At 32.6% G+C, this 89815-nt stretch carries 81 protein-coding genes and 3 tRNA genes; 43 read left to right on the forward strand and 41 right to left on the reverse strand.

Translation table 11 applies throughout. The annotated features are described in order from the left end of the window. The first annotated feature begins 197 nt into the window (after positions 1–197). Positions 198–1478, forward strand: a complete 1281-nt coding sequence (aceA, locus tag B8T70_RS00005; protein ID WP_039114763.1) for an isocitrate lyase — start codon at positions 198–200, stop codon at positions 1476–1478. Between the two features lie 114 nt (positions 1479–1592). Here the strand turns inward: aceA and B8T70_RS00010 are convergent, their stop codons facing one another. From B8T70_RS00010 to B8T70_RS00025, 4 genes are read right to left on the reverse strand one after another with little or no spacing between them, the layout of a single operon-like run. Further along, positions 1593–2168 (reverse strand): Crp/Fnr family transcriptional regulator, encoded by a 576-nt coding sequence (locus B8T70_RS00010; RefSeq protein ID WP_086893495.1) that lies wholly within the window; start codon positions 2166–2168, stop codon positions 1593–1595. Beyond that, positions 2168–2485, reverse strand: a complete 318-nt coding sequence (locus B8T70_RS00015; protein ID WP_086893496.1) for a DUF6370 family protein — start codon at positions 2483–2485, stop codon at positions 2168–2170. The genes B8T70_RS00010 and B8T70_RS00015 overlap by 1 nt, the downstream gene beginning before the upstream one ends. Positions 2486–2488: 3 nt before the next feature. Then, positions 2489–3676, reverse strand: coding sequence for a formate-dependent phosphoribosylglycinamide formyltransferase (purT, locus tag B8T70_RS00020; protein WP_369827320.1), 1188 nt, complete (start codon positions 3674–3676; stop codon positions 2489–2491). Positions 3677–3726: 50 nt separating this feature from the next. Next, a complete protein-coding gene (locus B8T70_RS00025) occupies positions 3727–4230 on the reverse strand; it encodes a hypothetical protein (protein ID WP_123912047.1) in 504 nt (167 codons plus the stop codon). A gap of 1107 nt (positions 4231–5337) precedes the next feature. On the opposite strand from B8T70_RS00025, the gene B8T70_RS00035 reads away from it, so the two are divergent. Next, the gene (locus B8T70_RS00035) at positions 5338–6117 is read left to right on the forward strand and encodes a hypothetical protein (RefSeq protein WP_086893500.1); all 780 of its coding nucleotides are present in this window, start codon (positions 5338–5340) and stop codon (positions 6115–6117) included. Between the two features lie 50 nt (positions 6118–6167). Here the strand turns inward: B8T70_RS00035 and B8T70_RS00040 are convergent, their stop codons facing one another. The 5 genes from B8T70_RS00040 to B8T70_RS00060 all read right to left on the reverse strand — a co-directional run bounded on the left by B8T70_RS00040 (position 6168) and on the right by B8T70_RS00060 (position 12473). Beyond that, entirely contained in the window at positions 6168–8042 is a 1875-nt protein-coding gene (locus tag B8T70_RS00040) for a U32 family peptidase (RefSeq protein WP_086893501.1), read from the reverse strand. Positions 8043–8204: 162 nt separating this feature from the next. Further along, entirely contained in the window at positions 8205–8750 is a 546-nt protein-coding gene (locus B8T70_RS00045; protein ID WP_086893502.1) for a dihydrofolate reductase family protein, read from the reverse strand. Positions 8751–8942: 192 nt separating this feature from the next. Further along, on the reverse strand, positions 8943–9578 hold the full coding sequence (locus tag B8T70_RS00050) for a porin family protein (protein WP_242667407.1): 636 nt from the start codon (positions 9576–9578) through the stop codon (positions 8943–8945). Positions 9579–10112: 534 nt separating this feature from the next. Further along, entirely contained in the window at positions 10113–11303 is a 1191-nt protein-coding gene (locus B8T70_RS00055; RefSeq protein ID WP_086893504.1) for a pyridoxal phosphate-dependent aminotransferase, read from the reverse strand. Positions 11304–11375: 72 nt separating this feature from the next. Continuing rightward, the gene (locus B8T70_RS00060) at positions 11376–12473 is read right to left on the reverse strand and encodes an acyl-CoA desaturase (protein ID WP_086893505.1); all 1098 of its coding nucleotides are present in this window, start codon (positions 12471–12473) and stop codon (positions 11376–11378) included. Between the two features lie 107 nt (positions 12474–12580). Between B8T70_RS00060 and rsmG the strand changes: the two genes are divergently transcribed. Both rsmG and B8T70_RS00070 read left to right on the forward strand, forming a co-directional pair. After that, entirely contained in the window at positions 12581–13210 is a 630-nt protein-coding gene (gene rsmG / locus B8T70_RS00065) for a 16S rRNA (guanine(527)-N(7))-methyltransferase RsmG (protein ID WP_086893506.1), read from the forward strand. A gap of 334 nt (positions 13211–13544) precedes the next feature. Beyond that, positions 13545–14960 (forward strand): alkaline phosphatase, encoded by a 1416-nt coding sequence (locus B8T70_RS00070; RefSeq protein ID WP_039118489.1) that lies wholly within the window; start codon positions 13545–13547, stop codon positions 14958–14960. Positions 14961–15021: 61 nt separating this feature from the next. Here the strand turns inward: B8T70_RS00070 and B8T70_RS00075 are convergent, their stop codons facing one another. From B8T70_RS00075 to B8T70_RS00085, 3 genes are all read right to left on the reverse strand, one after another. Next, on the reverse strand, positions 15022–15720 hold the full coding sequence (locus B8T70_RS00075; RefSeq protein WP_039118488.1) for a LytTR family DNA-binding domain-containing protein: 699 nt from the start codon (positions 15718–15720) through the stop codon (positions 15022–15024). Between the two features lie 66 nt (positions 15721–15786). Then, positions 15787–16953: an alpha/beta fold hydrolase gene (locus B8T70_RS00080; protein ID WP_086893507.1), complete on the reverse strand. Its 1167-nt coding sequence runs from the start codon at positions 16951–16953 to the stop codon at positions 15787–15789. Between the two features lie 46 nt (positions 16954–16999). Further along, positions 17000–18052, reverse strand: coding sequence for a sensor histidine kinase (locus B8T70_RS00085; RefSeq protein ID WP_086893508.1), 1053 nt, complete (start codon positions 18050–18052; stop codon positions 17000–17002). 309 nt (positions 18053–18361) lie between these two features. Here B8T70_RS00085 and B8T70_RS00090 point away from each other — a divergent pair, with 309 nt between their 5' ends. Then, entirely contained in the window at positions 18362–19450 is a 1089-nt protein-coding gene (locus B8T70_RS00090) for a hypothetical protein (protein WP_086893509.1), read from the forward strand. Between the two features lie 82 nt (positions 19451–19532). Here B8T70_RS00090 and B8T70_RS00095 read toward each other — a convergent pair whose 3' ends face one another. From B8T70_RS00095 to map, 8 genes are all read right to left on the reverse strand, one after another. Next, the gene (locus B8T70_RS00095) at positions 19533–20264 is read right to left on the reverse strand and encodes a hypothetical protein (protein WP_086893510.1); all 732 of its coding nucleotides are present in this window, start codon (positions 20262–20264) and stop codon (positions 19533–19535) included. A 303-nt stretch (positions 20265–20567) separates the two neighbouring features. Then, positions 20568–22196: an L-glutamate gamma-semialdehyde dehydrogenase gene (gene pruA / locus B8T70_RS00100; protein ID WP_086893538.1), complete on the reverse strand. Its 1629-nt coding sequence runs from the start codon at positions 22194–22196 to the stop codon at positions 20568–20570. A 150-nt stretch (positions 22197–22346) separates the two neighbouring features. Further along, positions 22347–22733 (reverse strand): Co2+/Mg2+ efflux protein ApaG, encoded by a 387-nt coding sequence (apaG, locus tag B8T70_RS00105; protein WP_035618015.1) that lies wholly within the window; start codon positions 22731–22733, stop codon positions 22347–22349. 79 nt (positions 22734–22812) lie between these two features. Beyond that, positions 22813–24066: a DUF5103 domain-containing protein gene (locus B8T70_RS00110; protein ID WP_086893511.1), complete on the reverse strand. Its 1254-nt coding sequence runs from the start codon at positions 24064–24066 to the stop codon at positions 22813–22815. A gap of 63 nt (positions 24067–24129) precedes the next feature. After that, the gene (locus tag B8T70_RS00115; RefSeq protein WP_086893512.1) at positions 24130–27045 is read right to left on the reverse strand and encodes a DEAD/DEAH box helicase; all 2916 of its coding nucleotides are present in this window, start codon (positions 27043–27045) and stop codon (positions 24130–24132) included. A 113-nt stretch (positions 27046–27158) separates the two neighbouring features. Next, complete coding sequence (locus tag B8T70_RS00120; RefSeq protein ID WP_035618021.1) at positions 27159–27932, reverse strand: class I SAM-dependent methyltransferase; 774 nt, start codon at positions 27930–27932, stop codon at positions 27159–27161. A 49-nt stretch (positions 27933–27981) separates the two neighbouring features. Then, a complete protein-coding gene (locus tag B8T70_RS00125) occupies positions 27982–28395 on the reverse strand; it encodes a GxxExxY protein (RefSeq protein ID WP_086893513.1) in 414 nt (137 codons plus the stop codon). Positions 28396–28456: 61 nt separating this feature from the next. Next, positions 28457–29275 carry a type I methionyl aminopeptidase gene (gene map / locus B8T70_RS00130; RefSeq protein WP_039116416.1) on the reverse strand — a complete coding sequence of 273 codons (819 nt, stop codon included), beginning with the start codon at positions 29273–29275 and terminating at the stop codon, positions 28457–28459. 198 nt (positions 29276–29473) lie between these two features. On the opposite strand from map, the gene B8T70_RS00135 reads away from it, so the two are divergent. Further along, a complete protein-coding gene (locus tag B8T70_RS00135) occupies positions 29474–30718 on the forward strand; it encodes a DUF445 domain-containing protein (RefSeq protein ID WP_086893514.1) in 1245 nt (414 codons plus the stop codon). A 55-nt stretch (positions 30719–30773) separates the two neighbouring features. Here the strand turns inward: B8T70_RS00135 and B8T70_RS00140 are convergent, their stop codons facing one another. The 5 genes from B8T70_RS00140 to gpmI all read right to left on the reverse strand — a co-directional run bounded on the left by B8T70_RS00140 (position 30774) and on the right by gpmI (position 37568). Continuing rightward, positions 30774–32162 (reverse strand): TolC family protein, encoded by a 1389-nt coding sequence (locus tag B8T70_RS00140; protein ID WP_086893515.1) that lies wholly within the window; start codon positions 32160–32162, stop codon positions 30774–30776. Beyond that, on the reverse strand, positions 32162–33508 hold the full coding sequence (locus B8T70_RS00145; RefSeq protein ID WP_086893516.1) for an HlyD family secretion protein: 1347 nt from the start codon (positions 33506–33508) through the stop codon (positions 32162–32164). Before B8T70_RS00145 ends, B8T70_RS00140 begins: the two co-directional genes overlap by 1 nt. Continuing rightward, a complete protein-coding gene (locus tag B8T70_RS00150; RefSeq protein ID WP_086893517.1) occupies positions 33502–35172 on the reverse strand; it encodes a peptidase domain-containing ABC transporter in 1671 nt (556 codons plus the stop codon). Before B8T70_RS00150 ends, B8T70_RS00145 begins: the two co-directional genes overlap by 7 nt. Before the next feature lie 12 nt (positions 35173–35184). Further along, on the reverse strand, positions 35185–35856 hold the full coding sequence (locus B8T70_RS00155; RefSeq protein ID WP_039116411.1) for a TetR/AcrR family transcriptional regulator: 672 nt from the start codon (positions 35854–35856) through the stop codon (positions 35185–35187). A 194-nt stretch (positions 35857–36050) separates the two neighbouring features. Then, positions 36051–37568 carry a 2,3-bisphosphoglycerate-independent phosphoglycerate mutase gene (gpmI, locus tag B8T70_RS00160; RefSeq protein ID WP_086893518.1) on the reverse strand — a complete coding sequence of 506 codons (1518 nt, stop codon included), beginning with the start codon at positions 37566–37568 and terminating at the stop codon, positions 36051–36053. 556 nt (positions 37569–38124) lie between these two features. Here gpmI and B8T70_RS00165 point away from each other — a divergent pair. Further along, entirely contained in the window at positions 38125–38847 is a 723-nt protein-coding gene (locus tag B8T70_RS00165) for a murein L,D-transpeptidase catalytic domain family protein (protein ID WP_039116409.1), read from the forward strand. Here the strand turns inward: B8T70_RS00165 and B8T70_RS00170 are convergent. Both B8T70_RS00170 and B8T70_RS00175 read right to left on the reverse strand, forming a co-directional pair. Next, on the reverse strand, positions 38836–40416 hold the full coding sequence (locus B8T70_RS00170; protein ID WP_039116408.1) for a murein L,D-transpeptidase: 1581 nt from the start codon (positions 40414–40416) through the stop codon (positions 38836–38838). The genes B8T70_RS00165 and B8T70_RS00170 overlap by 12 nt on opposite strands. Before the next feature lies 1 nt (position 40417). Next, positions 40418–40855, reverse strand: a complete 438-nt coding sequence (locus B8T70_RS00175; protein ID WP_086893519.1) for a GNAT family N-acetyltransferase — start codon at positions 40853–40855, stop codon at positions 40418–40420. A 135-nt stretch (positions 40856–40990) separates the two neighbouring features. On the opposite strand from B8T70_RS00175, the gene B8T70_RS00180 reads away from it, so the two are divergent. Beyond that, a tRNA-Gly gene (locus B8T70_RS00180) sits at positions 40991–41063 on the forward strand. A gap of 107 nt (positions 41064–41170) precedes the next feature. Beyond that, positions 41171–41243, forward strand: a tRNA-Gly gene (locus B8T70_RS00185). Positions 41244–41278: 35 nt separating this feature from the next. Here B8T70_RS00185 and pepE read toward each other — a convergent pair. Further along, on the reverse strand, positions 41279–41986 hold the full coding sequence (gene pepE, locus B8T70_RS00190) for a dipeptidase PepE (protein WP_086893520.1): 708 nt from the start codon (positions 41984–41986) through the stop codon (positions 41279–41281). Positions 41987–42141: 155 nt separating this feature from the next. On the opposite strand from pepE, the gene B8T70_RS00195 reads away from it, so the two are divergent. From B8T70_RS00195 to B8T70_RS00225, 7 genes are all read left to right on the forward strand, one after another. Continuing rightward, positions 42142–42894: a hypothetical protein gene (locus B8T70_RS00195; RefSeq protein ID WP_242667408.1), complete on the forward strand. Its 753-nt coding sequence runs from the start codon at positions 42142–42144 to the stop codon at positions 42892–42894. Continuing rightward, a complete protein-coding gene (locus tag B8T70_RS00200; protein ID WP_086893522.1) occupies positions 42881–43609 on the forward strand; it encodes a carboxypeptidase-like regulatory domain-containing protein in 729 nt (242 codons plus the stop codon). Before B8T70_RS00195 ends, B8T70_RS00200 begins: the two co-directional genes overlap by 14 nt. Continuing rightward, positions 43599–44351 carry a hypothetical protein gene (locus B8T70_RS00205; protein ID WP_039114447.1) on the forward strand — a complete coding sequence of 251 codons (753 nt, stop codon included), beginning with the start codon at positions 43599–43601 and terminating at the stop codon, positions 44349–44351. The genes B8T70_RS00200 and B8T70_RS00205 overlap by 11 nt, the downstream gene beginning before the upstream one ends. Further along, on the forward strand, positions 44348–44857 hold the full coding sequence (locus tag B8T70_RS00210; protein WP_039114448.1) for a DUF6702 family protein: 510 nt from the start codon (positions 44348–44350) through the stop codon (positions 44855–44857). The genes B8T70_RS00205 and B8T70_RS00210 overlap by 4 nt, the downstream gene beginning before the upstream one ends. A gap of 65 nt (positions 44858–44922) precedes the next feature. After that, positions 44923–47163 (forward strand): M1 family metallopeptidase, encoded by a 2241-nt coding sequence (locus B8T70_RS00215; protein WP_086893523.1) that lies wholly within the window; start codon positions 44923–44925, stop codon positions 47161–47163. Between the two features lie 104 nt (positions 47164–47267). Continuing rightward, positions 47268–47594 (forward strand): twin-arginine translocase TatA/TatE family subunit, encoded by a 327-nt coding sequence (locus B8T70_RS00220; RefSeq protein WP_039114450.1) that lies wholly within the window; start codon positions 47268–47270, stop codon positions 47592–47594. Then, a complete protein-coding gene (locus B8T70_RS00225; protein ID WP_039118472.1) occupies positions 47594–48157 on the forward strand; it encodes a phosphatase PAP2 family protein in 564 nt (187 codons plus the stop codon). The genes B8T70_RS00220 and B8T70_RS00225 overlap by 1 nt, the downstream gene beginning before the upstream one ends. 114 nt (positions 48158–48271) lie before the next feature. Here B8T70_RS00225 and B8T70_RS00230 read toward each other — a convergent pair whose 3' ends face one another. From B8T70_RS00230 to B8T70_RS00255, 6 genes are all read right to left on the reverse strand, one after another. Then, positions 48272–48991 (reverse strand): phytanoyl-CoA dioxygenase family protein, encoded by a 720-nt coding sequence (locus B8T70_RS00230; protein ID WP_086893524.1) that lies wholly within the window; start codon positions 48989–48991, stop codon positions 48272–48274. 107 nt (positions 48992–49098) lie between these two features. Further along, positions 49099–49740 (reverse strand): O-methyltransferase, encoded by a 642-nt coding sequence (locus B8T70_RS00235; RefSeq protein ID WP_039114454.1) that lies wholly within the window; start codon positions 49738–49740, stop codon positions 49099–49101. Positions 49741–49856: 116 nt separating this feature from the next. Beyond that, positions 49857–50189 (reverse strand): hypothetical protein, encoded by a 333-nt coding sequence (locus B8T70_RS00240; protein ID WP_039114456.1) that lies wholly within the window; start codon positions 50187–50189, stop codon positions 49857–49859. Positions 50190–50437: 248 nt separating this feature from the next. Beyond that, positions 50438–50989, reverse strand: a complete 552-nt coding sequence (locus B8T70_RS00245) for a hypothetical protein (RefSeq protein ID WP_039114458.1) — start codon at positions 50987–50989, stop codon at positions 50438–50440. 5 nt (positions 50990–50994) lie between these two features. Beyond that, positions 50995–52374 (reverse strand): hypothetical protein, encoded by a 1380-nt coding sequence (locus tag B8T70_RS00250; RefSeq protein WP_086893525.1) that lies wholly within the window; start codon positions 52372–52374, stop codon positions 50995–50997. A 5-nt stretch (positions 52375–52379) separates the two neighbouring features. Beyond that, positions 52380–52949, reverse strand: coding sequence for a YceI family protein (locus tag B8T70_RS00255; RefSeq protein WP_039114460.1), 570 nt, complete (start codon positions 52947–52949; stop codon positions 52380–52382). Between the two features lie 317 nt (positions 52950–53266). Between B8T70_RS00255 and rlmN the strand changes: the two genes are divergently transcribed. Next, on the forward strand, positions 53267–54316 hold the full coding sequence (rlmN, locus tag B8T70_RS00260; protein ID WP_086893526.1) for a 23S rRNA (adenine(2503)-C(2))-methyltransferase RlmN: 1050 nt from the start codon (positions 53267–53269) through the stop codon (positions 54314–54316). An 81-nt stretch (positions 54317–54397) separates the two neighbouring features. On the opposite strand, the gene B8T70_RS00265 is transcribed toward rlmN, so the two are convergent. Further along, entirely contained in the window at positions 54398–55258 is an 861-nt protein-coding gene (locus B8T70_RS00265; RefSeq protein ID WP_086893527.1) for a hypothetical protein, read from the reverse strand. A gap of 252 nt (positions 55259–55510) precedes the next feature. Between B8T70_RS00265 and B8T70_RS00270 the strand changes: the two genes are divergently transcribed. Continuing rightward, positions 55511–56488: a polyprenyl synthetase family protein gene (locus B8T70_RS00270; protein ID WP_039114464.1), complete on the forward strand. Its 978-nt coding sequence runs from the start codon at positions 55511–55513 to the stop codon at positions 56486–56488. A gap of 102 nt (positions 56489–56590) precedes the next feature. Here B8T70_RS00270 and B8T70_RS00275 read toward each other — a convergent pair whose 3' ends face one another. After that, positions 56591–56980: a hypothetical protein gene (locus B8T70_RS00275; RefSeq protein WP_086893528.1), complete on the reverse strand. Its 390-nt coding sequence runs from the start codon at positions 56978–56980 to the stop codon at positions 56591–56593. A 325-nt stretch (positions 56981–57305) separates the two neighbouring features. Here B8T70_RS00275 and B8T70_RS00280 point away from each other — a divergent pair, with 325 nt between their 5' ends. The 4 genes from B8T70_RS00280 to dnaG all read left to right on the forward strand — a co-directional run bounded on the left by B8T70_RS00280 (position 57306) and on the right by dnaG (position 61867). Further along, positions 57306–57866 carry an RNA polymerase sigma factor gene (locus B8T70_RS00280; RefSeq protein ID WP_086893529.1) on the forward strand — a complete coding sequence of 187 codons (561 nt, stop codon included), beginning with the start codon at positions 57306–57308 and terminating at the stop codon, positions 57864–57866. Then, positions 57853–58563 carry a hypothetical protein gene (locus tag B8T70_RS00285; protein ID WP_086893530.1) on the forward strand — a complete coding sequence of 237 codons (711 nt, stop codon included), beginning with the start codon at positions 57853–57855 and terminating at the stop codon, positions 58561–58563. Before B8T70_RS00280 ends, B8T70_RS00285 begins: the two co-directional genes overlap by 14 nt. Positions 58564–58630: 67 nt before the next feature. Beyond that, positions 58631–59668 (forward strand): hypothetical protein, encoded by a 1038-nt coding sequence (locus B8T70_RS00290; protein ID WP_039118464.1) that lies wholly within the window; start codon positions 58631–58633, stop codon positions 59666–59668. Positions 59669–59797: 129 nt separating this feature from the next. Beyond that, positions 59798–61867 (forward strand): DNA primase, encoded by a 2070-nt coding sequence (gene dnaG, locus B8T70_RS00295; RefSeq protein WP_039118463.1) that lies wholly within the window; start codon positions 59798–59800, stop codon positions 61865–61867. Here the strand turns inward: dnaG and B8T70_RS00300 are convergent. Beyond that, entirely contained in the window at positions 61864–62493 is a 630-nt protein-coding gene (locus B8T70_RS00300; protein ID WP_035618090.1) for a response regulator transcription factor, read from the reverse strand. The genes dnaG and B8T70_RS00300 overlap by 4 nt on opposite strands. A 92-nt stretch (positions 62494–62585) precedes the next feature. Next, positions 62586–63392: an NAD(+) synthase gene (nadE, locus tag B8T70_RS00305; RefSeq protein ID WP_039114471.1), complete on the reverse strand. Its 807-nt coding sequence runs from the start codon at positions 63390–63392 to the stop codon at positions 62586–62588. Positions 63393–63492: 100 nt separating this feature from the next. On the opposite strand from nadE, the gene gldB reads away from it, so the two are divergent. Together gldB and gldC are read left to right on the forward strand one after the other, a co-directional pair. Continuing rightward, entirely contained in the window at positions 63493–64449 is a 957-nt protein-coding gene (gene gldB / locus B8T70_RS00310; RefSeq protein ID WP_039114472.1) for a gliding motility lipoprotein GldB, read from the forward strand. Next, on the forward strand, positions 64449–64793 hold the full coding sequence (gene gldC / locus B8T70_RS00315) for a gliding motility protein GldC (protein WP_039114473.1): 345 nt from the start codon (positions 64449–64451) through the stop codon (positions 64791–64793). Before gldB ends, gldC begins: the two co-directional genes overlap by 1 nt. Positions 64794–64842: 49 nt before the next feature. On the opposite strand, the gene B8T70_RS00320 is transcribed toward gldC, so the two are convergent. The 3 genes from B8T70_RS00320 to B8T70_RS00330 form a co-directional block, all read right to left on the reverse strand. Continuing rightward, positions 64843–65469, reverse strand: a complete 627-nt coding sequence (locus B8T70_RS00320) for a hypothetical protein (protein WP_123912048.1) — start codon at positions 65467–65469, stop codon at positions 64843–64845. Positions 65470–65596: 127 nt separating this feature from the next. After that, positions 65597–66217: a ribosome biogenesis GTP-binding protein YihA/YsxC gene (yihA, locus tag B8T70_RS00325; protein WP_039114475.1), complete on the reverse strand. Its 621-nt coding sequence runs from the start codon at positions 66215–66217 to the stop codon at positions 65597–65599. A 43-nt stretch (positions 66218–66260) separates the two neighbouring features. Then, positions 66261–67025 (reverse strand): alpha/beta fold hydrolase, encoded by a 765-nt coding sequence (locus B8T70_RS00330; RefSeq protein ID WP_035627608.1) that lies wholly within the window; start codon positions 67023–67025, stop codon positions 66261–66263. A 376-nt stretch (positions 67026–67401) separates the two neighbouring features. Here B8T70_RS00330 and B8T70_RS00335 point away from each other — a divergent pair, with 376 nt between their 5' ends. The 19 genes from B8T70_RS00335 to B8T70_RS00430 all read left to right on the forward strand — a co-directional run. Next, a complete protein-coding gene (locus B8T70_RS00335; RefSeq protein ID WP_035627611.1) occupies positions 67402–67875 on the forward strand; it encodes a division/cell wall cluster transcriptional repressor MraZ in 474 nt (157 codons plus the stop codon). Further along, on the forward strand, positions 67850–68758 hold the full coding sequence (gene rsmH, locus B8T70_RS00340) for a 16S rRNA (cytosine(1402)-N(4))-methyltransferase RsmH (RefSeq protein ID WP_205625786.1): 909 nt from the start codon (positions 67850–67852) through the stop codon (positions 68756–68758). The genes B8T70_RS00335 and rsmH overlap by 26 nt, the downstream gene beginning before the upstream one ends. A 17-nt stretch (positions 68759–68775) precedes the next feature. Next, positions 68776–69123, forward strand: coding sequence for an FtsL-like putative cell division protein (locus B8T70_RS00345; RefSeq protein ID WP_039114480.1), 348 nt, complete (start codon positions 68776–68778; stop codon positions 69121–69123). Beyond that, the gene (locus B8T70_RS00350) at positions 69114–71114 is read left to right on the forward strand and encodes a penicillin-binding protein (protein WP_086893532.1); all 2001 of its coding nucleotides are present in this window, start codon (positions 69114–69116) and stop codon (positions 71112–71114) included. Before B8T70_RS00345 ends, B8T70_RS00350 begins: the two co-directional genes overlap by 10 nt. Beyond that, positions 71111–72574 carry a UDP-N-acetylmuramoyl-L-alanyl-D-glutamate--2,6-diaminopimelate ligase gene (locus tag B8T70_RS00355; protein WP_086893533.1) on the forward strand — a complete coding sequence of 488 codons (1464 nt, stop codon included), beginning with the start codon at positions 71111–71113 and terminating at the stop codon, positions 72572–72574. Before B8T70_RS00350 ends, B8T70_RS00355 begins: the two co-directional genes overlap by 4 nt. Before the next feature lie 10 nt (positions 72575–72584). Beyond that, positions 72585–73817, forward strand: a complete 1233-nt coding sequence (mraY, locus tag B8T70_RS00360) for a phospho-N-acetylmuramoyl-pentapeptide-transferase (protein WP_039114483.1) — start codon at positions 72585–72587, stop codon at positions 73815–73817. A gap of 45 nt (positions 73818–73862) precedes the next feature. Beyond that, complete coding sequence (locus tag B8T70_RS00365) at positions 73863–74213, forward strand: four helix bundle protein (protein ID WP_086893534.1); 351 nt, start codon at positions 73863–73865, stop codon at positions 74211–74213. A 71-nt stretch (positions 74214–74284) separates the two neighbouring features. Continuing rightward, complete coding sequence (gene murD, locus B8T70_RS00370) at positions 74285–75616, forward strand: UDP-N-acetylmuramoyl-L-alanine--D-glutamate ligase (protein ID WP_039114485.1); 1332 nt, start codon at positions 74285–74287, stop codon at positions 75614–75616. A gap of 74 nt (positions 75617–75690) precedes the next feature. Then, on the forward strand, positions 75691–76995 hold the full coding sequence (locus tag B8T70_RS00375; RefSeq protein WP_039114486.1) for an FtsW/RodA/SpoVE family cell cycle protein: 1305 nt from the start codon (positions 75691–75693) through the stop codon (positions 76993–76995). A 53-nt stretch (positions 76996–77048) separates the two neighbouring features. Continuing rightward, the gene (murG, locus tag B8T70_RS00380; RefSeq protein ID WP_039114487.1) at positions 77049–78137 is read left to right on the forward strand and encodes an undecaprenyldiphospho-muramoylpentapeptide beta-N-acetylglucosaminyltransferase; all 1089 of its coding nucleotides are present in this window, start codon (positions 77049–77051) and stop codon (positions 78135–78137) included. Positions 78138–78343: 206 nt separating this feature from the next. Continuing rightward, positions 78344–79693: a UDP-N-acetylmuramate--L-alanine ligase gene (gene murC / locus B8T70_RS00390; RefSeq protein ID WP_039114489.1), complete on the forward strand. Its 1350-nt coding sequence runs from the start codon at positions 78344–78346 to the stop codon at positions 79691–79693. Further along, on the forward strand, positions 79680–80402 hold the full coding sequence (locus B8T70_RS00395; RefSeq protein ID WP_039114490.1) for a cell division protein FtsQ/DivIB: 723 nt from the start codon (positions 79680–79682) through the stop codon (positions 80400–80402). Before murC ends, B8T70_RS00395 begins: the two co-directional genes overlap by 14 nt. A gap of 6 nt (positions 80403–80408) precedes the next feature. Further along, positions 80409–81791 (forward strand): cell division protein FtsA, encoded by a 1383-nt coding sequence (ftsA, locus tag B8T70_RS00400; RefSeq protein WP_039118455.1) that lies wholly within the window; start codon positions 80409–80411, stop codon positions 81789–81791. A 51-nt stretch (positions 81792–81842) separates the two neighbouring features. After that, on the forward strand, positions 81843–83801 hold the full coding sequence (ftsZ, locus tag B8T70_RS00405) for a cell division protein FtsZ (RefSeq protein WP_039114493.1): 1959 nt from the start codon (positions 81843–81845) through the stop codon (positions 83799–83801). A gap of 224 nt (positions 83802–84025) precedes the next feature. Beyond that, positions 84026–84475: a GatB/YqeY domain-containing protein gene (locus B8T70_RS00410; RefSeq protein ID WP_086893535.1), complete on the forward strand. Its 450-nt coding sequence runs from the start codon at positions 84026–84028 to the stop codon at positions 84473–84475. 78 nt (positions 84476–84553) lie between these two features. Next, positions 84554–84627: transfer RNA gene (locus B8T70_RS00415), tRNA-Arg, on the forward strand. A gap of 364 nt (positions 84628–84991) precedes the next feature. Continuing rightward, complete coding sequence (locus B8T70_RS00420; protein WP_086893536.1) at positions 84992–85525, forward strand: hypothetical protein; 534 nt, start codon at positions 84992–84994, stop codon at positions 85523–85525. Between the two features lie 138 nt (positions 85526–85663). Next, complete coding sequence (locus B8T70_RS00425) at positions 85664–86449, forward strand: hypothetical protein (RefSeq protein ID WP_086893537.1); 786 nt, start codon at positions 85664–85666, stop codon at positions 86447–86449. A gap of 820 nt (positions 86450–87269) precedes the next feature. Continuing rightward, a partial coding sequence (locus tag B8T70_RS00430; RefSeq protein ID WP_133059412.1) for an MBG domain-containing protein occupies positions 87270–89815 on the forward strand: 2546 nt, incomplete at its 3' end.

An 89815-nucleotide genomic window follows, 5' to 3' on the forward strand; every position in this document is an offset into this window, starting at 1 on the left:
AATTAAAAATTGAGAATTAAAAATTAAAAATATTTTTTCACGCAGATTTAGCAGGTAACGCAGATTTTTAATTTAAAATCTATGGATTTAAAAAAAAATCAGAGTAGCAATAAAAAAAACTTTTTTGAGACTCAGTAGAAAACTGCAAACTGCAACTGCAAACTTTTTTGCTTACTAACAACCCAAATAACTATACTATGAAAACAACAGAAGACAGAATTCAGGAATTGATCAACGATTGGTTAACAAACCCAAGATGGGCAGGAGTAGAGAGACCTTACACAGCAACTGAAGTAGTTACTTTACAAGGGTCTTACGAAATAGAACATTCTATTGCCAAAATGGGCGCTCAAAAATTATGGAGAAAACTTAAAAGTCAGGATTTTGTAGCAGGATTAGGTGCTTTAACCGGTAATCAGGCGATACAAGAAGTTGATGCAGGTTTAGAAGCTATTTATTTGAGTGGATGGCAAGTCGCTGCAGATGCTAATTTGGCTGGCGAAATGTATCCTGATCAATCTCTTTATCCTGTAAATAGTGTGCCTATGGTGGTTAAGAAAATAAATAATGCTTTATTAAGAGCTGATCAAATTCAGGTTGTTAATGGGGTTCAGGATAAAAAAGATTATTTAGTACCTATTGTTGCTGATGCTGAAGCTGGTTTTGGAGGAAACTTAAATGCATTCGAACTAATGAAATCTATGATTGAGTCTGGAGCTTCTGGAGTTCATTTTGAAGATCAATTGAGTTCTGCAAAAAAGTGTGGACATCTTGGAGGGAAAGTTTTAGTACCAACTCAGGAAGCTATTAATAAACTGGTAGCAGCAAGATTAGCAGCAGATGTTATGGGAACGCCAACTCTTATTGTTGCAAGAACAGATGCTGATGCAGCTAATTTATTAACGAGCGATGTAGATCCTAGAGATGCTCCGTTTATTACTGGCGAAAAAACTAATGAAGGTTTCTTTTATGTAAATAGCGGAATTGATCAGGGAATTGCAAGAGGTTTAAGTTATGCGCCTTATGCTGATTTAATCTGGATGGAAACCAGTAATCCGGATTTGGTATATGCTAAAAAGTTTGCTGATGCTATGCGTGAACAATTTCCTGATAAAATGCTAGCTTATAACTGTTCTCCATCATTTAATTGGGCGGCTAAATTATCTGTTGCTGAGATGGAAACGTTTAGAGAAGACTTGGCTGCAATGGGATATAAATTCCAATTTATCACATTGGCAGGATTCCACGCTTTAAATACAAGTATGTTTGAATTATCTAAAGCATATAAAGAAAGAGGAATGGCTGGATATTCTGAATTACAGGAGAAAGAATTTGCTTTACAAAGTAGCGGATTTAGAGCTGTAAAACACCAGGCTTTCGTGGGAACTTCTTATTTTGATGCTGTACAAAATACAGTAACGATAGGTAAATCTACAACTACTGCAATGAAACATTCTACTGAAGTGGAGCAGTTTTAATTCAATAAAACTAGTTCAATATTAAGAGGATTTTAAAATTTTAACCATTAAGATATTAAGAAAAATTAAGCTTTGACCTTAATAAAACTTAATGTCTTAATGGTAAAATAAAAACTATTTCTTTAAAAGTCTTGCTTTCATTTTGCTAAAAAATTCGGGTGTAACGCCGATGAAAGAAGCAATTTGTTTTTGAGGTACTTTCTGGATTAGTGTTGGATATTTGGCGCAGAATTTTTCAAAACGTTCTTCAGCAGATAAACTTAGATTATCCATTAAACGTTGCTGATTGGCAACCAATGAATTCTCGGTTAAAATCCTGAAAAAACGTTCTAATTTTGGAATGTCAAAATATAGTTGTTCTTGGTTTTCTTTGCTAAGAACTACAACTTCGGCATCTTCTACAACTTCAATAAATAGTTGTCCTGGTTTTTGGGTAATAAGGCTATACATGTCGCTTATCCACCATCCTTGACAAGAAAAACTCAATACATGTTCTACAATATTGTCATTGATATTAAAACTTCGAATGATTCCTGAGTTTATAAAATAAGATTCTTTGCAAATATTTCCTGCGTTTAATAAAATCGTTTTGGCTTTGTAGAAACGGGTTTCAGTTTTGGATAAAAAATGAGCTTGTTCTTCGGGGGTTAGTGAAACATGTTTGGCAATGTTTTCTAGAATTAATTCCATTATTTTTCTTTTACCAATGTAAATGTAGTTACTTTATAACGGTTGTTTTCTATTTTTCCAGTTACTGTTGCTTTACGGATTGTATTACAAAAACCATCTTTAGCATGTGCATCGCCATGTTCGTCTATAGTAGTTCCATCTACGAAATAAGATTTTCCGTCTATGCGAACAGCTAAATCACAGCTATTTCCTTTCATCCCAAATTGACATTCTCCACAAGCTGTTTCTACAATTTGAGGTTTTTCGGTTGTTTTTTTGTCTTGTGCATTGATTGTGATGCTCAAGAATAGAAATGCTAAGAATACTAATTTTTTCATCTTTTATAAATTTACAGTTATTAATTGTGCTGTTTTTTTTGCTCTTTCGACCACTTCTTCAATCGGTGTTTCCAGAATGTCGTTTGATAAAACAACTCCCATACGGCGGTAAGGTCTTGAAGTTGGTTTCCCAAAGATACGGAAGTCAGTTTTAGGTAATGCAGCAACTTTTTCGATTCCGGTATAAGTTGGATTGTTTGATTCTCCAGAGGCTAGAATTACTGCGCTTGCTCCAGCTTTTTCTAAGGTTATTTCGAAAATTGGCAAACTTAAAATAGCACGTAAATGCAATTCAAACTCGTTGAAGTTTTGTGTTCCTGCTAAGGTTACCATTCCGGTATCGTGTGGGCGAGGGGAAAGTTCGGAGAAATAAACTCCCTCGTTGGTTAAGAAAAATTCTACTCCAAAAAGACCTGCGCCTCCCAAAGCTTCGGTTATTTTCTCGGCCATATCTTGGGCTTCATATAAATCTTTATCAGATACTCTGGCGGGTTGCCAACTTTCCTGATAATCGCCACGTTCTTGTCGATGGCCTATTGGTGCGCAAAATAGGGTTGGGTTGTTATTTTGAGTAATTGTTAAAAGTGTAATCTCTGAATCGAAGTTTATAAACGCTTCTACAATTACCTCGATAACATCTCCGCGTGAACCTGCTACAGCATAATCCCAAGCTTTTAGGATGTCATCTTGGGTTTTTATAGTCGATTGCCCTTTTCCTGAAGAAGACATTAAAGGTTTTACAACGCATGGCATTCCTACTTCCTGAACCGCTTTTTGTAGTGCTGAAGCTGAGGTCGCATATTGATATTTGGCAGTTTTAAGTCCTAGTTCTTTGGCTGCTAAATCACGAATGGCTTTACGATTCATGGTGTAGTTTGCCGCTTTCGCAGATGGAACTACTGTAATGCCTTGTTTCTCGTAATCGTAAAATCGCTCGGTACGAATGGCTTCTATCTCTGGAACTATAAAATCGGGTTTGTGTTTGGCTACGATTTTGTCAAGGGCTTCGCCATCGAGCATATTGATTACTTCAAAGCTGTGTGCAACTTGCATTGCCGGAGCATTTTCGTAACTATCTACAGCAATTATGGTTTGTCCGATGCGTTGTGCAGCGATGGTAAATTCTTTGCCTAATTCGCCTGAACCTAGGAGTAGTATTTTCATTTTGGAGTTTTGTGATGTTCTAAACAAAAATAGTCAATTTGATTAAATCTTGCTTGTTCATTACCGATTCAAAAAATCTAATGATCAAATCCTTTAAAAAGTTTACTTTTTTTTATGATTTTATGCATTATGAAAGTAATTAGAATGGAGAAAAGCCAAAAGAAAGGAATTGTTGCTTTTTGATAAAAGATTTTTCTTGCCGGAAGGGTTTTGTCTTCTTTTTTTGCCGGATAAGCAAAATCTATCCCTTTTCTATCCCATACATAAAGATGAGTTTTTCCTATTGAATCTGTTACACTTTCTTCATTTCTGGACTTATTGAGTAAAATAATTGTGTTATAATTATCAAGATCTTTAGAGTAACCATCAACTCTGGATTCAGGATCAGGTGCAAAATATGCTAAAGAATCCATCACAATATGTTTCTTTTGATATTTATCGTAGTTGATATAAGTGTCGTTGTAGTATAGAATAGTACAAATGTCGCCTATAGCAGGAAAGAAACTTATCAAAGCAAAGAAAGTAGAAATGGCGCCTATTAACCGTATCCACCTTCTGTAATATATGTCGTTGCTGGTCAAATTATGAGTTTTTCTGATTAAGTTTTACAATTACTAAACTGCTAATAAAAGTGAATATCATTAATAGAAATGATAAAAATAGTATCATTAGTATTGAAAAAACAATTTGATCATAAATTTGGGAATGTAATACAACAGAAATCCCATTAACAAACTGTCCAATTATATAAAGTATAAAAAGAGCTATTATGATTTTTATGCTTACTGCAAATGAGAATTGTGAGCAAGCTTGAAAATATGTTATTTGGTTTAATGAATGACTTATTTTTTTAGCTGTATTCCAAAATAGAAAAATGATGAATAATGGAAATAGAATTCCCCAGAAAATTGGATTCCAAAAAATACCAAAATCACATATTTTGACACAAAGGTCAACAAAATAGCTTTCGGAGAAGATTAGCAACGGAAATATAGCACACACAAAAATTCCAGCAATAATCGAATGTTTTGTTATGCTATTATTTAGTGCCATTTGGGTTTAGTTTTGAGAGTAAAGATAAAAAAATGGAATTTGTTCTCGCGGAGATTTTACAGATTCGGCTGATTTAATTGTTGGTTGTGTCGTAATACTGTGTGTAGACGCACTGCGGTGCGTCTCTACAATCTGTATGTTTTGTATGTGTTTCAATTATTGACAATCAATTTGTGTAGAGACGCACCGCAGTGCGTCTACGTAATCTGCATCTATAATTTATTTTTTAGGATGTATTGATTTAACCGCAAAGTTCGCAAAGGTTTCACGCAGATTTTACAGATTTTTATTTAATCGGAAATTTAATTTTTAGATAAAGAAAGTATACAGTTTGTCATTTCAGAAATGATAAGATTATGGAAATGAAAGTGTAATTATAAATGTAAAAGTTCTTGTTTTACGGTTTGCGTGAGGGATAGAAGCGGATAGCCCACAGCCTGACGCAGGAAGTGCGAGGACTTGTAGCGAATAGCCCGACCCTTGTGGTCACGCCCAAATTCAAAGCCTTTTATGGAGTAATTATTTGTTAATAATTATGGTTATAACTTCTTGTTTGACTAATAAGGAACTTCCTTTAAAGCGATACTATATTTATATATTTGCCGGCTTACAAATAATAATTATAATTTAAAATAATGAAAGTAAAATTTTACTTAATAGTAAGTGCTTTATTAATGTCGGCATTAGTACATTCTCAGTCTGGTGGGATTACATTTAACTTGGGAATGGGAGAGCAAAAAGCTGATGCAATTGTTTTTAAAAAAGACAAACAAAAAATTAGTGGAGTAGTTAAATTTCCTGGGGTTGCTGATAAAAAGGTAAAAATTAAAGTAGGTGATGAAAATGAAAAATATGCAAGTAAAGACATAGATTCAATTCAGATTTTTGACCAGAATAAAAAACTGTCTTATGTTTTTGTATGGACAAAAACAAAAGTGTACAAAAAAAAGGGTACGGAGTTTAAGGTTATTGATGAAAGCTGGATATGTAAAATAATTAATGGAAATGTATCTTTATATTTAGGTGGTGAGGAATACGGAATAAAAGAAGTTAAGGTTGAAGATGAAAAGACTAAAGAGAAGATAAAAGAGAATAAAATGAAAGTTGTCTCTAAAGATGTTAATCATTACATGAAAAGAGGTAAGGAAGATTATCCAGTATTGGTTTCTATAAGTTCAAATGCTCTTTCTGCAGGATACAATGCTTTTTTTAGAGAGTATGGAGTTTATTACTTTAGTGATGATTCTGAAATTGCTAAGAAAATAGAAGATAAAGAATATAAATATTATGATATTGAGGTTGTTGTAAATTTGTATAACAAAAAAAGAGAGCCGAAAATTGAGCCAAAAGTTGAGCCAAAAACTACGAAAACGACAAAACCAAAGACAACTAAAAAAACTACCAAGAAAAAATAAGCAATAAAAAAAGCGATACTTTATTTTAAAAAAGTATCGCTTTTGTGCTTTTAATGAAAATGGTCTTCTTCGATTTCAAATTCGGCATCTTTTTCCCAAATTTCCATTTCGCAAGGTTTACAGTTGAATTTTAGTTTGTATTCAAGTTCACCTTGTTTTAATACTAATGGTTCTTTTACTTTAACACCCATTATGTCTTTTTGGTGTATTGGGCATTTTTTTAATTCGTATTTGATACAATATTTAGTAGTCATTACACGAGATTTTCCTGGATCCCATTGTAATTCAAATGCTTTTTCGATTTCGGTTACGCCATGACGTTCGTAGAATTTACGAGCTGTTTTGTTCGAAACGTTGTACATGAAATCCAATTTGGTTTCTGGATACGGATGTGAAGTTTTTACCAATTGGTGCTCTTCACGTTTGTAATTTGCCAAACGAATTTCGGTTAACTGATCGTAAACAGTTCTTCGCATTTCGTTGATTTTAGAAATAGGAAGGAACCAGTTTTGAGTAAACATGACATTAATTTCATCGGCTGTATAAGGTGTAAATCCTGTTTTTGCCAATTGTGTTTTGATGTTTTCTTCGATTGATTCACCAGTTTTAGTTTGTTCTTTAGAATGTTCTAAAGTAACAATACTAACATTTCCGTCTTCGTCGGTTGCTATTAACTCAAAACCTGTTTCGTTTTCTGTAAGTAGTAAAGTGGTGCTTAGTTTACGTACGGCACTATCTTCTCTTTCTACAATTTTGATGAAAGCTGCATCGTTATTACGGTAGATAAAAGTTCCGTCTTTTACTTCTTTTAAAACGTTTGGATAAATTTTACCGTTTTCGGCTTTGTTTACATAGATTCCGTCGGCTTCGTTATTTTCGTTGATGAAGCAAAGTCCGTCACCGTTGTTTAGTAATTCGCCGTTTTCGATTTCGTAAGCATTTCCAACAGTTCGGATTAATTTACCAATATATTGTCCTTTTGATTTTGGGCTTTCCCAAGATCCAATACTATGATTTCTGTCGTTTACAAAATAGTCGGTATATCCACGATTGAAAGTTCTGTTTAAAGAAGAATCAAAAGTATATGTACATTTTCCAGAAGAAGCTTTCATGTATTTGTCGCTTCCTTCGCCTTCTAAGAAACTATCCAGCTTTTGACGTAAAAAGGACACGTTGTTTTTTACGTAAACAACATCTTTTAATCTTCCTTCGATTTTAAAAGAAACGATTCCGGCTTCAATTAAATTAGGGATTTGGTCTGAAATATCTAAATCTTTAATCGATAGTAAGTGACTGTTTTTGATTAAAGTTTCTCCGTTTCCGTCAATCAAGTTATAAGGTAAACGACAGTTTTGAGCGCAAGAACCACGATTGGCGCTGCGTTCTCCGTTTGCCACACTCATATAACAGTTTCCACTGAAAGAAACACATAAAGCTCCGGTTACGAAAAACTCTAATTCTACATCAGCCTCGTCGTATATTGTTTTAATTTGATGCAAATTCAATTCACGGGCTAAAACCACACGTTTTATTCCGGCATCTTTTAGGAACTTAATTTTATCAGCATCACGATTATTAGCTTGTGTGCTGGCATGAAGTACAATAGGAGGTAACTCCATCTCCATGATAGCCATATCCTGAATAATTAGTGCATCTACACCAATATCGTATAATTCATAAATCATTTGACGACACGTTTCAAGTTCGTTGTCGTACAAAATGGTATTCATTACCACAAAAACCTGAGCATTAAATAAGTGAGCATATTTTACTAATGCAGCCACATCTTCAAGAGAATTGTTGGCATTAGAACGTGCTCCAAATTGTGGTGCACCAATATAAACTGCATCGGCTCCACTATTTATAGCTGCCATTCCTCCAATTAAATCTTTAGCAGGAGCTAATATTTCGATTTTTTTCTTCATCGAGTTGATGATAAATTATTTATTTCTAAAACTTTATGCTTTTTGGCTTTCGCCTAAAAAAGTTTGCAAAGTTCTTATAAATTATTTGAGTTTACTAATACTGAAGTGACTTTTTTTTAAATAGTTAACTAATATGGAATGATGATATTTAAGGTTTTGAATTTATTTATTTGATTCATATGTAAGTTGTACTACCCCAGATTTGAAAGTATTGGTTTTAATAAGTTTTAGCTCTACTCGTTCTTTTAAGTCTTCAAACAATGGTTTTCCGCTTCCTAAAGCTATTGGATGGACTGATATTCGGTATGTATCAACAAGACCTAATTGGATAAATGTTTTAATAAGACTTGCTCCACCATACAGCCATATATCTTTTTCGCCATGTTTTTTTATTTCGGTTACCTTATTAATGATATCAGTATTTATGAAAGTGGCTCTGTCATCATGTATATTCTGACTTGAAAAAACAAATTTCTTTTTTGAATGTACTGCTTGCCATAGTTTTTGTTCTGCTGAACTGGCGTTTGTTTCTGGCTGATAATTTCCCCACATATCATAACTTACTCTACCGTAAAAAATAGTATCTATGGTTGATAAAAAACCATCAAAATCCATATCATCATCCATGATGCACCAATCAACTTCTCCGTTTGGACCTTCAATAAAGCCATCTAGGGTTACGGCTAAATCTAGAATTACTTTTTTCATTTGTAAAATATTTAATGTTTGTCTTGCTTTGGTTTTCGGATATAAAAATATCGTTTTTCAACTTATATAAAATAAAAAAACTACTCGGTTTATTAACTAAGTAGTTTTTATTTTTGAAAATATTTTTATTGATTTGAGGAGATTGAGTTTTGAATTATCTCCAAATCAATTGAAATGAGTGTTCTTTTTGCATTACCAATTCACGGGAAAAGTATATCCTGCCGTAAATGCACCGAAACCTTGTTCACCTGATAGATTTCCGTAAAAGGTAACTCCAATTTCTATGTTGTTTTTTGGGCCCAATGCAAGTCCTAAGCTAATTGGAATATGTGGAACTACACCGCTTTTTTTCTCATTGACTTGATTAGTGTAGGTTTCAAATGAACCGATAGAAGCGCCAATACCAGTTTCTATAAATGGTGCAACCCAAGGAATTGGTGCGCAAAGACGAACTTTTGCTCCTAGTAAAAATGCATTAGTTTCTACTTTGTAGCCTTGTGGGTTTTTAACGGCATCTTCGCTAGTTGAGGTAAAAATAACGCCAGCATAAGGTCTTACGCTAAACCATTTGGTAACTCCTATTATATATTCTCCTTGGGCAAAAAAACCAGAACCATCGATGATTTCGGGATTTTCTTCTTCATAATTTGAAGTGCTAGATCCATAGCCTATTGAGACTTTGATAAAATTTCCTTCTGTTTGGGCTTTTGCCAGATTTGATGAAAATATTGTAAAAATAATAATGATAAAGATTTTCCGAAATACAGAATTCATAATTAGGTGGTTATTTGGTTTGTAATGTTTTATAATAAAGATTATATTCTTCATATTGTTGTTTTATAGGAATCTCATATTCGTTTAAATGCTATAAAACGGTTTTTATTTGCGGGCTAAAAATACTAATAATATAATCTAAAAAGTAATGTTTGTTTGGTGAGTAATAATACAAGGGTGTAAGGAAATTGGTTTCGTGTATTTAATATCAGCATGCAAACATGAGTAGTAATAGAAAACAAAGTTCATTATGTTTTTCATTTTTTAAATTCTATCCTGTTTTAATTATAGCTCACGGTTTCAACCGTGTGATGCGGATTGCGATAATACATTGTGCACCAACGGTTGAAACCGTTGGTTATGTTTACAATATGTTATTTGTGCTTGCAATCTGTTGTTTATTAGTAAAGTTGATAGTGATTAGTTTTTGGGTTAGGGATAGGAGCGATATCCTTTTATTTTTTCTTTAAAAAATAAAAGATATAGTCGGATAGCCCGACCGGAGGAAACCCCATAAAAAAACAGCTTAAAGTATAAAGTGATGAAACTTTAAACCTTAAGCCGTTTTAATAAACTTATTTTATGTTGTTATGCAGCCAAAGCTTCTTTGATTCTGCGTAATGCTTCTTCTAGGATATCGTCGCTTGTTGCGTAAGAGAAACGGATACAATTTGGGTTTCCGAATGCATCTCCTGTTACTGTTGCAACATTTGCTTCGCCAAGAAGATACATTGATAAATCATTAGCATCTTTGATGTGTGTTCCTTTTAATGTTTTTCCGAAGAAAGAAGATACGTCAGGGAATACGTAAAATGCTCCTTCTGGAACGTTGATTTTTACTCCTGGAATTTCTTTTAATAATCCAACTACTAAATCTCTACGTGTGTGGAAAGCCTTTACCATGTGGTTTAATACACTTGGGTCAGCATCTACAGCCGTAATTGTAGCGCGTTGTGCCACAGAATTTGCTCCAGATGTTACTTGTCCTTGAATTTTTGTACATGCTTTTGCGATGAATTCTGGAGCTCCAATATAACCAACTCTGTATCCTGTCATAGCAAATGCTTTTGCAACTCCGTTTACAGTGATTGTTTTTTCTAACATTCCCGGGATTGAACCGATACTGCAGAATGTTCCTGAGAAATTAATGTGCTCATAAATCTCGTCGGCAACTACGTATATATTTGGATGTTTTTCTAACACTTTTGCAAGTGCAGTTAACTCTTCTCTGCTGTAAACTGAACCTGAAGGGTTACAAGGAGAACTGAACCACATCATTTTTGTTTTTGGTGTAATTGCAGCTTCTAATTGTGCTGGTGTAATCTTGAAATCTGTATCTACAGATGTTGGAACTTCTACTGGAACTCCTCCTGAAAGTTTTACGATTTCGAAATAAGAAACCCAGTATGGTGCTGGTAAAATAACCTCGTCACCTTCGTTTAACATTACTTGTGCAATGTTGTATAATGATTGTTTTGCTCCTGTAGAAACTACAATTTGAGTTGGTTTGTAGTCTAATCCGTTATCTCTTTTGAATTTTCTGCAAATTGCTTCTCTCAATTCTAAATAACCTTCTACTGGAGAATATGTACTGTAATTTTCGTCGACTGCTTTTTTAACTGCTTCTTTAATAAAGTCTGGCGTGTTAAAATCAGGTTCACCTAAACTTAAACTGATAATGTCTTTTCCTTGTGCTTTTAGTTCGCGTGCCAAAGCTGCCATTGCTAGAGTTTGTGATGTCGCAAGGTTGTTGATTCTGTCTGAAAGAATATGGTTCATTATAAAATTTTTGAATGTCCTTAATTTCAACTTTAATTAAGGATGGTTAATTATTAATAGATTTTTTTTAGTTTAAACTGATAGTCCAGGTTTCATCCCTAATTCACGTAAATGTTTGAAGTGAGCAATAATAGCACTTCCCATTGTTTTGTATTCGTAATATGGTAAATCGCATTCTTTTGCAGTTTCTTTCACGATTTTTGCAATTTTACCATAATGAATGTGACTTATATTTGGGAAAATATGGTGTTCGATTTGGTGATTTAATCCTCCAGTGTACCAGTTTACAATTGCGCTTTTTGGAGCAAAATTGGTTGTAGTAAATAATTGGTGAATAGCCCACGTATTGTCCATTTCACCTAATTCGTTTGGAGATGGGTTTGTAGTTTCTTCAACAACGTGTGCTAACTGAAATACAACACTTAGGATTAATCCGGCTGTATAGTGCATTACGAAGAATCCGATTAGTACTTTCCACCATGTAATCCCAATTACGATTGGTAAAACAATCCAGATTGAAACATAAATAACTTTTGTTATAATTAATGTCGTCCAAAGAATCTTTGGGCTTTTTGGCTCACCATAAGATAATTTTCTTTTTAGGTAGTTTCGCATTTGCTTAAAATCGGTTGTAATTGCCCAATTAAATGTCAATAAACCATATAAGAATACAGAATAATAATGCTGAAAACGGTGAAAACTATGCCATTCTGCATGCTTTGTAAAACGAATAATTCTTCCTGCATCCAGATCTTCATCATGTCCAGGAATATTAGTATAAGTATGGTGTAAAACATTATGTTGTACTTGCCAGTTGTAAACGTTTCCTGCAAGAACATAAATAGTTCCTCCCATGAATTTGTTAATCCAGTTTTTGGTCGAATAAGAACCATGATTTCCATCGTGCATTACGTTCATTCCAACACCTGCCATCCCGATACCAATTACGATTGATAAAAGTAACATTACCCAAAAAGGCATATTAAGTGTAAGGATTAAAAAATATGGTGTTAAAAAAACAGCAAAAAGAATAACGGCTTTTAAGTGTAACTTCCAGTTTCCGGTTTTCTGAATATTATTCTCTTTGAAGTAATTGTTTACTCGAGAGTTAAGTGTTCTGAAAAACTTCAGATTGTCTTGCTTTGCAAATATAGGAGCAGTCTTATTCATAATTAATTTAAATAGTTTTCAAAGGTAATTATTATAAATTTTCAATTTGCAAAATTGAGTTAAATATTTCAATCGTAAAGTAGTACTTTTGTTAAAAATTTAAAGCAATGGACGAGATATTGAAATATTTTCCTGATTTGACCGATCTTCAAATCGAACAATTTCAAAAATTAGACTTTTTATACCACGATTGGAATGAAAAAATCAATGTAATTTCTAGAAAAGACATTGATTCCTTATATACAAAACATATTTTACATTCATTAGGGATTGCAAAAATCATGAAATTTGAACCTGGAGCAACAGTTTTAGATGTTGGAACTGGAGGTGGTTTTCCTGGAATTCCGCTAGCGATTCTTTTTCCTGAAACACGATTTTATTTAATTGATGTAATTGCCAAAAAAATAAAAGTGGTTCAAGGTGTTGTTGATGCATTAGAATTAAAGAATGTGAAGGCTGAACAAAAGCGTGCTGAATTGGTTAAAGGAGATTTTGATTTTATTGTAAGTCGTGCCGTAACCAATATGCCGGATTTTGTTTCGTGGGTGAAAGAAAAAATTAAGAAACAACACAAGCATACTCTAAGAAACGGAATCCTATATCTTAAAGGAGGAGATTTAGCAGAGGAACTAAAAGATTTCCCTAAAGCTACGTTGTATGATTTAGCAGAAATATTTGATGATGAATTTTTTGAAACTAAAAAAGTGGTTCATCTTCCTTTGAAGTTTACAGTTTAAAACATATCGAATACAATTTATAAAACCCTGTCTGGATTAGATGGGGTTTTTACTTTTTAGATTGGTATGGTTTGTTGTTCTATTGGCTGGATGTGAATACAAGAAAGAAATAAGAATTTACCTCGTCTGTTCGACTTTCAGTCTCGAGTCACGAATTTGCTCAAATTTTAATGAGATTAACGTTGTTTGTGGAATTAATTTCACAAACAAATTAGTGACAATTAGTGAAATTAGTGTTCAAAATTGTTTAAATCGATAGTATCATAACAGAAAGATAATTTTGTTACTAAGTGTATTTTTTTATCTTTGAAATACTTACAAAAACAAAGTAATGATGGATAGAAGGAAGTTTTTTAGAAATGGCTCTTTATTTACAATTGGAGCTGCTGTAATGAATCCTTTTCAGGGTTCTGCAAATATTTTAGATTTAGAATCGGTTAACAAAAATAAGAAAGCTAAAAATATTATTCTTTTAGTTAGCGACGGAATGAGCACAGGAACTCTAAATATGACTGATTTGTTCCTGAACAGAAAAACAGGAAAAGGTTCTAATTGGATTCAGTTATATAAAGACAATCGGGTTTCGAGAGCCTTGATGGATACGGCTTCGGCTAGTTCTATAGTAACCGATTCGTCGGCCGCAAGTTCTTCCTGGGGCGGTGGTTTCAGAGTAAATAATGGGGTGCTTAATGTAAGTCCTCAAGGGGAACCACATTTACCTATTTGGCAAAAGTTCAAGAAATCGGGTAAGATGGCTGGTTGTGTAACTACTGTTCCTATTACTCATGCAACTCCTGCTGGGTTTTGTGTAAATAGTAAAAGCCGAAATGCTCAGGATGATATTGCCGAACAATATCTAGATCTTGGTTTTGATGTTATGATGGGTGGAGGTTCAAACTATTTTAACTCTGGGGTAAGAAAAGATAAAAAGGATATGTATGCTGCTTTTAAAGCAAAAGGATATCAGGTGGTAAAAACGCGTTCTGAGATGGATGCAGCTTCTAATTCTCAACCTATTTTAGGTGTGTTTGCAGAAGATGGTCTTCCTTATTATGTAGATAGAAATAGCGATGATAATTTAAAACAAACAGTTCCAAGTCTTGGTGAGATGGCTCAGAAAGCTATTGATAGAATGAAAGGTCATAAAAACGGTTTTGTTTTACAAATAGAAAGCGGAAAAGTGGATTGGGCTGCACACGGAAATGATATTGCAGGTTTAATTAATGACCAAATTGAGTTTGACGAAGCAGTAAAAATTGCCATAGATTTTGCCGAGAAAGACAAAGAAACTTTAGTGATAATTACAACTGACCACGGTAACGCAAATCCTGGGATTATTTATGGTAAATACGCTAATGAGAATTTTGATAGCATCCAGAAATATACACAGACTAACGAGTGGGTTTTAAATCAGATAAAACCTGATTCTTCGGTTGCTCAAGTAAAGGAAATTATCGAAAAAGCTAATGGACATTCAGTTTCGGATGAAGATGCCAAAACGGTTTTGAGTTATTATGATGGTTTGCATAAGGAAGACGGATTGTACAACTACAAGAAGTTACCTTATAAAGCTTTTGCTGAAATGCAAGGAAAAATAAATTCTGTAGGTTGGATTAGTATGGATCACTCTGCCGATTATGTAGAGCTGGCAATGTTCGGTCCTGGAAGTGAACTTTTAAAGCCTTTTGTAAAAAATACCGATTTACATTATTTGATGTTACAAGCTGCAGAAGTAGAAAATAAATTTTAGTTTACTTCATAAAAAATAAATCCCACAAGATTCAGAATCATCTGAAGTTTGTGGGGTTTTACTATTTGATAGTTTTTAAATACGTTAGCCAGTTTTCTTTATAACTACTACCTATTGGGATTTCGATTGCGTTTATTTCGACTTCGTTTTTAGAATAAGCAGTCAGTTTTTTTGTCTGAATGATAAAAGAGCGATGAACCCTAACAAAATTTGAATCTAATAATTTCTCGAAAGCTGAAATGTTCTGTTTAAGATGATGCGATTTTCCGTTTTCTAAATGTATAGTGATATAATCTTTTAGACTTTCGATGTATAAGATTTCTTCAAAAATTATTTTGATATTTCTATTCCCGCTTGATACAAAAATATGATTTTCGGCTACTGCTTTTTCTTCTTTTTTGTGTGTTTGTAATTGTTTGAATTTTTCTATCGAAACAAAAAAACGATCAAACGTAATTGGTTTTAAAAGGTAATCTATAACATTGAGTTCATATCCTTCGATAGCATATTCGCGATAAGCGGTTGTGAAAATTACCTTAGGAGGATTCTTTAATTTTTTTAAAAAATCATTTCCTTTTAATAAAGGCATTTCGATATCCAGAAATAGTAAATCGACTGTATTTGTTTCTAAAAAAGTATATGCTTTTAATGCATTTTCAAATGAATCAACTAGTTCAAAATTGTCAAAATTACCTAGATGAGATGCAATTAACTCTCTAGCCAATGGTTCGTCGTCGACGATAATGCATTTATATTTCATTTGAAAATTTTATATTTAATAGATGCAATTTTAATCTTTTTGAGGTTTGTTTGCAATCTAATCTAGTTATTTTGCGGTTTCTTTTGCTATACGTTCTAAAACTTCTATCGCATTTTTATTCTCAGGATTTAGTTCTATAGATTTTTTATACATTGCAATAGCTTCGTCCTTTTTATTGATTTTTAGTAAAGCCTCACCATAACTATCATATGTATTTGCACTTTTTGGATTTAAAAGCATATTTAACTTAAAAACTTCGGCTGCCTTTTCATTTTCATTTTTGCGTAATAATTCATATCCCCAATTGTTTAAATCGTCTTCGGAATTATTGTATGCCAATTGCTCTTTTTTATCCTCGTTAAAAGCTTGAATTGTGTATTGTAAAGCGCGTTCTTGGATTTCAGTTTTTTGTTTAGAGCCATTTGCATACATTTTGGCAATTGTGGTAATTACCAATGGCGGATTGTCCATCCAAATAGCATGACCGCAACCATAAGCAGTTATACCTATAACATTAGGATTATTTGCTACATATTTTTTGTGACATTCTTTCCAGCGTTCGATTTCTTCTGGTGTTTTATAGAAAGGTATTCCGTTAATAAAATCAACTACGGGAATGTTTTGAGGAATAGACAACTTACTCATTATTTTTACAGTTTCGGCAATAGTTGCCGACATATAATAAATGCCTTTATTGTTTTTTTTCCATTGTGGGATGAGTTTATCCTGTGTAGCAAGAACTTTTTCAATGTAACCATCTTCAAAATAGCTATGGTTGACATCAATTAATACAGCCCCTTTTACGAGTTTAGGATGTCTGGTAGCATAGAGGGTTGATAGATAACCTCCGTAAGAATGTGAAACCAATATGATTTCTTTATCGTATCCCAGTTTTTTTAAGCCAATTTCTAAATCTTCAATATTACTTATGATTCCGTGTTTGGAATCATCGGTTTGTAAAGTATCAATTGTACTTGTACCAAAACCAGCTCTGTCATAAGTTATTAAAGTAGCGTTTGTAATCTCGGAAATTGGTTTTAAAATCGAATTCCAAACCGAGCCATCATTCCCACCACCAGCATCAAAAAGGATAGGCGTTCCTTTTCCTTTTACAATTTTAAAATGGATCTTGTGGTTACCAACATCGACCAAAGTATCAATTGTTTTAGATTGGCTATTTGCAGAAATAAAGCAGAAAATAGATAAAAGATTAATTAAGAGACGTTTTTTCATGAAATTTGAAATGATTAGTTTGAAAAGATAAATTGATTCTTGGAATTTATAGATAAAGAGAAAGTTGAACCTTATAAAGGGTTTGCGTTTGTTCCATTTCTAATTGATGTTTTTTTGGATATAATAAATCTAATTGTTTTCGGACATTTTCTAATCCAATTTTTGATTTATCCGAAATTGTTAAAATGCCATTTTGAGGTTTTGTATTCTCAATGCCAAAAATGATTTGTCCTTTTTTGCTCTCTAAATTTAGTTTGATAGTAGCTTTTTTGGTTTCGTTAATTACGCCGTGTTTAAAAGCATTTTCTATAAAAGTCAATATAATAAGAGGTGAAATTTTGTTGCTTTCCTGAATGTCTTTGGTAAACGAAATATCTAATCTGTTTTCGCTATAGCGAAGTTTTTCTAAAGCAATGTAATTCTCAATTAAGGCAATTTCTTTTTCGATAGAAACATAATCTTCATTGCAGCGGTATAATACAAAGTCCAGAATTTCGGATAGTTTCGCAATTACTTCGGGTGCTTTGTTGTCTTTTTTAAGAGTTAATGTGTATAAATTATTCAGCGTATTAAAGAGAAAATGAGGATTTAATTGATTCTTCAATACTTTTAATTCCATCGATTTTTTCTCTTCTTCCAGTTTTAAAAGACGTTGCTGCTTGCGATTAAAGCTGATAAAACCCAATATAATAATTGGATAAGTGATAAAAGAAAACTCTCTGAATATTAATTTAAATGAAGTTAATCTTTCGGGAACAGACATTTTGTGCCCAAGCCAATCATCAAAGAAACCAGGAAATTTAGGTTCTAGATAATAGTATTTAAAAATCATTAGAAAAGCAAAAACAAGATAAAGCCAGCCCAAAGCTGAAAATATAAAAAGCAAGTATTTTTTTTTGTTCAGAGTTTGAGGAATTATCCAATAAATTAATCCGTAAGCGGCGATTGCCTGAGCAATAACTTTCCAGGTATAAACAAAAGTAAAGTCGTAAGAACTAGTATCATTAGACTTGCCAGAGATGTATAATAACAAAAAGGAAATCCAATAGATACAATGAAATAGAATTCTTTTTAGGTCGATGTTTTTTAAAAAACTCATTATAATGGTTTAAGAGGGACAAGATAATAAAATATCGAAGTATGCTTTGTTCGTAGGGTTAAATAAAGACTTTTTGCTCCTGAAAATAGCACTTGGGCATACGAATGCATTATTCTTTTTAAATAGATCATTTGAATGCTAAAGTTGTGTTTTTGATTGCGCATAAAATAGGGAATTGACTCTAAAGCTATATTCGCTTTAAATATATAAATCATGATAAAACTGATTCTTCTATTCGCATTATTTTTAGTAAATGAACTAAAAAGTATTCTGTATTAAACGATCAAAAAATAATTAAACCTAAACAAAATGAAGACAACGATTAAAAGCGTAATTGGTATTCTGATTTTCATGAATACCGTAAATTTATTTTCGCAAGAGAGCAAACAAGAAATTACTTATAGTGAAGTTTCAAAAACAATTAAACCAACTTTGTTTGCCGATTTAGGCGAAACTTGCCAAACTCCCGACGGAATGGCTTTGGACAAAAAAGGGAATTTTTATTTGTCAATCACTAATCCAGTTACGTTTGAAAAGCACGGAAGTAAGATTCTAACATTTGATGAAAATGATAAACCCGTAACTTGGTTTGATAAATTACCCATACATCCCATAACGAAGAAAGTACATCCTATGGGAATGGAATTTGGCCCTGACGGAAATCTGTATTTAATGGATAATCAGTTTTTTACGGATAACGAAAATTTTTCCAGATTGATAAGAGTTGTAGTCGAGAATGGTAAACCTAAATATGCTGAGGTTTTGGCAGAAGGTTTCAACTTTGGCGAAGCTGTAAGGTGGTATAAAAATCGAGTTTATATAACAGATGCTCTTTTTGAGAATAGACGAGAAAGTGGGATTTATACTTTTTCATTGGAGGAATTAAATAAAGGCAAAATAATTTTGGATAAGAATACGAAACCAAATTATTTAGTAACAACATTTACTCTTAAGCCTGAAGTAACAAAAAGAACTATTGGAATTGATGGTATTGCTTTTGATAAAAAAGGAAATTTATATGCAGGAAATTTTGGAGATGGAGTGATTACAAAACTGGAATTAACAAAAGATGGTAAGCTAAAATCTAAGAAAGTAGTTTTTGACTCGGATAAATTAAAATGTTGTGATGGCTTTTTTTACGATGAGAAAAGGAATTCTATTTTTATTGCCAGTTATGACTATAATAGCGTTCATCAGTTAGATTTAAATACGAATACAATTCATTTAATTTGGGAAAATGGCAATGCTGATGGTTCTGACGGACAATTAGATAATCCTTGTGAAACGATAATTTATAAAGGAAAATTATTGGTTGTAAACTACGATACTTTTAAAGGGGAGAAGAATACTGAGATAGATTCCTTTCATACTATTTCTAGTTTTGAATTAGCTAAATAGACTTAATTCGTAACAAAAAAGAATCCCCACAAGTTTTAAAAACATTTTAAACTTGTGGGGATTTCTCTAAAAATATATTGAATTAACTAGCCTCTTTTGGAAAACATAAAAAAGGATTTGTTTCGTAGTTTAAACTCGCAACAAAATCTTTTATGGAAGTTTCCGAAGATTTTGCGCTGTATATATAAAAAGGATCAAAGAAAAAATCACGGCTAATTACTGGTTCTGCCGATGGATTATAAACTTCTTCATCTGTAGCTTTTATATTGTCATACGTATATTGACAAGGAAAGATATGTTTAAGTTCTTTTAAAGTATTTTTAAGCCATTTATTAAATATTTTTTTCTTTGGAGAAATGTGGCGCGCAAGTAATGCTAAACCTACGATTTCGCTTTGAAGATAATAAGATCCTTTTCTGCGTAGTACATCTACCATTCTTACATTCATAAGAGCAACCCATAAAGGACCATCTATAGGACCAGTTGCAGGAGCATCCATATTAAGGTCAAAAACTAGGGGTTTGGTATACTCAGGATTTGATATAGAACACCAAAGAGCTTCGATGCGCAGTTTCATTTCTTGAGATGATTCGGTATGGCTTTTATAACGCCAGTATATCCATTCAAGTAATGCAGCCGTTAATCCTAAAGAAGCCTTGTAACTAATACTTTCTAAAGCATTTTCTAGTTTATTATGATTCTCTGCCGGATCAATAAGTTTCTCCATGATTTTTTCATTCCACTTAAAATCAATTACGTGACCAACACTTTTTGCTTCACGGATTATTTCAGGTACTTTCTCTAAACTTTTCATAAGTCATTTTAATTTAATTCCATATTTATGTGCGAACATCCTATTCTTTTCCTATGAGTTTATTTACTAGGTTAAGAAAGTTCAAATTTACGTGTGCGCTTATTTTTTTTATGTCAGGAAAGGTTTTAAAAGTAACATTATAAGGTTTTTGGAAAGGGTATGTTTTTGATAACCAACTGCGTACGAAAACGATTACAAATAATCATTAGGTAAGATGTTTTCATCTTTTATAAAAGTAAAAACCCACAAGATTCAAATAGTTTTGAAACCTGTGGGTTTTAATTGTTTTTTAAACTTTAGAGATTATTCTCCTAAAAACGGATATCTGTAATCTTCTGGAGTTACAAATGTTTCTTTTATTGTTCTTGGAGATGCCCAACGCAATAAGTTTAATGCAGAACCTGCTTTATCATTTGTTCCAGATGCTCTTGCACCACCAAATGGTTGCATACCTACAACAGCTCCTGTTGGTTTATCATTAATATAGAAGTTACCTGCAGCATTTTGTAATTTTGTTGTAGCTACTTCGATAGCATAACGATCTTGACTAAATACAGCACCAGTAAGAGCATATTCAGAAGTAGTATCAACTAATTCTAAAGTTTCTTCCCATTTTGCATCTTCATATACATATATAGTAATAACTGGTCCGAATAATTCGGTTTCCATTGTAGTATATTTTGGATTTGTAGTTACGATTACCGTTGGCTCAATAAAGTATCCAACAGATTTATCGTAGTTTCCACCAACGATTATTTCAGCATCAGCATCTTTTTTAGCTTGATCAATAAAACTAGCTAATTTATCAAAAGATCCTTCGTGAATAACTGCAGTAACAAAGTTACCAAAATCTTCTGGTGAACCCATTTTCATAGATTTCACATCAGTGATTATTTGCTCTTTTACAGCTGGCCATAAACTTTGTGGAATATATGCTCTTGAAGCTGCAGAACATTTTTGTCCTTGAAATTCAAATGCACCACGTACAATTCCTGTAGATACTTGCTTAGCATTAGCACTTGGATGTGCAATGATAAAATCTTTACCACCAGTTTCTCCTACGATTCTTGGGTAAGTTTTGTAGTTGTGAATGTTTGCACCAATTTTAGCCCAAATATCTTTAAATACATGAGTTGAACCTGTAAAGTGTACTCCAGCAAAATCACGACTTGCCAATACAGTATCGGTAATCATTAATGCATCACCAAAAACTACGTTGATAACACCGTCTGGAACTCCAGCTTCTTTAAAAACTTCGATGATAATTTGAGTAGAGAATACTTGGCTATCACTTGGTTTCCAGATAACAACATTCCCCATCATTGCAGCACTTGCAGGAAGATTTGCAGCAATAGCAGTAAAGTTAAAAGGAGTAATTGCATATACAAAACCTTCTAGAGGTCTGTACTCAAGACGATTCCATGTTGTAGAATCAGATTTTGGTTGGTCTGCGTAAATTTGAGTCATGAACTCAACATTGTAACGTAAGAAGTCAATCAATTCACAAGAAGCATCAATCTCAGCTTGGTGAATATTTTTTGATTGTCCAATCATTGTAGCTGCGTTTATTCTGGCTCTGTAAGGACCAGCAATAAGTTCAGCAGCTTTTAAGAAAATAGCAGCACGTTGTTCCCATGCCATATTTGCCCATGCATCTTTTGCTTCAAGCGCATTAGCAATCGCTTTTTCTATATGTTTTTTTTCGGCTAGGTGGTAAGTTCCTACTACATGTTTGTGGTCATGAGGAGCCGTGATGTTTCTCGTGTTCCCAGTTTTAATTTCTTCACTTCCAATGTATAACGGAACATCAATTTTAGAGTTCCACATTGTAGTATAAGCTGCTTGTACTGCTGCTTTTTCTGGTGAGTTTGGCGCATATCCTTTTACGGGTTCGTTTACCGCTTTAGGTACATGAAAAAATCCTTTTAGCATATTGTTTAGAATTAGATAATTAGACAAATTAACAGTTGGATAATTCATTTTATACGAATTATCTAACGCTGTACAAAAGTACAAAGGATAAACTAATAATTTGATAATTTTAGTATAAGATAACTATAAAAAATTTCTATAGAAAAGAGATTAGTTTAATGCAAATGGAGCGCACATTCTAAAAGTAGGAACAATTACTTTGAAAATTTTTGTAGTAGTAAAATTAACCATGTTAAAATATCCTTTCATTGCACCATAAGGAGATGACAATAAACAGCCTGAACTATAGGTATGAAATTCGCCAGGTTTTAAAACTGGTTTTTTTCCAATTACGCCTTCGCCATCTACTATTTCGATATCGTTTAATGAATCAAAAATTTCCCAATGACGAGAAGTAAGTTGTACAGAATCTTTGCTATGATTCTCTATAGTAACCACATAGCTAAAGGCAAAGTGAATCTTGTAGTTCTTGAAGTAGGTACCTTCAAAACTAGTTAAAACGGATATTTTTATGCCTCTTGTTATTTGAGAAACCATACTAAAGTGGTATATATGTGCGTAATAGAAGCAAATTTACAAAAAAAAATGATTCAAAAAAACCATTTCTAAAATGTTTTTAATTGATGATGTTCAGGGAGTTTGCATATCCTTTACCAATTACACGATCATAACGGTCTCTATTCTCTCGATAATAAACCAATATAGTGTATTCATTTTCGGTTTGGAAAAAATTACCATCGATTGCATTCTCATAATCAATTGCTCCTTTTTTATCGGCTATCTGATATTGGTAATTAGTAAATCCTTGTTTTATCATTATGGCTTTTTCGTATACGCCTTTCTCAGTATTATAATCCATTTTATTCTCGGGAGTTAAACCGTAATTGTTGAACATTCCGTTAATGTATATGTCTTTATTGAGACGGAAGGCGGGTGCCGAAAGTGTGAAATAAACCCAGGCATAATCAGCTTCGACTTCATTGTTTGTTGCATTCATGTTTTTTACAACAAAGTTTCCATTTATATCCTGATAGTTTGTGTAAGGAAAATTTCCTCTGGCGCTATTGGTGTATAAATAAGAATTATAAATGTCTTTGCTAGAATCGACTCTTCCTACATTGTTACCAGCGTTACGAATATCTTTATTTTCAAAATATAAAAATTCATTTCCAGCCCAGAATTGGGTTTCATTATTGTATTTATATATTAAATCATTTCCAATTGTGTATTGTGGTGGAACGTTTTTAATTCCGGTATTAAAGTTCCCATTTTGTATTAAAAACACTTTTACACTTTGTAATGGAGTCTGAAAAAGAAAGGAGTTGGATTTTATAGCAAAATCCAAATTATGCTTGTATTCGATATCGCTTACTGTTCGGCTTCTTCTTACCTGAGCGGGAACAGTAACTAAGTTTTCATATACAATGAACTTTCTGGAAAAGATAACTTCTTTATCTTCATTTAGAATCTTAATAATATAATTACCTGTAATCAATAATTGGGTATATTGATTTGGAAAAGATACTTTATAGTGTGAATATATCTGTAAGGTGTTAAATGAATTGGTATAATTGGTGATTCTCTGACCGTCAAATCCTTGTAAATAATCAGTTTTTGGAATATCAGACGGAATCCAATTGTAATCGCAATGTGTAATTTCGTAATAATAATCAGCTTCATTACCAAATAAATCATCAAACTGGAGTTGAAAACTATTTCCTAATTCAAATATCGGAACAACATTTTGTCCACCTTGTTCAAACGAAACTGTTTTGATATTATATGGTGGAGTGATTTCTGATTGTACTTGGGCTGTAGCTGAAGTAAAAACAAGAATAAAAATTAATTTTCGGAAGAATGAATTTGGCATAATATATTATGTTGCAAGATTGTAAATATAACAATTTTATATAACGAAAAATGTACCAATTTATTAGGAACCTAATATATACTCTAAATTAACTTCGATTTCATCGTTAACAAAGCTTTCTTCTAAAAGCGAATCAGATAATAGTTTTTTGTTTTCTTGCAGTTTAATTATTTTTTCTTCAACCGTATTTTTCGAAATAAACCTTACAACGTTTACTTTGTTTAATTGCCCAATTCGGTGCGCTCGTCCAACTCCTTGTTTTTCTGCAAAAGGATTCCACCATGGATCTAAAAATAAAACATAAGATGCTTTGGTGATATTTAAACCAACGCCACCTGCTTTAAGCGAAATAAAAAATAACAATGGATTTTCGTTTTCCTGAAATAAATTTACTTGTTGCTCTCTTTTCTTGGCAGGAGTATCACCTGTAATCTCACAAAAAGCTATTTTGTTTTCTTTACACCAAGTCGTGTAGAAACTCAAATTAGTAACAAATGAACTAAAAATGATGGTTTTTTGTTTCTCTTTTACTAAAGTTTCCAGATAATTAGTGACTGCGATATATTTTCCAGAATCAATCTCTGATTCCTGATCTACCATTTTTGGGTGATTACTCAGTTGTCTTAACTTCATCAATGTATTGATAATGCTAATTTTGTCTGGGCCGGATCCATCAGTTTTTAGTAAAAAATTACGTGCTTTTGATTTCTCTTTTTCATATAATTTTTCCTGTTCAGGATCCATATCGCAATAATAAATCTGCTCTGTCAATTCTGGTAAATCCTTTAAAACCTGCTCTTTGGTTCTTCTTAATATATAAGGCTGAATAAGATTTTTTAGTTCTGCTAAACTATCTTCGTCTTGCTTTTTCTCAATCGGAATTTTAAAATTTTCGGCAAAGAAATTATAACTGCCCAAAATATCTGGATTTATAAATTGCATTTGCGACCATAAATCGTCCAAAGAGTTTTCGATAGGCGTACCACTTAAAGCTATTTTATGTTCCGTGTTTATTTTAGTAATAGCTTTGAAAATTTTAGAATTTTTATTTTTAATGTATTGACTTTCGTCCAAAATTAAATAACGGAAATTGTATTTTTCTAAAATTGAAATATCGCGATGAATGATGCTGTAACTGGTAAAAATTAAATCTGATGATTCTAATCTACTCGCTAATAATTTTCTGTCGTTACCAACATACTGCATTTTCGAAAAATGGGGTGTAAATTTCCCCGCTTCGTTATACCAGTTAAAAACCAATGAAGAAGGCAAAACAATCAATGTTTTTAAAGGTTCTCTTTCAATAATGGTTTCATTTTGAAATAAATCAAAATTTGTGGTTTTGGTTGTAAAACCTAACTGTTCCTGTACGGCAACCAATACGGCTAAGGTTTGTAAAGTCTTACCAAGACCCATATCATCAGCCAGACAAGCACCCAAGTTGGAATTAAAATGTCCCAAAAGCCATTTTACACCCTCAATTTGATAAGGTCTCAAAGTTGCTTTTAGCAAATCAGAAGAGGTGTATTCAGCTTCGCGAATTGGATTTACATCATTTTTTATTTCTGGAATAGCATCTAATGCGGCAAAATTACTTTTGCGTAAAAGCAGATTCCCATTCTCTGTTTTTGCCAGTTTTGCCAGTGAACCATATTTACTGAGCCATTCTAAAGGAATTAAAAAATAGTTTCCGTCGGGCAATAAAAAGAGTCTTTCTTTGCTTTTTATATTCGGAATAATTTCGCTGAAATTGATTTTATATGCTCCAATTGAAATGATTATTTTAATGTCAAACCAATCTTCTTTAGTTTCTCCTTTTGAAAATAAAACGGTATGGTTTTCTGTAATGATTGCTTTGCTTTCCAGTTGCAAATTTTGGATTGTAAAACCTAAATTTTCTAACTCTTCTTTACGATTAATAACTAATTGAATATTAGTATAAGGATCTGGAGTTTCTGTATCTGAATTCCAGCCAAACAATTCATTTTTGATTTTTATGAAACCAATTTCTAGCAATTTGTTTGTATATAAATCTTCATCAGAGCTTCGTTTAAACTGAATTATTTTTGGTTCATTGGCAACACTAAAATCAACAAACGTATGTGTTTTTTTAGTTTTACTAGCGTCAAATGAATATCCGTTATAATCGAAATGAAGGTTGAGATAATAGCAGTTTTTAAAGAAATCATAAACAGGTTGAATCGTACAGGAGATAATTTTATCACGGAGTTCAATTTCAAAACCAGTTGCTTCAATGTCAGTTTTTTTAGCTATTTCGGGAATGAAATTTTTAAAATAATCATCAACTAATCTTGAAGGTATTTCGATTGATTTTTTCTTTAAAAAAGGCGTAAGTTTTTTAGAATTCAACTCTTTTAACTGCCCAAGTTTTTTATTGATAATCAACCAACCTGGCGCATCCAGCAGTATATCGATACTACTATTCATGGGCAGAAATGTAGTTTCGTTTTCTTTTAACGATAGTGTATATGTAATTCCTTCTGCGTGTTTGTCAAATTGAATTTGAGGTTCAAAATCGAGAGGATTAGTACTAACTCGTGTACGATAAAAATCCTTTTCAATTCCCATGTTAATAGATAACGGAAATTGTTCTTTTACAATTAGTGTGTAAAAGGAACTTAAATGTAGTTGTAGATGCTGGCGAATTGCAAAATCAATTTTGGAATCTTTTTGCAGATCAGTAATTGTTTTTGCCGATTTGATTTTTGCGCTAAATTTCTTGAAAATAAATTCAGGCTTTAAAAATTCACAAGCCGTCAGTATTTTTTTTGTATTGGGATCTAAATGTTCAAATATAATTCCAAAACTTTCAAGAACGTCTGCGCTTGCTTTTTTGTTTAAATATTTAATGTCATTATCATTAGCGTCTTCAACGATATAAGCTGTTGGGATATAAACATTCAGATTTTTTTCAAAACTGATGTCAAAACAAAATTGAAATGATTTCGAAGGTTCCAAGATTAAGGGTTTGGTTTGGTTGTAATTTGGGGAGTTGTCTAAAAATTAAAGAGTTTTCAAATTATTGCTATTTTGAAAACTCTTTAGATGAACTTATATGGTGAAAAAACTTTTTAGTTTTCCTGTTTAAAACAAAGTGGGATAATTTCTCCTTTGGCCAAACAATATTTCTCTACAAGTTCCGGTGCAATTTTATTGGTGTAGTCTTCTTCGATTACAATAAAACCAATACTTCTTAATTTGTCAAAATAATCACGACCGTAAATGCGTACGTGGTCATATTGTCCGAAGATTTTAGCACGTTCTTTTTGGTCGGTAATAGTATCATCGGCAAAAGTAACTTCTCTTGATAGATCTTGTGGAATTTGCAAAATAGCCATTCCGCCTGGTTTTAAAACGCGAAATAATTCCTGCATAGCTTTTGTGTCATCAGGAATATGTTCTAAAACGTGATTGCATAAAATAACATCATATTCATTATCCTTAAAAGGCAAATTACAGATATCTGCTTTTACATCTGCTAAAGGAGAGAATAAATCAGTCGTTGTATAGTCGAGGTTTTTTTGCTTGCGGAATAGTTTGTAAAAAGCTTGTTCCGGAGCAAAATGTAATACTTTTTTTGGTGCTGTAAAAAAATCAGTCTGATCATTAAGGTATAACCATAACAAGCGGTGTCTTTCTAAAGAAAGTGTGCTTGGTGATAATACATTGTTACGTTGAGTTCCATAACCATAAGGCAAAAACATTTTGAAACTTTTACCATCAATAGGATCAGTAAATTTATCTCCTTTTAATGTAAAGGCTAAAATAGGACGCGCCACATAACTCAAACGAATTAATAATGGACGTGGAATGGTATTAAGTACTAGTTTAAAAAGTTTCTTCATAATTATTTCGCAAAGGCTCACAAAGGGAACTCAAAGATTCGCTAAGTTTTTAAATGTTTGATTTTGAGTTTATAAATCTTTTTATGTTGTTTTTTAATATAATGCTGTTGTAATTTATTAACAAGCCTAATGGGTATTTTCCCAGTTTCAAGTATGTTAATATTTGAGCGAAATGCGCAGGACTAAAACTTTCAACAGTTTTTAATTCGATCACTAATTTATCTTCTACAAGTAAATCAATCCTGTATCCTTGTTCTAGTCTAATTTCTTTATAGATAATTGGGAGTGTGACTTCTTTTTCAACTTTTAAACCTGCATTTTTAATTTCATAAAATAGGCATTCCTGATAAGCAGATTCGAGCAAACCTGGACCAAGTTGTCGATGAACTTCTATTGCTAATCCAATTATCTTGTATGATATAGCTTGTAAATCTTCAGGTATTTCGGAGAACTCATCACTCATCGTTATGCTTATTTTGAAAATAAATCTTTGCGTTTACTTTGTGAAACTTTGCGTAATAGCCTTATAAAACTAATGGCACTTTTCTAAACTCATCCTCTTCATTACTTTCGATTCCTAGTGCTTTATAGATGTATTGGAAAGTTGATAAGATTTCTGGTTTACCATCGATTAAAGCTACATCATGTTCAAAGTGAGCACTAGCTTTACCGTCGGCAGTTGTAATTGTCCAGCCATCTTTATGTTGTTTTATGTTTCTTGTTCCAAGGTTAATCATTGGCTCAATGGCAACAACCATTCCTTCAACAAAAAGTTTTCCTCTACCTTTTTTACCATAGTTAGGCATTTCAGGATCTTCGTGCATTTTTTGTCCAAGTCCATGACCTACAAGTTCACGAACAACACCATATCCATGGGATTCAGTATATTTTTGTATAGCATTTCCAACATCTTCTACTCGGTTTCCAGCTTTAAATTCGCGGATTCCAACATATAAAGATTCTTTGGTAACTTGTAATAGTTTTTTAACTTCTGGAGCAACTTCTCCAATTTCAAAGCTATAAGCATGATCTCCGTGATACCCATTTTTGTATGCACCACAATCTACCGAGATAACATCACCACTTTTTAGAGGTGTATTATTCGGGATACCGTGAACAACTTGCGAGTTTGGACTCATACAAAGTGAGTTCGGGAAGTCGTACAAACCTAAGAAGCTTGGTACAGCACCGTGATCACGAATAAATTCTTCGGCTAGTTTGTCAAGATATAATGTGGTGACTCCTTCTTTTATTTCAGAAGCAATCATTCCTAATGTTTTAGATACGATTAAGGCACTTTCGCGCATTAATTCTATTTCTTCACGTGATTTTACAATAATCATAATTTCGGATTTTCAGTTGGCAAAAGTACAATTTTAATATTATTTTTTTTAAATAGCTTTTGTATTTAATTATAACAATAATAATTAGGTCAAATAGCTATGATAAATATATAGAAAGTTTGTAAAATTATCTTGTTAAAATGAAAACAGTTGTAGAAACAATTGAATAAATTAGCTTCTTAATTAACTCGTTACATTATGAAAAGTAGTAATAACCAAGAAGGCATAAGCAAAGCGGCTGGTTTGATTAAGATGAAGAGATTTGCTTTGGGAGTATTGGGTGTAGCTGTAGTTCTTTTTTTGATAGCAATTTATTTTAAAATAGGTTGGCTAAAAGCTTTTAGCGAGGCGGCTATGGTGGGGGGAATTGCAGATTGGTTCGCTATAGTAGCCTTATTCAGGCATCCTCTGGGATTGCCAATTCCGCATACAGCTTTGATACCTAATAATAAAGATGCTATTGGGCAAAATCTTGGCACTTTTGTTTCTGATGAGTTTTTAATCAAAGAGAAATTAGAAGTAAAAATCGAGCAATTCAATTTTGCCGAAAAGGCTGCAAGCTGGCTATCTGAAAAAAGCAATGCAAATACAATCGCTTCATTAATTATTGAAGATATTATACCAGGGATTTTAAAAACAATCGTAGATGAAGATGTTCAGAAGTTTATTCAAGCCAAATTTGAAACCAAATTAAGAGAAATAAATTTTGGAGAATGGATTGCGGTAGGGTTGGAATCATTAACTAAAAGTGAAAAACAAGAGCAGTTAATTACTAATGTTCTAAAGATCCTTACGGAAGAATTGCAGAATAACAGAGATGTGATTCGCGAAAAAGTAAATAAATCAACGCCTTGGTACACGCTTGGTGTGGCCGATAAAAAAATTGCAGACGGTATTTTTAATGGACTTTATGAATTTATCGATGAAGCAAAACATTCTAACAGCAGTATCAGAAGAAAAATAAATGCCTATGTTCTTGATTTCATTACAGAGCTAAATAGTTCGCCAGAGCTTCAGCAAAAAGTAAATGATTTAGTGATAGAGTTTGCTCATAAGAGTGAAGTGAAAGAATATATCAATGATATTTGGGGTCAGATAAAAGTTGCGATTTCTGCCGATTTAGAAAAGAAAGATGATTCTAAAATAAAAAATAAAATCATCAACATGATTCAGAATTTTGGAGTCAGTATAAAAGGGGATGAAATTATGTTGAGTAAAATCAATAATTTTATAAAAATAGATTTGCTAGGAATCCTTTTGAAGAATAAGCAAATGATTGGAGATTTAATTGCTTCATCGGTAAAGAGTTGGGATAAGGAAGAAATCTCTAATAAGTTAGAATTAGAAATTGGGAAAGATCTCCAGTTTATCCGAATTAACGGAACTGTAGTAGGAGGGTTTGTGGGGCTTTTTATTTATTTTATCGAACATATTATCACCTAAAAAAAAGAGACAAATCGTAAGACTTGTCTCTTTTTAGGATATTTTAAGTTTAGTTTTAATCAGGATTTGCCATGATTTTAAAAAGTTCTGAATTAGAAATATAAAATCTGTTTTCTAAGGCAATAGCAGCAAGTTTAGCACTTACTAAATTATTCTCTCGAGTATTAATTAAGAATAGAGAACTTTCTCCAAACGAAAATAAGCGTTCTTCGGAGTTGAGCATTGTAACATTGTTTTCGACCAAATCTTTCGCCAGTTTCTTTTGTTTTAAGAGTGAGGTGATTTCTGTTTTTTGCGCGCTTATTTTATTGGTTAATTGTGTTTTTTCTAAAGCCAAAGCAAATTCATTCTCCTGAAGTTTATATTTCGCTAGTTTTAAGCTCCCTCGTTCCTTTCTTAAAAATAAAGGGAAATAAAATTCCAATCCTATTTTGTAATCTTCAAAACGATAATTATCAATGTAACCAGGCTCTGATAAATAGGAGTAACCCACATTTATTTTGGGTAACAGCATATTTTCTTTTAGCTTTTTTTCTACATTCAAAATCTCTATTTTGTTTTGTAACGCATTTATTTTCGGATGCGTTTCTAAGCTAAAATCGTTTTGTAATAAATCATTGGTTTTTAAAGTTTCTTGCAATGAGTTTTCTAGCTCAGTTTCAGGAATAAGACTATCGGACATCTCTAGCGGAATATTGTTTTCCAGCCAAAGAAAATTAGATAGTTCTAGTTTTGATTTAGCCAGTTTTAGTTTAGAATCCTCAAGACTTAATTCTCTATTTTTTAAACTAATTCCAGCTTCAATACTATCAATTGCAGGTTTGTCTCCTTGGCTTATTAATGCTTTGATTCCTGTTAGGCGTATTTGCGCATTATTATTGTACGTTTCGTAAAGCTTCATTTCGTCAAAATTCTTCTTCCAGTTAAAATAAGCAATCGAAGCATCGTACAATACAGCAATGGCTTGAAGTTTTCTTTCGGATTCGCTTAGTTTTATCTGAATTTTTGCTTTACGAACATCCGCCATTCTTTGGTTTATGAATAATCCTTGTCCAATAGGTACACTAATTCCAAAAGAAGTTAATCCTTTATTAGGAGTTGTGTTTTCGGGATTAAGATAAACACCTTCGTTATTATCGAATCCTGCTTTTAACTCGATTCCATACCAAGTCGGAATTTTAAAACTGCTGTTTAAAATGGAGTAGTATTCTTTGTCTTTAAATTGTTTTTGACTAAAATCGACTTCAATTTTTGGATCAAAACCGCCTCGGGCCATCATTAAATTAGCTTGGGCTTCACTGACTTCCAAATTAGCACTTTTAACCAAAGGGTGGTATTTTTTTACATATCCAAGAAATTCATTATAGCTGAATTCTTTAGCTATTGGTTCTTGACCAAAAACGGTAAAACCAATAAAAAGAAAGGCAAAAAGTAGTGATTTCATTATTTTTTTTCTTTTGTGGTTTTTGTCTCATTCTTGTAATAATTTGGAGGGAATCCGTTAAGGGTTCTCCAAATCTCAAACCAAATTGGTACAGTGTCTAACAATGCAATTGTTTGTGCACCAGAACCAACACTAAGTTGTTTAGGCCATTTAGCTTCGGATGGGTCTGGGGCAATCAGGATTCTGTATTTACCATTGTCGCTAATAAAATTTTCTATGGCTACAACTTGCCCTCCAAATGTACCGTAAGATATATCAGGCCAGCCCGAAAATACTATCGTAGGCCAACCATCAAACCAAACACGTACTTTTTCTCCTTTTTTTATCAAAGGCAAATCAATAGGATTTATAAAGGTTTCGACCGCAATATCATATTCAGATGGCATTATGGTTACTATTGGTGTTCCTTCTTTTATCGTTTCGCCAATACCAGCCAGCAAAGCTCTGTTAATGTAACCATTTTGTGCTGCTTTAATGTAATACATACCATTACGTACACTATAATTTACATATTGATTTTCTAGTTTATTAACCTGTGCTTCAGTATCAAATTTATTACTCAAGGTTGTATATTGATCACTTTTTGCTTTAGCTGCTTTTTCAGAATATTCGGCAGTGATTCTGTTAATCTCTACTTTAGTATTTATGTATTCATTTTTGCTGGTTAAATATTTATTTTCCTGAGTTACAATTTTAGCATCAACATCTTGTAATTTTAAGCGTTTTTCCTCTACATCGGTCATCGGTTTTAAACCTTCTTTGTTTAGTTGCAAGGCACGATTATATTGTGTGTTTGCAATTTTTAGCTGCGTTTTAACTGCAACAAGATCTATGCTGTCGCTTTTTATTTTTAAAAGGGATTGTTTTACTTTATTTCTTGCTTGCTCTAATTTTAATTTCTTCTCGTTTTCTATAAATTCTATTTGCTTAGAAAGTGTATTTACTTTTTCTCCATAGGATTCTAGAGATTGCTTTTTAGCATTAACTTGGTTTTTAGTGTTTTCTACTAAATTTGGATCCATGTAATCTTCTTTTATCTCAGAAATAAACATGATTGTATCTCCTTTTTTTACAAAATCCCCTTCTTGTACATACCATTTCTCAATTCGACCCGAAATAATACTCTGGATAGATTGTGGTCTTTGGTTGGGTTTTAAGGTCGTTACAGATCCTGAACCAGAGATGTTCTGTGTCCATGGCAAGAAAAGCGATATTATTACAAAGATTGCGGTGCCTATTATTATTTTATTCAGGATTTTATAATGAGGCCTATTGCTTAGGTCTTTTATAGTTTTATACTTGTCAAGAGGCTGTAACTTTGTTTTATTGTCGGAAATGTTTAGCATGGCGTATTGTTTTTTTGATCAAGTATGATAAGGCCGTTTTGCATGGTTATTTTTCGCGTAGATTTTGTTTTCCAATAAGGATTTTTAGAGGAAACAATAATGGTCCATTTATTCTTGTCGGAAGTTATAAAATCAATAATTTCATTAGCAACTTCATCATCCATAGTATCCGTTGGATCTTCATAAAAAAGGATTTTTGGTTTATGAATAATACTTCTTGCTAATAAGATTTTTTGAGCATTAGAGGAAGATAATTGTCTTCCTTCCGGGTAAATATGTGTGTCTAAACCTTTTGATAATAATTTAATAAATGGGCTAAGTTGAACTCCATCTACGGCCCACTTTAAATCTTCAGAGCTTATCGATGGGTCATTAAAAGTAATGTTTTCTAAAATGGTTCCTTCAAACGGGGTTTCATTGTGAATGATACTGCCTATTTGTGAGCGATATTGTTTTAGGTTTATTTTCTTAAAGGTGTCATCATTGATATAAAAAGCGCCAGAACTTTGTTTAAGTACGCCCGATAACAAACGGATAAGAGTAGTTTTTCCTGAGCCATTTTGACCATCAATTACTATTTTTTCTCCCTGATTTATTTTAAGGGTAATAGAGTCCAGCGCATTCTTCTGAGAATCTGGAAACTTTACACTTAGACCTTCTGTTTCTAAAGTGATGTTATTATAGCAACGGTCATTTTGTGAATCTGAATTTTCTTCTAATTCTAAATCCGTTACTTGTCCTATTTTTTCAACAGAAGTTAAAACATCATAAAAACTTTCGAGTCCCAGAATGATTTTCTCAACAGAGTTAATAACTAATAAGATGATAATTTCTGCAGCAACAAACTGTCCAATATTCATTTCCTGACTTAATACTAAATATCCTCCAATAGATAGTAAACTAGCAGTTATAATGATTTTAAAAAGAATCAATTGTGTAAATTGTCTTTTGATAACGCTAAAATGTTTTTCGCGATACGTAAGATAACCACTTACTATTGAGTTGTTTTTTTGAAGTGCAAAATCATAATTAAGTTCATTCCTGAAACTATAATTATTACGTGCCATTTCTTGTAACCAGCTTGCAACTTTATACTTGAATTTCGATTCTTTTAAACTGGTTTCTAAACCTGATTTGTACGAAAATTTAAAAATGAAGTATAAAAGAAGAAACAATAAGAGACCAAATACTATAAAATAGGGATGGTATAAGGACAGCAGGATAATTCCAAAAGTGATTTGGAGTAAGGCTGCCGAAAAATCAGTCAATAATTTTGAAGTTCCTTTTTGGATGGTCATGGTATCAAAAAAACGATTTGTTAATTCTGGGGGATATGTGCCGTATAATTCTGCTTGTTTTATTTTTGGTAAACGAGCTGCAAATTCAAATGAGGCACGAACGAATATTTTTTGCTGTAAGTTTTCGGTAATTCGCAATTGCATAAAAGATAAAATCCCAACAAGCGCAACTCCGGTAACAACTAAGATGATAAGAACAATCCAGGATGCACTTACCCTGCCAGATTGTATAAAAGTAATAATGGCTTGGATTCCTAACGGAAGCGACAAACTTATTAATCCTGCAAAAATAGCATAGAAAAAGATTTGATAAATGTCTTTTTTATCTAGCTCAAGTAAATTGTAAAATCGTTTTATTGGAGTCATAATTGGTTGTTTTTAGCGCAAAACGTTTTCTGCAAGATTTAAATAAAATTGAGTAGTTGTAACGGTTTCATTGCAATCTGTGATTGTCTTTAAATGATCTGTCAGGAAATGTTGGTGTAAACTTCCTTCTACAATAGTCGATACTAGAGATTTTGCAAAAGGGTAGTCCGGATTTACTTCCTTTACAATAGAAACGATTCTGTTAATGACTCTTTTGTATATTAAAAAAAAGCCTTCTTTGTTTTCCTGATCAACCTCTTTAGTATGGAATGTTTTAGTGAATTCTGCAATTATAATTTTATTTAAAATCGCTTCATTAATATGTTCTGTAGAGGCATCATCGGTAACTTTTTCGGTAACAATGGTAATGGCTTTATTAAGTTTTTCTTTTTTATCTATGATGTTAGTAGTAGAGAAAACCAGTTTATATTCCATCCAGCTCCAGTACCAAGAAGACAAATAGACTAATAATTTGTGTTTGTTTTCAAAATAACGATAAATCGAACTTTCGTTAGATCCTATTTCTACGCCTAATTTTTTAAATGTAAAATTATCAAACCCAATTGCATCGATGAGAAGAATACTTTGTTCAATAATTTTTTTTCCTAAGGCAGATGTTTCCGGATCCTTTACATAGATCTTTTCATTGACTTGGATTTTTAAATTTGATAGTATAGTCTCCATAAAAGTTATTTTAAATGCAAATATAATAGTATTACTTTCAACTTTGAGTATTTAACTTTTATTTGTGCAAAAAAAAAGCTGTTCTTGATTTAAGAACAGCTTTTTTAAAAAATAGTTTTCAGTTTCAGTCGCAGTACCAGTTTTCAGTGATGATTGCAACTGAATACTGTTACTGTAAGCTAAAACGAATGCTTTTACAACAATGAATGACAAGTCATTGCAGCAGGTTGTGGAATTCCCATTAACTCAAGAATAGTAGGAGCAATGTCACCCAGAACACCATCGTGTATTGTTTTTAATTCTTTGTCAACCAAAATAATCGGCACAGGATTAGTTGTGTGTGCTGTATTAGGGCTTCCGTCAGGATTAATCATAGTTTCGCAATTTCCGTGATCGGCAATTACAATTGTAGTATAATCATTTGCAAGAGCAGCTTCGATAACTTCTTTTACACAAGCATCAACAGCTTCACAAGCTAATATTGCGGCGCTCATAATTCCTGTATGTCCTACCATGTCTCCATTGGCAAAATTTAAACATACAAAATCTACTTCACTTTTATTTAATTCAGGTACTAATGCATCTTTTAATTCAAATGCACTCATTTCTGGTTGTAAATCGTAAGTTGCTACTTTTGGAGAATTTCTTAAAATTCTGCTTTCGCCTTCAAAAGGAACTTCTCTTCCGCCAGAAAAGAAAAAGGTTACATGAGGATATTTCTCCGTTTCGGCAATACGAATTTGTTTTTTATTTGCTTTCTCTAAAACTTCACCTAATGTTTCGGTAATGTTGTCTTTGTTGTAAACAACTTTTACGTTTAGGTATGTTTCGTCGTAATTAGTAAGCGTTACATAATACAATTTTAGTTTATGCATGTTTTGCTCGTGAAAATCTTCTTGCGAAAGAGCTTCAGTAAGTTCACGACCTCTATCGGTTCTAAAATTGAAGAAAATAACAACATCATCCTCTTCGATAGTTGCTAGTGGTTTATCATTTGCATCAACCATAATGATTGGAGCGATAAACTCATCAGTAATGTTATTTTCGTAGCTTTCTTTAATAGAAGCTGCTGCATCTTTTGAGTGTGTACCCAGTCCGTTTACTATTAAATCGTAAGCTAGTTTTACACGTTCCCAACGTTTGTCACGATCCATTGCATAATAACGACCTATTACAGATGCTATTTTTACTGGAGTATTTGCAATATGGTTTTCTAAATCTTGTATGTAAGTTGCTCCAGATTTAGGATCAACATCACGACCATCTGTAAAGGCATGAACAAATACTTTGTCTAAGCCATATTCTTGAGTAGCATCAATTAATCCTCGTAAGTGAGAAGTGTGTGAGTGAACACCACCATCAGAAACAAGACCTAAAAAATGTACTTTTTTATTGTTTTCTTTTGCATAAGTAAACGCATCTACAAGTACTTGCTCTTTGGCTAAAGTATTGTGAGCTACAGCAAGGTTTATTTTTGCTAAATCCTGGTAAACGATTCTTCCCGCACCAAGGTTCATGTGTCCAACTTCACTATTTCCCATTTGCCCTTCTGGTAAACCTACATTTAAACCATCGGTACGAAGTTGTGCGCTTGGGTAGTTTTTGTAAAGGCTATTTATAAATGGAACATTTGCATTGTCTATTGCAGATACTTTAGGGTCAGGAGATTTTCCCCAACCATCTAAAATCATAAGGATTACTTTTTTGTTCATCAGAATTTATTTTGCACAAAGATAAGCCATTTGTAAAATGTTTAAGAAAGACTTAGATACAATTATGCTTTATAAAGGGAACGGTATAAAAAAATAATAATTTAATTATAGAAGGTGTAATTTTTTAAAATAAATGCAGATTAGGTTTTGTTTTTGATGTCATTATAGTCAATGAAATGGTGAATGCTTACCGATAAAATATGGTTTAATACATTCCTGAATAAGTAAGTTGTTTGTGTTATTAAAGAATAAAGTATTTGAGATAATCTGGAAGAGCTTAAAAAAGTCTATTTACTTTAAAATGATGTAATTAATTAGTGTAGCTAAATGTGGTATAATTGATTAATTTGCTTTTCTAATATGTAGGTTTTTGTTTATAGTTTGCTGTTTTTCAATAAGTTTTGTTATAATTTCATTAAGAGAATACAATAAATATTAGGTTGTATTCGTTAAAAAATGATTAAAAAGTACTTCGTTTCTACTGTAAAATTTTGGGAGCTACATATTTTTTATATATTTGCGAACCACGAAACAAATTATAACCTAAACGCATTCAATGATTTATAAGATTTGTCCCATATTGTTAATGTTGTTTTTGTCATTTACCACGGATACAAAAACAACTACAGAAGTTAAAAAAGTTGAAAAGAAAAATATCGCTAGTACAGTAACTGCAAGCTTAGATTTAAGAATCAAAGCGGTTTATAGTACGCTTAATGCAAATAATTTTGATTTACCTGAACTTAAGAGTTTTACAGAGGCTTTAAAAGGTTTTTATTTATTAAAGGAAAAAGGACTTATTCAAAAAGATCTTTTGACTTTAGTCGATTTTAGTTTGTCTTCTAATCTGAAACGTCTTTGGGTTATCGATCTTTCTACCAATACCGTATTGTTTCAATCTCTGGTTGCTCACGGAAGAAATACAGGTGAAGAATTCGCATCAGATTTTTCAAATACAAATTCTTCCTATAAAAGTAGTCTTGGATTTTATGCAACAGGTGAGGTGTATAGAGGAAAACACGGAATCTCGTTACGTTTAGATGGTTTAGAAAGAGGAGTTAATGATAATGCGCGCGAAAGAGCAGTAGTAATTCATGGAGCCGATTATGTTTCTGAGTCATTTATTAGAAACAATAAAAGGTTAGGTCGTAGCCAAGGTTGTCCAGCTATTCCTGTAGAATTAACTAATGCAATTATCGAAGCAATAAAAGATAAATCGTGTTTATATATCTATCATCCATCAAGAACCTTTACGATGGAAGAAAAGCTAATTTCTTAATTTAGCATATAAATCGGTGTCTAAATTGTAGATGTCATTTCTAAATTGTAAAGAATTGTCTTCGCTCCATGCGGTCCAATACCATTGATACATAGCGTATTTTTTGGCAATTCTTACATTAGTGGTTTTTTTAGTAACTATAAGAGAATCTATTTTTTCTTTCGACCAGTTATTAGAGTCCAATATATGTTGTGCTAATTCCAAAGGATTTTCGACACGAACACAACCAGAACTTAAAGAACGATTGTTTCTTCCGAATAAGTTGCGGTGATTGGTATCATGTAAATAGACGCTATGGTTATTTGGAAACAAGATTTTCATTAATCCCAATGAGTTACTACTTCCAGGACTTTGTACATAACGATAACTACCAGGAGAATTTTCATTCCAGTCACTAGGTTCTACAACAGAGTTGTCTTTACTGTAAATCGTAATGTTTTTATTTTTTAAATAATTTCGATTACGTTTCATTGCAGGAACAATATCTTCTTTTAATATAGTTGGCGGAACAGTCCATGTTGGGTTGAAGACAACAGTTTTAAGAGTTGAGGTTAGGATAGGTGTTTTTCGGCTATTAGTACCCACAACAATTTTTCGAACAACAGTAGTGTCTTTGTTTTCTACAACATGTAGGCTGTAATCAGGAATGTTTATTATAAAATAATTTTCGGCAAGCGTATCTGCAAACCATCTCCAGCGCTCAATGTTGCTGATAATTTGATGTTTTCGTCTGATTTTAGAAAAATTCAAAGCATTAACAGTTCCTTTACCAATAACACCATCGGCAGCTAGGCCATGACGAGTTTGGAATTTTTTAATAGCTTCAAATGTCTTATTGTCGTAAGTAGATGTTAAACTGTCCCTCCCTGTTAAATCTTTCCAGTATAAAAGACGTTTTTTAATTGTAATCATTGCGTTATTAGTGTCGTGCAACGTTACTTTATCTTCAACTTCGATGGTTTTAATGTTGTCGTCTGGAAATTCATTTAGTAATTCTAGTGCTTTTAGTAACCTTTTATAGGTATATGTTTTTGGCTGACTTTTTTCGATAGCAAGTGTTAAATCATTATCATTAAAAGCTTTAATAAGAATGGTGTTTACATTAAAAGGTTTGTCATTTAAATCCCAATCATTATATAGTTTTTTAGGATTCAGTTTTCCTTTATGTAAATGCGTTAAGTATTTCTGAAAATTATAAGTAAGCAAAACGTCATATAGAGCCAAGTCGGTATCGTTTAACTTACTTATTTTACTTTCAAAATTTTCTATTCTTTTTATGCTATAATCGTTTGGTTCTAAACCAAGAGATTCAGATTTTTTTAATTCATCAATAATGAAGGTTCTTTTTTCAAGATTCCCCCAAACGGTTTCATTATGAGATGCGATGTAAAATTTTTTAAGATCTTCACTTTTAAAAGAGCCTATCACCGATGTGTCCAACTGAATTTTTCGTTCATCAGTTTGAACAATTGCAGGAAGAGGTTCTGCTTTTTTTACAGGAATTGCTTTTTCTTCTTTTTTGCAACTTATAAAGATTGATAGTAATATTAAAAAGTAAAGTTTATTCATTTTAAAGTTTTTTATACATTAACAGGTGTTTCCCAACATCTTTTATTTCAAAAATTGCACCAGTCTTTTGGTAGCCCATTTTTTCATAAAATCCAACAGCTTCGGTTCTGGCGTTAAACCATATTAGTTTACAATTATTGTTAATACAATATTCTTCACAGTAAATAACCAAAGCTTCCCCCAATCCTTTTTTTCTAAAATCGTCCAAAACGGCCATTCCTCGAATCTGCGATTGGAAATTTTCCGCAAAGGTAATATTAGAATTTCGGAATAGCGAAATAATTCCTACTAAATTTTTATCTTCAAATAAACCAAAGTGATGCGTTGTAGGTAAATCATCACCATCAAAGTGGCAGCTTTCTATAGGTTTTCCTTTTCGTAGAACAGGATTGCGTACTAAATAAGTTTCTTGGGCAGATATTTCTTGTATGTTTGACATAATTTTTAAAGAATAGTAAAGTTATAACTTTTTAGTTTTAAATATATTAAAGAATTTGTTTAAGATTTTTTGAAATTTTTGTAAAAAAAACTTGTTTTTAACTGGAGTTATTATCTATATTTGCACCACAGTAATGCGAAAGTAGCTCAGTTGGTAGAGCTCCAGCCTTCCAAGCTGGTTGTCGCGAGTTCGAGCCTCGTCTTTCGCTCTAAAGAAACCGAAATTGCAAATGTTTCGGTTTCTTTTAAAAAGAAAAAAATTTTGATTTTTATTTTTTAGAATGATTTAATTTTTTTATATTTGCACCCTGTTAATGCGAAAGTAGCTCAGTTGGTAGAGCTCCAGCCTTCCAAGCTGGTTGTCGCGAGTTCGAGCCTCGTCTTTCGCTCTTTAAAAAGCCGAAACTTAATAGTTTCGGCTTTTTTATTGCACATAATTCAAATCTGTTTGAGGTTCTAATTCTTCAGGCTCTTGATTTTGTCTAAAAAGACGAGCAGATAAATCCCCTTTCAAAATAATTTGATCTCCTTTTACGTCTAACCAGCTTCCTTCACGCAATCCTAAAACAGGAAGTGTATTAAAAGCATGGAATTCTTTTATTCTTGTTTCGCGAGTTTCACCCATATGTTTAGACTGAGAATCTGGATCTAAATAATGAGGGTTTAAGTTAAACGGAATTAATCCTAAAGTCTGGAAACTTGGCGGGTAGATAATTGGCATATCATTAGTAGTTTGCATTGATAGTCCACAAATGTTGCTTCCTGCGCTGGTTCCTAAATAAGGAGTTCCGTTTTTAACAGCTTCGGCAAGAACCGTCATAATGTTGTTTTTGTATAGTTGTGTTACTAATAAAAAAGTATTTCCGCCACCAGTAAAAATTCCTTCGGCATTGTTAATCGCTGTTGTAGCATCTTCAAATTCGTGAATTCCTTTTACTTTAATGTTTATTTTTTCAAAAGCTTGAGAAACAGTATTAGTGTATTGTTCATGCGAAATTCCTCCAGGTCTTGCAAAAGGGATAAAAAGAAGTGTTTTGCAGTTCTTAAAGTGCACTTGTAATTCGGGTAATAAATAATCTAAATAGCTGCCACCGTGAAGGGTAGAGGTGCTGGCAATAATGATGTTTTTCATGGATTTTGTAATGTTTTTTTGTTAAGTTAAAGATATTAAATAGTGCGTTTTAAAGCCGTAAAATAAAGGTTTAATTAACATATTTTTACCAAGTCGTTAATATTAAATTTAGATGACATTAAGATACTTTTACAGCTTATCCTTATAATGTTTTGATGAACAAGGTAGTATGTGTGTTTTTTGTTTTTCTAGCTAATAATCTTTTGGCTCAAGTTGCTGTTTCTCCTGTTTTAAAAGGAAAAATAGATGCTAATACAATGGATTTGGAGGGAATTTATGTGGTTAATTTAAGGACAGAAGCTTCTATAGTTACAGATAAGGAAGGTTCTTTTTCGATACCAGTCCAAACAGGCGATACGCTTATTTTTTCGTCGGTACAGCTTAAAGAACGTCGAATTGTTTTGACAGACGAAGATTTGGCATCGGCAAAGTTTGTGGTAAAATTGGAAACACTAGTGAATCAGTTGCGAGAAGTTATTATAAAAAGATACGATAATATTAATGCAGTTGCCTTAGGGATAATTCCTGCGGGGCAACGTTCTTATACAACTGCAGAGCGTAGGTTAAAAGGAGGAACTGATCTGGATGCTTCAGTAGGATTAGGAGGTTCAGTTGGTCTGGATCCTATAATAAATATGTTTTCAGGCAGGTCAAAAATGCTTAAAAAAGAACTTGCTGTAGAGAAAAAAGAAATCTTCATGAAGCTTTTGGAAAATATGTTTGATACAGATCACTTTGTACGAAAGCTTAGTATTCCGTTGGATTATGTAAAGGGATTTGAATATTTTGCAGTAGAAAATGAAAGTTTTACAAAGATTTTAAGCTCTAAAAACAAAACGACTACCGAATTCTTGCTAGGAGAACTAGCAGAGAAGTACAAAGAAATAATAGCACGTGAAAATAATTAATACCTTACTTTTATTTATTGTATCTTTATTCTTTCAAATTAGTTTTGGGCAAACTGTTGTTACAAAAGAAATTTTAGGAAGAATTACCGCCGACTCAAGTTCGGTCGAAGCTATAACAATAGTCAATAATACCACTCAGGAAACTACTATTTCGGATAATAAAGGGCAGTTTTCTATCGTTATCAAAGAAGGAGATGTGTTGGTTTTTTCGGCAGTAAATCTAGAACCGCTCCGAAAAAGAATTACAGCTAATGATTTGAAATTAGACTTGTTACTGGTAAAAATGGTTCCCAAAAACATAGAGCTAAAAGAGGTTGTTATAAATGAATTTTCAAACATAAATGCCGAAAATTTAGGAATCATACCTTATGGACAAAAGAAATACACACCGGCAGAACGAAAATTATACACAGCCAAGTCTACTATGACAGATGCACTCTTAAATAAGATATCTGGTCGGACCGCTATGCTGAAAAAAGAAGTAGCAGTAGAGAAAAAAGAGATGTTGTATTCAAAAATTGAATATCTTTTCGAAGAGAATTATTATACTGATAGATTAAAGATTCCGCTAGAGCATATAAAAGGGTTCCAGTTGTATTGCATAGATGATCCAGAGTTTGTAACTTCGTTGAATGCCAAAAACAAAACAATGAGTATGTTTTTAATAACAGGTTTGGCGCAAAAATATTTAACAATTATCGAAAATGAGAAATAAAATTGGAATATTGATCTTGAGTTTATTTTGTCAGTTGTGTATCGCACAAACTGGAACAAGAATGTCTTTACATGGAAGAGTAGTAAATGACTCGGTTGCCCTGGAAAGTGGTTATGTTTTGAATGTTAATACAAAAACAAGAACCTTTATTTCTTCAAACGGATTGTTTGATATATTGGCGAAACCAAAAGATACTTTGTTGTTTTCTAGTTTGGCTTTTCAAACAAGAAAAATGGTGCTGACAGAAAAGGAGTTTGCTGAACGCCTTTTAGTAGTGCGATTGGGGCTTAAAAATAATCAGTTAAAAGAAGTGGTTATTCCAAAAGGATTAAAAGTAAAATCACTGGATAAGAATACCCAGAAATATGTTGATATGCAATTTGAGGATGATAAACAGTCAACCCCAGAAAACAGTGTTTCTTATTCAGATCAAACCATAAAATACGGTACAGATTTCGTGAGGATATTTAAAGATGTTAAAAAGCTCTTGAATAAATCAGGCGAAAAAGAAGTTCCGGTAGACGATGTAGCTTTTACGCAATATGTAAGAGCAAATTTCAGTCCGTCATTCTTTGCTAAAACTTTAGAATTACAAGATGATGAGATTGATTTGTTCCTGATGTATTCTTCTAATGATCCTGTTTCAAAACAATATCTAAAACCAGAAGATAGATTTCAGTTAATGGATTTTTTAATTAATAAAAGTAAAGAATTCAAAAAAGTGAATGATATTAAAAAATGAGAAAAATTGTAGCTTACTCTTTAATAGGGTTATTGTTCCTATCATTATCATCATTTGCTTTTCATAAATTTTATGTTGGGGTATATCAAATAAATTATGCTCCCGAAAAAAAAATGCTTCAAATTACATCTCGAATTTTTATTGATGATTTAAATAATGGAGTAGAAAAAAAATATAAAATCAAGTCCAACATCGGCACAGAAAAAGAAACTGAAGCCGATGTTGCCCTTTTGAAAAAATATCTTGCTGAAAATTTTACTATTAAAGTAAATGGTCAGTCACGACCAATCACGTTTTTATCGAAAGAAGTTGAATCAAATGATGTTTTGGTTTGTTATTCCAGAATAAAAGATGTTGATAAAATTAAGAGCTTAGAAATTTCGAATACAATTTTGGTAGACTGGAATACCGAGCAACAAAATATTACACATGTTTCGGTATTAGGGAGCAAAAAGAGTGTGCTTTTTACAGAATCTTCAAGGAAAGAATTGTTAAAGTATGAATAAATGGAGATGAATATTTTTTTAATTGTTATTTTCACACCCTGACAAAAACTCCAAAAAACCAGTTTATGAGAAGAATATCATTTTTATTGTTTTTTCCTGCAATCATGTTTGCGCAGGAAAAAAATACCACACCAATAAAGCAACAAGGGAAGTACGATACTAACAAATTTAGTCAAATGTATGACTTATTGGCTACTCCCAATATGTTTCGTACAGCATCTGGAGCGCCAGGGCCAGCATATTATCAGCAACAAGCCGATTATAAAATTGATGTTGAGTTAGATGATAAAAATGCAAAATTAAGCGGGTCAGAAACAATTACATATTCTAATAATTCTCCAGATAATCTAGAGTATTTATGGTTGCAACTAGATCAAAATCAAGCTAAAAAAAACACACAAACTACATTAGCCGAGAGTGATAAAATTAATCAAGTTTTAGCAGTTGAAGGTTTTTCGAACAAATACCTAAAGGACGGACTTGAGCGAGGTTTTAATATTGAGTCTGTAAAAGATGCAAAGGGAAATCCGATGTCTTATACAATTAATGAAACCATGATGAGAATTAATTTACCTGCTCCTTTAAAAGCTGGTGAAAAAATTTCATTTTCTATTAAATGGTGGTATAACATTAATAATTACAGAAAAGACGGAGGCCGTTCAGGATATGAATTTTTTGAAAAAGACAAAAATAGATTATACGTAATTGCGCAATTCTATCCAAGAATGGCAGTTTATAATGATGTAGAAGGATGGCAGAATATGCAGTTTTGGGGAGGTGGAGAATTTGCTTTACCATTCGGAAATTTTGATGTTAATATTACCGTTCCAGCAGATCACGTAATGGAAGCCACAGGAGAATTAACAAACAGAAGTGAAGTGTTTACTCCAGAACAGGTAAAAAGATACGAGCTTGCTCAAAAATCATACGATAAGCCAGTTGTAATTGTTACACAAGAAGAAGCAGAGGCAACAGAAAAAGGATTTTCTGAAAAGAAAAAAACATGGAAATTTAGTGCTAAAAACGTACGTGATTTCGGGATTGCAACATCAAGAAAATTCATTTATGATGCAATGGCAGTAAAGCTTGGAGGTAAAACAGTTATGGCGGCTTCCGTATATCCAAAAGAAGCAAACCCACTTTGGGGAGAAACGTCAACAATAACAGTTGCACATACATTAAAAAGTTATTCATCACACACATTTGATTATCCTTATCCAAAAGCAGTTTCAGTTTCGGCAGAAGATCAAGGGATGGAATATCCAATGATTTGTTGGAATTTTGGTCGTCCTGATGAAAACGGAGTAACGAGCAAAGAAATAAAAAACGGAATGATTGGTGTAGTAATACACGAAGTAGGGCATAACTTTTTCCCTATGATTGTAAATTCCGATGAGCGCCAATGGAGCTGGATGGATGAAGGGTTGAACTCATTTTTAGAGTACTTGGCAGAGCAGGAGTTAGATCCTAATTTCCCATCAAGACGTGGTCCTGCAAAAAATATTGTTCCTTACATGAGTGGAGATCAAAAGTTTTTAGAGCCAATTATGTCAAACTCAGAGACGATTCACCAATTTGGTAATAATGCTTACGGAAAACCAGCTACAGGTCTTAATATTTTAAGAGAAGTAGTTATGGGAAGAGAATTGTTTGACTATGCTTTTAAAACATATGCAAACAGATGGAAATTTAAGCACCCAACACCAGAAGATTTCTTTAGAACGATGGAAGATGCTTCGGCAGTCGATCTAGATTGGTTTTTTAGAGGATGGTTTTACTCAACAGATTTTGTAGATATCGGAATTAAAGATGTAAAACAATATTATGTTAGCGAAACTGCTACAGCAGAGCTAAAAGATACTAAGATTAGAAAAGGACGTTTTGGTTTCGAAAAAGGACCTTTTGTATATTTAATTGCAAGCGATAACAAAGAATTAAAAGGATCTGATAAAAAAGCCTTAAAGGTTGATGATGTAAAATTATTATCAGATTATGTTGCGCAAACATTTAATGCAGAAGAAAAAGCAAATTTAAAATCACCTAAATATTTTTACGAAGTAGAGTTTGAAAAGCCGGGAGGAATGATCATGCCTATTCTTGTAGAGATTACTTATGAGGACGGAAGTAAAGAAGAATTTAAATATCCAGCACAAATCTGGAGAAAAAATAATGATACAGCCAAAAAAGTATATGCAACAGAGAAAGCTATAAAAAGCATTCAAATTGACCCAAAATTACTTACTGCAGATATTGACGTAACTAATAATGAATGGCCAAAAGTAGAGGTAAAATCAAAATTTGATTAAGCATAAAAAGATAAGAGACTCGTAAGGGTCTCTTTTTTTAAGTAAATTTTAAAACAGTAGGCTACAAAATTTAATATCTTTGTGGCACATAAAATAAAAAAGATATGTTTGGTATAGGAGGAGGAGAATTAGTTTTTATACTATTTGTAGTACTTATGCTTTTTGGTTCAGATAAAGTGCCAGAAATTGCTCGTACTATGGGGAAAGCAATGGCGCAACTTAAAAATGCGACCAATGACATTAAAAGCGAAATTCAAAAAGGCGCAGAAGCTAACGGTTTTGATGCGAAATCATTAGACAACATAACAGGCAATATTAATTCTGAAATAGAAAAAGCCAAAACTAATTTGTTAGGAGATGCTACAACGCAATTCGAAAAAACAAAAGAAGACATTGATACAATTACAGGCCCAATAAAACGTCAGATATAATGCTTGAAAAATTACAAGAACTCGATACTAATTTATTTGTTTATCTTAACGGTTTAGGTTCCGAAACTTACGACAAACTTTGGCTCGTAATTACGAATCAGGTAAATTGGATTCCACTTTTTTTGTTATTATTTTATTTCATTTATAAAAAATTAGGAACAAAACAGACCTTGTATCTATTACTTTTTATAGCAATTTTAATAACCTGTACAGACCAATTAACAAATTTGGTTAAAAATAATGTACAACGTTTAAGACCTTGTAATAACCCCGATATTAATTCGTTTATTCGAATTGTACAAGTTCGCTCATCATTCAGCTTTTTCTCAGGACATGCTGCTAATACAATGGCAGTAGCTACATTTTTGTATTTATTACTTAACAAACACTTTAAATATTTTGGACTCCTGTTTTTATGGCCATTAGTTTTTGCTTATAGCCGTATTTATTTAGGATTGCACTATCCGTTGGATATCCTTTGCGGATATTTAGCAGGAGCAACAATGGGATTCTTACTGTTTAAAATATACCAAAAAGTAAGAGCTAGGTACTTTCCAGTTTAAATTTCAGGAGCTTTTTCCAGCTGTACACTCTATCTTTTCCTGGCTAAAGGAGCCAGAAAAAGGATGCCGTTTCCATCTGGGCTAGAATTGTGTTTAAAAATTTAAAAGCTTTGATCAATTAAGCTTTGTTTTTTCGCTCCATTCCAATCCATTTGGTAATTCCAGATTACTAAATTCGATATGAATAACGCGTCTTCTCTCGTTATTAGTAGTCTTGTTAGAAGCATGAAAAAGCAAAGGTTTCATAATCATTATACCGCCTTTTTCGATTTCGCAAATTGTTTCCGTTTCATTTTTCAAGTCCATGTTTTCGACTCTCAAAATTCCTTTAGAATGAGAATTGTTAATCACTTTTAAAGCACCATTGTCTTTAGTAGTTTTGTCGATATGTATTCTTATTGTAAAATTATTTTCGAGAACCTCTTTGGGAGGTTGTACTGCAAACTGATTTTGTTTGGTAGTCCAATTTTCAAAATTTTCTATATCTAATTTTTTATCTACCGAAATAGTTAAATCTTGATGATAAGCAACAAACCAATTTGATTTTTCGGGTTTGTCAAAATATATTGATTTCGTTATAAAATAATTCTCCTCAAAGTTAGATTTGATAATATCCTTTAAGTTCTGATTAAAGATATAATCTAATGTCTCAGGAATTTCTTTGTGGAATTGTCTAATAGCAAATAAATCTTCAGATTTCCTAAAGGTTGTTTTATCCGTTTTGTTCTCAGTAACGTTTTCAATTATCGAAATCAATTTTTTAATTTCGTTTTCATCATAAACATTATCAATAATTGCAAAACCTTCCGAGTTTATTTCATTGCTGTAATTCATTTATTGCTGTTTTTTTCTGAACTACCTCTAGCTAAAGTAGAAGGTAATTGAGTCTTTGTTTAATAAAAAACTTAGAATCTTAGTGCTTCAATAACTTAGTAACTTTCTTAAAGTACTCGACTTACAGTTAGACCATCACGAATAGGTAATAAAACAGTTTCTACCCTTGGATCGTTCTTTAAGAGTAAGTTGTATTCTAAAAGAATTTTTGTGCTAATATCGTTTGGTTGTAATGGTTCTAAAACTTTACCACTCCATAAAACATTATCAGATAAAATGATACCTCCTTTATTCATTTTAGGAACAATCATTTCGTAATAATTAAGGTAGTTTTCTTTATCAGCATCGATAAAGACCAAATCAAATTTTACATCAATCGTAGGGATAATTGTTGTTGCTTCGCCCAAATGTTGGAAAATTTGTTTTCCCCAAGGCGATTGGTCAAAATATTTTCGTTGAAAATCTATTAATTCTTCTTTAATATCGATGGTGTGTAATTGCCCGTTTTCTTGCATGCCTTCGCATAAACATAAAGCAGCATAACCAGTATAAGTACCAATTTCGAGAATATTTACAGGACGTATTAACTTAGATAACATACTTAAAACACGCCCCTGAAAATGCCCGCTTAACATACGTGGTAATAATATTTTTTGGTAAGTTTCTTTGTTTAAACGTGCTAGTAATTCAGGTTCTCTTTCAGAGTGTTGTTCGATATAATCTTCTAAGTCTTGTGATATAAAATGCATGATGAGTAAAGTCTAAATTTTTGAAACACAAAAATACAAAAATATCTACTACACTTTTTAGCATAAAAAAAACCATTCGTCGTGACGAATGGTTTTAATTTTCATGACAATGAAAATTATTTTTTTAAAGCATCATTAACTTCTTTGGCTGTTTTTACAGTTCCGTCTTTTGCAGCTTTTGCAGCATTTTCTACTTTTTTAGCCCCTTTTTCTGTAGCGTCTTTTACATCTTCAGCAGCTTTTTTAGTAGCATCTTTTACATCTTTGGCAGCATCTTCAACTTTAGTTACGGCTGTATCTTTTACTTCTTTAATGTCAGTAGTTAATGAGTCTACTTTGTTTCCAAGCGTTAATTCATCTTCTGTTGGTTTTGGCTCTTCTTTTTTACATGACTGAACAGCTAAACTTAATAAGGCAACTAATGCTAAACTTAAAATTTGTTTTTTCATAATGAATTAATTTTTTTAGGTTGATAAAATTTAACGTTTATAGAGCTGAAAAATAAAGATACACATTTTAAAATGATTGCGCGCTTTGTAATATTATTTTCCCTTTGAGAGAAAAACAATTCTCGTGCCAAGTTTTATATTCGGAAAGATTTAGGAAAAAGTTTTTTAAAATCAAAAAGGTACCCATATAGAGTACCTTAAAAAAACATGATAATATTTTGAAAAGAAATGATGAGTTTTTCCACTCACTAGTTTTTGTACAAACTAAAATTAATAACAATATCATCTTTTACTTTAATTAAACCAGCCATCTTTACGGGAGGTGCTAATTCAATATCTGAGAACTTTAAATTAAGAGATCCTTCGATTTTTTTATCAGTGGTATATAATATGAAATCTTTGTATTTCAGGGTTTTATTTGTGATGTAAAAAGCCAGCGTACATTTGTAATTTTTGCCACTAGGTTTTATGTCTGTAATATACACAATACTGTTAGGGAAGGTTTTTATCTTTACAGTTCCTTGTAAATCTTTTGTCATTATTTTGTTTCCGCAATCAAAATTTGACATCTTGATTTCAGTATTAAATGCATTTTTTTTTGTTGAATTTAAATAAATGGTATCTTTTTTAGGGAAGATATTGGAGCAATTGTAATTGCCGACAGTTGATACTCCTGTAATTTCTATTTTTATTTTATTTATTATTAAAACAGTATCATCTGTTAAAAAAGTGGGTTTAGCACTTCCCAGGGAAAGAAAAATTACTAAACCCAAAATTAAAATTAGAAATCTATTTTTCATTTTATTTAGAATGAAATTGTTGCTTCAAACATTAGTCCTTCAAATTTTCCTCCGTAAAAGTCATTTGGCATTGAAACTCCGCCTACATTTCCAAATTGTTGGTAGTTTTTGTAGTTCTGTTGCACGTATGAAAGTTTTGCTAAAATGTTTTTAGTCATAAACCAACCTGCAGCAGCTTCAAATCTATTTACTTGTACAGCATCAGCATCAGAGTTACGTAGTTTTCCGTCGACTAAATTGTATTTAGCACCAACATATAGATTTTCATGATTTCCAAAACGATAAACTATATCTCCAACATATTGATTGACATTACGAGTATCATCTGTTCCTTTATAGTCACCTCCTGAAGCAAATTCTAAAGTACCGAAGAATTCAAATCCTTTATATTTTATAAACGGGTTAATCATGTAAGAAGTGGCCCAGTTTCCGAATCCAGGATTAAATCTACCAGTGTCTTTATTACTCTCTGAATCTAAAATATTTGAACTTGGGTAACCTATCGTTCCGGCGTGCGTCATTACGCTATAAAAACGACTTCCTGCTCTATCAGAACTATATAAGTTTCCGCTAGAATTTGCTGTATGATAGTAAGATCCAGTAAGTCTGATTCTTAAATCACTGTCAATTTGTTTGTCCCAACCTAATTTAGCTAAGATTGTAGGGCTAATAGTTGTATTTTGATCCGGAGCAAGTTCTGTAGCTGTTCCAGGAATAACTTCTTGTACGTTTTGATTTAATTTAGAGTTTGTAACTCCAATCATACTTACAAAACCGCTTCTGTTATAATATATTTCAGCCCCCATTTCGGTAGTAAAAGCATCCATGATATTGTTTCCAATAAAAGGGTTTGTAATCGTATAAGCATTGTTACTTCTTCTAAAATGCGCATCACCATAGTTGTTTTCCATTTGACCTATTTTGATGGTGGTATATTTCATAACATCTTCAAGAAGCCCTTTTTTAATGAAATCTAATTTGTCAATTTGCAAGTATCCACCTTGTACCCAGGTTTCATGATGGTGTCTGGAAGCAAGATATATGTCTAAGTTTACACGTACCCCATCTGCTAATTGTGCGCCTATTGTCATATTAGCATTTGGTAAATTAAAGTCGTTAGTTAGATTGTTTAATCTGTATTCGGCATTTGCTCCGGTTAAGTTTCTTTGGTCATTGAACGAATTCAAGGCCTGAAATTGCAAGGCAAATGCACCGCCCAGATCAACACTAATGCCTTTGTAAGCAGCGGTATCTTTTTTGACATCAAATACATTGATGGCCCTCTGGTCACGAGGAATTTGATTCTGCATATGTCCAAAACTTAGCTGTGCATTTGCAGCAATCGTGCTTGTTAATGCTATAAATAGTAGATAGATTTTTTTCATGATTATTATAAATTAAAGTTTAAATTGAATTTTATGGTTAAGTTTTCTCCAGTTTTAATCGTTCCTAATAATGCAGTTGGAGATTTCATTCCAAATTCAGTAAAAGTGATTTTGTTGCTGCCTTGTAAGGATACCGCATCTTTGGTAACTGTAGTTTTTACTTGTGTTTTTATTACTTTGCTTACTCCGGCTATGGTGTAAGTTCCAGTAAGTTCCCATGTAGTTTCATTAATTTTTTCGGCAGATTTTAAAACATATTTAATGTTTTTGAATTTGTCTGTTTTTAAAGTTTTGTACGCCACCTTATCCATACTAGTTTTCTCGCTTTTAATGCTCTCTGCGGGTAGGGTAATATCAATACTGTTGATGCTAACTAATTTTGAATCTGCGATAGTGAAATTAGCTGTTCCTGTTTTTGAGTCAGATTTCATTTCCCAATCATGCATTGTAGATGTTCCAGAAACAGAGTAACTAGTTTTTGCGTCTAGTGTGTAGTTTTTTTGAGCATTTGATGACAATACGATTCCGAAGAAAAGCACTGTTGAAAGGAATAATTTGTTTTTTGGTAATTTCATTTTTCTGAGTATTAAATTGTTATCGGAAAGTTTGATTTGTAGCTTTTAAATTATATTTATGAGCAACTAATCGTGGTATTTGTTTGAGTCAAATTTAACACACATAAAGAGCTCTTTAGATGATATAAATCATTGTTAAAATTTTATTAAAGCCCTATCTATAGCTACAACGATGTAGTATAATCGATGTTTTTTAGGGTAAGAAATTACATGGTTTTTTACGGATATAATTGCCTTTATTTTAGATTCTATTATCGGTTTTAGATTATATCTTATAGTCGATTAAAAATGAGCAAATACTTTAGTAACTTTGCAGCATGCAAATGGAGAAAAAAGACATACGAGCCTTATCAAAAGAGGAATTGCGCGATTTTTTTGTCGCTAATAATGACAAAGCTTTTCGCGGAAATCAAGTTTACGAGTGGTTATGGAGTAAAGGAGCACATAGTTTTGATGATATGACCAATGTTGCCAAGGCAACACGTTCTATGCTCGAAGATAATTTTGTTATCAATCATATTAAGGTTGATACAATGCAACGCAGTAGCGATGGTACAGTAAAGAATGCTGTACGCTTATATGACGGATTAGTTGTAGAGTCGGTTTTAATACCAACCCAAACAAGAACTACGGCTTGTGTATCTAGCCAGGTAGGTTGTAGCTTAGATTGTAATTTTTGCGCAACAGCGAGATTAAAAAGAATGCGAAATCTAGAACCTGCAGAGATTTATGATCAGGTAATAGCTATAGATAAAGAAAGTCGTTTGTATTATAATCATCCGCTATCAAATATTGTGTTTATGGGAATGGGAGAACCACTCATGAATTATAACAATGTTATGAAAGCTATCGATATGATTACCTCTACAGAAGGATTAGGGATGTCACCAAAACGTATTATGGTATCGACATCGGGAATTCCTAAGATGATTAAAAAAATGGCGGATGATGATGTTAAATTCAAATTGGCGGTTTCATTACACTCGGCAATCGATGAAATCCGTTCTCGAATCATGCCTTTTAGTAAAAACTTTCCTTTGGCAGATTTACGAGAATCATTAGAATACTGGTACAGAAAAACCAAATGCAAAGTTTCATACGAATACGTAGTTTGGAAAGGAATTAACGACGATAAAGCATCGATTGATGCCTTGGTAAAGTTTTGTAAATACATACCATGTAAAGTCAACCTTATCGAATATAATCCAATCGATGATGGAGAGTTTCAGCAAGCTTCAGAAGAATCGATTAATGCGTACATAAAAGCATTAGAAAACATAGGGATTGTGGTAAAAGTACGCCGAAGCAGAGGAAAAGATATTGATGCTGCTTGTGGACAATTGGCCAATAAAGAAGCAGAAGTTTAGAATTACTTTAGTATAAAAATAAAAAAGCATTAAAAACGAGATTACCACTTGTTTTTAATGCTTTTCTCTTTATAAATCAGCTTATTTTTTTAAATGAATTTCTTCCGAAACGCCATCTCTTGTAACAACAGCAAGGTCATCACAATCACCATTTCCAAAATCAATTAAAGCCTTAGCTTCATTTTTAGTAATAGAAATAGAACCTTTTACAGGGAATGGTTTTTTGCATACCATAGAGAATTCTAGAGGAAGTATAATTTCGGTCGAAATTTTATCACCATTAGGGAACGTAGTTTCTCCAGTACCAGTGATAATAAAAGTGTTGTCATCCCAATTAAACCAAGTGTCGAAACCAGCAATCATTTCCTTTATTAAAGTACCAGTTCGTTTGTAAATTTTCCCATCTTCAAATGTAATTGTCATGTCGATTGCCGAAGTAGATACAGGGTGAACAGTTGCTAATAAAGCAGTTGCTTTTTGTGTTAGGCTTATGCTTTTGCTACCTTGTATTTTATTACCATTGTGGTAAAAGTTCTCAAAACTGTATGTGATTGTATGTTCAGAGCTTGAGAAATCATTTGTAAACGAAATGGTAATTTTTCCTTTCAATGTATTTCCATTAGATAAGGTACAACCTTCAGTGCCAAAATCGATAGTTCTTGTCCATGTATTGTCTGTTAATACAGTTGTAATGACGGCACATTCTGGTAAAAAGCTTTTAATAACTCCAGTTGCTTTTCGGGAACTGTTTTGTTGTGCGCCAAATTGGTCTTCTGCAATATTTGAAACATCATCAATCGATGCATCAATTTTTGAGTTTGTAGCTATTTCATCGTTTGAAATAGTTTTAGATGAAACATCTTGTCTTGTTTCATCTGAATTACAACTAATGAAAAACGAAAAAGTTGCAATGGCTCCCAATAATAAAATCTTTGTTTTCATAATAAGTAATTTAGATTTCTTGTAATTAATGAATTAAATTAAAGTGGAGATTATATTGTAGATTTTGAGTTAATGCTATTTTATAAAGGGGAAATAAAATAGTAACGACACAATTAGACTATGCTAATAATGAGCTTTCGAGTAAATAAGGTTTACTTGAATGTGAATAGTGTATAAAAAGTTACAAATGTTGATATACTTCTATAAAATAGACAACGTTTTTTTATTTAAAATAGTATATTTGGAATCGAAATGAATATTACCTCACAAATAAAGCAGCCCATTTTTAACGAAATGGAACTTTTTGAAAAAAAGTTCCATGAATCGATGACTTCAAAGGTGGCTTTGCTTAACAGAATTACCTATTATATCGTAAATCGAAAAGGAAAACAAATGCGACCTATGTTTGTTTTCTTGACAGCAAAAATGGTTTCAGAAGGAATCGTGAACGAACGTACTTATCGAGGAGCATCGGTTATAGAGTTAATTCATACTGCTACTTTGGTTCATGATGATGTTGTAGATGATAGTAACCGTCGTCGTGGTTTTTTCTCTATCAATGCACTTTGGAAAAATAAAATAGCTGTTCTGGTTGGAGATTATTTACTATCAAAAGGATTGTTACTTTCTATAGATAACGGTGATTTTGATTTACTTAAAATAATATCTGTTGCTGTACGCGAAATGAGCGAAGGCGAATTACTTCAGATAGAAAAAGCAAGAAGACTAGATATTACCGAGGATGTTTATTATGAAATTATCCGAAAAAAGACAGCGACACTTATTGCTGCTTGTTGTGCACTTGGCGCAAAATCGGTTATAGAAGATGAAGTTCAGGTAGAGAACATGCGTAAATTTGGAGAGCTTATAGGAATGGCTTTTCAGATAAAGGATGATTTATTCGATTATAGCGAAGAAGCTATAGGTAAACCTACCGGAATAGATATTAAAGAGCAAAAAATGACTTTGCCTTTAATTCATGTTCTAAATAACTGTACCTCTAAAGAAAAAAGCTGGCTTATTAATTCTATCAAAAACCATAATAAAGACAAAAAGCGTGTAAAAGAAGTTATTGCTTTTGTAAAAGATAATAATGGTTTGGCTTACGCCGAAAATAAAATGGTAGAATTTCAGCAAGAAGCACTCTCACTACTCAATAATTATTCAGATTCAGAATTCAAAGCAGCCTTGACTTTGATGGTGAACTACGTTATCGAAAGAAAAAAGTAAGGATTAAATTTTATTTTTTCTTTGTTTTCTTTTTCGATGGAAGTGAAAATTCTTGTGCTGGTACCGTTATATATTCGACTATATTTATTCTTGATCCCAGATTTAAATTAATTTCCTGAATTTGGCAATCGCTAAGATCGATTTTTTCAATTTTGAATTTCCCATAAGATCTTTTGAAAATAATATGGAGTAAACACCTCTTTCAATATTAATATCGAAAAGCCCGTCATCATTTGTTTCATAAAAGCTTGTGATTTTAGAAGATAAATTTGTCAAAGATATCTCTACGCTTTCAACGCTGCGTAATTGACGATCAAAAGTTTTACCTTTAATTTTAGCCAAACCAGTATTCGAATATCCAATGCTTTTATTCTCCACTTTTATTGAATCTGCTTTTTCTTCTTTAGAAAAGCCAGTGATTGCTTTATTCTCATTTTGAGAAAAAAGTAATACTGAAAAAAGACAAAAAATTGAGCTTAATATTATTTTCATTGTAATTTGGTTTCTTGCTAAAATAGGAAATATAATCTATTCAGAAATTAACTAAGTATATGCGGACCAGGAAATAGAGGTTGGTCTGAAATACTTACTATCTTTAATTCTCCTTAAGTTTGTATCAAATAAAAAATAATTATAAAATTAACTAAATAAAAAAAAACAGGTTTATTTGTTTGTAAATCAGTATTTTATTTGTTTTTTTTTTGGAATTTGTAATTTATTTTTTGATTTTTTTTCAACCCAGATGCAACCATTTCGAAATGACAATCGTCTATGCTAATAGAAGACCATTGCAAAACCAAAAACCGAAAGCTTATTAATGAAAATTATTCATTTACATCAAGAAGAAACCGAAATTATAAAGTTGGCTGTCGAAAATAATCGGCAAGCACAACAGCAAATATACAGTCGGTTTTCACCAAAGATGTTGAGTGTTTGTCGACAATATATTAAAGACATTCAACTAGCAGAAGATGTAATGATAACATCATTTATGAAAGTCTTTGTAAACCTTAATAAATTTGAAAATAAAGGAAGTTTTGAAGGATGGATTCGAAGGATAATGGTAAATGAATGCATCTCTTATCTACGGGTTCAAAAAAAGGTGAAATTTATAGAAGATGAAAATTATACTGAAGAGAGTTTTAATGGTATCGAAAGTCAATTATCTACAGATCAAATTCAGTTTTTAATAGATAGCTTACCAGATGGTTATAAGATGGTTTTTAATCTTTATGCTATCGAGGGATATAAGCACAATGAAATTGCAACGATGCTGGGGATTAATGAAGGAACGTCAAAGTCACAATTATCACATGCTCGCAAAATGCTGCAAAAGCAAATTACTACATTAAAAAAACAAGAAAATGGAACCGAATAAATTAGAAAAAGAGTTTCGTGAAAAACTAAATGAAAGAGAAATCAATCCTAGTAATAATGCTTGGGATAGATTAGATGCGATGCTGAATGTTGCCGAAGAAACTAAGCCAAAACGAAAATACACCTGGATGTATGTTGCGGCAGGTTTTATCAGTTTCTTATTGATAAGCACGATTTATTTTAGTCAAAGAGAGGCTCCAGTTAATAACCTGAATGATACAGTGGTTGTTAAAGAAGAAGTAAAAGATTCTGTCGCTAAACCAAATAAGCCAGAAGATAAAATAATCTTGAGCCCTTTAAATACAGATGCAGTTGTAATAAAGGAGACAAAGAAAAATAGTGAAGAAAAAAATGAAAAAGTAAATCAAAATCAAGTAGCGGAGCGTTCAATCATCAAAGAAATCAATAACGAGAATTGGAAAAACAATCAAAAAACAGAATCAAAAATCAATCAAACCGCAATCGCAGATAATTCAAAAAGTGCAACTGTAGATCAATTACTGACTTCGGCAGAAAAAACTTTAGTAATGGGGAAAACAGATCAGCAAAAAGCTAAAGTTAAGGTAAATGCTAATGAGTTACTTTCTCAAGTCGATGGAGAGTTAGAGCTTTCATTTAGAGAAAAAGTAATTAATAAAGTCAATAAAAATTACCAAACTGTAAAAGTAGCTTTGGGAAACAGAAATGCTGAAGAATAGCTATTGCAATAATCAAAATTAAAATCATCATCAATCAAAAAATCAATCAATTTAAAAAAAAATCACCATGAGAAATTTTACCATTTATTTAGTCCTCTTCCTATTTTTATTTGTTAGCAAAATGATAGGGCAAGAGACATTTGAATCCAGAGCAAAATCTATTGCAAACAAAATCGAAAAAATAACCAAAGATGAAAAAGCTGCTCTGAAAGAAGAAGTAGAAGTTGTAAATGTTCAGCTTTCTGAAGGGAAAATAACCAGAGAAGAAGCTGATAAAAAGAAAAAACAATTAGCGGAAGCAAGAGCGATTATAATAGAAGAGAAAATTACGGTTGTACAAAATGAATTAAATGATTTAGTACAACAAAAAGTAGATGGAAAAATAAAAGAAAGAGATTCTGTAAAAAAGTATATGATTAGGCTTTGCAAAGGATGTGGAAAAGGAAAAGACTCGATTTATAGAGAAAAGAGAACTACATCACAATTTGTGTTTGCAGCTGGAATAAATAATTTAGTAACCGATGGAAGTTTAAAAAACTCCGATTACAAATTTATGGGTTCGCATTTTTACGAATGGGGATTTACATTTAATTCCAGGATTTTAAAAGATCATAATTTGCTTCATGCTAAATACGGATTGTCATTAATGTATAATAATATTAGACCTACAGAGAATCGTAATTTTGTGGTAGACGGGGATAAGACCGTTCTGGAAGTTAATCCTGTAAATCTAGATGAATCCCGTTTTAGAAATGTTTATTTAGTTATACCAGCGCACTTAGAGTTTGATTTTTCGGGAAGTAAACGCGATAGTAATGGAGGTACTTATTTTAGAACTCACAGAAGTTTTCGTTTTGGGCTTGGAGGATATGCGGGGATTAATGTTAAGTCCAAACAAATTCTGAAATATGATCAAGATGATATAAAAGAAAAAGTAATATCAAAAGGCGATTATAATGTAAATAATTTCATTTATGGAGTAAGTGGTTATATGGGATATAGAGATATAAGTTTGTATTTAAAATATGACCTTAACCCTTTGTTTGCTGACAATGATATAAAACAAAACAATGTTTCATTAGGATTACGTTTAGATTTGAATTAAAAAAGTTAGGTTAGTTTTATAGTAATGAAGCACTTCGAGAGAAGTGCTTTTTTTGTTTCATATAATTCAAAATATCAAGTTTGATTTGTGTAATTTTGCAAGCTTCAATCTTTAAAAAAGTAATACGTTTTGATTTCACAAAATACCATAAATACCGTTTTTGAAACTGCTCGAGTAGAGGAGGTAATTGGCGATTTTGTACATTTAAAGCGAGCAGGAAGTAACTTTAAGGGATTGAGCCCATTCTCGGATGAGCGCTCGCCATCGTTTATGGTATCGCCTGCAAAAGGAATCTGGAAAGATTTTAGTTCTGGAAAAGGAGGGAACTCAGTTGCTTTCTTGATAGAGCATGAACATTTTACTTATCCAGAAGCCATTCGATATTTAGCAAGAAAATATAACATCGAAATTGAAGAAACCGAACAAACAGATGCTGAAAAAGCGATTACGGATGTTCGCGAAAGCATGTATCTTGTTTCTGAGTTTGCCAAAAAGTATTTTCATAATGTACTTTTAAATACAGATGAAGGTCAGGCAATAGGGCTTTCATATTTTAAAGAAAGAGGGTTTACAAACGAAACAATTAAAAAATTCGAACTAGGATATTCTCCTGAAACTTGGGATGCTTTAACTAAAGAAGCACTCGGTCAGGGATATAAACTTGAATTTCTAGAAAGTACAGGGTTAACAATTCCTAGAGATGACCGTCCGTTTGATCGATTTAAAGGACGTGTTATGTTCCCAATACAAAGTATGTCGGGACGTGTACTTGGTTTTGGAGGACGTATTTTAACCAATGATAAAAAAGCTGCAAAATATTTAAATTCACCAGAGAGTGATATTTACCATAAGAGTAAAGTGTTGTATGGTATTTTTCAGGCCAAACAAGCTATTGCTAAACAAAACAATTGTTTTTTAGTTGAGGGTTATACTGATGTAATTCAGTTTAATCAAGCAGGGATAGAAAATGTAGTTGCATCTTCTGGAACGGCATTAACACCAGATCAGATTAGACTGGTAAATAGATTGACAAAAAACATCACCGTACTTTTTGATGGTGATGCTGCGGGATTACGAGCGTCTATTCGAGGAATCGATTTGATTCTGGAAGAAGGTATGAACGTAAGAGTATGTACTTTCCCTGATGGTGATGACCCGGATAGTTTTGCCAGAAAAACTTCGTATGATGACTTAGTAGCGTACTTAGAAAATAATGCTAAAGACTTTATTCAGTTTAAGGCTTCGTTATTAATGAATGAAGCAAAAAATGATCCTATAAAGAAAGCCGATTTGATTCGGGATATGGTTACGAGTATTTCTAAAATTCCAGATAGAATTCAGCGAGAAGTTTACGTTCAGGAATGTGCCAGAATTATGGATATTTCTGAGCAGGTACTTGTGAGTACTTTAGCTCAGTTGATTCAAAAAGATATTACAGAAGTTGGTAAAAAGCAAAAGCAGGAGCAAAAACCTTTTGAAGTTTATAGAAACCAAAAACCAAAACAAACAGGGTATTCAGGAGGAGATCCAGAAGATCCAAGAAACGGACCACCTGATGATTATCCAGGCGAGCCAGGATATCCAGTAGAACAGCAAGCAGAAAAAATTGATATTTTATATCATTTAGAACGTAAAGTAATTGAAATTTTATTGCTTTATGGAGATAAAACAGAACTGTTTGAAGATGTTTTCCTGAGAAGTAATGGAGAAGGAGAAATTGAAACTGTTACCGAAAAGAAAGAATACAAAGTTTTTCAGCGAATTTATTTGAGTTTGCAGGAAGATGAGGTAGAGCTTTCTAATAATCTGTTTCGAGATATTTTTACAGACTTAATTGCATTCTATCATCAGAATGAAAAATTTAGTTTAGAACAATATTTAATGCGTTTACAACCTGAATTTGCTCAGGAAGTAACAGATATTCTAATGGAAGATGAAAAAGTTACACTTCATGATTGGGAGGGACAAAATATTTTTGCAAAAGAAAAATCAGAATCTATAAGTCAATACGTAACTGAGACAATTTTGTCTATGCGTTGGTTTTTGGTCGATAAGATAATTGAAGAATTAAAAAGCTCCATAGTATCAGACCCTAAGGAAGATAATATGGAGCTCTTGTTAATGGTGGTAGATTACTCTAAATTAATTAATTCGTTTTCGAGAAAACTTGGGAGGGTAATGTCCCGTTATCATAATTAAATAATCTCTAGTGTTTTGGCTTTATTAACCAAATCTACTAAATTGGTAACGTTTAATTTTGTTAGTAATCTTAGTTTATAAGTACTAATTGTTTTTTCGTTAAGATTTAGAATTTTAGAAATTTCGTTGTTTTTCTTACCATCGCTTAAGTAACGTAATACCTCAATTTCTCTGTTAGAAAGTTTTCGATACAAACGTTCGCTTTTGCTTTGTTTTGCGATCAATGCCATGTTTTTACGTACAGTTTCATTGATGATAATTTTTCCTTCGTGTACTTTGATAATCGAAATCCCCAGAGTTTCTAATTTTTCTGTTTTGTGAATGTATCCCGACACACCAGCTTTTATGGCATTTGGAGCATACATTTGTTCAGAAAGATTACTGAAGATGATGATTTTTGTTTTTGGAAAGTTTTTCAGAATAGACTTAACTTCAAAAATACTGGCAAGACCTTCTAATTCTAAATCTAAAATTAGAATGTCGATGTCCTTAGTTTGAAGGATGTCTTTTACCATCGTAAAGTTGCCTACATTTGCAACAATTGAAATGTCATCATGGTCTTTAAAATACGACTTAACGCCAAAGTGCGTCACAGGGTGGTTGTCTGCTAAACATACTTTAATCATAGTTTTACCTTTTTAAGAATTGTTCATTTTTTTTGGAACTGTAAAATTAATAAATAAATTCTGTAATTTATTGCAAATCAGTATAAAAATGATTATTTTAACTTTTTAGGTATCGAGCACACAGGTATAGGATTCATTTTGTGCTGATTGGCTGTGTTTAATTTCTTGTATATTTCGAAAACAATTTTTTCTCTTCCTACAAAGTCAGCAGCCGATTTTCCTAGCTCATCGGCTAACATTGCCGCTTCTAATTCGTCATAACTTGCACCCAATTGGTCTTCATCTGTTCTGTTATCTCCAAATAAACCATCGGTTGGGGCAGCTGTTAAAATTGTGTTAGGAATTTCAAGAAATTCCCCTAAAGCATACACGTCAGATTTCATTAAATCGGCAATTGGACTCAAATCTACGCCACCATCACCGTATTTTGTATAAAAACCTACTCCAAAATCTTCAACTTTGTTTCCTGTTCCAGCAACCAATAATCCGTAAATTCCGGCTAAATAATACAAACTTGTCATGCGTAAACGAGCACGAGTGTTGGCAAGCGATAAATTTACTTTTGCAATATCGGCATCATGAGGAGTTGAGGCTTTAAAAGCTTCAAAAGTACTTGTTAAGTCAGTTTCGATATTAGAGACATTTGGGAATCGTTTTTTTAGTTGTTCAATGTGTTCTCGTCCTCTGGAAACTTGATTTGGAGCTTGATGTATTGGCATTTCTACGCATAAAACCTTTAATCCTGTTTGAGCGCATAATGTTGAGGTTACAGCTGAGTCAACACCACCAGAAATTCCTATAATAAAACCATTCACTTTAGCATTGTTAGCATAATCTTTTAACCACTCTACAATGTAGGTATTTACTTTTTCTGTTTGAATAGTGCTTTTTTTAGCCATAATAGTTTAAGTTTTAAAATGCAGGAATGTATATTTGCACAATTATATTTAAGTAGTCTTTACTTAGATAATTTTGCAACACAAACTTAATTAAAATAAAATGAAAATATATCGGTTTGCTATCGCTCTATCTGTCTTTTTTTTGTCCTGCGACCAAAAAAGTAAAATTGAAAAAGCGGTAGAAGAAATTCCTGTTGATATTAAAGTGGAACGCTTTGATAAAGTGTTTTTTGAAACCCAACCAAAAGATTTGGGTAAAGTAAAAAAAGAATACCCTTATTTTTTTCCTGCAGGAAATGATGATGCGGTTTGGATAGAGAAAATGCAGAATCCGCTTTGGAGAGAATTGTATACCGAAGTTCAGAAAAAGTATGGAGATTTTGAGCCAGTTCGAAAAGAGTTTAATACTTTATTCCAACATATAGAGTACTATTTTCCTAAAACTAAAACGCCAAAGGTTATTACTATAATATCTGAGATGGATTATAATAATAAAGCAATTTATGCCGATAGTCTGGTTGTTGTAGCGCTAGAGTTGTATTTAGGAAAAGAACATAAGTTTTATCAATTCCCAAATTATATAAAAGAGAATTTCGAAGAGAAACAAATTATGCCAGATGTGGTTTCTAGTTTTTCGATGAAGAAAATCTCACCAGTTACCGATAAGAATTTAATTAGCAAAATGGTATATTATGGAAAGCAATTGTATTTAAAAGATTTGCTTTTGCCAGATTATACCGATGCAGATAAGATAGGATACACACCAGAACAAATAAAATGGTGTGAAGAGAATGAAGGATATATGTGGCGTTATTTTATAGAGAAAGAAATGTTGTATAGTGATGATGCAAAACTCACAACACGATTTATAAATACAGCTCCATTTTCTAAATTTTACCTAGAAATAGATAACGAATCTCCAGGACGCGTTGGAACCTGGATTGGTTGGCAGATTGTACGTTCATACATGAAAAACAATGATGTATCGATAGAACAATTATTAAAAACTAACGCAAAAGAAATTTTTGAAAAGTCAAAATATAAACCTAAGAAGTAATGTCAGATAATAAACAACAAACCTCAGAAATTAAATTCCTTATAGAATTAGACGAAAACCGTGTGCCAGAAAAATTAAAATGGTCGGCAAAAGATGGTGGAGTTGAAGCTCAGGATGCTAAAGCAATTATGCTTTCTATCTGGGATAGTAAGGTACAGGAAACAATGCGTATTGATTTATGGACTAAAGATATGCCTGTGGATGAAATGAAAATTTTCTTTCACCAGACTTTAGTAGCTATGGCAGATACTTTTAAACGTGCTACAGACGATGAAAAAATGTCGGATACAATGAAAGATTTCTGTGATTATTTCGCTGAAAAGCTAGAATTGAAAAAATCGTAATTGATTACAAAATAGAAAATCCCATTCGCTGCGGCGAATGGGATTTTTTTTATTTAACAGAGGCTTTGTTTAGATTCTTAAATATTCGTTTTAAAGACCCAACCATTAATTTGTCTGAGCTTCTATAGAATGTTATATTGTCTATAAGTTTATCTGACTTTTCTGTTTCCCACATAGATTTAGTTTCCTTTTTGTGAGCTGTACCTACCACTTTTTGAGAGAAAATAATTTCCTGTAAGTTTAAGTCATATATCTCTAGGGTTACAGCGCTTTCGTTTTTGCCCAAATCATTTTCGTCTTGATAAAGTTCAACGGAAGAGAAGTCGCTTTTGTTTTTTGTGGAAACAATATTAATAAAGAAATCAAAACCAGTTCCATCTTTAAGTTCTTTTAATATTGTTTTGTTGGGATCTAAATGAATTTTTCTGGTAATTAGTAATCCATTTACGTCATTGATATAAGATATTCGTTCGCCTAAATTTTTCTTGAAATAGTCTAGAGTTTCAGCGGTTAATTTGTCTCTAGAGTTTTTTGGACAATCTAATTCGTTTAACAGCCATTTTCCAGATGTAAAGTCAACGCCAGTTTTTGGTCCAGGCATAGTAACATACGATGATGATTCGCATGATGAAAATATAAACAGAAAAATGAGTGGTATAAACTTTAAGCTTTTCATAACTATATATTGATTGGTTTCAAATGTAGTTTAAAAAAATAATTTTTTTAAAGATTTTAACTACAAAATAGAAAATCCCAAAACCGATTAAGTTTTGGGATTTTTTATTTTATCTGAAAAGGATATTTTAAAACTGACTGTTGTTTTTGAATACCTCTTGGTTTACTTCGTCAATGTATTTTAAAACATCATCTTTACCAGTAGCTTCTGTTGCCGATGTTACAAAATAATGAGGCATTTCGGCCCAGTTATTAGCAAACATTTTCTTTTTGTAAGCTGCGATATGAGAATCGATTTTTACTTTACTGATTTTATCTGCTTTGGTGAAAATGATACAAAACGGAATTTCACTTTCTCCCATGTACGACATAAATTCAATGTCGATGGTTTGAGCTTCGTGACGAATATCGATTAATACGAAAGCGCAAACTAATTGTTCGCGAGTTTCAAAATAATCGGTAATGAACTGTTGGAAAACAGATTTTGTTTTTTTAGAAACTTTAGCATAACCATATCCTGGTAAATCGACAAGGAACCAATTGTTATTAATCAGGAAATGATTTATCAATTGTGTTTTTCCAGGGCGACCAGAAGTTTTTGCTAAGTTTTTATGATTGGTCAACATGTTGATCAAAGAAGACTTTCCTACGTTTGATCTTCCTATAAAAGCATATTCTGGCAAGAAGTCCTTAGGACATTTGCTTACATCAGAATTACTAATTATAAATTCGGCGGTATTTATTTTCATATCTATACTATTTCTAAAACCTCCTCAAATTCGAAAGCGTTTATTATAAATTGGTTTTTTGCAACCACTCTTCAAGAATTTTGTTAAACTCTTCTGGATGTTCCATCATGGCAGCATGTCCACATTTGTCTATCCAATATAAAGAAGAGTTAGGAAGTAATTTGTTAAACTCTTCGGCTACGTCCGGTGGAGTTACTTTGTCGTTTTTACCCCAAATGATACAAGTTTCAACTTGCATTTTAGGTAAATCTTTTGCCATGTTATGGCGAATAGCGCTTTTTGCTATAGTAAGCGTTTTTATTAATTTTATTCGATCGTTTACCGAAGCGTAAACTTCATCGATAAGTTCGGGAGTTGCAATTTTTGGGTCATAAAATACATCTTCAGCTTTTCTTCTTATGTATTCGTAATCTCCTCTTTTAGGGTAACTGTCGCCCATTGCACTTTCGTAAAGACCAGAACTTCCTGTTATAACAAGCCCAATTACTTTTTCAGGGTATAATTTGGTATGGTATAAAGCAATATGTCCACCTAATGAATTCCCTAATAAAATAACTTTATCGAATCCTTTGAAGGTGATAAAGTCTTTAACATATTTGGCAAAACTTTTTACGTTGGTTTTTAGTATGCTTTGTGTGTATATCGGTAAGTCAGGTATTACTATTTTATATCCTCTATTTGAAAAATATTCGGCTACGGCATCGAAGTTACTAAGTCCTCCCATGAGTCCATGTAAAATAACAATAGGTGTCCCTTCTCCAGCTTCATAATAGCTGTATCTGCCTTCTTTTTTGTAATGTTTATCCATCTAACTAAATACCGATTTCAATTTGGACAAATATAGGGTTTAATACATAAATATGGATTTTTGAAAACATTTTTTAACTAGATAATTTTAGTAGAAGAAATAAAAGGCTAAAAATCAGTTGCTAGTTGTTTTAATTTTTTTCTTTTTTCTAAATAAAATTAGCAAAAACAGATTGGAATTTTATGACAATATCATTTCGTTTTTTGTTATGTAGAACCATTCTTACAAACTATTTTGAAATGGCTAATGATCTGACTCTGCATAATTTAAGGCTTTTGGGATAAAAGTGGTTAAACTTATCAACAAAGTGGTATATAGTGGTAAATTGTGGTAATATTTTTTATATTTTTGCTGTGTAACATAACCATACATTTTTTTGAACACAATTGTCGGGACATATGAGTGTAAAGTCGATGCAAAAGGGAGGCTGCTAATGCCAGCTCCTTTAAAAAAGCAGTTGGCGACCTCTCTTCAAAACGGATTTGTTTTGAAGCGTTCCGTTTTTCAGACCTGTCTGGAATTGTATCCAATGGAAGAATGGGATTTGATGATGCAGAAAATTAATAAACTGAATCGTTTTGTAAAGAAAAACAATGATTTTATCAGAAGGTTTACCGCTGGAGTTAAGATTGTTGAGATTGATGCATTAGGACGTTTATTGGTTCCGAAAGATTTAATGACATTTTCTGGTATTTCAAAAGACGTGGTGTTTTCATCTGCGGTAAATATTGTTGAAATATGGGATAAAGAGTTATACGAAAAATCAATTAGCGGCGAAGATATGGATTTTGCAGATTTAGCCGAAGAAGTAATGGGAAATATAAATGACGACGACAATGGAATATCATAATCCGGTTTTGCTTCATCCGACAGTAGATGGCTTAAATATTAAGCCCGACGGCATTTATGTAGATGTGACGTTTGGTGGTGGGGGACATTCAAAAGAGATTTTAAACAGGCTAGGGCCAAACGGAAGATTGTTTGCTTTTGATCAAGACGAAGATGCTTTGGCAAATGCTTTGCCTGACGAAAGGTTTACTTTGATAAATGAGAATTTTAGATTTATAAAAAGGTTCTTGCGTTTTCATGGTGTAAGAGGAGTAGATGGAATTTTGGCAGACTTAGGTGTTTCATCACACCAGTTTGATGTTGCCGAAAGAGGTTTTTCTACTCGTTTTGATGCTGATTTGGATATGAGAATGAGTCAGAAGAATGATTTGAACGCATATCGTGTGGTAAATGAATACGACGAGCAGGATTTACGCCGAGTTTTTCTGGATTATGGAGAATTGAAAAATGCACCAGTTTTGTCAAGAACAATTGTAGAGGCGAGAGAGCACAGACCAATCAAAACTACAGACGAATTAAAAGAAGTTTTGGCGAAATATTTACCAGAAAGAGTTAAAAATAAAATATTAGCTCAGATTTATCAAGCTATTCGTATTGAGGTAAATCAGGAAATGGATGTGTTGAAAGAGTTCATCGAGCAATCGTTGGAGATTTTAAACCCAGGCGGAAGATTAAGTGTTATTTCTTATCACTCATTAGAAGACAGATTGGTAAAGCGTTTTATTAAAAACGGAATGTTTGAGGGAGAGCCAGAACGTGATTTTTATGGAAACTTCACCGTTCCATTTAAGACTATCGGAAAGCTAATAGTTCCAGATGATGCAGAGATTAAAATTAATAATAGGGCTAGAAGTGCAAAGCTAAGAATAGCTGAAAAAATATAGTACTATAATAAGGTATAATGAAACACGGAGTATTTGACATATTAAAAGCAAGATTTCTTATAAATGATGACGCTATTAAAAATTGGCGTTTTATCGTTTTTATCATTTTGCTAGCAATAATAATGATTGCAAATACACAACGATACGAACAAAAGGTTTTTGAAATTGCAAAATTGAATAATGAAGTAAAGGAATTGCGATCGGAGTTTGTAGACAGACGTTCGGAATTGATGAAATTAAAGATGGAATCGACAGTATCGGAAAAAATGCTTGCTAAAGAAATTTATCCATCAACAGTTCCGCCAATTAAGATTGAAGTGAAGAAAGAAAAAGAAAAAAGCTTTTTTAAACGCATATGGCAGTAGACGATAAAAATATATCCTACAGAATTTATCTGGTAGCAGTTTTCATCTTTTTGATGGCAATTGGTATTGTCGTAAAGTTAACCAACATTCAGTGGGTTGAGGGGGATTATTACAGGAAATTAGCCAAGCAACGTACTGTGAAAAACTTCGTTATTCCTGCAAATAAAGGGAATATTTATTCTGCCGATGGAAGTCTTTTGGCAACCTCTATTCCTAATTACGAAATTAGATTTGATGCTGTTACACCAAAAACTGAAGTATTCGAGAAAAATGTAAAATTGCTTTCGGATTCTTTGTCTTTTGTTTTAGGAAGACCAAGTGGTTATTATCAAAATGAATTAAGAAAGGCAAGAGCCAATAAAAACAGATATTTTTTGATAGCTCGAAAATTGAGTTATACAGATTATATGAAAATAAAAGGGTTCCCATTATTTAATTTGGGAGCTTATAAAGGTGGGATTATCGTAGAGCAAGAAACGGTAAGAGAGCATCCTATCGGGAAAATTGCCGAACGTACTATTGGTTATGACAAAGGTGGTGTGAACGGAGAATCGATGGGTAAAGGAATCGAATGGGCTTTTAGAAAATACCTGAATGGAAAGGATGGTAAAATTCTAAAACAAAAAATTGCAAAAGGGCAGTGGAAACCTATTCGTGATGTAAACGAGGTAGACCCTCAAGATGGTTACGATGTAATATCGACAATAGATGTTTTTATTCAGGATATTGCGCATCATGCATTGTTAAAACAAGTAGAAGATTACCAAGCAGATCATGGTTGTGTGGTAGTAATGGAAACAGAAACCGGACATGTTAAAGCAATTTCTAATTTAGGAAGAGCAGATGATGGTTCTTATTATGAAACAACAAATTATGCTATAGCCGAATCTCATGAGCCGGGATCAACTTTTAAACTAGTTGATTTAATGGCAATTTTAGAAGATAAAGTAGCGGATACCAGTACTGTTTATGACACTAATGGCGGAACAATAAAGTATTATGGTCGTTCTGTTAATGATTCGCATAGAGGGGGTTATGGTAAAGTTTCATTAGCTAGAGGGTTTGAACTTTCGTCAAATACAGTAATGGCTCAGGCAGTTTATGATAATTATAAGAGTAACCCATCTAAGTTTGTAAATCATATTAACGGATACGGATTAAATAAAAGATTGGGATTGCCTTTTGAAGGAGAAGGAAGACCATATATTCCACAACCAGGAGACAAGCATTGGTCGGGAGTTTCATTGCCATGGATGGCTTTTGGATATGGAGTTTCGGTAACGCCATTGCAAACGTTGACTTATTATAATTCGGTTGCAAATAATGGAGTAATGGTTAAGCCACAATTTGTTTCGGAGATAAAAGAATGGAATAGAACGATTAAGAAATTTGATGTCGAAGTTTTAAATCCAAAAGTATGTTCGCAAGAAACCATTAAGAAGCTAAAAGCTGTTTTGGCAAACGTGGTTAAAAAAGGAACTGGGTCTAAGTTGTATTCGAAAGATTTTTCGATGGCAGGAAAAACAGGAACGGTTAAGGTGAATTACGGAAAAGGTGACAAAGGAAATTTTTATTATGCTTCTTCGTTTGTAGGATATTTTCCAGCAGATCATCCTAAATATTCTTGTATTGTAGTCGTTCATAAACCAAATACATCAAAAAATAATTATTACGGAGCCGATGTTGCTGGGCCAGTTTTTAAAAGAATTGCACAAAAGATATTTACAGATGCACCATCTGCAAATACGATTAAAAAAATAGACGGTAAAATATCAAAACAAGAGAACAATTATAACGCATATTATACCCAGGTACAAAAGAAACAGTCTATTCCAGATGTAAAAGGAATGGCGGGAATGGATGCAATTGCTTTGCTTGAAAATTTAGGTCTTAAAGTAAAAGTTAACGGAATAGGAAAAGTGAAAAATCAATCACTTCAGGCAGGGCAGAATATAGCCAAAAACACAATTATAGTATTAGAATTATCGTGAATATATTAAAAGACATATTATACAAAGTAGCTATTGAATCGGTAACGGGTTCAACAGATATTGCTATTCATAAAATAGATTTCGATTCTAGAAAAATAGAAGCGAATGATGTTTTTGTTGCTATTAGAGGATCACTTTCTGATGGACATGATTATATCCAAAAAGCAATTGAGCTTGGTGCAACGGCTATTATTTGCGATACATTACCAGAGGCTTTAGCAAAAGAAGTTACTTATATTAAGGTTAAAGATACCAATTCGGCTTTGGCTTTTATGGCAGCTAATTATTTTGATAACCCATCAGAAAAAATAAAATTAGTAGGTATTACAGGAACAAACGGAAAAACTACGATTGCTTCATTGTTGTATCAATTATTTAAAAAGGCTGGATTTAAAGTAGGTTTATTATCTACAGTAAAAATATTAGTTGATGAGACGGAGTATAAAGCAACTCATACAACACCAGATTCTATTACAATCAATCATTATTTAAACGAAATGATTGAAACTGGAGTAACGTATTGTTTTATGGAAGTGAGTTCACACGGGATTCATCAAAAACGTACTGAAGCATTGCATTTTGTGGGTGGGATTTTTACAAATTTATCACATGATCATTTAGATTACCATCCAACTTTTGCAGAATATAGAGATGTGAAAAAGTCGTTTTTTGATTCATTACCAAAAACAGCATTTGCATTATCAAATATCGATGATAAAAATGGGCCTGTAATGTTGCAAAATACAGTTGCTAAAAAACGCACCTATGCTTTAAAATCATATGCGGATTATAAAGCGCAAATTTTAGAAAACCAATTATCAGGATTGTTATTAAAAATTAATGATAATGAGGTTTGGGTAAAATTAATAGGAACATTTAATGCTTATAATTTATTAGCTATCTACGGAACAGCTATTGAATTAGGGATTGATAGCCTTGAGGCTTTACGATTATTATCGGATTTAGAAAGTGTTTCTGGACGTTTTCAGTTTATTGTATCAGATTCTAATATCACAGCGATTGTAGATTATGCACATACACCAGATGCGCTAGAAAACGTATTGAAAACCATAAATGATATTCGTACTAAAAACGAGCAATTAATTACGGTTGTAGGTTGTGGAGGAAACAGAGATAAAACCAAGCGTCCGATTATGGCACAAATTGGTTCAGAACTAAGTGATAAAGCAATATTTACATCGGACAATCCTAGAAATGAAGATCCAGAAACTATAATTAGTGAAATGGAAAAAGGTGTTGAACCTCAAAATTATAAAAAAACATTGGCAATTACAGATCGAAAACAAGCTATAAAAACAGCTTGTCAACTAGCTCAGCCTAACGATATTATTTTAATAGCAGGTAAAGGACACGAAACGTACCAAGAAGTAAATGGAGTACGTCATGATTTTGATGACATGAAGATAGTTAAGGAAATTTTAGCACAACTAAACAAATAAAACCAGATATATGCTATACTATTTATTTGAATATTTAGACAAAACATTAGATGTGCCAGGAACAGGAGTTTTTCAGTACATCACATTTAGATCGGCTTTAGCTTTCTTGCTTTCGTTGCTTTTATCAACAATCTACGGAAAGAGAATTATCAATTTCCTTAGGAATCAACAAGTAGGCGAAACTGTTCGTGAGCTTGGACTTGCTGGTCAAAATGAAAAAGCTGGTACGCCAACAATGGGAGGTTTAATCATCATATTTGCTACCCTTGTGCCTGTTTTGTTGTTTGCTAAACTGCATAATATTTATATCGTATTACTAATTGTAACCACGCTTTGGATGGGAGTAATTGGTTTTGTGGATGATTATATCAAGATTTTCAAAAAAGATAAACAAGGACTTAAAGGAATTTTTAAGGTTATTGGTCAGGTAGGTTTAGGTTTAATCGTAGGGTCTGTACTTTATTTTAGCCCAAATGTTACCGTAAGAACCGATACTGGTAATAGTGATATTTATAGAGTACAATCAACAACTAGTGTTATAGTTCCTGCATTAATCGAAGAGAAATCGACTGTTACAACTATTCCTTTCTTTAAAAATAATGAATTTGATTATGCTGAATTATTAGCTTGGACTGGTGAAGGATATGAAAAATGGGCTTGGTTAATTTTTATTCCAGTTGTAATTTTTATTATCACAGCAGTTTCTAATGGAGCTAATTTAACCGATGGAATAGATGGTCTTGCAGCGGGAACTTCGGCGGTGTCCGTCCTAGCGCTCGGGATATTTACGTTTTTATCCGGGAATATTATTTTCTCGAATTACCTCAATATAATGTATATCCCCAATTCGGGAGAAATGACCGTTTTTATATCCGCCTTCGTAGGTGCATTAATTGGGTTTCTATGGTATAATTCATATCCCGCATCTGTTTTTATGGGAGATACAGGAAGTTTAACAATAGGAGGAATCATAGCTGTTTTGGCAATTGCAGTTCGTAAAGAAATGCTGATTGTTTTGTTCTGTGGTATTTTCTTGGCCGAAAGTGCCTCGGTAATTATCCAGGTGGCTTATTTTAAATATACAAAAAAGCGTTTTGGCGAAGGACGAAGGATTTTCCTGATGTCGCCATTGCATCATCATTACCAGAAAAAAGGGTATCATGAAAGTAAAATTGTAACCCGTTTTTGGATTGTTGCAATCATGTTAGCCATATTGTCTATCGTAACATTAAAACTAAGATAAGTTTTCAATTAAAAATTGCGAATTAAAAATTAAAAGTTCTTAGAAATGAAAGGAAATATTATTCAGGATAAATCATTTCTTTTTGCGGTTAGAATTATCAATTTGTATAAACACCTAACCAGTACAAAAAAAGAGTTTGTTTTGAGTAAGCAAATTTTAAGATGCGGTACTTCAATAGGAGCAAATGTCGAAGAATCTATTGGAGGACGTTCTAATAAGGAGTTTCTGTTTAAGCTTGAAATTTCATATAAAGAAGCAAGAGAAACTATTTATTGGTTGAAATTATTAAAAGCAACAGATTATATTTCTGTAAGTGAATTTGAAAGTATTCATAGTGAAGCGGATGAAATATGCAAAATATTAGCAAAAATTATAATAACCTTAAAAGGAAAATAAAAAGTCGATTAAAAGTCTAAAATTTAAAATGATTTTTAATTTTTAATTCTCAATTTTTAATTATAAAGAGTATGAGGTTAGTTGTTTTAGGTGGTGGAGAAAGCGGTGTTGGTACTGCTATTCTTGGAAAAAAGAAAGGGTATGATGTTTTTGTTTCCGATTATGGAAAGATAAACGAGAGTTATAAAGAAGTTCTTATCATTAACGGAATTGCCTGGGAAGAAGGAAAGCATACCGAAGAATTGATTTTGAATGCCGATGTCGTCATGAAAAGTCCTGGTATTCCTGAAAAATCACCTATAGTTAAGAAGCTTATAGAAAAAGGAATTAAAGTAATCTCCGAAATTGAGTTTGCAAAACCTTTTACTGAAGCCTTAACAGTTGGAATTACCGGAAGTAATGGTAAGACAACAACAACAATGTTAACCTATCATTTGCTAAAGTCGGCAGGATTGAACGTAGGATTGGGAGGTAATATCGGAAAGAGTTTTGCATGGCAGGTAGCCGAAAACAAATTTGATTTTTACGTGCTTGAGCTAAGCAGTTTTCAATTGGACGGGATTATAGATTACAGGCCAGATATTGCGATTATAACCAATATTAGTCCAGATCATTTAGACAGATATGATTATAAGTATGAAAATTACATTAACTCGAAGTTTCGGGTAACGATGAATCAGACAGAAAGTGATTATCTTATTTATGATGGCGATGATGAAGCATCCGCCGAATGGCTTAAAAATAACACGACAAAAGCAAAACTAATTCCTTTTTCATTGACAGAAGAATTCAATGAAGGAGCATTTATAAAAAACAACAAAATGGAAATCAAGATTAACCAAGAAGAGTTTACAATGGATACTGAGTACATTGCTTTAGAAGGAAAACATAATTTGAAAAACGCAATGGCAGCAAGTTCAGTAGCTAAGTTGATGCAAATCAGAAACGCAACAATTCGTGAGAGTTTATCTAATTTTCAAGGCGTTGAACACCGCTTAGAAAAAGTTCTTAAAATTCAGAATGTACAATATATTAATGATTCAAAAGCAACAAACGTAAACGCTACATTTTTTGCTTTGGATAGTATGAATGCTCCAACAGTTTGGATTGTTGGTGGTGTTGACAAAGGAAATGATTATAACGAATTAATGTCATTGGTTCGTGAGAAAGTAAAAGCTATTATTTGTCTTGGAGTTGATAACCGAAAAATTATCGATGCTTTTGGAAATGTAGTTGATATTATGGTTGAAGTTAATAATATGAACGACGCTGTAAAAACAGCACAACGCTTAACCGAAAAAGGTGATGCAGTATTATTGTCTCCAGCTTGTGCAAGTTTTGATTTATTCGAAAACTACGAAGACAGAGGAAAGCAATTTAAGCAAGCGGTTCACAACCTATAAAAAGTTTAAGGTTTAATGTTTAAGGTTGAACAACTTTGAATATTAAACAAAAATAACTTTAAACAATATTGAAGATGAAAGAACTAGTAAACAAATTAAAAGGAGATAGAGTAATATGGTCATTCGTGGCTTTATTGGCTTTGTTTTCGTTTATGCCTGTTTTTAGTGCGAGTAGTAATTTGGCCTATTTAGGTCATGGAACAGGAAATACACTAGGGTATTTGGTAAAACATTTGGCTCATATTTGTATTGGTTTTTTAATTATTTACTGGGTACACAAAGTACCGTACCATTATTTTAGAGCAATTTCTAAAGTTGCCTTGCCAGTAGTTTGGCTTTTGTTAGCCTATACACTTTTAAAAGGAACCGTTATTGCTGGTGCAAATGCGAGTCGATGGATACAGGTTCCGTTTATCGGGATTACGTTCCAGACATCTACATTAGCATCGATGGTGTTGTTTATTTTTGTGGCACGTTATTTATCGAAAACAAGAGATGAAGATGAACCTTTTCAGACCTCGTTGATACAGCTTTGGATGCCGGTTTTTGTTACGTTGATGCTTATTTTGCCAGCGAATTTCTCGACAACAGCGCTTATCTTTTCGATGGTATTAATGCTTACGTTTATTGGTAAATATCCCTTAAAATATATAGGATTAATTATAGGTTCGGGAGTTGTAATGTTTTTGTTCTTTCTTCTTTTGGCGAAAGCCTTTCCTGAATCCCGCTTTTTTAGTAGGGTAGGAACATGGGGAAGTCGAATCGAGAATTTTACGACTGATAAACCAGATGAAGATGATTATCAGATAGAGAAAGCAAAAATTGCAATTGCATCTGGGAAATTAGGAGGTTTAGGGCCAGGGAAAAGTGTTCAGAAGAACTTTTTGCCACAATCATCTTCCGATTTTATTTATGCAATTATTGTAGAAGAATATGGTTTAATAGGAGGATTAACAATCTTGTGTTTGTATTTATTGCTGATGTTTCGATTTGTAATCGCATCGCATAAAGCCAATACATTATTCGGGAAATTAGTCGTCGTCGGGCTCGGATTTCCTATGATATTTCAGGCGATGATTAATATGGCTGTTGCGGTCGAATTATTGCCAGTAACAGGACAAACGTTGCCACTTATTAGTAGTGGAGGTAGTTCGATTTGGATGACATGTTTTGCACTTGGAATCATTATTAGCGTTACCAAAAAAGACGAAGAAATTGAAGAAGAGCTGAAAGAAAAGGAAAAAAGAGAAGAAGCGCTTAAGAAATTAATCGATAAGCAATTAGAAGAAGAGAATGAAGTAGGGAGTGATCAAGAAGTAGCAGCAGCATATTCTATAGAAGACAATGCAAAGAATCCAATGGAAGCTGTTATGAGGTAGTTAGAGTAAAAAGAGAATATAATAATTTTTAAAATGTAGTAACATTTAAAAATATGACAAAATATAAATTCATATTAAGCGGTGGTGGAACAGGAGGACATATTTATCCTGCAATCGCAATTGCGAATGAATTAAAATTACAATATCCTGATGCTGAATTTCTTTTTGTTGGTGCAAAAGACAAAATGGAAATGCAGAAAGTACCACAAGCAGGATATGAAATAAAAGGTCTTTGGATTGCTGGGTTACAACGAAAATTAACTTTACAGAATGCCATGTTTCCTTTTAAGTTAATGAGTAGTTTATTGCAATCAAGAAAAATAATAAAAGCATTTAAACCAAATGTAGTTATCGGTACAGGAGGTTTTGCGAGCGGGCCATTATTAAAAATGGCAGGTTCGGCAGGAATTCCAACAGTTATCCAAGAACAAAACTCATTTCCGGGAATTACAAATAAGTTGCTTAGCAAAAAAGCGAATGCAATTTGTGTAGCTTATAAAAACTTAGAGCGTTTTTTTCCTGCAGATAAAATTGTTTTAACTGGTAATCCTGTTCGTCAGGATTTAATTGATATTGATAGCAAAAGAGACGAAGCAATTGCATTTTACAATTTAGATGCAAATAAAAAAACATTGTTGGTTCTTGGCGGAAGTCTTGGTGCTCGAAGAGTGAATCAATTAATAGAAAAAGAATTGCCAAATATGCTTTCGCAAAATGTTCAGGTAATCTGGCAATGTGGGAAATTATATTTTGAAGATTATAAAAAATACAATCAGCCAAATGTAAAAGTGGTTGATTTTATAGAGCGAATGGATTTTGTTTATGCAGCTGCCGATGTAATTATTTCAAGAGCAGGAGCATCATCAGTTTCGGAATTATGTATAGTTGGAAAGCCAGTTATTTTTATTCCGTCACCGAATGTTGCCGAAGATCATCAAACAAAAAACGCACAAGCTATTGTAGATCAGAAGGGTGCGATTTTATTAAAAGAATCTGAGTTAAATAGCGAGTTTAGCATTGTTTTTGAAGCGTTGTTGAAGGATGAAGAGAAGCAAAAACAGCTTAGAGAGAATATAAAAAGATTGGCAATGCCAGGTGCAACAAAAGCGATCGTTGCAGAAATTATAAAGTTGATTAAGTAAGAATAATTTATGAGTTACATTTTAATCATATCTTTTTTATTTATTGTATTGATTGGTGTAGCATATTATTTAGATTATAAAAAAAATAAAAAATATTTCAATAAATCAATAAAAAATTTAGGCTCATTAATAGTTATAATTTTGGCTATTTATGTTTTTTCAGAATTGATTAATATGATTTTAGAATAATTTACAAATAATAAGAAATGAATTTAAACCAAATACAGAACGTCTATTTTATAGGAATTGGAGGCATCGGAATGAGTGCTCTGGCTCGTTATTTCAAGAACATTGGAAAACAAGTTTCAGGTTACGACAAGACACCTTCAATGCTTACAAGTGAACTTATCGAAAGTGGGATTAATATTCATTTTGAAGATAATATCAGTTTAATTCCAAGTGATTATTTTGTAGAAAATACACTAGTAATTATAACGCCAGCAGTTCCAACTAAACATTCGGAGTGGAATTACTTTTTAGAAAGAAATTATCAGGTTAAGAAAAGAGCTGAAGTTTTAGGAATCATTACTCAGGGTACTTTTAGTTTTGCTGTAGCAGGAACACATGGTAAAACAACAACATCTAGTATTTTAGGACATATTCTTTACGAAAGTGGAGCTGATGTTACTGCTTTTGTAGGTGGAATTGTTGAGAATTATAATTCGAACTTAATAGGAAACGGAAAAACGGTTACTGTTGTCGAAGCTGATGAATTTGATCGTTCGTTCTTGCATTTACACCCAAATATTGCTTGTATCACATCTATGGATGCGGATCATTTGGATATTTACGGAACAAGTGAAGCTATTGAAGAGTCTTTTGTAGAATTTGCTTCAAAAGTTGAAGATAAAAACAATCTTTTTATAACCAAAGAATTGCCTCTGGAGGGAGTTCAATGTGCTATAAATGAAGATGCTCCGTTTAAAGCGTTTAATGTAAGAATTGCTAAAGGGAGCTATATTTTTGATGTACAAACACCATCAGAAACAATTAAAGATTTACATTTTGGTTTGCCAGGAAAGCATAATTTAATGAATGCGTTAATGGCTATTGCAATGGCAAAAACATACGGAACATCAACCAATGCAATTGCAAAAGCTTTGGCTTCATTTAAAGGAATAAGAAGACGTTTTTCTTATCAGATAAAAACAAATAATCTGGTTTATATAGATGATTACGCACATCATCCGACAGAGATAAATGCAGTTAATCAAGCGGTTAGAGAATTGTATCCGGGACAAAAAGTACTGGCTATATTTCAGCCACATTTATTTAGCAGAACAAGAGATTTTGTCGATGGTTTTGCCAAAAGTTTATCAGCATTTGATGAAGTGATTTTATTAGATATTTATCCAGCAAGAGAATTGCCGATGGAAGGAATTACATCGCAATGGTTAATGGATAAAATGAGTAATTCTAACAGGAAAATAGTTGCTAAAAATGATTTATTAGCATCAATTAAGGCTAGCGATGCAACCATAATTGTGACTATTGGAGCGGGTGATTTAGGAGAATTAGTACCGTCAATTAAAAACATTTTAAATGAAACTAATTAATTGGATAAATCTTCGTTTGGTACTCATGTTCGGAGTCGTTATTGTTTTATTTTCGTTTACTTCTCATAGAAATGGAGAGCGAAAATTAAAGAAATCGACCGTTGTTTTTGTAGGAGAAAACGCTATTTTTGTTAAGCCGGAGGCGGTTAATAAATTGTTAATAGAAAATGAAAAAGATGCTTCTAGCATTAAAAAAGAAGGGTTAGATTTGAATAAGATAGAGAAAGCCCTTAATACGCAAGAGATGATTGAAAAATCAGATGTATTTGTGAGTATTGATGGTATTCTAAAAGCAGTAGTAAAACAGAAGACGCCGATAGCCCGCATTATGAACGGGAATGAATCGTTTTATATTGATTACGAGGGTAGTAAAATGCCTTTGTCGGATAATTTTACAGCTAGAGTTCCTCTTGTTTCGGGGAGCTTAAATGAGAAAAATAACGAAGAATTAGCTACATTATTCCGCATGATTTTTGACGATGCATTTTTGAAAAAAAATATCATTGCGATTCAAATTATGCCTAATGGTAGCTTAAAAATGCTTAACAGAAATTTTAATTACGAGATAGATTTTGGCAGAACAATAAATGTTGAGCGAAAATTTAATAATTATAAAGCCTTTTTTCAAAAGGCAGTTTTGGATAGCTCGTTATACAAATACAAAAGGATAGATCTTAGGTTTACGGAACAAGTAGTTTGCACAAAATAATAGATAATGGGAAAAGATAATATTGCAGTAGGTCTAGATATTGGTACAACCAAAATTGTTGCCATGATAGGTAAGAAGAATGAATATGGTAAGCTTGAGATCCTGGGAATAGGAAAATCAAAAAGCTTAGGTGTTGCGAGAGGTGTTGTAAACAATATTACTCAAACAATACAATCTATTCAGCAAGCGATACATGAAGCGGAGAATAATTCGGGTTACAAGATTAAAGATGTAGTTGTAGGTATAGCAGGACAGCATATTCGCAGTATCCAGCATACAGACTACATTAGCAGAACCAATCCTGAAGAGGTAATTGGCGAGAATGACATCCAGCTTTTAATAGATCAGGTTAATAAACTTGCGATGTTACCAGGTGAAGAAATAATTCACGTTTTACCACAGGAATTTAAAATTGATGGACAATCGGAGATTAAAGAACCGATTGGAATGTACGGAGGAAGATTAGAATCTAGTTTTCACGTTGTAGTTGGACAAGCTTCATCTATAAGAAACGTTGGAAGATGTATTCAGAGTTCAGGAATAGAATTGTCAGGCTTAACATTAGAGCCATTGGCTTCTGCAGATGCAGTATTGAGTCAGGAAGAAAAAGAAGCAGGAGTAGCACTTATTGATATAGGTGGCGGTACAACAGATTTAGCAATTTTTAAAGACGGAATCATTCGTCATACAGCTGTAATTCCTTTTGGAGGAAATGTAATTACAGATGATATAAAAGAAGGTTGTTCGATTATTGAGAAACAAGCTGAATTATTGAAAATTAAATTTGGATCTGCATGGCCAGGTGAAAACAAAGACAATGAAATTGTTTCGATTCCGGGATTAAGAGGAAGAGAGCCAAAAGAAATTTCTTTGAAGAATTTATCAAAAATAATTCACGCTCGTGTAGTCGAAATCGTAGATCAGGTTTTTACAGAAGTAAAAGCTTATGGACATGAAGATCCTCGTAAAAAATTAATTGCAGGAATTGTTCTTACAGGTGGTGGAGCTCAACTAAAACACATTAAGCAATTAGTAGAGTACATTACAGGAATGGATACCAGAATTGGTTACCCAAATGAGCATTTGGCAGGGAATTCTAACGAAGAAATCTCAAGTCCTTTATATGCTACAGCTGTTGGTTTAGTAATGAACAGCATTGAAAATAGAACTCAAAGTGCCGTAAGATTGGACGTTATAGAACAACCAAAGGCACCAGTACATAGAGCTCCGGTACAACAGCAACACTATGAGGTTGAAGAATCTTATGTAGAAACTGTTGAAGAAGTGAAGAAAGTAGTTAAGGAAGAATCGACTGAAACAAAAATAAGAAGATCCTTTTTTGACCGCTATGTCGATAAAATCAAAGATTTTTTAGACAACGCTGAATAAGCGATTTGAAATAATACAAGAATTAATATTTAATATCAAAAAACCAAAAATATGATGGGCAACTCAGAATTTGGAAGCATTTCATTTGATTTACCAAAGAATCAATCAAATGTAATAAAAGTTATCGGTGTAGGAGGTGGAGGTAGTAATGCCATAAACCATATGTTTAAACAAGGAATTAAAGGAGTAGATTTTATCGTTTGTAATACAGATTCACAAGCGCTACAAAATAGTTCCGTGCCTAATAAAATTCAGTTAGGGGTTAACTTGACAGAAGGTTTAGGAGCAGGTGCCAATCCAGATGTAGGACAGCAATCGGCTATCGAAAGTATTGCAGACATCGAGAAGATGTTGGATCGCAATACCAAGATGGTATTTATTACTGCAGGAATGGGTGGAGGTACCGGTACAGGTGCTGCGCCAGTAATTGCACAATTATCCAAGGAAAGAGAGATTCTTACAGTTGGAATCGTTACTATTCCGTTTCTTTTTGAAGGTAAAGTACGTCAGGAGCAAGCGCTTTTGGGTATCGAAAAGTTACGTAAGCAAGTCGATTCATTAATTGTAATTAATAATAATAAGTTAAGAGAAGTTTACGGAAATCTTGGTTTTAAAGCAGGATTCTCTAAAGCTGATGAAGTTTTGGCAACAGCCTCAAGAGGTATTGCTGAAGTTATTACGCATCACTATACTCAGAATATCGATTTACGTGACGCTAAAACAGTATTGTCTAATAGTGGAACTGCTATAATGGGATCATCTACTGCATCTGGAGAAAACAGAGCAAAAGATGCTATTATTTCGGCATTAGATTCTCCATTGTTAAATGACAATAAAATTACGGGAGCTAAAAACGTATTGTTGCTTATCGTTTCAGGTTCTAACGAGATTACTCTTGATGAAATTGGAGAGATCAATGATCATATCCAGGTAGAAGCAGGTTTTAACGCTAATATCATTATGGGGGTTGGTGAAGACGAAACTCTTGGTGATGCTATTGCTGTTACAATTATTGCGACTGGTTTTGATGTTGAACAACAAAATGAAATCGTAAATACAGAGCCTAAAAAAATTATCCATACGCTAGAAGATGAGCAAAGAAGTGTTCATAATTTAACGAATAAAACAGTTACTTCTTTTGATTTGAATGCTGAAACACCTTCAACACCAAAACCAGAAGAAAAAATAGTTTTTGAATTAATCGATGATACTCCTGCACCTACAGCAGTTGCACCGATTGTTCAAACTCCAGTGATTAACGAAGATGAATTAGTTGTAATGTCTGAATTTATTAAAAATTTAGATGTGACTTTTGAAATCGTTTCTCCAATTACAGATATTGATTTTACTATTTCAGCTCCTGAAGTTGCCCCTGTAAGAGCTGTTCAACATAGAATCGTAGAAAAAGAAGAGCAAACTACTTTTTCTTTTGACTTACCTCTTTTTAGAACTGAGCCAGAAGTTAAAGCTCCGCCAGTAGTAGAAGATACAAGAGTTTTATTTGAATTATCAAATGAAACACGTGATATTAAAGTAAATCAGCCAGTTCAGTTTGTTCCAGTTACAGAACTTTCGGATAAAGGTATTATCAAATATTCTTTGGAAGAGTATATGGAGCTTGAAAATGATTTTACTTCATCTAAACCTGTTGAAAAGGTAATTGAAGAAGTTATTCCAGAAGAGCTTAATATTACAGTTCACCAAAGAGCGGTTGCTCCGGAAACTAATTTTTCTGCAGAGGTATCTCCGATGGAATTAACTATCGAAGAAACATTACGTTTGAGAGCTGACGAAAGAAGAAAGAAATTAAAAGAATTTAATTATAAGTTCCATAATAACGTTTCTAGAGTTGAAGAATTAGAGAAAGAGCCAGCCTATAAAAGATTAGGTATTGATCTTTCTAACAGTTCACAGAACAACACAAATTCTAGAATCTCTGTAGGAACAGATAGTAATAATGATTTACAGTTGCGTTCTAACAATTCATTTTTGCACGACAACGTAGATTAATACGATAAAATCAAAATGAGGTAACCCGAAAATTGAATTTAATTTTCGGGTTATTTTTTTTATCTTCGCACAGAATTAGAAATTTGACTTCTTTCATAGACTTTTAAAGTGAATTTTATTATCAGTTCGAGTCCTTCGGCTTTGTTCAGGATAAATAAGGAGAGAACAAATTTTAAATAAATATATAAATCTATAAGCCTGGCTTATAAAAAAATAAAACTGAGATGAGTTTACAAACATTAATCATGGACGAAATTAAAACCGCCATGAGAGCAAAAGATACTGTTGCATTAGAAGCTTTAAGAGCAATTAAATCAGAAATGTTATTGGCTGCTACAGCTACAGGATCTAAAGAAGAATTAACGGAAGATGATGAAATTAAATTGCTTCAGAGACTAGTTAAAACTCGTAAAGAGAGCGCTAGAATTTTTACAGAGCAAAATCGTCCAGATTTAGCCGAGCCAGAATTAGCTCAGATTGCTGTAATCGAGAAATTCTTGCCTGCACAATTAAGCGAAGAAGAAGTAGAGGCAGTTATTGTAAAAATCATTGCAGAAACTGGAGCTTCTGGAATTGCTTCAATGGGTAAAGTAATGGGATTAGCATCTGCTCAATTGGGTGGAACTGCTGAAGGAAAAACCATTTCGACTATTGTGAAGAAATTATTAGTATAAAAAATCCAAAAAATAAATTCCAAATTCCAAACTTAAAATTGGAATTTGGAATTTAAAAAATTGAATTTTAAATATTTTGACCGCGTAGTTCAACTGGATAGAATATCAGATTTCGACTCTGAGGGTTGTAGGTTCGAACCCTACCGTGGTCACAAGAAAATTAAAAAGCCTGTAAAATCAATATTTTACAGGCTTTTTATGGTTTGAAAAATTCCGTCAAGTTTTTACTTTTTTGTAAGTTCAAGGTTCATAAGCCTTTTTTGATTCAAATCCCGTCAAGGATTTAAATTCTCAAATTTATCCTTTATGGATTAAAGTTAATTCTTATATTCGTTTCAGGTTTTTTGTTTGTGGAACCATTGGTTTTAATAAAGTTTTTATTGCGATAAATTTTAGCTTTCTAATTTTTTTGGGCTTAAAACCCTCAGTTTTTAGTTCAAAAATGTAATTTAATAAAGATTGTTCTATTCTTTGCAGACAACGAAATGATAACAAGAAAAATTAAAGATTAGAAAAATGAAAATAATAAAGCAAATTACTTTTATCTCTTTTTTGTTAGTACTATTAAGCTGTACAAAATCTCGTGGATACGAAACAATTGATGAATTGTATATAGCTAGTTTTAAAGCCATTAAATCCAAAGACAAAAAGGGAATCACTGAGTTTGTTTCGGATATGATACCAGATAAAAACACGGCCAAATATATGGAAAGCAATGAATGTGTGTATAGAGGATTTCCACGTGTAATGAAAGAACATCCATATGTCATTGATAGTGCAATTGTTGAATTCACAGATTATTATATGAATCTCGCATCATCGCTTGAAAAACGATATGGAAATTTGGATAATTTGAGATTCATTGGTTTTGAAAGAGCTATTTCACCTGAGCCATTAAATGAATCGGAATGCGAATGTGAAGATATTTTGTTTGAAGAACCATGGGGGATTTTTGTTTCGGAAAACAATAAAGATACTCTCCGATTTAATATTGGTGAAGTACTAAAAGTGGATGGAAAATGGAAAGTATTTACAGAGCCTAAAATTTAGTAAACAAAGATAAATCTGAACGATCTATGCATTTTTAGCCTCTTAATCACTAACTTGTTTCTTTTTTATTATAGTAATAAATTGAAGTTTGTATTGTGTTAATTGCCCAAATATGAAGTCAGAAATTTAAACAAAAGAATGAAAAACATTTATACTGCACTTCTTATTTCAATTTTATTTTCTTTCTTAAAATGTAATGCTCAAAATCATAGTTCGTTAATTAGTGAATACCGTCATGTCAGCGGCAAACATGTTATAAAAGTTAATTATGAGTATGATAATAAGAATAGATTAATAAAGGAAATTTCGAATAGTTATGATATAAATGAGCTAAGAGAATTGAAAAATCTAAATGAAGCTGAAGCACAAATAGTAAGTTATGATTATTATCAGGACAGTATAGTTAATAATCGAAATGGTGTTTGGTGTAAGATCGTTTTAAACGAGAGCAATCTATTTGAAAAAGAGGTTACTGTTAATGAGTTTTCCAAAACAAAGGCACTCACAAACCGTTTGATAAATACGTATAATACAGATGGCTTTTTAATAAAAAAAGTAATCTTCAATGATTATATAACGTATAACTCTTCCTCGACATACGAGTATGAATACTTGAACGGGAATTTGGCAAAGGAGACTACAACTAACCGAAGTGTGAACCCAGATGGAGCAGTATGGGAAAATTCCGGTGTTCTCGAGTATGAGTATTTTGACGACAAACTCAATTCATTAACCAATAGTAATTTTGGCAAGGCATATTTAGGGAAATCAAGTAAAAATTTAGTTAAAAAACTAAAAAATAATAACGGTTATGTCGCCTATTATGAATATGAATTTGATCAGAAGGGAAATGTGACCAAAAGAACTTTTATCAGAATTGCAGATGGGGTAAAAATGGATGAAGAACATTATAAATATTATTAACTATAATTAAGTCTGCATATCTGCATACGAGTAAGTATTAAAATCTTCCAGCTGTCGTTCTCTATACTCGTATACCTATGCGTTAACTAAAAATATAGACAAATTTAAGTGATATTTTCGGTAAGAAATTCATTTAAAATTCTCAAATCTTCATATAAACGGTTCGAATTCTGTACCGTCAAGGTCACAAAAAAGGTAAAATACATAATGTATTTTACCTTTTTTTTTGAATATATGAATTATCACATGTTCTCTTTATGAGTCTTAATTGGTAATCATTGGAACTCAAAGCTTATCATTTTTACCTCTTTTATTCAATTTTAGAATCTACTTTGCGCTATCTATTTGATTAGATTATCATTGAAGTGCAATATTTGAGCATTTTTTATTTTTTAAAGATTATACTTGTTTATATTTTTAAAATAACACAAGATTTCTTATAAATATCTTTATTTGTCAGTTTAAAAACTTTTGAAAGTAAAAACAGATCTTAATTACTGCAATATTTGAATAATATAATAGCGCTAACTCTCATGGTTGGCTAACTCGCCAACTTATAATTGCAATAATTTTACAATCAGGATATTATGTTTTTGGGGTTGTTTTTTTGTAAAATTCCTACTTGCTTAAAGTGTTTTTTGAGAATTTTAAAATTAATGTTTAGTGAGTTATGTGCGATTGTTTTTAAAGAGTTGTATTGGTCTTTAAAATTAAAAAAAAGAGTGATAAATAAATGAATTTAAAAAATTAAAAAGATGAAATAGAAAATTAGCAAAAATGAATAAAAACTTAAAAAAAAACGAACAGAAATAAAATAAAAATGAACAAAAATTTACTTATAGTATTAGCCATTCTTTTATTTAATATAGGATATGGCCAAGATCTAAAAACATGGACAGGAGCCCAGAGCACTGCATGGGATGATGATGCAAATTGGGCGCCTGAAGGAATGCCGACATTTGACAATGATATATTAATATCAAACGGACCTAATGTGCTATATCAGCCGATAATATCTATCCCAGGAATTACTTGCGGTACTCTTACGTTGCAAAATTCAACTCCAGGTAGTATTGTTGTTTTGACAGTTAAGGGGTTAGGTGGATTGACTACTGCATCAATAATTATGAATAGTAGCGTAGCTACCAGCAAGTGTAGTTTAAATATCGGCTCAACTGTAACTGTAAAAGGTGATGTTAAAATGAATGGAACTGCGCTTCAAAATGATGTGACTTTTTCCGGAGATGGAAATTTACTAATTGGAGGAATGATGACTGGAGGTTCTTTAAATACTGGTACTGTATCAGATCAAAAAGGAACTGTAACTTATAATGGTACAACAACACGATCTGTTGGTGCATATAGTTATCATAATCTAACGCTTTCTGGTAGTGGTGTAAGAACAATTGGTTCTGGAGTAATTGTAAATGGTACGCTAACTATGACTGGTTCTGCTACAGCTTCTGCTGCGCCAGTTTATGGTGATAATGCAGCTTTAAGGTACAATAGTGTATCGAATCAGACAGTTGGACCGGAGTGGGTTACTCCCTTTGTTTCGAAAGGTGGGGTTCAGATTTCTACTATTGCTCCAAAAGTAGTCACTATAGGTGATAATTTAGAGAAGAAATTTGATAAAGGAGTGTCGCTTATCATAGATTCAGAAGCTTCATTAGTAGTTGGTAACAACAGTAATATGTATTTCTCGGGTAATTTTATGAACAGCGAAGGGTCATTAATAACTGATGGATATGTTTATTTGACAGGTACAAGCAATCAAAATATTGGTGGTTTTGTATCTACAAAGGGAGTTGTTATGAGCAAAACTGCTGGAACAGCTACTTTTACAGCTAATGTTAAGGCAGAAGAATTAACAATTGACGGTATAGGTGGGGCACTTAATCTTGGAAAAAATTTGACTCATACATTTACTAAATGGATTAGAACCCAAGGAACATTAAACGGAGGTTCAAGTATTTTAAAAATTTCAGGAGATGTTGTAGGTAACGGAAGTAATTTTGTACCAGGAACTGGTACTGTAGAATTTAATGGAGAAGCTCAAAATTTAGGATCAGGATCCATAACTTATAATAATTTGGTATTATCAGGAACTGGAGTTAAAACATTTGGTGCTAAAACTACAATAAATGATACTTTTTCTATAGCGACTGGAGTAGTTGCTGATCTTACAGCTGGTTTCGTGCATACAGCTAAAAGTATAAAACTTGGTGGCAATGCAGGATCTGGTGGATCATGGGGAAGCTCACTTTCAAACGCAGTGAATAAAAATAATGTTTATTTTACTTCTAATAGTGGTATCGTAAATGTTGGACCAACAATAGTAGTAAGTACAAATAGCTTACCAGCATTAACGACAATTTATGGCACACCATCAGTATCAAAAAACTTTGATATAACAGGTATCGCAATGCTTGAAGGAATTGTAGTTACGCCATCTTCAGAGTTTGAAGTAAGTACAGATGGAATTACTTTTGCTAATACACTTACTCTTGGAGCGACTGGTAATATTGCGCAATCAAAGATTTATGTTCGATTAAAAGCGACAACTGCAGCAGGAAGTTATTCTTCTGGAAATATTGCTTTAACGAGTAATGGTACAACTACGGTAAATATACCAATAGCGACAAGTACTGTAGATAAAGCAGAATTAACTATCAAAGCAGAGAACAAGGAAAAAGCTTATGGATCAGACAATCCAGTTTTAACAGTAAGTTATGATGGATTTGTAAATGGAGAGACTGTAGCGATTTTAATTAAACTACCTACAATTACAACTACGGCAGTTAAAGGAAGTGTAGCAGGAACAACTTATCCAATCACTGCTACTGGAGCAGAGGCATTGAATTATAAGTTTAAATATGAGCCGATAAATGGATCATTAACTATTACTCCTGTAGCTTTAACTATTACAACAAATGATAATAGTAAAGTTTACGGATCTCAGAATCCAGTTTTAACAGTAAGTTATGATGGTTTTGTGCCTGGTGAAACTGAAGCGAATTTAACCGCAAAGCCTACAATTGCTACTACAGCAGTTACAGGAAGCCCAGTAGGAAAATATGAAATTACAGCTACTGGAGCGGCTTCATCAAATTATAAAATTATATATGTTAATAAAGGATCATTAACTATTACTCCTGCGGCTTTAACTATTACAACAAATGATAATAGTAAAGTTTACGGATCTCAGAATCCAGTTTTAACAGTAAGTTATGATGGTTTTGTGCCTGGTGAAACTGAAGCGAATTTAACCGCAAAGCCTACAATTGCTACTACAGCAGTTACAGGAAGCCCCGTAGGAAAATATGAAATTACAGCTACTGGAGCGGCTTCATTAAATTATAAAAT

The sequence above is a fragment of the Flavobacterium sp. AJR genome (assembly GCF_002156885.1).
GTDB lineage: Bacteria > Bacteroidota > Bacteroidia > Flavobacteriales > Flavobacteriaceae > Flavobacterium.

What these genes read in the sequence shown, in the direction of transcription:
- B8T70_RS00410 (WP_086893535.1), top strand. Translation starts at nt 84,026, where the DNA reads ATGAGTTTACAAACATTAATCATGGACGAAATTAAAACCGCCATGAGA.
- B8T70_RS00155 (WP_039116411.1), bottom strand. Translation starts at nt 35,856, where the DNA reads ATGGAGACTATACTATCAAATTTAAAAATCCAAGTCAATGAAAAGATC.
- B8T70_RS00165 (WP_039116409.1), top strand. Translation starts at nt 38,125, where the DNA reads ATGATTTATAAGATTTGTCCCATATTGTTAATGTTGTTTTTGTCATTT.
- B8T70_RS00270 (WP_039114464.1), top strand. Translation starts at nt 55,511, where the DNA reads ATGAATATTACCTCACAAATAAAGCAGCCCATTTTTAACGAAATGGAA.
- B8T70_RS00055 (WP_086893504.1), bottom strand. Translation starts at nt 11,303, where the DNA reads ATGAACCATATTCTTTCAGACAGAATCAACAACCTTGCGACATCACAA.
- B8T70_RS00265 (WP_086893527.1), bottom strand. Translation starts at nt 55,258, where the DNA reads ATGAAAACAAAGATTTTATTATTGGGAGCCATTGCAACTTTTTCGTTT.
- B8T70_RS00420 (WP_086893536.1), top strand. Translation starts at nt 84,992, where the DNA reads ATGAAAATAATAAAGCAAATTACTTTTATCTCTTTTTTGTTAGTACTA.
- B8T70_RS00365 (WP_086893534.1), top strand. Translation starts at nt 73,863, where the DNA reads ATGAAAGGAAATATTATTCAGGATAAATCATTTCTTTTTGCGGTTAGA.
- B8T70_RS00015 (WP_086893496.1), bottom strand. Translation starts at nt 2,485, where the DNA reads ATGAAAAAATTAGTATTCTTAGCATTTCTATTCTTGAGCATCACAATC.
- B8T70_RS00205 (WP_039114447.1), top strand. Translation starts at nt 43,599, where the DNA reads ATGAGAAATAAAATTGGAATATTGATCTTGAGTTTATTTTGTCAGTTG.
- B8T70_RS00240 (WP_039114456.1), bottom strand. Translation starts at nt 50,189, where the DNA reads ATGAAAAAACAAATTTTAAGTTTAGCATTAGTTGCCTTATTAAGTTTA.
- rsmG (WP_086893506.1), top strand. Translation starts at nt 12,581, where the DNA reads ATGGACGAGATATTGAAATATTTTCCTGATTTGACCGATCTTCAAATC.
- B8T70_RS00320 (WP_123912048.1), bottom strand. Translation starts at nt 65,469, where the DNA reads ATGAAAAGCTTAAAGTTTATACCACTCATTTTTCTGTTTATATTTTCA.
- B8T70_RS00350 (WP_086893532.1), top strand. Translation starts at nt 69,114, where the DNA reads ATGGCAGTAGACGATAAAAATATATCCTACAGAATTTATCTGGTAGCA.
- pepE (WP_086893520.1), bottom strand. Translation starts at nt 41,986, where the DNA reads ATGAAAAACATCATTATTGCCAGCACCTCTACCCTTCACGGTGGCAGC.
- B8T70_RS00345 (WP_039114480.1), top strand. Translation starts at nt 68,776, where the DNA reads ATGAAACACGGAGTATTTGACATATTAAAAGCAAGATTTCTTATAAAT.
- B8T70_RS00245 (WP_039114458.1), bottom strand. Translation starts at nt 50,989, where the DNA reads ATGAAAAATAGATTTCTAATTTTAATTTTGGGTTTAGTAATTTTTCTT.
- nadE (WP_039114471.1), bottom strand. Translation starts at nt 63,392, where the DNA reads ATGGCTAAAAAAAGCACTATTCAAACAGAAAAAGTAAATACCTACATT.
- rsmH (WP_205625786.1), top strand. Translation starts at nt 67,850, where the DNA reads ATGACGACGACAATGGAATATCATAATCCGGTTTTGCTTCATCCGACA.
- B8T70_RS00070 (WP_039118489.1), top strand. Translation starts at nt 13,545, where the DNA reads ATGGATAGAAGGAAGTTTTTTAGAAATGGCTCTTTATTTACAATTGGA.
- B8T70_RS00220 (WP_039114450.1), top strand. Translation starts at nt 47,268, where the DNA reads ATGTTTGGTATAGGAGGAGGAGAATTAGTTTTTATACTATTTGTAGTA.
- B8T70_RS00090 (WP_086893509.1), top strand. Translation starts at nt 18,362, where the DNA reads ATGAAGACAACGATTAAAAGCGTAATTGGTATTCTGATTTTCATGAAT.
- B8T70_RS00135 (WP_086893514.1), top strand. Translation starts at nt 29,474, where the DNA reads ATGAAAAGTAGTAATAACCAAGAAGGCATAAGCAAAGCGGCTGGTTTG.
- B8T70_RS00050 (WP_242667407.1), bottom strand. Translation starts at nt 9,578, where the DNA reads ATGAAGAATATAATCTTTATTATAAAACATTACAAACCAAATAACCAC.
- B8T70_RS00330 (WP_035627608.1), bottom strand. Translation starts at nt 67,025, where the DNA reads ATGGATAAACATTACAAAAAAGAAGGCAGATACAGCTATTATGAAGCT.
- B8T70_RS00425 (WP_086893537.1), top strand. Translation starts at nt 85,664, where the DNA reads ATGAAAAACATTTATACTGCACTTCTTATTTCAATTTTATTTTCTTTC.
- B8T70_RS00110 (WP_086893511.1), bottom strand. Translation starts at nt 24,066, where the DNA reads ATGCCAAATTCATTCTTCCGAAAATTAATTTTTATTCTTGTTTTTACT.
- B8T70_RS00230 (WP_086893524.1), bottom strand. Translation starts at nt 48,991, where the DNA reads ATGAATTACAGCAATGAAATAAACTCGGAAGGTTTTGCAATTATTGAT.
- rlmN (WP_086893526.1), top strand. Translation starts at nt 53,267, where the DNA reads ATGCAAATGGAGAAAAAAGACATACGAGCCTTATCAAAAGAGGAATTG.
- B8T70_RS00235 (WP_039114454.1), bottom strand. Translation starts at nt 49,740, where the DNA reads ATGCATTTTATATCACAAGACTTAGAAGATTATATCGAACAACACTCT.
- B8T70_RS00120 (WP_035618021.1), bottom strand. Translation starts at nt 27,932, where the DNA reads ATGAAGAAACTTTTTAAACTAGTACTTAATACCATTCCACGTCCATTA.
- yihA (WP_039114475.1), bottom strand. Translation starts at nt 66,217, where the DNA reads ATGAAAATAAATACCGCCGAATTTATAATTAGTAATTCTGATGTAAGC.
- gpmI (WP_086893518.1), bottom strand. Translation starts at nt 37,568, where the DNA reads ATGAACAAAAAAGTAATCCTTATGATTTTAGATGGTTGGGGAAAATCT.
- B8T70_RS00080 (WP_086893507.1), bottom strand. Translation starts at nt 16,953, where the DNA reads ATGAAAAAACGTCTCTTAATTAATCTTTTATCTATTTTCTGCTTTATT.
- B8T70_RS00145 (WP_086893516.1), bottom strand. Translation starts at nt 33,508, where the DNA reads ATGCTAAACATTTCCGACAATAAAACAAAGTTACAGCCTCTTGACAAG.
- B8T70_RS00140 (WP_086893515.1), bottom strand. Translation starts at nt 32,162, where the DNA reads ATGAAATCACTACTTTTTGCCTTTCTTTTTATTGGTTTTACCGTTTTT.
- B8T70_RS00060 (WP_086893505.1), bottom strand. Translation starts at nt 12,473, where the DNA reads ATGAATAAGACTGCTCCTATATTTGCAAAGCAAGACAATCTGAAGTTT.
- murG (WP_039114487.1), top strand. Translation starts at nt 77,049, where the DNA reads ATGACAAAATATAAATTCATATTAAGCGGTGGTGGAACAGGAGGACAT.
- aceA (WP_039114763.1), top strand. Translation starts at nt 198, where the DNA reads ATGAAAACAACAGAAGACAGAATTCAGGAATTGATCAACGATTGGTTA.
- B8T70_RS00275 (WP_086893528.1), bottom strand. Translation starts at nt 56,980, where the DNA reads ATGAAAATAATATTAAGCTCAATTTTTTGTCTTTTTTCAGTATTACTT.
- gldB (WP_039114472.1), top strand. Translation starts at nt 63,493, where the DNA reads ATGAAAATATATCGGTTTGCTATCGCTCTATCTGTCTTTTTTTTGTCC.
- B8T70_RS00210 (WP_039114448.1), top strand. Translation starts at nt 44,348, where the DNA reads ATGAGAAAAATTGTAGCTTACTCTTTAATAGGGTTATTGTTCCTATCA.
- B8T70_RS00250 (WP_086893525.1), bottom strand. Translation starts at nt 52,374, where the DNA reads ATGAAAAAAATCTATCTACTATTTATAGCATTAACAAGCACGATTGCT.
- ftsA (WP_039118455.1), top strand. Translation starts at nt 80,409, where the DNA reads ATGGGAAAAGATAATATTGCAGTAGGTCTAGATATTGGTACAACCAAA.
- B8T70_RS00075 (WP_039118488.1), bottom strand. Translation starts at nt 15,720, where the DNA reads ATGAAATATAAATGCATTATCGTCGACGACGAACCATTGGCTAGAGAG.
- B8T70_RS00175 (WP_086893519.1), bottom strand. Translation starts at nt 40,855, where the DNA reads ATGTCAAACATACAAGAAATATCTGCCCAAGAAACTTATTTAGTACGC.
- B8T70_RS00300 (WP_035618090.1), bottom strand. Translation starts at nt 62,493, where the DNA reads ATGATTAAAGTATGTTTAGCAGACAACCACCCTGTGACGCACTTTGGC.
- B8T70_RS00290 (WP_039118464.1), top strand. Translation starts at nt 58,631, where the DNA reads ATGAGAAATTTTACCATTTATTTAGTCCTCTTCCTATTTTTATTTGTT.
- B8T70_RS00215 (WP_086893523.1), top strand. Translation starts at nt 44,923, where the DNA reads ATGAGAAGAATATCATTTTTATTGTTTTTTCCTGCAATCATGTTTGCG.
- B8T70_RS00170 (WP_039116408.1), bottom strand. Translation starts at nt 40,416, where the DNA reads ATGAATAAACTTTACTTTTTAATATTACTATCAATCTTTATAAGTTGC.
- map (WP_039116416.1), bottom strand. Translation starts at nt 29,275, where the DNA reads ATGATTATTGTAAAATCACGTGAAGAAATAGAATTAATGCGCGAAAGT.
- B8T70_RS00040 (WP_086893501.1), bottom strand. Translation starts at nt 8,042, where the DNA reads ATGAAGAAAAAAATCGAAATATTAGCTCCTGCTAAAGATTTAATTGGA.
- murC (WP_039114489.1), top strand. Translation starts at nt 78,344, where the DNA reads ATGAATTTAAACCAAATACAGAACGTCTATTTTATAGGAATTGGAGGC.
- B8T70_RS00255 (WP_039114460.1), bottom strand. Translation starts at nt 52,949, where the DNA reads ATGAAATTACCAAAAAACAAATTATTCCTTTCAACAGTGCTTTTCTTC.
- B8T70_RS00395 (WP_039114490.1), top strand. Translation starts at nt 79,680, where the DNA reads ATGAAACTAATTAATTGGATAAATCTTCGTTTGGTACTCATGTTCGGA.
- B8T70_RS00280 (WP_086893529.1), top strand. Translation starts at nt 57,306, where the DNA reads ATGAAAATTATTCATTTACATCAAGAAGAAACCGAAATTATAAAGTTG.
- gldC (WP_039114473.1), top strand. Translation starts at nt 64,449, where the DNA reads ATGTCAGATAATAAACAACAAACCTCAGAAATTAAATTCCTTATAGAA.
- ftsZ (WP_039114493.1), top strand. Translation starts at nt 81,843, where the DNA reads ATGATGGGCAACTCAGAATTTGGAAGCATTTCATTTGATTTACCAAAG.
- B8T70_RS00375 (WP_039114486.1), top strand. Translation starts at nt 75,691, where the DNA reads ATGAAAGAACTAGTAAACAAATTAAAAGGAGATAGAGTAATATGGTCA.
- B8T70_RS00045 (WP_086893502.1), bottom strand. Translation starts at nt 8,750, where the DNA reads ATGAAAAAAGTAATTCTAGATTTAGCCGTAACCCTAGATGGCTTTATT.
- apaG (WP_035618015.1), bottom strand. Translation starts at nt 22,733, where the DNA reads ATGGTTTCTCAAATAACAAGAGGCATAAAAATATCCGTTTTAACTAGT.
- B8T70_RS00195 (WP_242667408.1), top strand. Translation starts at nt 42,142, where the DNA reads ATGAACAAGGTAGTATGTGTGTTTTTTGTTTTTCTAGCTAATAATCTT.
- murD (WP_039114485.1), top strand. Translation starts at nt 74,285, where the DNA reads ATGAGGTTAGTTGTTTTAGGTGGTGGAGAAAGCGGTGTTGGTACTGCT.
- B8T70_RS00225 (WP_039118472.1), top strand. Translation starts at nt 47,594, where the DNA reads ATGCTTGAAAAATTACAAGAACTCGATACTAATTTATTTGTTTATCTT.
- B8T70_RS00285 (WP_086893530.1), top strand. Translation starts at nt 57,853, where the DNA reads ATGGAACCGAATAAATTAGAAAAAGAGTTTCGTGAAAAACTAAATGAA.
- mraY (WP_039114483.1), top strand. Translation starts at nt 72,585, where the DNA reads ATGCTATACTATTTATTTGAATATTTAGACAAAACATTAGATGTGCCA.
- B8T70_RS00095 (WP_086893510.1), bottom strand. Translation starts at nt 20,264, where the DNA reads ATGAAAAGTTTAGAGAAAGTACCTGAAATAATCCGTGAAGCAAAAAGT.
- B8T70_RS00010 (WP_086893495.1), bottom strand. Translation starts at nt 2,168, where the DNA reads ATGGAATTAATTCTAGAAAACATTGCCAAACATGTTTCACTAACCCCC.
- B8T70_RS00125 (WP_086893513.1), bottom strand. Translation starts at nt 28,395, where the DNA reads ATGAGTGATGAGTTCTCCGAAATACCTGAAGATTTACAAGCTATATCA.
- B8T70_RS00035 (WP_086893500.1), top strand. Translation starts at nt 5,338, where the DNA reads ATGAAAGTAAAATTTTACTTAATAGTAAGTGCTTTATTAATGTCGGCA.
- pruA (WP_086893538.1), bottom strand. Translation starts at nt 22,196, where the DNA reads ATGCTAAAAGGATTTTTTCATGTACCTAAAGCGGTAAACGAACCCGTA.
- B8T70_RS00150 (WP_086893517.1), bottom strand. Translation starts at nt 35,172, where the DNA reads ATGACTCCAATAAAACGATTTTACAATTTACTTGAGCTAGATAAAAAA.
- B8T70_RS00085 (WP_086893508.1), bottom strand. Translation starts at nt 18,052, where the DNA reads ATGAGTTTTTTAAAAAACATCGACCTAAAAAGAATTCTATTTCATTGT.